This is a genomic window from Micromonospora sp. PRAS1, from assembly GCF_059553435.1.
Map to the genome: position 1 here is coordinate 1 of NZ_JCANNB010000015.1, position 113484 is coordinate 113484.

Below are 113484 nucleotides of genomic sequence, written 5' to 3' on the forward strand. Positions count from 1 at the left end.
CTTGTCCGCCGTCAGCACCACCACGTCCCTCCGTCGTCGAGCCCTCGGCGTCCTTGCGGCCGTCGCGGCCAGCGTCGTGATCTGGCTGGTCACCGCGATCGGCGGAGTCGACTACGCGGTCCGCAGCCCGGGGCAACCCGAGGTGGTCGTCAACCTCGTTCCGGTCGCCGTGGCCTCGCTCGGCGCGGCCCTGCTGGGGTGGGCGGCGCTGGCCCTGCTGGAACGGTTCGCCGGCGACCGGGCCACCACCATCTGGTTCACCCTCGTGCTGGTGGCCACCCTGCTGTCGTTCGCGCCCCTGATCCAGGTCGAGGCCACCGCCGGAGCGAAGCTCGCCCTGGGCGCCATGCATCTGGCGGTGCCGGCCGCGCTGATTCCGCTGCTGCCCAAGCGCGACCACTGACCACCGATCGCTCGACTTGACGACGCTCGACTTGACGACGTGCGGCGGGCGCGCTAAATAAGGAGGTGAAGTTGAGTCGATAGGGCTCAACTCCAGATACCTTCGGCCAGAGGAACCGAGGAGGCACGACATGCTGATGCGCACCGACCCGTTCCGGGAGATCGACCGGCTCGCCGAGCAGTTCTTCGGCACCACCAACCGCCCGGCCGTCATGCACATGGACGCCTACCGCGACGGCGACTACTTCTACGCCGCCTTCGACCTGCCCGGCGTCGACCCCGACAGCATCGACTGCACCGTGCAGCGCAACGTGCTCACCGTCCGCGCCGAGCGTCGCCGGCCCGCCGGTGACAGCATCGAACTCGTCGCCGCCGAACGACCGATGGGGGTGTTCAGTCGGCAGCTCTTCCTGGGCGACACCCTCGACACGGACAAGCTCGAAGCCGGCTACGAGAACGGCGTGCTGACGCTGCGCATCCCGGTGGCCGAGCGGGCCAAGCCCCGCCGGGTCACGGTCACCGCGAGCGGCAACGGCCGCAGGCAGATCAACGCCTGACACGCGACCCCCCTCCCCGCGATCTTGCACTTCCGGTCTCCACATAGCGGGACAAAAGCCGCGAACTGGCGACCTAGAGTGCAAGATCGCGGGGGCGGGGCGGGGCGGGGCGGGGATCTTGAAGGGTCGGCGCGCCTGGGTGGTAACGGGCAGCGGGGCTGAGAAGCTTCTTCACATGCGTCCGCGCGACCTTCCGGTGCTGTCACACCCACCGGCTGAACCCGCCCTGCCCGGTGAGCCACTCGCCGTCACCGAGGCCTGGCTGCGCAACCGCCGACTCAGCGAACACACCCGCGACGCGTACCGCCGCGACGTCGCCGGCTGGCTCGCCTGGTGCGCCGAGCGCCACCTCGACCCGCTGCGGGCCAACTTCCTGCACGTCAACGAGTACGGCCGGGCGCTGGAGAACGGCCGGTCGGCGCGTACCGGACGGCCACTGACCCCGGCCACCGTGGCCCGCAAGCTGTCCGCCCTCTCCAGTTGGTACGACTTCCTGGTCAAGCTCCGGGCCCTGGACGCCAACCCGGTCACCGGCGCCGACCGGCCGCACGTCGACCGCGACCACTCGGCCACCGTGGGACTGACCCCCGCCGAGGTCGACGCGCTGCTGGCCGCCGCCGAGGCCGACACCGGCCCGACCGCCGCCCGCAACCGCGCCGCCATCGCCCTGCTGGCCGACCTCGGGCTGCGCGTCGGTGAACTGGTCGCCCTGGACCTCGCCGACCTCGGCGCGGAGCGGGGGCACCGCAGCGTGCGCTTCGTCGGCAAGGGCGGCAAGCCCCGCCGCCGGGCACTGACCCCGTCGACCGCGTACGCGCTGGACGCCTACCTGGCCGAGCGGGCCGACCGCCAGGGCGTACCCGTCGCCCAGCTCACCGGGGCGCTGCTGGTCACCGCCAGCGGCGCCCGCCTGGACCGGCACTCGGTGTTCCGGCTGGTCCGCCGGCTCGCCCGCAGCGCCGGGATACCCGCGTGGGCCCGACTGTCGCCGCACTCGCTGCGGCACGCCTTCGCCACCACCGCCCGCGCCGAGGGCGTACCGCTGGAAGACGTGCAGGACGCGATGGGCCACGCCGATCCGCGCACCACCCGACGCTACGACCGGGACCGGCACAACCTCGACCGCGACCCCGCGTACGCCATCTGGGCGGCCCGCGCCCGCCGCCGAGGCTGACCCTTTCGCCCGCATCGCCGCGGCGAAGTCTCTACCGTCGGATGATGTGGACGTCGAGCAGCCGTGGAGCAGGCCGGCCCGGCGACGTCAACCGGTCCGGGCCGGACTCGTCCTCGCCGGTGCCGCGGTGGCCCTGTGCTGTGTCGGCGTCGCCGGGCTGGGCGCCTGGAACGTGCAGGTGGTCACGCAGGCCGCCGGCCCGGTCCGGGAAACCGCCGACGGATTCCTGCGGCAGATCACCGCAGGCGACACCGACGGCGCCTACCGGCGGCTCTGCTCCGACGCGCGCACCCGGTGGAGCGAACTCGGCTTCACCAGTTGGGTACGCACCCCACCTGTGGTACGCGACTACGAGATCCTGGACGTCTCCGTGGCCACCCGCTCCGGCCGACCCGTCGGCACCGTCACCGTACGGCTGACCCGCGAGAGCGGCACCACCGAGCAGCGTGAGCTGTCGGTGGTCCGCGACGACGCCGGCTGGCGGGTCTGCGGCGACCCCTACTGACCATCCGCCGAGCCGAGCTGGCCATCCGTCGAGCCGAGCTGCGGCGACCCGATCACACCGCGGCCGGCTCGGTGGACTCGACCAGCCGGCCGTCGCGCAGCACCAGCACCCGGTCGGCCAACTCCACAAGCGTCGGATCGTGGGTGGCCACCAACGCGGTCATCCCACGAGCGTGCACCAGCGCCCGCAGCAGGTCCATCACCGCCCGACCGGTCTCCGAGTCCAGCTGACCGGTGGGCTCGTCGGCGATGAGCAGCGCCGGGTCGTTGGCCAGGGCCCGCGCGATCGCCACCCGCTGCTGCTGGCCGCCGGACATCTCGTACGGCCGCTGCGCGGCCTGCCCACCCAGCCCGACCAGCTCCAGCAGCACCGACACCCGTTCCTCGCGCTGCGCGGCCGGCACCTTGGCCAACCGCATCGGCACCCCGACGTTCTCCGCCGCCGACAGGATCGGAATCAGCCCGAACGACTGGAACACGAACCCGATGGTGTCGCGGCGCAGCCGCCGCAGCTCGGCCTCGCCGGCAGCGGTCACCTCACGACCGGCCACCCACACCCGCCCCGCGCTCGGCCGGTCCAGCCCGCCGATCAGATTCAACAGGGTGGTCTTGCCGGCACCCGAACGTCCCCGCACCGCCACCAGCTCGCCCCGGCCAGCCGACAGCGACACGTCCCGCACCGCGTGGACCACCCGGTCGCCGCTGCCGTAGTCGCGGCACAGCCCCTCGACCCGGATCAGCTGCTCACTCACCTTGCGCCCTTTCGCTCACCGGAGCGGACCTGCACGTGATCCGGCTCCAGGGTCAACTTCACCCGGTCCCGCAGCGCCAGCGCGTCGACGAACCCGGCGGGCAACTGCATCCGTCCGGCCCGGTCCAGCACCGCGTACTCCTCGGTGACCAGTTCCTCGACGCCGTCGGCGCCGACCCGCGCGGTGCGGTGCACCTCCGAGGCGGTGCGCCCGTCGCGGATCGCGACGGTCCGCCGCACCTGGGAGGCGACCTGCGGATCGTGGGTGACCACCACGACTGTGACACCCAGCTCGGCGTTGATGGTGCGCAGCGCCGCGAACACCTCCGCCGCCGTCGCCTCGTCCAACTCACCTGTCGGCTCGTCGGCGAAGAGCACCTCCGGGTCGTTGGCCACCGCCACCGCCACCGCACACCGCTGCTGCTCACCGCCGCTCAGCTGCCCCGGCCGGCGATCCGCGCAGTATCCGACGCCAACCATCTCCAGCAGTTCGGTGGCCCGCCGCCGGCCCGCCCGGCCACCCCGGCGCGCCAGCTGCATCGGCAACTCCACGTTCTCCCGGGCGGTCAGGTACGGCAGCAGGTTGCGGCCGGTCTGCTGCCACACGAACCCGACCGTGTGCCGCCGGTACCGCAACCGCTTACGCGCCGACATGGTCAGCAGGTCGTAACCGGCCACCCGGGCGATCCCCGCGGTCGGGGTGTCCAACCCGGACAGGATGTTCAACACGGTCGACTTGCCGGATCCGGACGCCCCGACGATCGCCACCAGCTCGCCCCGGTCCACGACCAGGTCCAGGCCCTGCAACGCGACCACCTCCACCCCCTCGGTGGTGAAGATGCGTACCAGACCGTCGCAGACGATGTGCCCGCGCAGCCGGTCGGCCCCGCCGGCCCGGTCGGCGGCCCGCTGCGCCGCCCGCCGCTGCAACGTGGCCAGATCCGGTACGTCCGCACGTACCACGCTCGTGCCGGCAGTCATCAGTTCTCCTCTCCCAGCCGCAGCACCTCACCGAGGCGCTTGCGTCGGTTCACAAGCGTTTCCGCGACCAGCCCGGCGACCAGGCCGAGCACCACCAGCGCCGACACCCCGCCCACGACCAGCGCATCCAGCTGCTGGCGCAGCGGCACCCCAGGGGCGAAGGCGGACAACCCGAGCGCCGGGCCGAGCAGCCGGGGCAGCAGGGCACCCACCGCCGTGCCGGTCACCGCCGCGACCACCACAAACGGCACCAGCTCGTAGACCAACAGTCGCCGGCCGTGCGCGGCAGGCAGGCCCAGCGTGCGCAGCCGGGACAGCATCCGACCCCGACCGGCGGCGTCGGCGATCACCGCGAACCCGACGGCCAGCACCACCAGCGCCGTACCGCCGACGGCACCGGCGGTGAAGGCCAGCGTCAGCACCTCGTTGGCCCCGGTACGCTCCAACCCCTGCCGGTACGCCCGCCAGGTCTCCAGCGCCGCCGGCAACTGTGGGCGCGTCACCTCCACCCCGAGCACGTCCGACTGCCGGCGGCGCTGCGCGTCGTCAGCCACCGCCAGCAGACGATCCTGGTCGATGTCGGCACCGGCGATCAGGTACCGGTTGGGCACGATCGGCGTGAACTCGTTTTCCGGCAGCGCCTGCCACGGCAGCACCACGAACCGGTCGACGCCCAACCCGACGCCGGGGAAGGTGTCGACCACCCCGGCGACCCGGAACCCGTACAACCGGCCCTGGACGTCGGCCACCGCCTCGCCGCCGATCTCGGCCGCCACCTGCGCCGACACCACCGCCGGCACCGGCGCGCCGTCGCGGGCGGCGGCCCGCAACGCGGCGGGCACGTCCACGTCCACGCCGCTGCGGGCCACCACATCGGCGAACGCCGGGGCGTCCACCACCAGCACCCGCGCCTGCCCGAGCAGTTTGGCCTGCGTCCCGCTCTCCGACAGCAGCCGCCGGTTCGACTCCACCCACATCCGGGCCACCGCCCGCACCCCGGGTACCCCGGTCAGCGTGTCGGCGGCGTCGGGGGAGAAGGCGTACCCGGTCAGCACGGCGTCGGCCGGTACGGTAAGCGTCGTGGCCCGGTCCCGGGCGGCGGCGATGCTGGTCGTCACCACCCCACCGAACACGCCGGTGCTGACCGCGACGATCAGCACGGCCAGCGGACCCAACGCCACCGGCGCACCGCGTCCGGCGCGGGCCACGCCGAGGAAGAGCACCGCGCCGCGCGCCCGCGCCGCCCACCGGCCCGCCAGCCGCAGCGGCCACGGCAACAGCCGGATCGCCACCAGCGCCGCCGCGCCGGCCACCAGCACCGGCACCGAGGCCAAGTACACGTCGACACCGCCGGCCGCGTCGAGGCCCCGTCGACGCAGCAGCAGCACCCCCAGGCCGGCGAGTACCAGCACGCTGGCCTCCACCGTCAGGCGTCGGGCCGACGGACGCTGCCGGATCACGTCGGCCCGCCCGGTGGTCGTGGCGCCACGGCGATGGGCGAGCACGGCCAGCACCGGCACCACGGCAGTGGTCAGCACCGCCAGCAGCAGCACCGCCCAGGGCAGCCCGGCGCCGCGCCCCGGCACCCGGCTGCCGATCAGGGCACCGACCAGCACGGCCACCGGCTGTACCGGTGCCGCCTCGGCGAGGGTCCGGAAACCGATCGTGGCAAGTGCGGCGCCCCGGGCCCGCAGCAGGGCGAACTCCTCGCGGCGCCGGCTCACCGCCAGTCGGGCGGCCAGCAGGATCAGCCCGAGCAGGCTGGCGATCAGCCCGGTCTGCACGACGGCCAGCAGGGAACGCACCGCCCGCAGTTCGTCGCCGAAGCGGGTCAGCGTCGAGTCCAGCGACGTCTGCACCCTCGAGTCCGGCTCCCACTCGATCCGCCGGCTCTCCGCCACCGCCGCGGTGACCTCCGTCAACATCGAAGTGTCCAGCCGCTGTTCGTCGAGGCGGTAGCGCCAGGAGTAACCGGTCGGCACGCTGGTGGCGGTGGAGACCAGGTCGATGCCCGTCCAGTCGGTGACGGCCTCGGCCAGGTACGGGTCACCGTCCTCCATCGGCGCGATCGGGTCGAGGGCGAGCCGCAGGTCGTCCCAGACCGGGTCGTCGGCGTCGCGGACGGTGAACACCCCGACGACCTGCGCCTGCGCCACCAGCCCCCGGACACCGGTGAAGCGCAACCGGGTGCCCGGTCGCAGCGACAGCAACTCGGCCACCGCCGCCGACACCGCCAGCTCGGCCGGCCCGTCCGCCTGGGTACGCGGCCACCGGCCGGCGGTCAGCTCGGCCGCCTCCGGCACCCCGGTCTGCGCGCGCAGACCGATGTTCTTCACCGCGCCGCCGTTCATCGGCGGCTCGTCACCGGTGGCGGTCAGCTTCTCCTCGGGCAGCGCGGCGGCGTACCACCGGCGATCCACCAGGCCGGGCAGCGGACCCGGCAGTTGCCCGGCGTACCGGTCGAGGGAGCCCTGACCGGCGGCAGCCGCACCTGCGGCGTCGGGAAGGAACTCGACGAGGATGGACACGTCGCGGACCTGGTGCGGCAACCGGTCCACGTCGGCGCGCAGCCCCGCGTCGGCGTACCCGTCGGCCAGCCTCGGCGCACCGGTCACCAGCAGCGCCGCCACCAGCCCCAGCACCGCCAGCAGACCCACATGGGCCGCATACACCCTGATCCGCCGCACCGCGCTCACCGGTTCCGCCCTCCGTTCGCGACTGCGGGGCTCCGCTGCGCTGCACTCCTCGCGCTCACCGAGCAAACCTTTCGTTCGCGACTGCGGGGCTCCGCTGCGCTGCACTCCTCGCGCTCACCGGTCCTCCCCGATGCGGAGTTGGGTGGCGGTCAGGCGGCGCCGCATGGTCGCCGACACCGCGGCGCTGAAGGCGAGCGCGAGCAGCAGCAGACCGCCACCGGTGGCCAGCACCGGTGGCCAGTCGATGCTCAACAGTGGTGGCGGATCGGGGCGGTCGGCGGACGGGGTGAGGATCACCAGCGGCGCCATCGTCGCCGCGACACCGAGCCCGACGGCCAGCCCGACCAGCACGCCCACCCCGGCCAGGAACGCCTGCTCGGCCAGGAGCGACCGGGCCACCAGGCGGTGTCCCGCACCGAGGGTGTGCAGCACGGCCAGCTCGGTGGCCCGCCGGCGGGCGGTGGCGCTGACGTCCACGGCGACGCCGACCGCGGCCAGCAGCACGGCGGCGAGGGCGGCGGCGAACAAGGCGCCGCGGGCACCCACCCCGAACGGGTCGCGGGCCAGTTCGGCGGCGGCGTCCGCGCGGTCCAGCACGACCAGACCGCCGAGCGCGGCGGCGGCCGTGGCCGCCTGCTGCGCCTGACCGGGCGTGGTGGCCAGCCACCACTCCTGGGTCGACGGCAGCAGGCCGTGGTCGTGGAAGAGCCGGGTGCTCAGCGACCGCAGGTCGACAAGCAGGGCGGCGTCCTGGGCGTCGCCGGGCAGCGCCGCCACGGTGTCGACCACTGTCACGTCCACGTCCGCGCCGCCGAGGAACAGCCTGGTCCGGGCGCCCACGTCGACGCGCAGTGCCGCCAGCGCCCGCGCGGTGGCCACCACCGGCACCCGGCCGTCGGCGGCCGGTCGGGTGATGGTCAGCTGCCGCAGCGCTGGCCGGTCGTACGGTTCGCCGGGGCGGGTGTAACGGGTGGACAGGGCGGCGCCGGTGGCGGTCGACGAGGTGACCTCCCCGGCCCGGTCGGCCAGCCGCCACGGCCCGTCGGCAGCCAGGTCCAGCGGCGTACCGGCGACGCCCTCCGGGCCGGCCCGCAGGTCGGACACCTGCCAGTCGAGGGTCATTCCGGCTCCGCCGACGGTTTCGGCGGTGAACCCGGCCAGCCGCCACGGCCCACCGGTGGCCGGCAGGTCGACGGCGAAACGCAGCGGTTCGTCGTCGCGGCCGGTGCCCAGCGGCAGCGGCCGGTGCCCGTCGCTCGCCCCGACGAGGACCGCCTGGTGGCGTACCGACCCGGTGGCGCCGTCACCGCCGCTGCGGGTGAGCAGTTCTCCGGTCAGCCGTCGGGCGTCGGCCGGCAGAGCGACCGTCGGCGCCTCGACGCGCTGGTTGACGACGGTGTCGAACAGTTCGTCGGTGGAGCCGCCGGCCAGGTCGGAACGGAGGCGGACCACCTCGCGGGCGGTGGCGGCGTCGACCGCCAGCATGGTCGCCGGCTCGGCGGTCGGCCCCAGCCGTACGCCGTCGCGCCAGGCCGCCAGCACCACTTCCGCGCCGGGCAGGTCGGCGAGTTGGTCGGCCCGCTGCGCCGGGGCGGCGTTGTTGGTCTCGGTCAGCCGCAGGTCGGCGCCGACCTGGTGGGCGGCCTGGTCCTCCAGGGAGCGGCGTGAGGTGCCGGCCAGCGACCAGGCGAGGGTGCCGACCGCCACGGCCAGGGCGAGCAGCAGCACCGGCCCGGCGTGTGGACGCCGACCGGCCTGCCAGGTGCCGAGCATGACGGCCGTCCACGGCTTGCGGTCCACCCAGCGTTCGGCGAGCCGGATCAGCGGCGGCAACAACCGCAGCGCCAGCACCGCCCCGGCCAGCACGCCGAGCGTCGGCGCGGCGGCCAACAGCGGATCGACGCCCACCTGCCCGCCGCGCGATCGGGACAGCGGGGAGGAGTACTGGCTGAGCTGGTACCAGGCCAGTACGGCCAGGCCGACCAGGACGAGGTCCAGCCCGGCGCGCTGCACCGTGCCGCGCCGGCTCGGCCGGGACCGGCTGGCCACGTCGGCGACGTAGCTGTCGCCGCGCCGCAGGCTGGGACCGACCATCGCCAGCGCGCAGCCGGCCGCGGCGGCACCGGCCACCAGCCAGATCAGCGGGGCGGTGTCCGAGCGCAGCGACACCGCCGCCAGCCCGGGCAGCCGGTCGGCCAGGCCGAGCACCTGGCTGGCCAGCAGCGGCGCGAGGACGGCGGCGGGCAGCACCACCAGGGCGGCCTCCCGGGCGGTCAGGCCGGCCAGTTGCCAACGGGCGGCACCCCGGGCCCGCAGCAGCGCGCTCTCGCCCCGCCGCTGCTCGGTGAGCAGGACCGCCACCAGCAACAGCGCGTACCCGCCGAGCACCACCACCAGCAGCATCGGAGTGACCAGCGCGGAGCGGCCGACGAGGGTGGCCTGCTGCAACCGCCGTACCAGGGCGCCGATCTCGCTGGTGGCCACCGCGGAGTCACCGAGTCCGGCCGCCTTCGGGGCCTCGGTGGTGATCCTCGTCGCCGCGTCGGTCAACTGCTCCAGCGTGGCGGGGGTGCCCACCGTGGTCAGGTCCGGTTCGACCAGCCAGCCGGCGGAGGCGTTGGCCAGGAACCGGGCGGTGAAGTCGTCGCGGTGCACGGTCATCGGCCCGTACGTGGCCGCCTGCGGCATCGAGCCGGTCGCCGTCTCGGGGGCCAGTCGCCAGTACGCGGCGTCCGCGTCGACGGGGGTGAACACGCCCACCACGCTCACCTCGGTGACCCGACCGGTGAGCCCGTCGGTGATCGGGATGCGGTCGCCGACACCGACGCGCAGGGTCGTCGCGGCCGCGGCGGCGATCGCGGTCTGCACCGGACTCGCGCCAGCCTTCGGCCAGGTGCCGGCGGTCAGTCGGGCGTGTGCGGGCAGGTCGTCGAGGAACATCACCGAGGCGTACGTGGTGCCGGTGCGGTCGGCGACGGCGTCGCCGGTGTCGCCGCGCAGTTGCCGGCCGGCGGCGTACCCGGCGGCGCTGATCCGGGCGGGCATCCCGGCGAGGTCGGTCTCGACGCGCTCGCGCAGTGCGCCGTCACGCTCGCCCAGTGCCTCGGCGGTACGCCCGGCCGAGGCGCGCACCAGGATCGACCGTTCCTCGGCGCTGGCCGAGGTGAGCACGCTGCGGGTGCCGGAGTCGACCACGTCCCGGCTGTAGCCGGCCAGGCCGGTGAGGGCCACCGTCGCGACAAGTGTCGCCCCGGCCGCCGCGAGCAGCAGCCCCTTCGTGCCGCGGGCGCGCCGCAACGCGAGCCTCATCCGTCGTACCCCCGCTGGTGTCGCGGGCCGATGTGTGGCCCGCTGTCGGTGTCGTCATGCACCAGAAGGGGCGGGCTGCCGGAAAAGGTTCGCGGCAGTGATCATTTCGTTATCCACGGCGATGGTGGCTACGGCGCTCCGGCCGGGGCCGGCGTCGCTCTCGGGCCGGTGCTCCGGCCCGGCGCCTGCGTCGAGGCCGGCGTGTCAGGCGCGGGGGCCGAGGTCGCCGGTGCGGTGGTGGCGCCGGCAGAGCACCTGGTAGCGCAGGTCGGCGTCGTCGACGGTGTCGCCGATGACCACCTGTTCGCCTTCCCGCACCACCCGGCCGTCCGCCACCCGGGCGTTGAGCAGCCCTTCCCGGCCGCACCAACAGAGCACCTCGACCTGGATGCGGGCCACCGAGTCGGCCAGTTCGAACAGCCGCTGCGCGGCGGGGAACAGGCAGGACCGGAAGTCGGTGGCCAGGCCGAAGGCGTACACGTCCACGTCGTAGCTGTCGACCAGTTCGGCCATCTGCTCCACGTGCTCGACGGAGTAGAAGCTGGCCTCGTCGCAGATCAGGTAGTCCACCCGTACGCCGTCGGCCCAGGCGTCGCGGACCAGGGCCCGCAGGTCCAGCTCGTCGGTGATCTCGATGGCCTCGTGGGCCAGCCCGATGCGGGTGGTGACCTGCGGGCCGAGGGAACGGTCGATGCGGGTGGTGACCAGGCCCCGGCGGCCCTGCCGGGCGTGGTTGTAGTTCATCTGCAGCGCCATCGTGGACTTTCCGCAGTCCATCGGGCCCCAGTAGAACCGCAGGGCGGCGGCGTGCGCCGGCCGGCCGTCCACGCCCCGGGCGGCGACACAGCCGGCCGGGTTGTCGCCCGGACCGGCCAGCAAGGGTCGGGCCAGGCAGGTCGGGGTGGCGTCGTCGGCGGTAGTCACGGACGGGCAGCCTAGCCGATCGGCGTCGCCGAACTGATCATCGGCGGGGCGTCGGTGTGGGTCACAGCACCCGTGGCGGAGTGTTGCCGGCGGCGATGATGGCCCGACGCATCGGCACCGCCAGCAGCAGCAGGAAGCCGACCACGAAGAAGATCAGCAGGGAGACCAGGCCCACCCGGTAGGAGTTGGTGAGCTGGAAGACCAGACCGAACGCCAGTGGCCCGAGCCAGCTGGTGCCCTTGTCGCTGATCTCGTAGAAGCCGTAGTACTCGCCTTCCTTGCCGGCGGGGATGAGCTGGCTGAACAGCGACCGGCTCAACGCCTGGCTACCGCCCAGCACCAGACCGATGCCGGCACCGAGCACCATGAACGGCAGCGGCGCCTCGGCCGGCAACCGGAACGCGGCGACGATCACCACGGTCCAGAGCACCAGGCTCAGCAGCACCGTCTTCCAGGCGCCGATGCGGGCGGCCAACCCGCCGAGGGCCAGCGCGCCGCCGAAGGCCAGGAACTGCACCAGCAGGATCGTCACGATCAGGGTGCTCTGCTCCAGCCGCAGTTCCTCGGTGCCGTACTGGCTGGCCAGCGTGATGACGGTCTGGATGCCGTCGTTGTAGACCAGGAAGGCCAGCAGGAAGAACAACGTCAACGGGTACGCCTTGACCTCCCGCAGGGTGCGGCCGAGCTGCCGGAACCCGTCGGTGAACACGTTGCCGCCACCACCGGCGGCGGCCAGCGCGGCGGCGGTGGGGTGTTCCCGCAGCCACCGCAGCGGCACCAGAGTGAACGCCGCCCACCACAGGCCGGCCGAGACGATGGACCAGCGGGCCAGATCCAGGGTGCGTTCCGGCGTGCCGTTGTCGAACGACTGCACCGCGACCAGGTTCAACGCCAGCAGCAGGCCGCCACCGAGGTAGCCCAACGCCCAGCCGCGACTGGAGATGCCGTCGCGTTCGTCCGGGCCGCCCAACTGCGGCAGGAACGAGTTGTACACCACGATCGCCGCCCCGAAGGCGATGTTGGCGACCAGGAACAGCACGCCGCCGAGCAGATACCGGTCGCCGGTCACGAAGATCATCGCGATGGTGGCGAAGGCGCCGGTGAACGCGGTGCCGGCCAGCAGCCGCTTCTTGTGCAGCGACCGGTCGGCGATGGCCCCGATCACCGGCAGCACGAAGACCGTCAGCAGCACCGACAGCGAGATCAGATACGGGTAGTACGAGCCGGCGGCCACCTTGATGCCCAGCGGGTAGACGTACCCGGTGCAGTCCTCGCCGAGCTGACATCCGGCGGCGGTCTTGGCGATGCTGGTCAGGAACGGCCCGAGGAACACCGTGATGACTGTCGTCTGGAAGGCTGAGTTGGCCCAGTCGTAGAAGTACCAGCCGGTGCGCTCGCGACGGGTGCTGGCGGGGGGAGGGGTGTCGTCCTGCGCGGCAGGGGTCGCCGTCTCGGCCATGTGGGTTCCTTTGCCCGGGTGTTCAGGCGGCCCAGTGGCCGCGGCTGCGGTAGACGTCGCGCAGCACGCCGACGTGGTCGGTCATGATGCCATCCACCCCAAGATCAAGTAACTCGTGCATCTCGGCAGGATCGTCGATCGTCCAGACATGCACCTGCAACCCCAGCCGGTGCGCCGTACGCAGGAACCGCCGGTCGACCACCGGCACCCGGCCGTAGCGCACCGGCACCTGCGCGGCCACCACCGAGCGCGGCAGCCGCAACGGCCGGCCGGTCAGCGAGGCCCACCGCAGCCGGGCCACCCCACGTACCCCGAGACTCGTGGCCACCCGCTCGTGGGTCAGGGCCCGCAGCCGCTTGAGCCGGCCGTCGCTGAACGAGGCAAGCAGCACCCGATCGCCCGCACCGGCCCGGGCCAGCGTGGCCACGGTCGGCTCCACCCCCCGGTCGGACTTGACGTCGATGTTGAACCGCACCTGCGGCCACGCGTCGAGCACCTCGTCGAGGCGGGGCACCGCGGCGGCGCCGCCGACGCGTACCGCGGCCAGGTCGGCCCAGCGCAGCGCGGCGAGGCGACCACGCTGCCCGGTGAGCCGCTCCAGGGTGGCGTCGTGGAACACCACGGCCACTCCGTCGGCGGTGGCGTGCACGTCGGTCTCCACGTACCGGTAGCCGAGGTCGACCGCGCGGGCAAAGGCCGCCGCGGTGTTCTCGTCGCCCTCGGCGGCGCCCCCGCGATGGGCGAACGCGAGCGGAGCGGGGGCGTCCAGGTAGGCGTAGCCGGTCGACACACGGCGCAGTATGCCCGGCCCGGGTGACCTGCCGGCGACCGGGACGTGGCCCGGCACCCGACCCGGCCGCCCACCGCCGACCGTGCTATCCACATCCCATGAGTGACCAGCAGGAACGACCGGCGACCAGCGCCGCGACCGACATCCGGGAGCACCGGCTGATCTACGGGTGCATGGGGCTGGGCGGGCAGTGGGACCGGCAGCCCTACGGGGCCACGGAGATCGACGACGCGCACGCCGCGATCGAGGCCGCGTTGGAGATCGGCATCACCGCGTTCGACCACGCCGACATCTACCGCCACGGCAAGTCCGAGGCCGTCTTCGGCGAGGTCCTCGCCCGCACCCCGGGGTTGCGCTCGCGCATCCTGTTGCAGACCAAGTGCGGCATCCACCTGCCCGACGGCAGCACACCGGGCTACTACGACCTGCGCGGCACACACATCCTGCACAGCGTCGAGCAGAGCCTGACCCGGCTGCGTACCGACGTGATCGACGTACTGCTGCTGCACCGGCCGGATCCGTTGGCCGACCCGCAGGAGATCGCCGAGGCCCTCGCGTCGCTGCACCGGCAGGGCCTGGTGCGACACTTCGGGGTCTCGAACATGGCCGCCGCCCAGGTGGCCTACCTCCAGGCACACCTGGACCTGCCGCTGGTGGCCAACCAACTCCAGTTGAGCCTGGCCCACCGAGACTGGCTGGAGGCCGGTGTGCTGGTGAACACCGGGGAGTCCGCCGCGCTCGGCTTTCCGCTCGGCACGCTGGAGCACTGCCGGCGCAACCGGATCGGGGTGCAGGCCTGGGGCGCGCTGGCCGGCGGCCGCTTCACCGGTGCCCAGCAGAGCGCGACGGAACACGCCACGGCCGAGCGGATCGCCGCGCTCGCGCACGACGCGGGCACCACGCCGGAGACGATCCTGCTGTGGTGGCTGCAACGGCATCCGGCCCGGATCGTCCCGGTGATCGGCACCGCCCGCCCCGAGCGCATCCGGGCCTGCGCCGACGCGCTGCACCGCGCACCCGAGTTGACCCACGAACAGTGGTACGAGCTGTGGCTGGCCGCCCGGGCCGAACCGCTGCCCTGACCCACCCCTGCACCAGGTTGGCGGCAGTGGTCGACCCACACTGCCGTCAACCTGGTGGTCAACGGGACGGTTCGGGGGGTGGGGAGCGGCGCCGGTGGGAGCGGCTGGTGTCGACGGGTCGGCCGGGGTCGACGTGGCGAGGTCGGTCGGGTTCGTCCGGGCGTAGCGGGGCGAGGGCGCCGGTGAGGGCGTCGATGATCCGGTCGGTGCCCCGCCGGGCCGCGCCGGGACCGCCGCCGGCCAGGTCGGTAAGCGTCACCGGATCGCCGAAGTGCACCCGCACCCTCGGGCGGCGCACCAGCGCGCGGGCCACGCCGCCGACCAGCCCTCTGGGCGCTAGGTAGGGGAGTACCTCGTGACTGCCCCACTGGGCGACCGGGATGACCGGGGCGCCGCAGGCCAGGGCGAGCCGGGCGGTGCCGGTCTTGCCGCGTTCGGGCCACAGACCCGGATCCAGCCCGATGCGCCCCTCGGGATAGACCAGGATCGCCGAGCCGGCAGCGGCCGCCGCCGCCGCGTCGTCCAGGGCCCGGTGCACGCCGCTGGTGCCCCGGTCGACGCGGATGTGCCCGGCGGCGCGCATGGCCGCGCCGATCACCGGAACCCGGAACAGCCCGCCGGTGGCCATGATCCGGGGTGCGATCCGCCGCTCCCGGCACGCCGCGGCCAGCACGATCGGGTCGAACGGGCTGATGTGGTTGGCGGCCAGGATCAGCGGCCCGCCGCGCAGCGCTGCGGGGATGTCGCCGGTGACCTCCAGCCGGGCCAGCAGCGCGACCACCACGCGGGCGAGCACCTGCGCGGCGCGCCAGATCAGCGGCGGTTGCCAGGGGGAGTGGGCGAGGTCCATCAGCCGGTCATGGTCGCATGCCAGTGCCCGCCGAGGGTGCCCGGGTCGGGCCGTACGGCAGGAGTGAGCAGGGTCATTGGTCCCGGGCCGGTTCGGGCCTCCCGCCCCTGCCGAAACCTCTACGACGCCCGGTAGTATTTACTACGTCTTGTAGTATGAGCGACTGGGGGTCGCAGGTGGACGCGTTGGACGTCGCCCGCTGGCAGTTCGGTGTCACCACCGTCTACCACTTTCTCTTCGTGCCGCTGACCATCGGCCTCTCCGTCCTGGTCGCCATCCTGCAGACCCGCTGGCACCGCACCGGCGACGAGAAGTACCTCAAACTCACCAAGTTCTACGGCAAACTCTTCCTGATCAACTTCGCCATGGGCGTGGTCACCGGCATCGTGCAGGAATTCCAGTTCGGCATGAACTGGAGCGACTACTCCCGCTTCGTCGGCGACATCTTCGGCGCACCCCTGGCCATCGAAGCCCTCGTCGCCTTCTTCCTCGAATCCACATTCATCGGCCTGTGGATCTTCGGCTGGGACCGGCTACCCAAACGCATACACCTCGCCTGCATCTGGGCCGCCGCCATCGGCACCAACCTGTCGGCGTACTTCATCCTCGCCGCCAACTCGTTCATGCAGAACCCCGTCGGCTACCGCTACAACCCCGAAACCGGCCGCGCCGAACTGACCGACTTCGTCGCCGTACTCACCAACAAGGTCGCCCTGATCACCTTCCCGCACACCATCGCCGGTGCCTTCCTCGTCGCCGGATCCCTCCTCGTCGCCGTCGCCCTCTGGCACCTGATCCGCAACCGCGACAGCGCCGACACCCCCGCCTACCGCTTCGCCGCCCGCTTCGGCTCCTGGGTCACCCTCATCGCCGCCGTCGTCGTCGTCATCACCGGCGACATCCAAGGCAAAATCATGACGCAGGTGCAGCCAATGAAGATGGCCGCCGCCGAGGGCCTCTACCAGACCGAGAGCCCCGCCTCCTTCTCCGTACTCACCATCGGCAGCCTCGACGGCAGCCGCGAACTGTTCGCCCTCAAGATCCCCTACCTGCTGTCGTACCTCGGCACCGGCGACCCCAACGGCACCGTGCACGGCATCAACGACCTACAGGCCCTCTACAGCGCCCAGTACGGCCCCGGCAGCTACACCCCGATCATCCCGGTCACCTACTGGAGCTTCCGCTTCATGATCGGATTCGGCCTCGCCGCCGCCGCCATCGCCCTGCTCGTGCTCTGGACCCAACGCAAGGGCCGCACCGTCCCAAACAGCAAATGGCTGCTCCGCGCCGGCCTCGCCATGCCCATCCTGCCGCTGCTGGCCAACTCCTTCGGCTGGATCTTCACCGAGATGGGCCGCCAACCCTGGATCGTCTTCGGCGAGATGCTCACCCGCGACGGCGTCTCCCGCAGCGTCTCCCTGACCGAGGTCCTCACCAGCTTCACCGCCTTCACCCTCATCTACGCCACCCTCGCCGTCATCGAGGTCAAACTGCTCATCCGCTACGCCAAAGCCGGCGTACCCGACGTCACCCCCGACCCCGAACCCGACGACACCGACGACGCCGACCGCCCGCTCGCCTTCGCCTACTGACCCGGAGCCCCACCGTGGAACTGACCACCATCTGGTTTCTCCTCGTCGCCGTGCTCTTCACCGGCTACTTCATCCTCGAAGGCTTCGACTTCGGCGTCGGCATGCTGCTCCCGGTCCTCGGCCGCGACGACCGAGAACGCCGCGTCATGATCAACACCATCGGGCCGGTCTGGGACGGCAACGAGGTCTGGCTGATCACCGCCGGCGGCGCCATGTTCGCCGCCTTCCCCGAGTGGTACGCCACCCTCTTCTCCGGCTTCTACCTGCCCCTACTGCTCATCCTGCTCGCCCTCATCGCCCGCGGCGTCGCCTTCGAATACCGCCACAAGCGCCCCGAAGCCAGCTGGAAACGCCGCTGGGACAAGGCCATCTTCTTCGGCTCACTCATCCCCGCCATCGGATGGGGCGTCGCCTTCGCCAACATCCTGCGCGGCGTACCACTCGACGCCGACCACGAATACGTCGGCGGACTACTCAACCTGCTCAACCCGTACGCCCTGCTCGGCGGCGCGACCACCGCGGCGCTGTTCGCCACCCACGGCGCCGTCTTCATCGCCCTCAAGACCGTCGGCGACATCCGCCACCGCGCCGCCGCCCTCGCCACCCGCCTCGGCGTCGGCACCGCCCTGCTCGCCGTCACCTTCCTCACCTGGACCCTCACCATCCGCACCAGCACCGCCGCCGTCGTCCTCGCCGTCGGCGCCGCCGTAGCCCTACTCGGCGGCCTCGCCGCCGCCAAGGCACGCCGCGAAGGCTGGGCCTTCACCGGCACCGCCGTGGCCATCGGCCTGGCCGTGGCCACCCTGTTCGCCGCGCTCTTCCCCAACGTGCTGCCCTCCACGCTGGACCCCACCGGCACCCTCACCGCCACCAACGCCGCCTCCACCGACTACACCCTCAAAATCATGACCTGGGTGGCGGTCCTCTTCACCCCGATCGTCCTCGCCTACCAGGGCTGGACCTACTGGGTGTTCCGCAAACGCATCGGCGTGGCCCACATCCCACAACACTGACCCCCACCGGCCCGGGACCCCGTGTCCCGGGCCGATCCGGCAGCATGAACGCCATGCGCCTGCACACGCACACCTACCACACCACCGTCACCTGGACCGGCAACCTCGGCACCGGCACCAGCGGCTACCGCGACTACCGCCGCGACCACGACATCACCACCGACGGCCGCCCCACCATCCCCGGCAGCTCCGACCCCACCTTCCGCGGCACCCCCACCCGCTGGAACCCCGAACAACTCCTCCTCGCCGCCCTGTCCCAGTGCCACCTCCTGGCCTACCTGCACCTCTGCGCCGACAACGGCATCGTCGTCACCGACTACGTCGACGACGCCACCGGCACCATGACCACCGACGCCACCGGCAACGGCCACTTCACCGAGGTCACCCTCCGACCCCGCGTCACCGTCGCCGACCCCACCACCATCGACGCCGCCACCGCCCTGCACGACCAGGCCCACCACGTCTGCTTCATCGCCAACTCCGTCAACTTCCCCGTCCGCCACGAACCGGTCACCAGCACCGACTAAACAGCACCGAGCACCCGCGGCACCCCGCTATCGTCGGGCCCGTGCACCCCACCGTCCGCGAACTCACCACCGACGACCTGCCCGCCGCCTGGCAACTCGGCCAACTCACCTTCGGCTCCAACCCACAACCACCACCGCCACCACCCGCCGGCCGCACCCAGTACGGTGCCTTCGACCACACCGGAAACCTCATCGGCAAAGCCGTCGACCTGCACGACGAACAATGGTGGGCCGGACACGCCGTACCCGCCGCCGACGTCGCCGGCGTCGCCGTCACACCCGAAGCCCGCGGCACCGGCGTCGGCCGCGCCCTGCTCCGCACCCTGCTGCACGGCGCCCACGAACGCGGCGCCGCCATCAGCGCCCTCTTCGCCACCACCACCGCCCCCTACCGCGCCTGCGGCTGGGAAATCGCCGGCCAGCTACGCACCCTCGACCTGCCCACCACCGCGCTGCCCCGACACCACCGCACCGGACACCTCACCGCCCGCGCCGGCACCCCCGCCGACCTGCCCGCCACCGCCGAGCTCTATCAGCGCGTCACCCGCCACCGCTGTGGCCTGCTCACCCGGGCACACCCCCGCTTCGCCGCCACCGACAAACTGCCCTACGACGGGCTCACCATCGTCGAACACGACGGCACCCCGGTCGGCTACGCCGGCTGGAACCGCGGCCGAGGCTACGGCCCCGACGCCGTACTCACCGTCGAAGACATCATCGCCACCACCGCCGACGCCGCCCGCACCCTCATCGGCGTCCTCACCACCTGGCACAGCGTCACCCCCACCCTGCGGCTGACCCCCCTGCCCGGCGACGCCATCTGCACCCAACTGCCACTCGAACTCGCCCGCGAACACAAACGCGATACCTGGATGCACCGACCCGTCGACATCACCCGCGCCATCCAGGCCCGCGGCTGGCCCACCCACACCCGCGGCACCGTCGCCTTCACCCTCACCGACGACCTCGCCCCCTGGAACACCGGCACCTGGCAACTCACCGTCGCCGACGGCCAAGCCCAACTCCACCGCACCACCACCGACCCCGACCTGCACCTGACCGTACGCGGCTTCGCCCGCCTCTACACCGGCACCGCCACCGCCCGCACCCTCGCCGAAACCGGACACCTCCGACACACCACACCCGACCCGAGCGCCCTCGACCTGCTCGCCGCCGGCCCACCCGCCCAACTCATCGACTACTTCTAGAAACAACAGGGCCCGGAGGTGTACACCCCCGGGCCCCGACGCACCGACACACCGCTCAGCCGGCCCGACCCGACTCCGGATCCTCCGAACCCGCCTCACGCAACTCCGCCAACCGGGCCTCGATCTCCGCCAACTCGGCCCGCAACTTCTCCGCCTGCCGCTCAGCCTCCGACCGCTCCGCCGACAGGATCTGCTCCACCGCCTCGTGCACCCCCGGCACATCCACCAACGCCACCATCCGCAACGCCTCCGCCGGCTTGAGCACGTACGGCTTCGCCAACACCTTCCCACCCTGCTGCGCCGCCACCGTCCACTCACCCTCGGCGTACGCCAACGTCACCGTCAACCCCGCCGGCCCCTTCGGCTTCGCCGCCTTCACCGCCCGCCGCACCGCCGGCTTCGCCTCCACCGTCTCCACCTTCGACTCCTCCCGCTCCTTCGACTCCTCGCGCCGCGGCTGCGGCACCCGGTCCAACACGAACTCCGGCCCCGCCACCACCGGCTCAACCGGCGCCGGCTCCACCTTCACCTCCGCCGGCCGACGCCCCGCCCCCTTCGGCGCCACCGCCACATCGGCAGGGGAGAAGGGCAACTCGTCACGCCCGAACCGCACCACCACGAACTCGTCGGACACCGCCGGATCCGTCAACTCCACCACCTGACCCAACTGCCCGGCGATCTGACCCGCCGACGCCGTGAACACCACCTTCGGCTTACGGCCCGCGGCCAACGCCTCCCGGATGCCGCGCACCTCGTCATCGGACAAACCCTGGCCAGCGGCACCCATCACGCAACCTCTTCCCTCGTACACGTGTTCAGACGCCTGCCTTGATACCAGCCGCCAACGACAACCTGAAGATCAGCCCCCCTCACCCACACCGACCAGATCGGACACCGACCACCCGAAGCCATGGTCCCGATCACACCCCGCTTCCAACCCCACAACCACCGCCGGTAACCTCACGCGCACCAGCCGAGACAGGGGAGAGGACCACATGGCGCCCGTCACCGTCATCACCGGCGGCAGCCGCGGCATCGGCGCCGCCACCGCCCGCCGCCTCGCCCACGCCGGCCACCACCTCGCCCTCGGCTACCGCCACGACCACCACACCGCCGGCACCATCGCCGCCGAGCTACGCGCCACCGGCGTACAAGCCATCGCCGTACCCGCCGACACCCGCGACCCCAACCAGGTCACCGCCCTGTTCGACGCCGCCGCCGAACTCGGCCCGATCACCGGCCTGGTCAACAACGCCGGCATCACCAGCCCCATCGGCCCCTTCACCGACCTACGCCTCGACGACCTGCGCGACGTCATCGACGTCAACCTCATCGGCTACATCCTCTGCGCCCAACAGGCCGCCCGCCGGATGACCCACGGCGCCGCCATCGTCAACATCTCCTCCGTCGCCGCCACCCTCGGCGGCCCAGGGGAGTACATCCACTACGCCGCCGTCAAAGCCGGCACCGACGCCCTCACCATCGGCCTGGCCAAGGAACTCGCCCCCCACGGCATCCGCGTCAACGCCGTCGCACCCGGCATCATCCGCACCGACATCCACGCCCTCTCCGGCCAACCCGACCGACCCGACCGCGCCGCCAGCCGCATCCCACTCGGCCGCCCCGGCGAACCCGACGAAGCCGCCGCCGCCATCACCTGGCTACTCGGCCCCGACGCCTCCTACACCACCGGCGCCATCCTCCGGGTCAGCGGCGGCCTCTGACCCCCATGCCGCTGCTCGTCCCACCCGCCCTGCCACCCGGCACCCTCAACCGCCACCCCCAACCACACATCGACGCCCCCGGCCTGCAACTGCGCCCCTGGAAACCCACCGACCAAACCGCCGTCATCGCCGGCTACGCCGACCCCGCCATCCAACGCTGGCACTGCCGCACCATGACCGCCGACGAGGCCCACACCTGGCTCACCACCTGGCCCCGACGCTGGCAGGCCGAAACCGGCGCCGGCTGGGCCATCACCGACCCCACCGGCATCCTCGGCCAGATCAGCCTGCGCCGCCTCGACCTGCACGACGGCATCGCCGAAATCTCCTACTGGGTCCTGCCAACCGCCCGCAACCGTCGCGTCGCCACCCGCGCCCTCACCGCCCTCACCACCTGGGCGTTCCACACCGCCGGACTGCACCGCCTCGAACTCAACCACTCCACGGCCAACCACGCCTCCTGCCGCGTCGCCCACCACGCCGGCTACCTTGCCGAAGGCACCGCACGCGGCGAAGGCCACCACACCGACGGCTGGCACGACACCCACCGCCACGCACGCCTACACACCGACCCACCCACCTGACCCAACCGAGGCATGCCACCCCGCCGCCCGGGTAACCACGCCCGTGAACACCGCAAGCATCGCCGAACACGGCTTCCTCGCCGACGGCCGCAGCGCGGCCCTGGTGGACCGCGACGGCTACGTCAACTGGTGGTGCCCCCTACGCTTCGACGGGCCCTCCGTCTTCGCCCGACTGCTCGACGACGCCGCCGGCCACTGGTCAATCCAGCCCGAAGACCCCTACACCAGCCAGCGCTCCTACCTCGAAGACACCCTCGTGCTACGGACCGTCTTCACCACCGCCCACGGCAGCGTCGCCCTGACCGACGCCCTCGCCCTGCAACCCGGCGCCCGCGGCCACGACATCGGCCTGCACTCACCCCGAGTACTGGTCCGCGTCGTCGAAGGACTCACCGGAGAAGTCCCCATCCGCCTCGACTACCGACCCCGGTTCGAATACGGACAGGTCACCGCCTACCTCACCGAACACGACGACACCATCGACGCCAGCGCCGGCGCCTGCCGACTCAGCCTGCGCGGCGACATCCCACTGACCCCCGCCCAGGGCAACGCCACCGCCAGTTTCACCGTCCGAGCCACCGAAACCTACCGGTTCACCCTCGGACACGCCCCCACCCACGACGCCGACCCGCCCACCCTGCCCGACGCCGACCAGGCCGTCGCCGACACCGTCGCCGGCTGGCGCTCCTGGGCCGACCTGCACCGCCACCAGTACCGCGGCCTCTTCGCCGACCAGGTACGCCGCAGCGCCATCGTCCTACAGGGCATGACCTACCAACCCAGCGGCGCCATCGTCGCCGCAGCCACCACCTCGCTACCCGAGGAACCCGGCGGCAACCGCAACTACGACTACCGCTACGTCTGGGTACGCGACTTCAGCCTCACCCTCCAGGCCCTCTGGCGCGCCGCCTGCCCCGACGAGGCGACCCGGCAGTTCGCCTGGGTGGCCCACGCCACCGGACGCATCAGCGACCGCCCCGTACCCATCATGTACGGCGTACTGGGGGAGCGGGACCTCACCGAACACCACCTCGACCACCTACGCGGATACGCCGACAGCCGACCGGTCACCATCGGCAACGACGCCTGGCGGCAGCGCCAGAACGACGTACTCGGCGAGGTCCTCGACGCGGCCTGGCTGATGCGCCACTACCTCGACCCGATGGCTTCCGACGTCCGGCAACTGCTGCGCGACCTCGCCGACCAGGCAGCACTGACCTGGCACCGGCCGGACGCCGGCATGTGGGAGTCCCGCGACGCCGAACGCCACTACGTCTCCTCCAAGGTCCAGTGCTGGACCGCACTGGACCGGGCGGTGCGCTTCGGACCCCGAATCGGCGACCGGACCGACCTGGCCCGCTGGGCCGCCGCCCGCGACGAGATCCGCCAGGCCGTGCTCGACCAGGGCTGGAACGAACGCCTCGGCGCCTTCACCGGAGCCTTCGGCTCCGCCGACCTCGACGCCTCCGTCCTGCTCATGCCGCTGGTCGGCTTTCTGCCCGCCGACCACCCACAGATGCGCTCCACGATGCGCGTCGTTGAACGTGAACTCTCCCACGACGGGCTGCTGCGCCGCTGGGACGGCGACCCGGCCGGCTTCGTCATCTGTTCCTTCTGGCTGGTCACCTGCCTGGCGCTGGCCGGTGAGGTGGACCGGGCCGAACAGTTGTTCCGGCAACTGGCCACCCGGGTCAACGACCTCGGTCTCTTCGCCGAGCAGATCGACCCGGCGACCGGGGAGCAGCTCGGCAACTTCCCGCAGGCCTTCTCACACATCGGGCTGATCAACGCCGCCGGTCGACTCACCGAGGCCGTCGAGCGATGCACCGCCGCGGGCCGACCGCGACACCCCGTGCCGGCCGGTACGGGCCGTACGGAAGGAGCACCCAGTTGACCGGACGACTCGAAGGAAAGACCGCCCTGATCACCGGCTCCGACTCGGGGATCGGTCAGGCCACCGCGATCGAGTTCGGCCGCGAAGGCGCCGACGTGGTGGTGCACTACCTGCACGACCACGCCGGCGCCGAGCACACCGCGGCGATGGTGGAGCAGGCCGGCCGCCAGGCCGTCGTGGTGCAGGGTGACATCAGCGTCGAACACCAGGTCGAAGCGATGTTCGACGAGGCGCTGGCCGCCTTCGGCGCGTTGGACATCCTGATGAACAACGCCGGCGTGGACGCCTCCGGCATCCAGGTGGCCGACCTGGACACCGAGACCTTCGACCGGGCCATCCGGATCAACGTCTACGGCGCCTTCTTCTGCTCCCGGCGGTTCGTCCGGCACCGCCGGGAGCAGGGAGGCAACGGGAAGATCATCAACACCACCTCGATCCACCAGGAGGTCGCCCGCGCCGGCGGCGCCGACTACGACACCAGCAAGGGCGCCCTGCTGGAGTTCGCCAAGAGCCTCGCCCTGGAGGTCGCCCCGATGCACCTGAACGTCAACAACATCGGGCCGGGGATGGTGCTCACACCGTTCAACCAGCGCGCGATCGACGACCCGAAGTACCTCGAAGAGCAGGTACAGAGCATCCCGTTCAAGCGGGCCGCGCAGCCGTCGGAGATCGCCAAGGTGGCGGTCTTCCTCGCCAGCGACGACGCCGACTACGTGACGGGCTCGACGTACTTCATCGACGGCGGCCTGATGCAGAACCAGGGCCAGGGCGCCTAAGCCGGCCACCCTGGAGTACATTCGATAATTGACATTATGTAAAGCTGATGTGGTGCGGGGCTCCCCGCCTCAGCCGGCCGGAGTGAACTCGACCTCCGCCGTCGGCACGGCGCCGGCCTGCCGTCCGGGCGCGGACTGGAAGCGCCAGTAAAGGTTGGTGTGCGCGATCACCTGCTGCGGCGGCGGCGCGCCGTACGCGCTGAGATCCTCGGTGGTGTGCGCGTCGGCGACCAGCGTGGCGTCGTAGCCGCGTACCAGCGCGCCGTGCAGGGTCGAGCGGATGCACATGTCGGTCTGGGCACCGGTGACGATCAACCGGCCGACCCCGCGCGCGGCCAGCACCGCCTCCAGGTCGGTCTGCTCGAAGGAGTCGCCGTAGCGCTTGTGCACCAGCGGCTCGGTGTCGTGGCGGACCAGTTCGGGGACGTACTGCCAGTCCGGGCTGCCCTGCGGGAGGTCGCCGTCGGAGTGCTGCACCCAGATGACGGGCACCTGCTCGGCGCGCGCCTTGGCCACCAAGGTGTTGATGTTGGCGATCACGGCGTCGCGGTCGTGGGCGCCGGCGACCACTCCCTGCTGGACGTCGACGACGAGCAGCGCCGTGTGTGGCCGCTCGGGCAGGGTCGTCATGGGTGCCTCCATTCGCTCGACAGTGTCGCCACCCTAGAGCCAGCCACCGACAGGATCTTCTCCCCTGCATGGGAGGGCTCCCACCAGACCCGAAAATCATGCATAATATCCCTTATGCATGACAAATCGGATAAAGCGGTTGTCGCGCTGATCGAGGACTTCCTGACCTCGCGGGCCACCCGCAAGCCTTCCCCACACACCCAGGCGGCGTACCGGCGCGACCTCAACAGCGTGGCCGCGCTCGCCGCCGAACTGGCCACCCCTCCCCTCCCCCTCGACGATCTTCAGATCGGTGCGCTCTCCCCCCGGCTCCTGCGCACGGCCTTCGCCCGGTTCGCCGCCGTACGGGCCGCCGCCTCGGTGGGGCGGGCGTGGTCGACCTGGAACGGCTTCTTCTCCTTCCTGGTGGCCGAGCAGGTGGTGGCGGGCAACCCGATGCCGGCGGTGGGCCGGCCCCGGAACCCACTCCCCCAGCCCAAGCCGTTGCGCGGCGAGGACACCCCGGAGCGGCTGCTCGCCTCGGCCGCGCAGGGTGCGGGCCGGCAGCGTGATCCGTGGCCGGAGCGGGACGTGGCGGTGCTGGCTCTGGCGCTCTGTGCGGGCCTGCGGTTGTCGGAGTTGCTGGCGCTGCGGGTCGGTTCGTTGGGTGGCCGGCCCGGTGAGCGGCGGTTGGAGGTGTCGGGTAAGGGTGGGCGGCCCCGGGTGCTGCCGGTGGAGCCGGATCTGGACGCTGTGCTGGCCGACTATCTGGACAGTCGGGTGCGGCGGTTCGGTTCGCGTACGGTGCGGCCGGATTCGCCGTTGCTTGTGGATCGGCAGGGCGAGCCGTTGCGTCGGGGTGGGTTGCAGTATCTGGTGGAGTCCTGCTACCGGCGTGCCGGCATCGGCGACCGGGTGCCGCGCGGGGCGCGGTTGCACGCGTTGCGGCACACGTTCGCGACGCGGTTGGCCGAGGACGGGGCGGGGGCGGCGGAGATCATGCGGTTGTTGGGGCATGCGTCGTTGGCGTCGTCGCAGACGTACATCGAGGTGACGGCGGGTCAGCAGCGGGAGGCGGTGCGGGCTAATCGCACGAACCGGGCGTTGGTGCGGGTGGGTGCGGGGTCAGGCCGGTCGGGCGGAGAGGATCGCCGGTAGCAGGGCGGTGATCGCCGGGGTGGGTTCGAAGGCTGGGTCGGGGTTGGCGAGTTGGTGGTTGAGCAGGCCGTCGACGAGGGCGAGCAGCAGTCGTAGGGCGGTGGCCGGGTGGCGGGCGCCGAGGGCGGCGAGCAGGGGTGTGGCCCAGGTGGCGAGTTGGCGTTGGCCGTGGGCGATGTGCTGGCGCAGGGCGGGTTGGTGGGCGGCCTCGGCGAAGATGGCCAGTCGGGCGAGGGTGAGGGTGCGGTCGGTGGTGGCGAGGCGGTGGACGAGGGCGCCGAGGGTGGTGGCGAAGGTGTCGGGGTCGATTGGGTGGAGGTTGGCGGCCAGGTGGTTCCAGCCGGTGGTCTCGGCTTCGAGGATGCGGGTGAGTACGCCGGTGAGGAGGGCTTCGCGGGTGCGGTAGCGGTTGGAGGTGGAGCCGGTGGGCAGGGCGGCTGTCTCGTCGACGGCGCGGTGGGTGAGGTGGCGGGTGCCGCGGGTGCCGAGGACGGTGATGGCGGCGTCGAGGAGTTGGTGTTGGCGGGCGTCCACGGTGGCGACACTACAGCAGTAGTGCCGGGAACTACATCTGTAGTACGGTGGGGCGATGCGAGGATCAGCGGCGGTCATCGGGGGCGGCGTCGGAGGGTTGGCGGTGGCCATCGGGCTGCTGCGGGCCGGGTGGACGGTGACGGTGTTCGAGCGGGCCGCAGGGCTGCCCCGGGCCGGCACCGGCCTGGGGATCTGGCCGTCGGCGTTGCGGGCGCTGGACCGCCTGGGGGTGGGTCCGGCGGCGCGGGAACGGGGGCGCGCGCAGCCGGACGGGGCGATGCGGCGGCCGGACGGGTCGCTGATCGCCACCTTGGATGTGGAACGGATCCGGCGGCGGCACGGCGAGGGGGTGCTGCTGTTGTCGCGTCCGGCGCTGTTGGGGTTGTTGGCGGAGGCGTTGCCGGTGGGCACGGTGCGTTTCGACGCTGCGGTGGCTGATCCGGCGGCGCTGGTCGACGGGTACGACGTGGTGGTCGGTGCGGACGGCATCGGCAGTGCGACGCGGGCGGCGATGTTCGGTGATCGCTATCCGTTGCGGTATTCGGGGATGACGGCGTGGCGGGGCACGGTGCCGTTGGACGTGCCGGCGGGTGGTGAGACCTGGGGGCGGGGGCGCAAGTTCGGGGTGACGCCGCAGGGGCCGGGGGTGACGAACTGGTACGCGGCGGTGGCCGCGCCGGCGGGTTACCGGCCGCCGGAGGGTGATCTGGTGGCGTTGCGGCGGTGGTTCGGTGACTGGCACGATCCGCTGCCGGCGGTGCTGGAGCGGGTCGAGGCGGGCGGGGTGTTGCATCACGACGTGCATTTCCTGCCGGCGTTGCCGTCGTACGTGCGGGGTCGTCTGGTGCTGCTGGGTGACGCGGCGCATGCGATGACGCCGGATCTGGGGCAGGGCGCGTGTCAGGCGTTGATCGACGCGGTGGTGTTGGCGGAGTCGTTGGCGGAGTCGCCGGACGTGGTGTCGGCGTTGGCCCGCTACGACGGTGCGCGGCGTGGGCCGACGCGGCGGATGGCGGCGATGGCGGCACGGGCGGGTCGGTTGGCGCAGGTGCGGCGGTTCACCGGGGTGCGCGATGGCGCGCTGCGGTTGGCGTTGGCGTTTGGTCCCCCGGGTTGATCGGTGCGCCCGTCGAAGGGGCGCCTGTGCGTGGGCCGGGGCTAGGCGGGGCGGGGCGGGGCGAGGTCGACCAGGAGGGGGCGGTGGTCGGAGATGGTCGACAGGGGGGTCTGTACGGCGGCGACCGGGGGTAGGCGGTCGAAGTCCTGTCGGTCGGCGATGATGTGGTCGAGTTGGACGCGGGGTTGTCCGGCCGGGTAGGTGGGTCGGCGGCCGAGCAGGTGCCAGCCGGAGATCGTGCGGGTGGCCCAGGCGGGCAGGTTGAGGTCGCCGAGCAGGATGCGGGGGGCGGGTAGCAGTCGCAGGGCGCGGACGACCTGGCGTAGTTGGTGGGCGTTCCAGCCGGGGACGAAGGACAGGTGGGTGGCGGCGACGGTGACGGGTCCGCGTGGGGTGTCCAGGACGGCGGCGAGTACGACGCGGGGTTCGTCGCGGAGCAGGATCAGTCCGCCGCCGGGGCCGGGTACGTAGACCGGGGAGCGTACCGGGGCGGGGCGCAGGCGGGTGACGCGCCAGGCGGTGACGCGGTGGCGGGTGACGAGTCCGACGCCGTAGCAGGGTTCGCCGTGGCCGTCGTCGTCGTGGGTCAGGGGGCGGAACGTTTCGCCGGGGGTGCCGACGAGGGCGGCGGCGAAGCGGTGTTCGGTGGCGTGCAGGGCCTGGGCGGCGACGGCGGTGAGGTCGAGGTTGCCGCTGCGGGACTGGTCGCGGTCGACCTCCTGGAGGGCGAGGACGTCGGCGTCGAGGGCGGCCACGGCGGTGGCGAGCCGGTCGGGGTCGACCATGCCGTCGGTCAGGGACCGGCCGTGCAGCAGGTTGAACGTGGCCAGGCGCACGCTGTCACCTTAACGATGCCTGTGGGAGAGTTGCCCGATGCTGCGGGCGTTGTTCTGTTCGATGTTGTTGTTCGTGGCCGTGGCGGCGGTGGGTTTGTGGGTGCGGCGGCTGCGGGGCAGGTGAGGGTGGCTGGCGGTCGGTGAGGCTTGCCACAGCGTGCCGCGCCGGGCGGGCCGTGGTGGGAAGAATTGCCGCCCGTGGAGCTGGATCCGTTGACCGTGTCGACCCTGCTGGCCGCTGCTGCTGTTGCCGGGTGGGTGGATGCCGTGGTGGGTGGTGGCGGGTTGCTGTTGTTGCCTGCGTTGTTGGTGGCGGCGCCGGGGGTGCCGCCGGCCACGGCGTTGGGCACGAACAAGTTGGCGGCGATCGCGGGTACGGCGACGGCGGCGGTGACGTACGCCCGTCGTACGAAGATCGATTGGGCGGTGGCGGGGCCGGCGGCGGCGGTGGCGGTGTGTTGTGCGGGGTTGGGTGCGGCGTTGGCGGGGGCGGTGCCGCCGTCGGCGTACCGGCCGGTGGTGTTGGTGGTGTTGTTGTCGGTGGCGTTGTTCGTGGTGTTGCGGCCGAGGTTGGGGACGGTGGCGGTGCCGGAGCGGCGGACCCGGGTGCGGATGGTGGTGGCGGTGTTGGTGGCGGGGGTCGGTATCGCCACCTATGACGGGTTGATCGGTCCGGGGACGGGCACGTTTCTGGTGGTGGCGTTCACGGCGTTGGTGGGTGCGGATTTCGTGCACGGTTCGGCGATGGCGAAGGTGGTCAACGCGGGTACCAACGCGGGGGCGTTGGCGGTGTTCGCGGTGACCGGCAACGTGTGGTGGTTGTTGGGTGCGGCGATGGCGGTGTGCAACATCGTCGGTGCGATGGTGGGTGCGCGGATGGCGTTGCGGCGTGGGTCGGGGTTCGTGCGGGTGGTGTTGCTGGTGGTGGTGTTGGCGTTGGTGGGCAAGCTCGGTTACGACCAGTGGCTGGGTGGGTGAGGGTGCCGGTTGCCGGCGTGTGATCATCGACGGGTGTCGGTGCGCGCGGAGCATGACCGGGAGGTCCTGGCGGGGTTGCTGGGTCGGGATCCGCGGTTGCATGCCTACGAGTTGGGTGATCTCGACGAGTTCTTCTGGCCGTACACGTCGTGGTTTCGGCGTGGCGAGGCGGTGGCGTTGCTGTATCACGGTGCGCGGCCGCCGACGTTGCTGGCGTTGTCGGGTCCGGCGGGGGTCGGTGAGTTGGCCGCGCTGCTGGTTGAGTTGGTGCCGGTGTTGCCGGCGCGGTTGGATGCGCACCTCTCCCCTGGGCTGGAGCGGGTGTTGGGTGGGTCGTTCCGGGTGGTGTCGCGGGGTCCGCATCTGAAGATGGCGTTGACCGATGCGGGTCGGTTGGCGGCGGTGCGACCGGCGGGGGTGTTGTTGGGGCCGGCTGATCTGCCGGGGTTGCGTGAGCTGTACGCGGTGGCGTATCCGGGTAACTGGTTCGATGCGCGGATGTTGGAGACTGGCCGGTATGTGGGTGTGCGTGCCGGTGGGGCGGTGGTGGCGGTGGCCGGGGTGCACGTGTACTCGCCTGCCTACCGGGTGGCGGCGTTGGGCAACGTGACGACGCATCCGGCGTGGCGGCGGCGGGGGTTGGCGGCGGCGGTGGTGGCCCGGTTGTGTGCGGTGCTGCGCCCCGATGTCGATCATGTGACGTTGAATGTGCGGGCGGACAATGTCGCGGCGGTGCGGCTCTACGCGGGGTTGGGGTTCAGTCGGGTGGCCGGGTACGGGGAGTTCGAGCTGTCCGCCGCCCTCGGTTGAGCCGGCGGCAGGCTGTCTCGCCGCCCTTGGTTGAGTTGGCGGCAGAATGCGCAGATGACTCAGGCGACGTTGGGTACTGCCCGGATCGTGTTGGTGCCGCTGGCCGACGAGCATCTGGCGGGTGAGATCGAGCTGGACGCGGATCCGGCCGTGATGCGGCATCTGGGGCCGGTGCGGTCGGCGGCCGAGGTGCGTGTGCTGCACCGGCAGCGGTTGGCGGTGGCTGATCGGGTGCCGGGGTTGGGGTTGTGGGCCGGTCTGGTCGGTGGTGAGTTTGTCGGTTGGTGGTTGTTGGAGCCGCCGCAGCGTCCCGATCAGGGGCCGGTGGTGGGGCAGGCCGAGTTGGGTTACCGGTTGCTGCGCCGGTGGTGGCGGCGGGGGTTGGCAAGTGAGGGGGCCCGGGAGCTGATCCGGCACGGTTTTGCCGAGTTGGGGTTGCGGCGGGTGTTCGCCGAGACGATGGCGGTCAATGTCGCGTCGCGGGCGACGATGGCGGCGGTGGGGATGCGGTACGTGCGTACGTTCCACCAGTCGTGGCCGGATCCGTTGCCGGGTGCGGAGTTGGGTGAGGTGGAGTACGAGATCACCCGGGTGCGGTGGGCGGCGGGTGCGGTGCGCACCGGCCGGGGTGGTTCAGGCGCGTCGGGAGGAGTCGAAGCGGCCGGCGCGGATCTCGCGTAGGGCGCGGCGGCGGACGTCGCCGCGCAGGGTGTCGACGTAGAGGCGGCCGTGCAGGTGGTCGGTCTCGTGTTGCAGGGCGCGGGCGAGGAAGCCGCTGCCGGCGATGGTGAGGGGTTCGCCGTGCTGGTCGAAGCCGTGGGCGGTGGCGTGCAGGGCGCGGGGGGTCGGGAAGTACAGGCCGGGGATGGAGAGGCAGCCCTCGTCGTCGTCCTGGAGTTCGGTGGACACCTCCAGCGTGGGGTTGATCATGTGGCCGCGGTGGCCGTCGGCGTCGTAGACGAAGACCTGGGCGCTGACGCCGATCTGTGGTGCGGCGACGCCGGCGCGGCCGGGCGCGCCGAGCAGGGTGTCCATCAGGTCGGTGACCAGTGCGCGTAGTTCGGCGTCGAAGCTGGTGATCGGCTCGCAGCCGGTGCGTAGCACTGGGTCGCCGATGATTCGGATGTCGCGCATCGTCATGGCGGCAAGGTTATCGGTTGGTGGTGCCGGTTTGGGTCCTGCGGGTGGTCGCCTGGGGTGTCGTCCGGGGTCAGGTGAGGGCGGCGCGTACCGGTGCGGTTTTGGCCGCCGCTTCGGCGACCTCGGCGTCGGGGTCGCTGTCCCAGGTGATGCCGCCGCCGGCCCAGACGTGCACGGCGGTGGTGTCGACGGCGGCGGTGCGGATGGTGAGGCCGAGGTCGAGGTGGCCGGGGCCGATCCAGCCGAGGGCGCCCATGCTGGCGCCGCGGCCGACGGGTTCGAGGGCGGCGACGTGGTGCAGGGCGGCGAGTTTGGGTGCGCCGGTGACGGATCCGCCGGGGCAGACGGCGCGCAGCAGGTCGGCCAGGCCGAGGCCGTCGGCGACGTGGGCGCGGATGGTGGATTCGGCCTGCCACAGGTCGCACCAGCGGCGTACGGCGAACAGGTCGTCGACGCGGACGCTGCCGGTGGCGGCGACGCGGGCCAGGTCGTTGCGTTCCAGGTCGACGATCATGATGTGTTCGGCGCGTTCCTTGGCGGAGGTGAGCAGTTCGGTGCGGCCGGCGGGGGTGGCTGGGCGGGTGCCTTTGATGGGGCGGGTGGTGAGGGTGCCGTCGTGCAGTTCGATGAGGGTTTCCGGGCTGGCGCAGCCGATGGCCCAGCCGTCGCCGGTCAGCACGCCGCCGTAGCGGGCGCCGGGTAGGCGGCCGAGGCGGGCCAGGGCCGGCAGCGGGTCGCCGGTGTAGGCGGCGGTGGCGTGGCCGACGAGGTTGACCTGGTAGACGTCGCCGCGGCCGATGGCGTGGCGGACGGCGGTGACGGCGTCGGCGTGTTGGCGTGGGCTCCAGCTTTCGGTCCACGGTCCGCGCCACCAGTTGGCCGGCGGGTCGGCTCGGCGGGCTGGTGGTGGCGTGTCGTGGTGGCCGTAGACGACGACGGCGACCTCGGGTAGGTCGGCGGGGTTGGGTGCGCCGGTGGGGCCGCCGGTGAGTAGGGCGCCGGCGGCGGCGGAGAGGTAGAGGGCGGCGCCGCAGATGCCGGTCGGGTCGTGTCGGGTGGCGGGGCGGGCGAGGTCGTGCAGGGGTAGGCCGTGGGCGGCGAGGAACTCTTCGGTGCGTGCGGCGGGGTCGCCGCCGTCGGCGGGGCGCCACTGCCAGCGGGCGCGTTCGACGAGCCGGCCGCGGCAGGCGGCGGGAGTCGCGGGGGGATCGGCGACCATCTGTGGGAGCGCTTCCACGACGTACGGGCGGTTCCTGCTCATCCGTTCAGCGGATTTCCCACGCACCACGCGGACACCTGCTCGATGCGGCATGCTTTCGCTTGGTACTGTGCGTCACTGGTCATGTGAACCATGACACAGTGCCCCCACAGTCCGGAGAACCCGATGTGCCAGCACCAACCCACCTGCCCCTCCGCCGAAGCCACCGACCGGGAAGCGGCAAAGGTCATCGCCTGCTTCCCTGAGCAGGGCTGGAGCCTGCTCTGCAACGGGGTCATCGTCTTCGAGGACACCGGCGAGCTGCTGCCCGACGGCAGCAGCATCGCACCGCACCGCGGCCCCGCCCGACACGCCCTCGCCGCCTGAGACGATCACCAACCGTCACGACCCTTTTTTCGCGTCGCCCCAGGCTAGCCGCCGTACCGGCGGGGTCAGCAGCCAGGTCGGCGGGACGCCGGCACCTCAGCTCTCGTACGCCTGAGGTGCCGGGCAGGAGCACACCAGATTCCGGTCGCCGTAGCCGCCGTCGACCCGACGAACCGGCGGCCAGTACTTCCCCATCCGGTCCACCCCGGCCGGGTAGCCCCCCACCGACCGCGGATACGGATGCGGCCACTGGTCACCGGCCAGCATCGCCGCGGTGTGCGGCGCGTTGGCCAGGGGGTTGTCTCCCGCCGGCCACTCACCCGCGGCCACCTTGTCGATCTCCGCCCGGATGGCGATCATCGCGTCGCAGAACCGGTCCAACTCGGCCAGGTCCTCGCTCTCGGTCGGCTCCACCATCAACGTCCCCGCCACCGGGAACGACATCGTCGGCGCGTGGAAGCCGTAGTCGATCAGCCGCTTGGCCACGTCGTCGACGCTCACCCCGGTGGCCTTCGTCAACGGCCGCAGGTCCAGGATGCACTCGTGCGCCACCAGGCCCTTGTTGCCCGCGTACAGCACCGGGAAATGCGGCCGCAGCCGCGCCGCCACATAGTTGGCCGCCAGCACCGCCACCCCGGTGGCCCGGGTCAGCCCGTCGCCGCCCATCATCCGCAGGTACGCCCACGGGATCGGCAGGATGCCCGCCGACCCGTACCGGGCCGCCGAGATCGCCGGCCGCCCCGGCACCGGCGCCCCACCCGGATCGCCCGGCAGGAACGGCGCCAGGTGCGCCCGCACCGCCACCGGACCCACCCCCGGGCCACCACCACCGTGCGGGATGCAGAACGTCTTGTGCAGGTTCAGGTGGGACACGTCCGCCCCGAACCGGCCCGGCTTGGCGAACCCGACAAGCGCGTTGAGGTTCGCCCCGTCGACGTAGACCTGACCACCGGCGTCGTGCACCTTCGCGCACAGCGACGCCACACCCGTCTCGTACACCCCGTGCGTCGACGGGTACGTCACCATGATCGCGGCGAGCGCGTCCCGATGCTTGTCGATCTTCGTGTCGAGGTCGACCAGGTCGACGTTGCCGTCGGCGTCGCAGCCGACCACCACCACCCGCATTCCGGCCATCACCGCGCTGGCGGCGTTGGTGCCGTGCGCCGACGACGGGATCAGACACACGTCCCGATGCGCCTCGCCCCGACTGCGGTGATAGGCCCGGATCGCCAGCAACCCGGCCAACTCCCCCTGCGAACCGGCGTTGGGCTGCACACTTACCGCGTCGTAGCCGGTCACCTCCGCCAGCCAACCCTCCAACTGGCCGATCATCTCCCGGTAGCCGGCGGTCTGCTCCGCCGGCGCGAACGGATGCACGTCGGCGAACTGCGCCCAGCTCACCGGCTCCATCTCGGCGGTGGCGTTCAGCTTCATCGTGCACGACCCCAGCGGGATCATGCCCCGATCCAGGGCGTAGTCGAAATCGGCCAGCCGCCGCAGGTAGCGCAGCATCGCCGTCTCCGAATGATGGGTGCGGAACACCGGATGGGTGAGGAAATCACCGGTACGCGCCAACGCCGCCGGGATCGCGGCGGCCACCTCGCCGTCGAAGGGCGACACGTCGAACGCCGCCCACACCGCCACCAGATGCGCCTCCGTGGTGGTCTCGTCGCAGCTGATGCCCACCCGGTCGGCGTCGACCAGCCGCAGGTTGACGTTGCGGGCCGCCGCGGCGGCCACCACCTGCGCGGCCCGGCCCGGCACCGTCGCGCTCACCGTGTCGAAGAACGCCACGTCGGCCACCGACACCCCACCGGCGCGCAGCCCCGCCGCCAACCGGACCGCCATCTCGTGGGTACGCGTCGCGATCCGGCGCAACCCCGCCGGGCCGTGGTAGACCGCGTACATGCCGGCCATCACCGCCAGCAGCACCTGCGCGGTGCAGATGTTGCTGGTCGCCTTCTCCCGACGGATGTGCTGCTCCCGGGTCTGCAACGCCAACCGGTACGCCGGATCACCGGCCGCGTCCCGAGACACCCCGACCAGCCGGCCCGGCAGCATCCGCTCCAACCCCGCACGCACCGCCAGGTAGCCGGCGTGCGGCCCACCGAACCCCATCGGTACGCCGAACCGCTGGGTGGTGCCGGCGGCGATGTCGGCACCCACCTGCCCGGGCGGACGCAGCAGCGTCAACGCCAACAGGTCCGCCGCGACCGTGACCAGGGCACCGGCGGCGTGCGCGGCCTCGACCAGCGGGCCGTGATCACGCACCGCCCCACCCGCCCCCGGATACTGCAGGTGCAGGCCGAAGAACTCGGCCGGCAACTCCTCGACGTCCACGTCGAGCACCCGCACCTCGATTCCGAGCGGCTCCGCCCGACCGGTGATCACCGCAACGGTCTGCGGCAGGGTGTCCGCGTCGACCACGTACACCCGGCTCGGGCTCTTCGACGCCCGCCGCGCCAGGGTCATCGCCTCGGCCGCCGCGGTGGCCTCGTCGAGCATCGACGCGTTCGCCGTGGCCAGGCCGGTCAGGTCCGACACCATCGTCTGGAAGTTCAGCAACGCCTCCAGCCGCCCCTGGCTGATCTCCGGCTGGTACGGCGTGTACGCGGTGTACCAGGCCGGGTTCTCCAGCACGTTACGGCGGATCACCGCCGGGGTGTGCGTACCGTGGTAACCCAACCCGATCATCGACACGGCCACGGTGTTACGCCCCGCCAGGGCCCGCAACTCGGCCAACGCCTCCTGCTCGCTGGCCGGCGCCGGCAGATCCAGCCGGCCGTGCCAGCGGATCACCTCGGGAATGGCCGCGTCCATCAACTCGTCGATCGAGGCGTACCCGACGGTGTCCAGCATGCGGCGTTCCTCGTCGGGCCGAGGACCGATGTGCCGGTCGGCGAACTGCTCTGCGGTCATGGGCGGCGCTCCTGAGGGGGCGGGGTCGACAGGTCGGCCCTCCCCCTCTGTCACACCCGCGGGCGCTCCACAGTGCCTGTCCCGACGCGGTCCTTTTGCCTGAGAGGTTCCGGGGAGGATTTGCCCCTTCGGCGCCGCCCGGCTTGCGCCAGGCGGTCTCTCCCACGTGGGTGCTACCGGCGCGATCAACGCTACCAGCGTGCGTGTTTCCCGCGAGCGTCATCCCCCGGCTCAACGCACATCCACCGGGCACATCCGGTCCGCGAGGGTCGGCAGCAGCGCACCCAGCGGCGCGTCCACCATCACGGCCGCGTACGCGTCACCGCGGGTCGGGCCCTGGTTGACGATCGCCACCGCGATGCCCAGCCGGGCCGCCCGCACCACGAACCGCCGCCCCGACAGCACCGTCAACGACGAACCCAACACCAGCAGCAGCCGGGACGCGGCCACCATCGCGAAACACCGGGCGACCCGGTCGGCCGGAACCGTCTCACCGAAGAACACCACGTCCGGTTTGAGCATCCCCGTGCCACACACCGCGCAGTCCACCACCCGGAACCCGGCCACCACCTCCTCGTCGAGGTCGACGTCGCCGTCGGGGTTGACCGCCACCGCCCGCGCGTCGAAACCCGGATTGGCGCCGGCCAGCCGCCGATGCAGCTCCTCCCGCGAGGTGCCGGCGCCGCAGTCCAGACACCGCACCTCGTCGAGGCGACCGTGCAGCTCCACCACCTGCCGGGCACCGGCGACCGTGTGCAGGCCGTCGACGTTCTGGGTGATGATCCCGTCGACCAGGCCGGCGCGTTGCAGCCGCGTCACCGCCCGATGCCCGTCGTTGGGGGCCGCCCGCGCGATCGTGCGCCACCCCACGTGGCTGCGCGCCCAGTACCGCTGCCGGGCCCGCGCGTCGCACACAAAGCTCTGGTAGGTCATCGGCGTGTGCCGACGCGCCACCCCGTTCGGCCCCCGATAGTCCGGTATGCCCGACTCGGTGGACAGGCCGGCGCCGCTGAGCACCACCACCCCACCACCGGACACCAGCTCCGCCAGCCTCTGCACCCGCTCGCTCACCCGCCCATGCTGCCTCGCCGCCCGCCCCAGCGGCGACTCCGGCAGGCCGACCGGTGGTCACCCCCGCGTGAAAAGACCCGGCGCCGACCTCACCGCTGACCGTGCCGCGGCACCGGTGAACCGGCCCCCACCGCCGCCACACCCGGATCCTGCCCCAGCCGCTGCATCGTGCGCGCCAACTGCTCACCCCCCTCGTCCAGGTGCCGCGCCGCCGCCCGCATGTGCGAGATCATCATCTCGCCGTAGATGCGCAGCGCCTCCCGCGCGGCCACCCCGTCGTCGAACGTCGCACCGGCCGACGCGCGGTACTCCTGCACCGCCCGTTCCGCCTCCTGCCGCGCCTCCTCCGCCGCCGCCCGCACATAGCTCTCGTACTGCGTCCGGGCGTACTCGGCGACCCGCCGCGCATAGTCGTGCGCCTGCGCGATGATCTGCTCGGCCTCCCGCTGCGCCGCCGAGAGCAGATTCACCTCCTTGGCCGCCGGCAGCTTCGCCTCCCGCCCCGAACTCGGAATCACCCCGTGCCGGTGCAACTCCACGTGCGCGCCCAGCCGCTCGTTCTCCGCCCGCAGATTCGCCACCTGCGTCGCCAGCAGATCCAACTCCTCGGCCACCTGCATCCGGAACCGGTCCACGTCGGCATGGTCGTAGCCGCGCCGGCCAAACGACGTCGACCCGAACTCCCACCGCCGGACCCGGTCCGCGGTCATGCGCACCTGCACACCACCGGCCACCTCGGCACCGTCGTACCTGCCGAGCGGGGCAGCGCCCACCACAGCGGCCCGCCCTCCACGGCTACCAGCGTCACTCACGCCGCACCTCCGGATTCGTCAGGGACGGCCGGAGCCTGCACCGCCGTCCGCCACGCGGGGCCGTACCACTGCCGCCCCAGAGCCTCGTGGTGCAGCTGCCCGGCGTGGTAACCGGACCGGCTCAGGGCCGCCACCGTCCGCGACACCAGCTCGTCGGAACCACACACATACACGTGCCGGGACCGCCAGTCACCATCGGCCAACGCCCGATCCACCGGATACACGAACTCCCCCGGCCGGTTCAGGTCCAACCCCACCACGAGCGTCACCGCCAACCACGGATGCGACGCGGCCAACTTCTCCACCGCGTCATCGTCGTAGAACTCGCCCCGCGAACGGGCCCCCAGATACAGATCGACCCGACGCTGCGAACCCTCGGCCGCCACCTGCTCCACCAACGCCTTCAACGGCGCCCAACCGGTACCACCGGCCAGCAGCAGCAGATCCGCCGACCCCGCCGAGCGCAACGTCAACCCGTCCCCCACCGGCGCCGCCAGATGCAACTGGTCACCCGGGGCGCACCCGTACACCAGCCGCGACGACACCACACCACCCGGCGCCGCCCGCACATGCAGCTCCAAGGTGCCGTCCGGACGCGGCACGTTAGCCGGCGTGTAGTACCGCCACGACCGCACCGCCGGATGCGACACACCGATCGACTGACCCGGCGTGAACGGCAGCAGATACTGCGGACGCAACGTCAACACCGCCACGTCGAAGCCCCGCCGCTCGTGACCCACCACCTCCGCCACCCACCACGGAGGCTGCACCGCCTCGGCGGCCTGCGCCGCCTCGGTCATCACCTTCGCCACCAACCCGTACGCCGAAGCCCAGTCCTGCGCCAACTCGTCGGTCCACTGCTCGGCGAGGAAGTGCCGCAGCGTCGCCAGCAACGCCTCACCCACCGCCGGGTAATGCTCCGCCCGCACCGCGAACTTACGGTGGTCGACACCCAACTGCTGCAGATAGCCGACCAGCCGGTCCACCTGATCCACCTCGGACACGACGTGCCCGAGCGCGGCCACCAACCGATCGCGCTGACCGGCCATGTTGGTCGGAAACATCTGTCGGATCTCGGGATACGCCAGAAACAGCGTCGAGTAGAAGTAGAGCGGCACCTGATCGCCGTGCGCGGCGACCAGGGACCAACTCCGCTTCAGCCGGGACACGTCCACGCTCAGGCGCCCGCCCGCTGCCCGCCGGACACCACCTGGTCCTGCACCTGCGCCAGCACCGCCTGCACGTCACCGATGATGTCGTCGGCCACGCCCAACTGCGTCAACACCGCCGTCAGATGCCCACCCACCTTGACGTAGTGCGCCACCGGAATGTTCAGCGGCTGATGCGCGGTGGCCAGGTCCCGGCCGGTGTACTCGTTCGGCCCACCCAGCACCACGGTCAACATCAACGCCAGGTGTCGACGCTGCCCCACCATGTCCACAGCGGTGAAGTAGCCGGCCAACTCCGGATCGGCCAACACCCGGTCGTAGAACAGATCGACAGCGGCCCTGACCGAGCCGGCCCCGCCGATCCGAGTGAAATGCGAGCCGGAGGTGCTCTCTTCGGTAACCGTCACAGGTCGTTTCCTTCCATGGGACACAGGGGTGCCGCGGCATCGGCGCGCGGGAACGACGATCCGACGGCGCGTCAGCGGCCACCACACGCCGAGTCAGACCGTGACGGACGATAGCGCGCCACGGCGCACCCGTCATGACCCACCGATCAGCTCCCGGGCAGCAATCAGCCACGAAGAGTGACCAAACGGCCGGCAATCATCTACCGGTAGAGATCGGAAACACACGCCGCGTGATCGACGCCGCCGGCCGTCGGCCCCCGAAGCGGGCCGGCCGACACCCGCAGAACCCCGCACTGGCCAGTGCCGACAGCACAGCCACCCGAACCACTCCCGAGCACCCGCCCCGCCGGCACCGGCCGCAGCGAATCAGGACGCAGCGTGAAGAAAAAAGAACCCCGAAAACTCTCATCAACCGGGCGGTAACGACTCAACGCGGCCCCACCCCGGCAAACCGTGGCCGGCGAAACGGCCTCAGCCCGCGCGCCGCCGCGCCCGCCGCGCCGCCAACTCGTCACCCACCGGCGACTCCTGCGGCTCCGACTCCACCGCCACCCCCGCCGGCTCCGCCGGAAGATGCGACAACGAACCCTGGATCTCCTTGAACGCACCACCGATCGCGATGCCGAACACCCCCTGGCCGCCCTGCAACAGGTCGACCACCTCCTCCGGAGAACGACACTCGTAGACCGTCGTCCCATCGGAGATCAACGTGATGCCCGCCAGATCCTCCACCCCACGCGACCGCAACGCCTCGATCGCCTTACGGATGTTCTGCAACGACACCCCAGCGTCCAACAACCGCTTCACGACCTTCAACACCACCAGGTCCCGAAACGAGTACAACCGCTGCGTGCCCGAACCCGAGGCGTCCCGCACACTCGGCACCACCAACGTCGTACGCGCCCAGTAGTCCAGCTGCCGATAGCTGATCCCCACCGCATGGCACGCCGTCACACCCCGGTATCCCACCGCACCGTCACCGTCAGTCGCCGAACCAGGCATCCCACCCGACTCGTCCAGCCCGGTAACCCGATCGGAATCTCGCGGCTCGTGCATCCGGACAACCTCCCCGTCAGTGCGGTGACACGTCGCTTCCGGGACGCGCACCCCTCGACACGGCCACCCTATAGCGGCGGCCCAGGGTTACCACGGAGAAACCATCGCGACACGCCGCGCATCGACAACGACGATCATCACCATCACCGAGAGTGACAACCCGGCGGGGAAAGAGAAGGCCCGACCACCACGACGGACCAGCGACTCAACCGGCGAAATCCTCCGGACGAACCTGCTCCAGGAACTCCCGGAACTTCTCCACCTCGTCCTCCTGCTCATCGGGAATCACGATCCCCGCCTCACTGAGGACCTGCTCGGCACAACGAATCGGCGCACCGACCCGCAACGCCAACGCGATCGAATCACTGGGCCGAGCCGACACCCGCACCCCGTCACCGATCAACAGATCAGCGAAGAACACGTTCTCCTTCAGCTCGGTGATCTCCACCGCCCGCAACGGCGCCTTCAACGCCGCCAACACATCCCGCAGAAGATCGTGGGTCAACGGCCGGGCCGGCTTGACACCCTGCTGCTCGTAAGCGATCGCCGTCGCCTCGACCGCGCCGATCCAGATCGGCAGATAGCGGTCCCCCTCGACCTCCCTGAGCAGGACGATCGGCTGGTTACTGGGCAGCTCAACCCGAACCCCGACCACGCTCAGCTCGCGCACCGCCGCCTCCGTGTCGTTGTCACCTGCGCCGCACCGCGCCCTTCCCTGCACGGTACACGGACCGCGACACGGCCGTACCATGCGCTTCCCGCACCCGACGCCCGCGCCAAGACAAGGGTTACCCCGCCAAGCCTACGCCACTCGCCGGCACGCCCACCGACGCCCGACACCACCCTCACCGACCCAACGTCGAGCGCAACCCCACCCGCACCAACGCCGCGTGCAACTGCTGCGACAGCGCCACCAACTCCCGCGCCGCCTCCGCCGCCCGCGCCCGCGCCGCCGGATCACTCTGCCGCGCCAACGGCGCCACCAACTGCGCGAACAAACCGACCTCCCGGTCCGCCGCCGTCCGATAGCCACGCAGATGCCGCGGCTGGAACCCGTACGCCGCCAAACCCGCCACCGCCCGCGCGATGATCAACGCATCGCCGTCATACCACCCCGGCGGATCCGACACCACCAGCCCGAGCCGCTCCAACTCCCCCAACGTCGAAGAGTCCAACCCACTACGCGCCAGCAACTCCGTCCGATCCAGGCGCACCTGAGCCGACTCGACCGGCGCCGCAGCAGCACGCCCCGGCACCTCACCATCCGGCCCCACCGCCACCAACGCCGGCCGGGACCGCTCCGGTGCCTCACCCGAGGCGTCCCACTGCGCCAACTGCTCCCGGATCACCCGCAACGGCAGATACTGATCCCGCTGCGCCGTCAGCACGAACCGCAGCCGCGCCACATCGTCCCAGCCGTACTTCCGATAGCCCGCCGCCGTACGCTGCGGCTCCACCAGGCCCTCGGCCTCAAGGAACCGCAACTTCGAAATCGTCACGTCGGGAAAATCCGCCCGCAACTGAGCCAGCACCTCGCCGATGCTCATCAACGGCTGGGCACGACCCGCCCCGGACGGCGTGGAGGCCGCAGGCTCGTTCACCCCCGGCCGGCCTCACCCTCCGGGCGCGGACCGGCAATGAACACCACCCGGAACTTGCCGATCTGCACCTCGTCCCCGTTGCTCAGCGTCGCCGCCTCGACCCGCTCCCGGTTCACGTACGTGCCGTTCAAACTGCCCACGTCCCGCACCGTGAACGTGCCACCATCCCGGTGGAACTCGGCGTGCCGACGCGACACCGTCACATCATCGAGGAAAATGTCACTGTCCGGATGCCGCCCACTGGTCGTCACATCATGATCCAGCAGGAACCGGGCACCCGCGTTCGGACCCCGACGCACCACCAGCAGCGCCATCCCCGGCGGCAGCGAACCGGACATCCGGCTCGGCACCACATCGGTGTCCGGCCCCTCCAGCGCTTCGTCGAGCGAACCGAGATTGAGCGTCGACGTGACGTCGAGCGGGGGGAACTCGTCGCCTGGGCGAGTCATGGGACCACCTCACGGATCTGTTTCGGTCGGCGTCGAGAGACGGCGGGTCTGGCCGCCGGGCGCTCATCCACCCGGCGGCTGGCTCTGCCACACCTCGAAAGGCTGTCCGCGACGCTCAACAATGGGTTCTCGGTCGACTGGGCGAGCCTAGCCAGCGCCGAAAAACAGGGCAACCGGACGCGCGGCACAGAAACCACCGCCGGCACAAGGAAAACGCTCAGCTCTCGGTCAACTCGCGGTACGCCGCAGCGGAGAGCAACCCGCCGAGCGACGCCGGATCCGCCGGAGTGATCTCCAGCAACCACCCCGACCCGTACGGATCCGTGTTGACCACCTCCGGAGTGTCCGTCAACACCTCGTTGCGCGCCGACACCGTCCCGCCCACCGGCGCGTAGATCTCCGACACGCTCTTGGTCGACTCGATCTCACCCAACGACTCACCGGCCGCCACCTCCGCACCCGGCTCCGGCAACTGCACATACACGATGTCGCCAAGAGCGTCCTGCGCGAAATGGGTGATACCGACCCGCACAGCCCCACCGTCGGCGGCAGCCACCCACTCGTGTTCAGCGGTGTAACGCAGATCCTCAGGAATCACCAGAAAGCGTCCTCATCCATCCGTACCGACACCGGACCCCCGATGCCGGCCCCACCGGCCTAACCAACCGGGCGGGCGTGCTCCAGCGTGCTCGGCGCGTGCAGCGCCGAAACCTCGGCAACCTCACGATCCTCAACGATCACGTTACCGCCGTCCCTCGCCACCGACGCGACCACCCCACCAGGAATGTTCAACCCCGTACGCATCGTCGCCGGATCCCCGATCACCGTGATCGTGAACGGCCCCGTCAACCGACGCCCGTCCACGATCAACGACCCGCCCTCCCCGTCCAGGAAGTACGTCGACGCCACGATCCGCACCGACGCCCGATCACCACCCGAAATCTGCATCGCCTCCGCACCGGCACCCCGCAACTCCTGCACCGCATCCAGCACCCGAACCGCCGCGATCGGCTTCGACCCCGCCTCGAACCGCACCGCCAGACCCGTACCCCGCGCCGGCAACGTACCCGCCAGAATCCCCAACTCGTCCGCCCGCCGGCTCGCCTCCTCCAACGCCGCCTGACGCCCCTGCTCACCCGAACGCAACTGCCGCTGACTCTCCTCCAACGCCGCGATGTCCTGCCGCAGCCGGATCTCCCGCGCATCCAGGTCGTAGAGGATGCGGACCAGGTCCTCCTGCCGCGACGTCGACAACGTCGGATCCGTCGACGTGGTCTTCAACTGCACCGCCAGCGTGAAACCCAGCAGCACCAGCAACACGCCGATCATCACCGCCGCCGAACTGAACCTCCGCCACGATCCCGCAGGCGACACACCCGCCGCAGCCGACGCCACCGCCTCCGGCTCGCCGGAGGCGGGGCCACCCACCCCCGGAGCATCCGCCGCACGCCCGACCGGATCGTCAGGCTCAGGCTCGACCTCGGACGGCGCCACGTCACCACCCGCCGGCCGCTCCGCCGGCGACAACGGGCTCAGCTCGTCCGGATCCGGCGCCTCCGGCCGCGGATCCGGCTCACCCGCCGGACCACCCGGCCGCGCCGGACCCGCCGGCTGCGGCCACCCCGTACCCGTCTCGGTGTGCTCGTCACTCACGCCACAAACCTACGCCCGGAACAGGTGCCGACGGATCGCCGCCACGTTGCCGAAAATCCGCACACCCAACACGACCACCACACCGGTGGACAGCTGCCCACCCACCCCCAACTGGTCACCCAGATAGACGATCAGCGCCGCCACCAGCACGTTCGAGATGAACGACACCACGAACTGCTTGTCGTCGAAGATCCGGTCCAACTTCGCCCGAACCCCACCGAACACCGCGTCCAACGCGGCCACCACCGCGATCGGCAGGTACGGCTGCAACGCCGCCGGCACCGTCGGATCCAACCACAGACCGAGCAGCACACCGGCCAGCAACGCCAGCACCGCGATCATCGACCACCTCCGGAGGGACTGGGAGACGAACCCGAGCCGGACGACTCGTCCGCACCCGACGGCGACGGGCTCACCGCAGGCTCCGCGTAGCGTAGCTGCGGCTCCGGAGCCGCCGGCAGGGTGAGGTCCTCGGCCTCACGCACCCCGAACGACAACCCCGTGTCCTGCGCCACCGCGCGCATCGTCAACGCGCTGCTGCTGCCCTCGTACCGCGCACGCATCGAACCCGGACCGATCGCCGACACCTCGTACGGCCCGGTCACCGGCCGGAAATCCACTAGAATCGCCTGACCCGCGTTCCGGATCGTCGAGGTCGCCGTCAACCGCTGTCCGTTGATCGCGATCGCCTCCGCGCCGGCACTCCACAGATCGTTCGCCACCGCCTGCAGATCGCTGTAGAGCACCTGCGGCGGGCCCACGTTCGCGCCACCGAGCGGCTGCTGACCAGCCGGCGCGTCCGCCAACCGCACCACCACACCGTCGCCGCGCACCCGGCCCAGGCCGGCACCGGCCTCCAGGTTGCGCAACCGCGCCGCGTGCGAACCGCCCAGCGCCGCCTCCCGCTGCCGGTTGACCTCCTCGCGCAGCGTGTCGGCCCGCGCGGACAACTCGTCGGTCTCACCCTGCCGCTGTTGAATCTGCGCCACCAGACCCGACCGGGCCTGCGCACGCCCCGGCTCCTCGGCCATCGTCTGCCGGTACGCCACCGCGAACAGGAAACCGAGCAGCACGACAACCGTCAGGCTGACCGGACCCACCGACCACCCCGGCCGCGCCGACCGGCCGGCCTCCGCCCGCCGCTGCGCCGCGTCCGCGTAGCCCGGATCCAGCGGGTTACGGAACAACTCGGTGAGGAAATCCGGGGCGTACGCCCGACCGCCGCGCCGGCCCTCGCCCTGCTCGTCACTCATGGCCCGCACCCCGCCGGGTCTTCTCGCCGCACCAGCACGCCGTGCCCGCTCATGCCGTCACCCCTCCACCGCGTACCGCCCGCACCAGCTGGCGGGCCTGGATCACGTAGAGCGCCCCGGCCACCCAGTAGAGCACCAGACCCCACCACGCCAGGCCCCAGCCGATGGCGCCCGCGACCGTGGCGGTGGCCGGCACCGCGGCGGCCAGCAACAGCACCGGAAACGCCGCAAGCAGCAGGAACGTGGCGGTCTTGCCGACATAGTGCACCGGCGGCGGCCCGTAGCCGTGCCGCCGCAGCACCGCCAGCGAACCGAGCAGCAGCACCTCCCGGGCCAGCAGGGCCACGGTGAACTGCCAGGGCACCACCTCACGGGCGGTGAACGCGATCAGGGTCGCCAGAATGTAGAGCCGGTCGGCGAGCGGATCGAGCAGCTCACCGAGACGGCTGACCTGCCGCAGCCGGCGGGCGATCCAGCCGTCCACCCAGTCGCTGGTGCCGCCGACGGCCAGCACCACGATCGCGGCCACGTCGGCGCGGGCAACGAGGAACAGGTAGAGAAAGAGCGGCACGCCCAGCAGGCGCAGGAAACTGATCACATTGGGCAGGGTCAGCACCCGGTCGTCGGACGACTCCGTCACGGCCGCGGTGCGCTGTGGTTGCTCCGCCCGAGCGGGCCGACGCGACACCGAACCTCCTCCGCGGCACGCTCGACCACCACGGCCCTCGTTCCGCCGCGCTGCGTCGTACGCGCTGTCGGGCCGGCTGATGCCGGCGCCCCCTGCGATCCCGATCCGGGACCTCCCCTGGCCCTGCCGTGCCCGGTCGATGATCACGGGTCGGCCGGATGCGCTGCCACTATATCGGGCTCCCCCGACGCTTCGGCTGCCCAGCGGTTGTGCGCCGGTGCGTGGTGATGTGTCGGGGTGACGGGCGTCACCCCGCGTACGGCATCCTAGGATGATGGGTTGTCCCGGGTGATCAGGCGCTACGGGTCGAGGCATCCGGGGTCTCCGCGGCCGTCGCCGCCTGGGCGAACGCCAGCAGGGACCGCAGCAGATCCTGCTGGCCCCGGGCGGGCATCCGGTCCAGCACGGCACGCACCGCTTCGTGCCGGCGCGAGCGCACCTCCCCCAGCAGCGCCTGCGCCGCCGTGGTGGCCTCCAGGCGCACCTCGCGGCGGTCCCGCGGGTCGGCCACCCGACGCAGCAGGCCGATCGCCTCCAACCGGTCGCAGAGCCGACTCGCCGAGGAGGGCACGACATCCAGCAACTCGGCCAGACCGTTGACATTGGTCTCCGGTCGGCTGCTGAGCAGCGCCAACACCCGCAACTGGGTCGGCGACACGGCGAGCCGATGCCGGGAGACGGCCGAATCGAGCACACCCACCAGCGTCTCGGCGGCCGCGTCGATCGCCGCGACGAGATCCGGTCGTTCCACCCGATGTCCCCTGCGATTGTCCCGCTGGTCCTGCCCGACCGCCACGGCGCTCTCCGTCAACCGTCCCCCCGACCGACGGAACCACGCCAGTCCAGGCAGACCACGACCGCGTCGTCGCGCAGATCGGCGTCCGCGTGGAAAGCCTGCAACTCTCGCATCACCGTACCAACCGCCTCGGTCGGCGGCTGCAACCGAGTGGCCCGCATCGAGCGGGCCATCGCCCGCTCGCCGTAGCTCTCCCGGCCGCTGGGGTCGGCCCCCCACACCCCGTCGGAGACCACGAACAGCCGATCACCGGGATCCAGATCGAACTCCTGAAGGTCGTAGCGCGTCTCGGCGAACATGCCAAGCGGCAGTTGCTGCTCCAACGCGACCCGGGAGACCGTGCCGCCCCGTACCCGCATCACGTGCGGCGAGCCCGCGTCCACCGCCCGCACCCGCCCGGTGGCGCAGTCCAGTTCGAGCAGCACGGTGGCCACGTGCCGATGCCCGCGATGCTGGTAATACACGGTGTCGGAGGCCAGTTCCGCCTGCTCCACCAACGAACCGCCGGAGCGGCGGGCGTTACGCATCGCGTTCACCGTCACCGCCGTCAGCAGCGCCGCGGCCAGCCCGATTCCGTCACCGTTGAGCACGGTGACGGTGAGCCGGCCGTCATCCAACGACCAGTCGAAATGGTCACCGCCCACCGTGTACGCCGGTTCCAGCTGCCCGGCCAGGTGGAACGCGCCGTGGCTGACGCTGCGCCCCGGCAGCAACTCCCACTGCAACTCGGCGGCCATGCTCAGCCGCTCCTGCCGCCGCGCCCGCCGGTAACGGTCGGTCTCCCGGTCGGCCGCACGCAGTGCCATGGCCACCTCGCCGGCGATGTCCATCGCCCGGCGCACCACCTCGTCCCCCGGCGGCTCGGGTAACTCGACTACCAGCACACCCAGCCGCTCGCCCCACACCGACACCGGCAGGTAGAGCCGGCACCGACCGTCCTCGCCGGACTCCCGTACCGGCTGCTGGCTGCTGAAACAGCGGTGAACCACCCGCTGATCGGCCTGGCCGCCGGCAGTCGGCTGCCGCGAGTCGAGCACCGGCCACAGACCACTGATCCGGTAGTCGGCGATGAACACGGCCGTGCCCGACGCGCCCAGCACGGACCGGATGGCCAGGTCGGCGGCCTCGACCACCCGGTCGGGCGGAGCCTCGCGCAGGGCGCGGGAGACCCCCGTTGGCGCATCCGCCATGACCATCCTCCGAAAATTACTTGCTCTGGGGCAAGCATCATACGGAGGCGGCTCCACCCATGGTCACCCGGCCGACCGCACCGCCACCGCACCGTGGAACGCGTCCGGCACCTCCTCCGGCGGTCCGTCCGGTCGCCACCGGGTCACCGGCACCACACCGTCCCCGGTGGGCGTCCACCGGCCCAGCAACGCGGGAAAGGCCGCCGGGGCCCGCATCCGGAAGGCCGGACCCATCATGGCCAGCGCCTCGGGGTGACCGGCGAGTTCCTCGGTATCGAAGTCGATGGCCAGCTGACTGCCCGGTGCCGCCACGGTGTACAGCTCGTCGAGGGTACGGGCCAGGGTGTCGTCCTCGAGGAACGCGGCCAGGCCGAGAAACACCAGGCCGACCGGCCGCCGGCCCCAGCCCGGCACGAACCGGTGCAGCAGCGCCGGATCCACCGTGCCGAGATCCGTGGCGTCACCGAAGCCATAGCCGGCCCGGTCGCTGCCGGCCAGGATCCGCTGCCCGGCCCGGACGATCTCCGGATCCATGTCGGTGTAGAGCACAGTCGCGTCGGGCACGACCTCGTGCACGTTGCCCATGGTGGGCACCCCGGCACCGAAGACCAGGAAACCATCCACACCGCTGGCAGCCATCCCGCGCACGGCCCGGCCGAGGAACGCCCGCAGGGCCCGGAAAACCGGAGCACACGGCCCGTACGCCCGTTCGAAGGACTGTGCGGCCGCCACGTCGACGGGATAGTGGTGCGCCCCGCCGAGCCAGAAATCGATCATCCGCGCGGTGCTCGGCTGGTCGGGCTCCACCATCGACGCGCTCCCTCCCCAGGCGGCCGACGCCAGCCTACCGACACCACGCCCCGGTATCGCCCCGCAGGCCGGCTGCCGCACCACAATCGCTGCCCGGTGGCGGTGTCCGGCGGCGGGGTTGGCACCGGCCCAGGCGGGTAGACGGGCCGCGTACGCCACCGGCGACGACGTGCGCCACCGGCGCGGACCAGAGGAGACGGCGATGCCAGGACCACGACCGGGCAGCAAGGCATACGACAAACAGCGGGCCCGGATCCGCAACGCGATCGACGACTCCGGTCGGCACACCCCGGACCAACGGGCCGACGAGACCGCCAACCGGATCCTCCAGGAGGACCGGGGCCAACGCGGCGTGGTGCGGGGCGAACGCGCCTACGGCCCCAAGGGCAACCGCGAACCGGGTGACCCGAAATGAGGACGCCGCTCGCCGATGGGCTGATCGCCGGCGCGGTGGGCAGCACCACCCTCAACGTCGTCACCTTCCTGGACATGGCGTTGCGGGCCCGGCCGGCCAGCCAGACACCGGAGAAGAGTGCCGCGAAGGTCGCCGACACGGTCCACCTGGACCTGGGCCCGAGCGACCAGGCGGCCAACCGCCGCTCCGGACTCGGCCCCCTGATGGGCTACGGGTTGGGCCTCGCGGCAGCGGTCGGCTTCGCGGCGCTGGCCCGGGGCCGGCGGCAACCGCTGCTGCGGGCCGCCGCGCTGCTCGGTGGCGGGCTGATGACCCTCTCCGACGGGTCGCTGACCCTGCTCGGCGTCACCGACCCGCGCACCTGGCGGCGGGCGGACTGGATCGCCGACCTCGTCCCGCACCTCGCGTACGGGCTCACGGCCGCAGTCACCTGGAACCGGCTGCGGCCGTGAGCCCCGGACCGGCGTCAGCCGCGCCGGTCGCTGTCGTCGTCGGCCACCGGCTGCCCGGTCGGACCGTACGGCGACACCTGGCCGCGCGGCACCGGCCGGCCGGTGTCACCCGAGGACGAGCCCCGGTTTCGCGGATGCCCCGCCGGGCCGGGCCCCTTGTTCTCCTGGCTGGTGCCACCCTGGGCGTTGCGCCGGAACTCCTCCTGCTGCGGGTTCGTCACGGTCGTCTCCCTTCGCGGATGGGGGTCGCGGCGAGGTGGCCGCGTCCACCCCGCGGCTTACCCGCCGCCGGGGACGGCATTCCGCGCCCGCAGCGGGCCTAGCCGGTCGCCGGACGGGTACACCTCGACGATGGCCGACCAACGGAAGCTGGCACGGGACCTGCTGACCCGCCGCACGTACGCCGAGGAGGCGGGCATCTCGCTGGCCGACCGGCCGGCGCCGCTGTACCAGCTGCTGGTGCTCGTCACCCTGCTGAGCACCCGGATCCGGGCCCAGGTGGGGGTGGCCGCGGCCCGGGAACTCTTCGCCGCCGGCTGCCGCACCCCGCAGGCGATGGAGACGGCGAGCTGGCAGGACCGGGTCGACGCGCTCGGCCGGGGCCACTACCGCCGCTACGACGAGCGGACCGCCACGATGCTCGGCACCGCAGCCCGGCTCTGCCTGGACCGCTGGCACGGAGACCTGCGGCGACTGCACCAGGAGGCGGGCGACGATCCAGCGACGCTGCGGCGGCTGCTCACCGAGTTCCCCGGCATCGGACCCACCGGCGCCGACATCTTCCTGCGCGAGGTGCAGACCGTCTGGCCACGACTGCGCCCGTACGCCGACCGGCGGGCGGTCGCCGGCGCCAAACGGCTCGGCCTGCCCGCCGCTCCCGACCGGCTGGCCCGGCTGGTCGACGAGGTGGACTTCGGCCGGCTCGCCTCGGCACTGGTACGGGTGGCGCTCGGCGAGGAGTCGGCGGGCCAGATCACCCGCAGCGTCGCCGCCCGCTGACCGCCGGTCCGGTCAGTTCGTCGGGTTGCCGCCGGGCTTGGTCAGGTGCCACACCAGCAGGGCGGCGAGCAGCGCCAACACCACCAGACCGCCGGAGATCCCCCGGCCCTCCTCGGCCGACCGGCCGGCGGTGCCGAAGTAGATCACGGCGAGCCCGGCCAACGCCGCGAGCAGCTTGCGGATGCCTCGGTCCTTCACAGCCCGGACGCTACGACCCACCCCGGCCCGCCGTCCGAGAAAACCGCAGGTCTCCGTCGACCGGGCGAATGGTCAGTCGGACTCCAGGTCGTCCAGGGAGATCTTGTGACTCATCAGCCAACGGGCCAGCGCCGACATGCCGAACAGCCACAGCGGCGCCGACTCGGTGGTGCCGTTGGTCGCGAAGACGGCGAAGCGCAGATCCGGCGCGCGGTACGCCTCGATCCGCCACCGGTGCTGCTTGTCCCGCCAGACCGCCGAAGGGTCCATGGCGTCACCGTAGGTCGCCCGGCCGCCCGACGGCCGGCGGATCGGTTCAATCCGACAGCTCCCCCGGGCCCACCACCATCCGGGCGTCGTCGGTCAGCCGGCGGGTCCGGCCCTGCCGGTCCAGCAGCTCCAGCAGCGGCACCGCCACCCGGCGGGTGGTGTCCAGGGCCTGTCGGGCGGCGCTGAGCGTGAACGGCTGCGGCAGACCGGCCAGCACCCGCACCGCCCGCTGCGGCGCCCCCGGCAGCAGCAGCACATTGCCTGGCAGTCGCAGCAGCGCGCCGGCGCGTACCGCGGCGCCGATCTCCCGGGCACCGAGCCCGAGCGCGGCGAGTCGGTCGGCGTCGGGCGCCCGGAACGGATGGGTGGCCCAGTCGTCGCCGACCAGGGCCAACGCCCGGGCCACCGGCTCGGGCAGCGGGTCCGTCCCGGCGAGCGCCACCCGGCCGGCGGCCAACCGCAGCGGTGCGCGCACCAGCGCCGCCACAAGCGCCCGGTCGGGCAGGCCGAGGCGCTGACGCAGCACCTCCACCGGCACCCCCGGTTCCAGCGGCTGGGCCCGCGCGTACTCGGCCACCGCGTCGGCGAGCCGGCGGCCCAACTGCCGCCAGTGCTCCGGATCGGCCAGCCAGTCCCCGGCCACCGGCGCGACGGTCACCGGCACCCCGGCACGAGTCAGGTCACCGGCGCGCACCAGACCCCGGCGGCGCAACTCACCAGCCAGGTCCGGACGCCCGTCGAGAGTCGCCAGCACCGCCGCGCGGGCCGCTGCGGCGCCGCGCCGCCGCAGCGGCGGCGGCAGCACGTCCAGCACGGTGACGCCACCGGCCACGTGGTGGCGGCCCGGATCGCGCAGCAACGCCCGGTCGCCGACCAGCAGCGGCAGCGGACGGTGCAGCCGCAGCCGGACGGTGTCCACCCCGAGCGGACGGACCCGCACCGGCACCGCGGCCGCGCCGATGTGCAGAACCAGCGTCGCGGGCAGCTCGGCCGCCGGATCACCGGTCAGCCGCACGTCGACCAGGTCGGTCGGGCGGAACCGGCCCGGGCTGAGCAGCGCGTCGCCCCGGGCGATCCGGTCACGGGCCACGCCACGCAGGTTGACCGCCACCCGGGCGACCGGTCCGGCGCCCCGGCACGGCTCACCGAGGCGGTGCAGCCCCCGTACCCGGACCGGCTCGCCGCTGCCGGCCAGTTCCAGTTCCGCACCGACACGCAGCTGACCGGCGCCCAGGGTGCCGGTGACCACCGTGCCGCTGCCCCGCACCGTGAAGCTGCGGTCGATCCAGAGCCGCACCGGGGCGTCCGCTGCCGGGGTGGGCAGCCGGGCGGCCAGCCGGTCCAGCGCGGCACGAAGTTCGGGCAGACCGGCGCCGGTGACCGCGCTGACCGCCACCGCCTCCACCCTGGCAAGCGAGGTCGCCGCCAACTCGGCACGGGCCCGCGCCAACGCCGGTCGCGGGTCGGCCAGGTCCGCGCGGGTCACCACCAGCAGCCCGTACGCCACCCCGAGCGCGTCGAGTGCGGCCAGGTGTTCGGCGGACTGCGGCATCCAGCCCTCGTCGGCGGCGACCACGACCGCCGCGGCGGGCACCGGACCGACACCGGCGAGCATGTTCGGCACGAACCGCTCATGGCCGGGCACGTCGACGAAGGCGACGGTGCCGCCGGAGGGCAGCACCGTCCAGGCGAACCCGAGGTCAATGGTCATGCCCCGCCGGCGCTCCTCGGCCCACCGGTCGGGCTCCATCCCGGTCAGCGCCCGCACCAGCGTGGACTTGCCGTGGTCGACGTGCCCGGCGGTGGCCACCACCAGCATGCTCAGTCGTCCCCCGGGACGGCCAGCACCGCGGCGCGCAGCCGTTCGTCGGCGCACGGCGGCAGGCACCGCAGGTCCAGCAGCAGCCGGCCACGCGCCACCCGACCGAGCACCGGCGGGTCACCGGCGCGCAGCGCGGCGGCGTACCGCTCCGGCAGGCTCAACGCCCACGAGTCCAGCTCCACCCCGGGGGCGCCACCGCCACCGACCACCGCCACCGAGGGCACCACCTCCACCTTGCGGCCGTCGGCGGCGAGCGCGTCACACAACCGTTCGGTACGGGCCCGCAACGCCGCCGGGTCGGCGTGCAGCGCGGACCGGGTGGGCGTGGCCGGGTCACCGAGGGTGGCCGCGAGGGCTGCCAAAGTCAGCTTGTCCACCCGCAACGCCCGGGCCAACGGATGCCGACGCAACCGCTCGACCAGCCCGGCGGCACCGAGCAGCAGCCCGGCCTGCGGGCCGCCGAGCAGCTTGTCGCCGCTGGCGGTGACCAGGCTCGCCCCGGCACGAAGGGTGCTCGCCGCGTCCGGCTCCTCGGGCAGCAACGGTTCGGGGGCGAGCAGCCCGGAGCCGATGTCGACGACCAGCGGCACGCCGAGGCCGGCCAGCCGTCGCACCGGCACCGCCGAGGTGAACCCGGTGATCCGGAAGTTGGACGGGTGCACCTTGAGCACGAACCCGGTACGCGGGCCGATCGCGGCGGCGTAGTCGGCAAGCGTGCTCCGGTTGGTGGTGCCGACCTCGCGCAGCCGGGCACCGGTGCTGGCAAGCAGGTCGGGCAGGCGGAAACCGTCGCCGATCTCCACCAGTTCCCCCCGGCTGACCACGATCTCCGCGTCGGCGGCCAGCGCGGTGGCCGCCAGCACCAACGCCGCCGCGCCGTTGTTCACCACGTGCACCGCCCCGGCAGCCGGCACGGCGGCGGCGAGGGCGGCCAAGGCGTCGCGGCCACGGCGGGCCCGCCGCCCGGTGCCCAGGTCCAGTTCGACATCGGTGTGGCCGGACGCGGCGACCACGGCCGCCACCGCGGCGTCGGAGAGCGCGGCCCGACCCAGGTTGGTGTGCAGCAGCACGCCGGTGGCGTTTAGCACGGCGCGCGGGGCGGCCGACGGCAACGTGGCCAGCGCGGCGTCGCGTACCTCGTCGGGGTCGATCTCACCACGGCGGGCCCGGTCCTGGGCCTGCCGCACGGCCGCCCTGACCCGGTCCCGGCCCAGCGTCGCGGCGGCCGCGGCCAGCCGCGGCTCGGCCAGCAGCGCGTCGGTACGCGGCACCCGGCGCCGTGGGTCGTCGCCCATCGGGTCATCTCCTCGCAGCACTGGCGGAGACGGACGGGAATCGAACCCGCCTGGCCCGGGTCCCGGACCACACCGGTTTTGAAGACCGGGAGGGGCACCAGCCACCTGAACGCCTCCACCCTGCATTGGATCACAGCCCGCAGGCGCGGCGGAGCCCACCACCGGCCCCCGCCCGGCAACCGGCCCATCCGGCCGGAGGCCGCTACCGGTCCCCGCCCGGCGCCGCGGCGTCGGGCCGCCGCGACAGCCGTTCCCGCTGCGGCAGCACCGTGTACCGGGGATCGCGGGCCGAGGCGACCCCGGCGTGGAAGACACCGAACCGGGTGGCCACCGACGCGGCCAGCAACGCGACGCCGGAGACCGCCGAGACGGCCCGGCTGCGGGCGCCGAGCAGCGCGCCGGCCACCCCGGCCGCGGTCAACAACCGGCCAGCCCGCAACAACCGGCCGGCCCGGCCGGTACGGTACGGCTCGGCGAGCAGCCCACCGCGCTCCACCCGGTGGGCACCGAACAGCTCCAGACCGGCGCCAGCCACCGCCAGCCGCCGGACCGGAGCGGCCTGCTGCGGCGGCACGGCGATCAGGGCGGCACCGGCACCACTGGCCAGGGCGCTGCCCGCGAAGACCAGCGGCAGGTCCGGGTACGCATCGTGCCAGGAGGGCACCGCCGTGTCGGCCAGCAGCACCGCCGTGTACGTGCCCAGGGCCGGTGCCAGCGCCGCAGCCGCCAACCCGGCGGCGGCGCCGGCCGGAGGCAGCAGCCGGCGGGCCACCCCCAGCGGCCCGCGCTGCGGCAGCAGCGGCGCCGCCTCGGCGACCGCGGCGAGCCCGGCGACCGGGCCGTACGCGGTGAGGATCCAGGTGCCCACCGACATCGGCGAGGTCGGCTTCGCCACCCGCAGCATGTGGTGGAACCGCTCCGGCCGGCCCAGGTCCTTGACCAGCAGGGCGGCGCTGGCGCTCACCCCGGCCAGCGCGGTGAGCCGCCCGGCCCGGCGCACCGCGGGCCGCCCGGTGAACTGCCCACCCGCGGCCAGCAGCGACGAGCCGGCGGCGAGACCACCGGTGAATAGGTAGGCGGCGATCTCCCAGGTCCAGACCGGTGGCTTGAGAATCGGCCGGCCATAGTACGAGGTGAACTCGGCCGGCGGCACGGCCAGTTCCTCACCGGAGCGCCCCCGACGTCGCCGGCGCGCCGGCGGCGGGTCGACGTTTGCAGGTTCCTGTTCACCTGGCCGGGCCGGAACGGTGCTGCGGTCGGGGTCGAGGCGCTCCAGGAAACGGCGGAAACGGTCACCGACGGCCGGTCGACGCGGCTCGCCCGCTGCCGGCGACTGGCGCGCGATCATCGCCGGCCACCGAGGAACGCCGCGACCGCCCCGGCGGCCATGGCGAGCGCCGCCACCCCGGCCCGGCGCCACATCGCCGGCAGGTCACGGGTGGGCACCTGCGGATCCGGGGGCAGCCCGTACACCTCCGGCTCGTCCAGCAGGAGGAAGAACGCACCGTCACCACCGACACCGTCGGTCGGGTCGTGGCCGTAGAGCCGCGCCTCGGGCACGCCCCGCTCGTGCAGCGTCGCGACCCGCGCGGCGGCCCGCTCCCGCAACTCGTCCAACGGACCGTACTGAATCGACTCGGTCGGGCAGGCCTGCGCGCAGGCCGGCGTCATCCCGACACCGATCCGGTCGTAACAGAGCGTGCACTTCCAGACCCGGCCGTCGTCGACCCTCCGGTCGATGACGCCGTACGGGCAGGCCGACACGCAGTAGCCGCAGCCGTTGCAGATGTCCTCCTGTACCACCACCGTGCCGAACTCGGTGCGGAACAACGCCCCGGTCGGGCAGACGTCCAGGCAACCGGCGCGGGTGCAGTGCTTGCACACGTCGGACATCATCAGCCAGCGGAAGTCGCTGCGTCCGTCCGCGCTGCCGGTACGCCCCGGCGGCGCCGCCCCCGGCATCCCGAGAAACTGGGTCGAGCCCGCCGCCTTGCTGGTCTGCGCCCCGATGTGCCCAGCGGGACCGGGACCGGCGGGCTCAGCGGGACCGGCGGGCTCAGCGGATTGTCCGGCGGGGCGCGGCTGCTCGACGAAGGCCACATGCCGCCACGAGTTCGCGGTAAGCGCGCCGGTGTTGTCGTACGACATGCCGAGCAGGTCCAGCCCGGAGGTCGGTACCCCGTTCCACTCCTTGCAGGCCACCTCGCACGCCTTGCAGCCGATGCAGACGCTTGTGTCGGTGAAGAAACCCATCCTCGGCGGCGCGTCGACCCAGCCGGCCGCCGTGGCCGGGTCGAAGGCCACCGGCGGGTCCGGCCGGCGCACCGGTTCGGCCATCAGCGCTTCCCCTCTCCGTCGCCGCCGGTCGGCTCGGTCGGCACACCGGGAGTGACCGCCGGCGGCGTGACCCCCGGCACGATGCCGGCCCGGGTGCGGTAGTCGGCCACCAGGTCACGCAGCGCCGGCCCGGTCGGCCGGCGCCCCGGACGCAGGTCACAGGTGCCGATCTTGCTCTCCTGGATCAGTACGTTCGGGTCCAGCGTGATGCCGAACAGGTCGTTGGCCGAGTCGCCGGTGACCAGACCCTCGAACCCGAAGTGGTACGGCAGCCAGAGCTGATGGATCACCCTACCGTCCACCCGCAGCGGAGTGACCCGCTCGGTGACCAGCACCTTCGCCTCGATCACCGCGCGGGAGCTGACCAGGTGCGCCCAGCCGAGATGGTGCAGCCCGGCCAGCGCCGCCAACTCCGGTGAAACCTCGACGAACATCTCCGGCTGCAACTCCGCCAGCGGGGCCACCGTACGGCTCATCCCACCCGCGGTGTGGTGCTCGGTGAGCCGGCTGACCGTGAACACGTACGGAAAAACCTCACTGTGCTCCTGCGGCGGGCTCGGGTTCGTGGCGTTGACCGGGTGGGCGTACATCTTGCGGGTCGGGTTGGCCTGCTGACCGTAGAGCGGGTTGCGCACCGGCGACTCGACCGGCTCGTAGTGGGTGGGCAGCGGCCCGTCCAGCACCCCGCTGGGCGCGTACAGCCAGCCCTTGCCGTCGGCCTGCATGACGAACGGGTCGTCACCGGCCAACCCGGCCGGACCGGTGGCACCCGGCGGCGGCCGGTACGACGGCGGCTTGGTCAGCTCGAAGTCCGGCACGTCGTGGCCGGTCCACCGGCCGGCGTCGGCGTCCCACCAGACGTAGCGTTTGCGTTCGCTCCACGGCCGGCCCTGCGGGTCGGCGGAGGCCCGGTTGTACAGCGTGCGCCGGTTCGCCGGCCACGCCCAACCCCACTCGGCGGCCACCCAGTCCTGCTCGTGCCCCGGGCGCCGGCGGGCCGCCTGGTTTACCCCATCGGCGTACACCCCGCTGTAGATCCAGCACCCCACGGCGGTGCTGCCGTCGTCGCGGGCCTCGGCGAACCCGGCCAGCGGGCGGCCGGTGCTCGTGTCGTACCCGTTGATCTCACGCAGCACCGCCTCGGCGTCCGGCTCGTCGTGCGGGCCGTGCGTGGGATAGTCCCAGGCCAGGTCCAACAGCGCCCGGTCGCGCGGCAGCGGCGAGTCGGCCAGCTTCTCCCGCAGCTTGCGCCCCAGGTGGTAGAAGAACCACAGCTCGGAGCGGGCGTCACCGGGCGGGTCGACCGCCTTCTCCCGCCACTGCAACAACCGCTGGGTCTGGGTGAACGTGCCCTCCTTCTCCACATGGGCGGCGGCGGGCAGGAAGAACACCTCGGTGCGGCACTCCTGCGGCACGATCTCGCCGGTGGCGACCTCGGGACCATGCTGCCAGAAGGTCGCGCTCTCGATCATGAAGAGGTCGCGGACCACCAGCCAGTCCAGGTTGGCCATGCCGAGCCGCTGCGCCCGGCCGTGCGCCGAGCCGACCGCCGGATTCTGCCCGAGCAGGAAGTACCCCTTGATCTTCCCGTCGATCATGTCGAGGACCTGCCGGTAGGTGCCGTGGTCACCGGTGAGCCGGGGCAGGTAGCCGTAGCAGAAGTCGTTCTCCGGTGTCGCCGCATCCCCCCAGTACGCCTTGAGCAGGCTGGCCGCGAAGGCGCGGGCGTTGCCCCAGAACCCCTTCTGACCCGGATGGCGGATGCTCTCCACCCACGCCTCGAAGGTGGGATGCGCGGCGTGCTGCGGCATCGGAAGATAGCCCGGCAGCAGGTTGAACAGGGTCGGGATGTCGGTGGAGCCCTGGATGCTGGCATGCCCACGCAGCGCCAGCACCCCGCCACCCGGACGACCCACGTTGCCCAGCAGCAGCTGGATGATCGCCCCGGTGCGGATGTACTGCACCCCGACGGTGTGCTGGGTCCAGCCCACCGAGTAGATCAGGCAGCCGGTGCGCTCGCGCCCCGAGTTCTCCGTCCAGGCCCGGGCCAACTCCAGAAACTTCTCCCGGGGCACCCCGCAGACCCGCTCCACCATCTCCGGGGTGTAGCGGGCGAAGTGCCGCTTGAGGATCTGGTAGACGCAGCGCGGATGTTGCAGCGTCTCGTCCCGCTCGACGGCGCCGGCCACCGGCGCACCGTGCGACTCATGCCGCAGCCCGGCCGCGGTCTCCCGCTCGGCAGCCGTGTGACCGCTGCCCGAATCCTCCTCGTGCCCGGCGTACTGCCAACTGGACTGCACGTAGCTGCCGGTTTCCGGGTCGAAGCCGGAGAAGATCCCGTCGGCGTCCTCCGCGTCGACGAAATCGTCGCTGACGATCGTCGCCGCGTTGGTGTACGCCAGCACGTACTCCCGGAAGTCCAACTCGTTGCCGAGGATGTAGTTGACCACCCCGCCGAGCAGCGCGATGTCGGTACCGGCCCGGATCGGCAGGTACGCGTCGGCGAGCGCGCTGGTACGGGTGAACCGCGGATCGACGTGGAACACCTTCGCCCCGCGCCGCTTCGCCTCCATCACCCACTGGAAGCCCACCGGATGGGCCTCGGCCATGTTGGAGCCCTGGATGACTATGACGTCAGCGTTCGCCACGTCCTGTTGGAAAACCGTCGCGCCACCGCGACCGAAGCTGGCCCCCAGACCGGGGACGGTGGCGGAGTGTCAAATACGCGCCTGGTTCTCGATCTGGAGCGCGCCGGCCGCGGTGAACAACTTCTTGATGAGGTAGTTCTCCTCGTTGTCCAGCGTCGCACCGCCGAGGCTGGCGATGCCGAGCGTCCGGTTCAACGGGCGGCCCTGGTCGTCGACGTCCTCCCAGGTCTGCGCGCGGGCGGCGAGCACCCGGTCGGCGATCATGTCGAGCGCCGTCTCCAGGTCCAGGTCCTCCCACTCGGTGCCGTACGGCCGGCGGTAGCGCACCGTCGTCTGCCGCAGCGGGCTGGTGACCAGGCTCCTGCTGGCCGAGCCCTTCGGGCAGAGCCGGCCCCGGGAGATCGGGCTGTCCGGGTCGCCTTCGATCTGGGTGACCTGGCCGTCGGTGACGAACACCCGCTGGCCGCAGCCGACCGCGCAGTACGGGCAGACGGAGCGGGCCACCCGGTCGGCGCCCTCGGTGCGGGCGCTCAGCGTGGCGGACCGAGCGGACTGCGCCGCCGCACCCCGGCCCAGCGGGTCGGTGCCGGTGAGCTGCCGGTAGACCGGCCAGCCCAGGAGCACGTCCCGCAGACCCACGACCACACCTCCCACCGACGCTTCCCGTCTGACCTTAGGACAGCGGGCCCGAGCGGGCGAGTCCGGTTCGCAGATCGGTGGCCCCGGACGACACCGCCCCCGGCCCGAATCGGGCCGGGGGCGGTGCGTGGGTGTCGGTGTGCAGGTCGCCTCTCGGCGAGTGGCGCGACGCGGCTCCAGCCGAACGGTATTCCGCGAAGGCGATATAGGTGAGGCCCGGGGACACTGGATCACACCGACGCTCGGTACAACCGACCCACCCTCATCCTTGTTCCCACCCCACGACAATCCACTCCCTGGGTTGCAGAGAAAGACGCGGAGCCGGCACCCGGGTGGGTGCCGGCTCCGCGTTGTGCATGGTTGTCAGCTGTTCCAGTGCTGGGTGACCAGGTCGGCGGCCTGCTGCTCCCACTGGGCGTACAGGAACGGGTGCGCCGACACCTGCACGGTCTGGGCGGCCTCGGTCAGCGGCATGTCCTGCCAGCCGTTGACCTGCTTCAGACCCTTCAGGAACGCCGTGGTCGAGTACTCCGGGTCGGTGATCTGCTCCACCGTGCCCCAACCCGAGGAGGGGCGCTGCTGGAACAGGCCCTGCGAGTCGTGGTCGTTGCGGTCACCCAGGTGACCCAGGTTCTCCAGCTTCGACTCCTGCAACGCCGTCGCGATCGACACCACCGCGGCACGCTCGTCCATACCGGCCTTCTTCGTCGCCGCGATGATCGCCTTCGTGTTGGCCACCTGCTCATCGGTCAACTCGATCCGCGACTGGTCGCCCTGCACGCCGTGCGGGATCAGCTTGCCGGTGTCGGGCTTGTCGGCCTGCACGGCCGCCGCGATCGGGTTACCGGCGGTGGTCGGGGTGTCGGTGGTGGCGTGGTTCAGCGGACCGGCGGCCAGACCACCGGCAACGGCCAGACCAGCGATACCCAGCACGCTCTTACGCAGCATCGTGTTCATGACGAAAGCTCCATTCGGGGGTCGGCGCACACGAACCCGACAAGCAACGGCGGGTCTAGTGACCACGCGCAGGGAAGGTCGGACCGCACACGCAAGCACCGTCCGGCGCTCAACGAAAAGCCAGGGGGAAGATCCAGCGCGCGGGGCCGAGGGGCCACCTTGCGGCGCCGGAGCCAGATACAACGACCGACCGGCCACCGGAATTCCCGGGACCCTCGCACGGGCGGGAGGCGCCGCGCGATACTCGGTCGTACGCGGGTTACAACGCCCGCACGCGGCCCCGGATTCCGCCGTCGAGCGGTCGACCGGGCCTCGCTAACCGGACAGCAGGGGCCTTCCGGCGAGGATCCGCTCATCCGACGCGCCGTCGCCGAATCGGACATCGGTCGCCCGAACGGGCACGGGGTACGGCCCGTACTGATCGGCGCGGCGCAGGTCGTGACCCCGCAAGTGGTCCGACTGGCGTTACCCTGACAGCATGCAGGCCGTGTCCAGCACCGCGACCGCCGTGGCGTACCTTGCCCGGCCCGGTCGTCCCACCCTGGTGGCGGGGTCGCTGGCGGAGCTGCGCGGGCCCACCCGCGGGCTGGTCGAGTTGCCGGTGCGGCTGATGTGGTGCACCGACCGCACGTTCGACCTGAGCGATCCCGACCAACTGCTCTGGATGTACGAGAACGTGCTGCGGGAGAGCACCAACCTCGACGACCTACGCCAACTGATCAACGGCCCGGCGCTGCGCCGGGTGTGGCGGATGCTGAACCTGCCCCGTGGCGTACGGCTGGCGTGGGAGACCCGGCATCGAGGTCTACGGTCGGCGTGAGCCGAACACATCCGCACGATTTCTACCGCGAGGTGGCCCGGGTGGCGCTGACCGTCGCCGGGGCGTACCGCTTCGTGCTCGGCGGCGGGGTGGCGTGGGCGGCGCACGGCCTGGTCACCCGCCCCACCGAGGACGTCGACCTCTTCGCCGACGTGGAGGGCGCCGCCGCGGCGGCGGCCGCGGAGGTGCGGGTCGCGCTGGAGGCCGCCGGGTTCGAGGTGACGGACGCGGATCCGGACAGCGAACTCGCCGACCTGTTCGAGGGCTTCGACCGGGACATGCGGGACTTCGTCGTCGGCCGGGACGGCCGGCAGATCCGGCTCAGCCTGGCCCGGCTCGACCGGCACCGCAGCCCGGTGGTGATGGACCTCGGACCGGTGATGGACGTACGGGATCTGATCGCGAACAAAACCGCGGCACTGGTGAATCGCCGCGAGGTCCGCGACTACATCGACGTCGCCTCCGCCCTGGAGCACCGGCCGGTGGCCGAGCTGCTGGAACTCGCCCGGCAGCTCGACCCCGCCCTGGCCGAGGAGGATGTTCGGGCCGCCGGCCGGTACCTGGACCGGATCCCGGACCGCCGCTTCGCCCGATACGGCCTCGGCCCCGCCGACATCACCCGCATCCGCAGCCACCTGGCGGACTGGCCGCGTTGACCGGTTGGCGGACTGGCCGCGTTGACCGGGCACCTCACTTGGTGAAGCGGCCGCCGGTGACGCCGAGGACCTCGCCGGTGATGAAGCTCGACTCCTGCGAGGCGAAGAAGACGTACGCGGGCGCCAGCTCGGCGGGCTGACCCGGCCGACCCACCGGAGTGTCGGTGCCGAACCGCTTCACCTTCTCCTCTGGCATGGTCGCCGGGATCAACGGCGTCCAGATCGGTCCCGGCGCCACCGCGTTCACCCGGATGCCCCGGTCGACCAGATCCGTGGCGAGCGCCTTGGTGAAGTTCGCGATCCCCGCCTTGGTGGTGGCGTAGTCGAGCAGCTGCGGCGACGGGTCGAACGCCTGGATCGACGTCGTGTTGATGATCGCCGAGCCCTCCTCCAGATGCGGCAACGCGGCCTTGCAGAGCCAGAACATCGCGTACAGGTTGGTCTTGAGCACCCGGTCGAACTGCTCGGTGCTGATCCCGGCGATCCCCTTGTCCTGCGCCATCTGGTAGGCCGCGTTGTTCACCAGGATGTCGATGCCGCCGAGGTCGGAGAGGGCGCGGTCGATCAACGTCTGACAGTTGCGCTCCTCGGTGATGTCGCCGCGTACCGCGATCCCCTTCCGGCCGGCGGACTCGATCAGCCGGACGGTCTCCCGGGCGTCGGCGTCCTCCTCCTCGCCCAGATAAGAGATCAACACGTCGGCGCCCTCGCGGGCGAAGGCGATCGCCACGGCCCGGCCGATGCCGGAGTCACCGCCGGTGATCAACGCCTTCTTCCCCTCGAGCTTGCCGCTGCCCTGGTACGTCTCCTCGCCGTGGTCCGGCTTCGGCCGCATCTTGCCCGTCTGCCCTGGCGGCGTTTGCTGCTGGTTCGGCTGCCCCGACTGCTGGCCGTACTGTTCGGTCGGGTCCTGCTGGGTGTGCTGGTCCTGGCTCACGGGCGTCTCCTCGCGGGTTAGGTCGGATCCGGTCCCGGATGGCCCTACCCGGGCCCACCGGCCCGAAACAGCCATTTGTCCGCCTCTACTACGGCGATGTCGCTCAGGGTTGTCCGGTCGACCGGCTCACCTTGCGTACGGCGTCCTAGGATCCTGGATCGCAGGGTGGGGCCGACTGCGTGTGTGTTAACAAGGGGCCCTTTTACTACCGGAGGCGTTAATAGGGGGCCCTTCCTTGCGGCTGCACGCCGATCACCACGAGTTCCCAGACGGTCACCGATGCAGGGTGGGCCAGTCCGGAGGCGGGACGGGAGCGGCGCGACCGCCGACCGGGCGGGCATCTTCCCCCTGGCACGGGGTAACCGGCCGATCGCAGCCCGCCGGCCGAAGGCGGACGGAGCGTGAGGAGAACACCATGCAGCAGGTGCAGCTGTCGGACGTCGAGGTTCGGGTGTACGACGCGGTGGCGGCCCTGGAGGCACGCGGCCAGGTTCCCTACCCGGACCTGATCGCTCAGGAGTGCGGCCTGACCGAGGAACAGCTGCAGACCCCGCTGCACCTGCTGACCGAGAAGAACCTGCTGCACCGGGAGGACTCGCCGATGGCCGGGCTCGACTTCGGCCCGCGGTTCTGCGCGCAGCAGCTTGCCTGAGCGGCGCCACCGGGTAGGTTCGGCGATAACGGGACAAACCCGGTGACGCCGATCAACGGGAGACACGATGGGTGCGGCTCGTGCGGGGCAGGCGACAAAACCCGAGTCGTACGACGATCGGCGCCGCTGGCAGGCGCTCGGCGTCGGCCTGGTCGCCACCTTCATGACCCTGCTCGACGTCAGCATCGTCAACGTGGCCATCCCGTCGCTGGAGCGGGCGCTGGACGCCGGCCCCAGCGACCTCCAGTGGGTGCTGTCGGGGTACGCGCTGACCTTCGGGCTGACCCTGGTGCCGGCGGGACGCTTCGGTGACGTGCACGGCCGGCGCAACGCGTTCGTGTTCGGCGTCGCCCTGTTCGCGGTGACCAGCGCCCTGGCCGGGTTGGCCCCCTCCCCCGGCTGGTTGATCGCCGCCCGGCTGCTTCAGGGCGTCGCCGCAGGGCTGGTGAACCCGCAGGTGATCGGAATGATCCAGCAGCTCTTCCAGGGGCCGGAACGGGCCCGGCCGTTCGGGCTGCTCGGCGCCACCATCGGCATCTCCACCGCGGTCGGTCCACTGCTCGGCGGCCTGCTGATCGCCGCCGGCGGGTCGGCGCACGGCTGGCGGTGGGTCTTCTTCGTCAACGTGCCGGTCGGGATCGTCGCGGTGCTGCTCGGCTGGCGGCTGATGCCGCACCGGCCGGTCGGCCAGGCCGCCCGACGCCGGTCGGACCCGGTCGGCGTACTGCTGCTCGGTCTCGGCGTGACCCTCCTGCTGCTGCCGATGGTGCAGCGGGAACAGTGGTCCGGCCCGACCAAGTGGTTGCTCCTCCCCGCCGGCCTGGTCGCGCTGGTCGGCTTCGTGCTCTGGGAGCACCGGTACGCGCGCAACGGGCCGCCGCTCTTCGACGTTCAGCTGTTCCGGCGCCGGTCGTACGCCCTGGGTTCGCTTATCGCGCTGAGCTACTTCGGCGGCTTCACCGCGATCTTCTTCATCTTCACGTTGTACCTGCAGACCGGGCTCGGCTACAGCGCACTGGTGGCCGGTCTGGCGATCACGCCGTTCGCGCTCGGCTCGGCCGTCGCGTCGGCGGTCGGTGGACGGATCGTCAACCGCTTCGGCCGACCGCTGGTCGCCGTCGGGCTGCTGGCCGTGGTGGCCGGGCTCGGTCTGGTGGCGCTCGCCATCGAGGTGGCCCCGCACGCCCCGGTGCCCTGGGTGACCGCGGCTCCCCTGCTGGTCGCCGGGATCGGCAGCGGCCTGGTGATCGCGCCGAACCAGACCCTGACCCTGTCACAGGTGCCGGTGCCGCAGGCGGGTAGCGGCGCGGGCATGCTCCAGACCGGTCAACGCATCGGCTCGGCGGCCGGCATCGCCGTTGTCGGCGCGGTCTTCTTCTCGGTCGTGTCCGAGACCGGCGACACCTGGTCGGCGGCCTTCGAGCGCTCGCTGCTGGTATCCGCCGGGATCATCGTGCTGGCCCTGCTCGTAGCCCTACTCGACATAGCGAAGGAAGGGCCCCTTGCTAACGCCTCCGGTAGAGGAAGGGCCCCTTCTTAACGCCTCGATGGTCGAGTACGTCGCCCGGCAGCCAGGAAGATCGGCACGGAGAGCAGCTGTGCGCCGGCCGCGAACAGCACGAGCGCGACCCGAGAGTGCTCGTAGAGCAGCCCCGTCACCACCGCGCCGACCAGCCAACCCACGCCGTACCCGGCGTAGTAGAGGCCGAACGCGAAATCCCGTCGCCCTCGCGGCAGGACACCAGCCACGAGGGCGGTGAGCAGACTGTCCTGGGTCGCCTGCCCGATGCCCCAGAGCGCCATCCCGAACAGCCCGAGATGGGCGGGCAGGAGGAACACGAACGGCGAGAACGCGGCGGTGGCGACCACTGCCATGAGGACCACGGGCAGGCCGATGCGATCGTAGAGCCTGCCGAAGCCGAGACTGGCCAGCGCGCCGATGGCCGTGGCCAGCGCAAGGAAGAGCGGCACACTGTCGCGGGTCACCCCGCCGCGCGACAGGTGGAACGAGATCAGCTCGAAGTTCATCAGGCCGGCCGCGAAGCACGCACCTGCCACCAGGTAGAGCCAGTACGAGCGGGTGAATCCGGCGGTGGTCGCCGTCCCGGGCCGCTGTTCGAACGACGCGGGCGCGGGAAACCGGAGCCGCGCGATCGTCAACGTGGTCAACGCCAGCACCGCCGGGATGACGAGCAGCGCGTACGTCGTCCGGAACTCCGTCGTGACGAGGAGCGCTCCGGCGACGACCAGCGGGCCGAGAGTACGTCCCGTGTGGTCCAGCGCCGTGTTCACCCCGTAGACCCACCCCTTGCCGTACCGGCTGCTGGTGTAGGACAACATGGCCTGGACGAGCGGCTTGCGGACGCCGCGCCCGATGCCCTGCACCACGATCAGCGCGGCGGCGACCTGCCAGTGCCCGGCGAGCGCCAGAGCCGGCACAGCCAGCAGGTTTACGCCATAGCCAAGGAACACCAGTGGCCAACGTCGGCGTATCCGGTCGGCGAAGTAGCCGGACACCCCGCGGGTCAGGTAGTTGAGGAACTCACTCAGTCCACCGGCGATGCTGATCATGGCGGCGCCTGCACCAAGCGACGCGAGGAACAACCCGTTCATGCTCGCGCCACCCGAGTAGGCGGTGTCGCCGAAGAGATCGACCAGTCCGAGGAGAAGGACGAATCGGAACGCCGTCGACCCGGTCGGGGCACGACCCGCGCTCGTCACCACGCCTCACCTCACGCCCCTGACCCGAACCACACCCGGACCAGCAAACCGCGCCTGAACGGCCGAAAGCAGCGAAAATCACGGAAAGAGGGGGTGACGTTCGGATCCGGGTGAAGACCGACGCTGGGACCCGAGGCAGTAGACCGAGGCTGGGGCCGCGTCCGGCTGCTGCCGGAGACGCCGCACCGGCCGGCCCGGGTCGGGCCGGCCGGTGCGCTCCCTTACCAGAGCTGGGAGACGAGTTCCGCCGACTGCTCCTCCCACTGGGCGTAGTGGAACGGGTAGGCCGAGACCTGCACCGTCTGCGCCGCGCTGGTCAGTGGCATGTTCCGCCAGCCGTTGACCCGCTTGAGGGCCTCGAAGAAGGCGGTCGAGGAGTACTCGGGGTCGGTGATCTGCTCCACGCTGCCCCAACCGGTGGAGGGCCGCTGCTGGAACAGGCCCTGCGAGTCGTGGTCGTTGTACGTGCCCAGGTGGCCCAGGTTGTACAGCTTCGATTCCTGCATGGCGGTGGCGATGCCGATCACCGCGCCCCGCTCGCCCACGCCGGTCTTCTTGGCCACCTCGACGATGGTCTTGGCGTTGTCGCGCTGGGCCCGGTCGAGCGGGATCCGCGACTGCGCGCCCTGCACGCCGTGCGGGATCAGTTCGGCACGGCTGGGCTTGCCGGCGTCCGGCTTGTCGGTACGGCCGCTGGCCGACTCGGCCGTGCCGTCGCGGCCGGTCGCCTTGTCGATCGCCGCGACCGCGCCCTCGTGCGGTCCGCTGGTGATCGGTGCGGCGATGGCGCCCGGGCCGAGGGCCAGCCCGGCGAGGGCGGTCACGCCCACGACGCTCAGCGCGGTCTTCCGGTTCGGGTTCGTCGCGATGGCCGGGAGCCATCGAGTGAAGTCCAGCTTCACGATGGTTGCCCCTTCGATCGTTACGAGCCGCTCGGGTGAGCCGCTCTCGGGAGATCGCACCGGGGTTTGGATGCCGGCGCTTTGGGAAAGGACAACCGGCCCGCCTTGTCGGGCATTCCGGAAATGCCGCGGTGCCGGGAGGCTGCGATCCTGCTCACCCGCCCGGCCGGACAGCCGGTGCCGTCAGCCGATAAACCGGACCTACGGCACAGTGGGGTACGGTGTGCCGAACCGGACCAGGACGTGCCAGAGCTGCTTGAGGTGCTGGAGCGTGTCCGCGACCGGTCCCCGATCGGCCCACCGGCCCGGCTCGGTCACCACCGACGCGGCGGCGCGGCCGATCAACGCGGCGTGCAGCGGCTCCCCGGGCCGGGCGAACTCGGCGTGCACCCGGGCCGCCAGCGATGGGATCGCCGGCCCCCGGAACTCGGCGTCGACCTGGTTCACCGGCAGGACGAAGCCGGCGTGCCAACGCAGCGGAACCCCGTACCGCCGGGCCACAGCGGCGAGGATCGCGCCGGTGTCGGTGTCCCGGAACGAGGGATCGACCACCAACTCGGCCACGTCCCGGGCCAACCGCAGCTCGCCGTGGATCTGCGCCTCGACGTAGTCGTCGAGGGCACGGCCGGCGGCCCGGGGCGCGGCGGCGACCTCCTCCCGGACGCGCAGCAGCTCGCCGGTGAGGTCGACCAGGTCACCGGGTCGGCCGAGGCTGACCCCGGTCTCCACGGTCGCCACGAGCAACGCGGCCAGCACCGGCTCGATCACGTCGACGGTGCCGACGTCGCGGGGGCCGAGGTGACTGTCGCCGAAGCAGAACGTGGTGCGGGCCAGCACCTCGGGCCGTAGCCGCAGGTGACAGGAGCCGAAGCGGGGGCAGGCGCCGTCCGGATGGTCGAGCAGGTTCAGGCCGCCGTACTTGGGCCGGTCCGCCGGGCGTACGCCCGCACGCTGGTACGCGCCGCCGAACATGCGCTGCTCCCAGCGGTCCCGGTCGCCACCCGGGTACGCGCTCAGGCCGCCGTTGGAGATCCCGGTCTCGAACTGGCTGCGGTAGACGCCCTCTTCCGCGAGTGCCTCGGCGACCGTCCGCCCGTCGGCGATCAGCCGGTCCGGGTGGAAGTTGAGGGTGATCCGGCCGGCCCGGCCGATCGCCGCGACGAGTCGCGCCGGATCGTGTCGTACGCCGGTGCCGGCCAGGGTGCGGCCGATGGTGGCCAGGGCGGTGGGCCGGTCACACAGCGCCACCGCCCGGACGTACCGCAACGCGTCGCGCTGGGCGGCGGTCAGTGCCCCCGGGCCAGCCACTGCGGCAGCTGCGGTGCCTCGGCGCCGATGGTGGTGCTGTCGCCGTGGCCGGTGTGCACGACGGTCTGCGGTGGCAGGGTGAGCAGCCGGTCGCGGATCGAGGCGATGATGGTGTCGAAGTCGCTGTACGACCGACCGGTGGCGCCCGGACCGCCGGCGAAGAGCGTGTCACCGGTGAAGACGACGTCCAGCGCGGGCGCGTGCAGACAGCACGCGCCGGGGCTGTGCCCGGGGGTGTGCAGCACGGTCAGCGTGCTGCCGCCCACCTCGATCGTCTCGCCGTCGCGCAGTTGCCCGCCCGGCGGCTCGTCGGGGTGCACCAGGTCCCACAAGACCCGGTCGTCGGGGTGCAGCAGCACCGGCGCGCCGGTGACGCGGGAGAGCTCCGGGGCGACCCGGACGTGGTCGTCGTGGGCATGGGTGGCGACGATCGCTTTGACCCGACGACCGGCCACCACCTTCAGGATGGCGGCCACGTCGTGCGGGGCGTCGATGACGACGCACTCGGCGTCGTCGCCGACCACCCAGACGTTGTTGTCGACATCGAAGGTCTGCCCGTCGAGGGAGAAGGTGCCGGAGGTGACTGTGTGGTCGATCCGGGCCGCCATCAGAAGACCACCACCGAGCGGAGCACGTCGCCTCGGTGCATCCGGGCGAACGCCTCCTCGACCCCGTCCAGGCCGATCTCCTCGGTGACGAAGGCGTCCAGGTCGAGGCGGCCCTGGAGGTAGAGCTCGGTGAGCATCGGGAAGTCGCGGCTGGGCAGGCAGTCGCCGTACCAGCTGGACTTCAACGCGCCGCCGCGACCGAAGACGTCAAGCAGCGGCAGCTCGACGCGCATCTCCGGGGTGGGTACGCCGACCAGCACCACCGTGCCGGCCAGGTCCCGGGCGTAGAACGCCTGCTTCCAGGTCTCCGGCCGGCCGACCGCGTCGATCACCACGTCGGCGCCGAACCCGCCCGTGGCCGCCTGGATCTCGGCCACCGGGTCGGCCTCGGAGGCGTTGACCGTGTGCGTGGCGCCGAACTTGCGGGCCCAGTCGAGCTTGCGGGAGTCGGTGTCCACCGCGATGATCGTCGTCGCGCCAGCAAGCGCCGCGCCGGCTACCGCCGCGTCACCGACGCCGCCGCAACCGATCACCGCCACGGAGTCGCCACGGGTCACCCCGCCGGTGTTCATCGCCGCGCCGAGGCCCGCCATCACCCCGCAGCCGAGCAGGCCGACGGCGGCCGGCCGGGCCGCCGGGTCCACCTTGGTGCACTGACCGGCGTGCACCAGGGTCTTCTCGGCGAACGCGCCGATGCCCAGCGCCGGGGAGAGTTCGGTGCCGTCGGTGAGGGTCATCTTCTGGGCGGCGTTGTGGGTGGCGAAGCAGTACCAGGGGCGACCGCGCCGGCAGGCCCGGCACACCCCGCAGACGGCCCGCCAGTTGAGCACCACGAAGTCACCGGGCGCGACCGCGTCCACTCCCTCGCCGACCTGCTCGACGATGCCGGCCGCCTCGTGGCCGAGCAGGAACGGGTAGTCGTCGCTGATGCCGCCCTCGCGGTAGTGCAGGTCGGTGTGGCAGACCCCGCAGGACTGCACCCGTACCACCGCCTCACCGGGCCCGGGATCCGGCACCACGATGTCGGTGACCTCGACGGGTGCACCCTTGCCGCGGGAGACGACTCCCCTGACCTGCTGGCTCACGCTTTCCTCCTACTCCGCGTCGGCGCGAAGCGCCGGCGCCGCTGCGCCACGGCGTCGCCGGAGGGGCGGCGACGCATCCGCTCACTCCCGTTGGGCAACCTACCGCCACCAGGTCGGATCGGCACAGCTTCGGCCCGGACGGTCGGCGCGACGTGCCCGTCCCGGTGCCGGCGGGCGGCGTTGCGCCAGCGCAGCACCTGGACCGCGCCGACGGCCCAGAGCACGTACTGCACGGCGAAGGCCCACCGGAACGCGTCCAGGTCGGGGGCGGGCTGCCCGGCCGGGGTGGCCAGGTCGAGCACCACGCCGACGGTGAGCACCAGGATGATGGAGGCGGCGAAGCCGCCGACGTTCACGATCCCGGCGGCACTGCCCAGGCGGCTGACCGGGTTGAAGGTCCGCGCGTAGTCCAGACCGATCATCGAGCCGGGGCCGTTGAGGGCCAGCACGAGCACCAGCGTGACCAGCAGCCAGCCGGGTGCGCGTCCCGGCCAGGCGAGCAGCACGGCCCAGATGGCCGCGGTGGCGGCGGTGATGCCGAAGACCAGCACCGAACGACGGTGCGGGTAGCGGGCGCAGAGGTACGCGATCACCGGGCCGGTCACCAGCATGGCGAGGGTCAGCACGGTGAGCAGCGAGGCCGCCGCGGTCGGGGTGAGTCCCTGCCCCTGCACCAGGAACGGGAAGCCCCAGAGCAGTGCGAAGACCGTGCCGGAGAACTGGATGACGAAGTGTGTCCAGAGCCCGAGCCGGGTGCCCGGATGGGTCCAGGCGTCCGCGAGCCGACGCCCGATCGACGCGGGGGTGGCCACCACCGGTCCGTGCGGGGTGTCCCGGACGGCGGCGAAGACCATCAGCAGCGTCGCCGCTCCCACTGCGGCCGAGGTCAGGAAGGCGGTGGTCCAGCCGGTGTGCGTCAGCAGCGCCACAAGCGGTACGGCGGCGAGCACCGCGCCCAGTTGGCCGAGCGTGCCGGTCAGCTGGGCCAGCAGCGGGTTGCGCCGGCCCGGGAACCAGAACGCGACGAGACGCAGCACGCTGATGAAGCTCATCGCGTCGCCGAGGCCGACCAGGACCCGGGCCGCCACGGCGAGGCGCACGTCGGTGACCAGGGCGAAGGCGAGTTGCCCGGCGACCATCAGCGCTCCGCCGGTGAGCAGCAGCCGGCGCGAGCCGTACCGGTCGAGCAGCATCCCGACCGGCACCTGCATCACCGCGTACACGGCGAGTTGGGCGACGGTGAGGGTGGCCAGGGTGGCCGCGCTGATGTCGAAGCGGTGGGTGGCCTCCACCCCGGTCACGCCGAGCGAGGTGCGGTGGAACACCGCCGCGATGTACGCGGTGAGCGCCACCGCCCAGACCAGCGCGGCCCGGCCGACGGGCACCCGCGCAGGTTCGCTCACCGCGGGCCCAGGAACACGCGCTCGGCGCTGTCGATGTGGGCGGCCACGGCGGCGAGCCAGGCCTCGGGATCGTCCCCGTCGAGGGCGGCCAGCTGCGCGGCGTGTTCGGTCAGCGCCGCCTCGGCCCAGCGGGGCGAGAGTCGGAAGCTGGCCTCGCCCATCCGGACCTGCCGGTCGCGTAGCCGCTGGTACAACTCGGCGAGGATCTCGTTGCCGGCCGCGTCGACCACGGCGGCGTGGAAGGCCCGGTCGGCGGCCATCAGGGCGGTCAGGTCACCGGCGGCGTGCGCGGCGTGCATCTCGGCCAGCCGGTCGGCCAGTTGGGCGCGGATCTCGGCGCGCCGGGACCAGATCCGTCCGGCGGCGTGCACCTCGACCAGCCGCCGGGCCTCGACCACGTCGGCGATCTCGCGGGCCGAGACCGGCAGGATCAGCGCGCCGCGCTTCGGATAGAGCCGGACCAGCCCTTCGGTCTCCAGCCGCAGCAGGGCTTCGCGGACCGGGGTACGCGACACTCCGGTCGCCTCGGCAATCTCCCCCTCGCTGACCAGCGTGCCGCCGGGATGGACCTGTTCCAGGATGGCGCGCTTGAGGTGTCGGTAGGCACGTTCGGCCGCCGACGGCATGGTGGACCGACCGGCCACCGAGGGATGCGTCATGTATCTATGATGGCCCCTCGCGTCGGCGGCGGATCCAGCAGGGGTTGTTTGGTCGGTCTTCGTGGCGCACCGGCCGCCGCTCGAAGACCCGCCGTCAGCTGGTTGAACCGGTGCGGACGAGATCGGCGGCGGCGGGCAGCCGGGCGAGTTCCGCAGCGGTCTGGGTGGGGTTGGCGAGCCGGATGGCCAGCGCCTCGTCGACAAGCGGCGTGGCGTGGTCGCGCAGCGCGTCCAGGTAGCACCGCAGCAGCTCGGCGGCGGAGGCGGCCAACGGCTGGTCCGGGTCGACGGCGACCTGGGCGAGGATCAGGGCGGACATCGCCACGTCCAGCCCCGGCGGGCCGTGCCGGACGTTGCGCCAGTCGATGAGCACCGGGCCGCGCGGGTCGAGGATGACGTTGTCCGGATGCACGTCCAGGTGCAGGATCCGTTCGCCGGACGCCGCGCCGGGGCGCGGCGGCACCGCGTGCAGCCGGCGGTGCAGTCCGGCCAGGACACTGCCCGCCGGACCGACCTCGATCTCCCCCGCGACCAGCGCCTGAAGCATCGTCGGGCCGGGCACCCGCCGCAGCACCAGGTCCGCGCCGCCGGCCTGGTGCACCTGCGGCACCGGATAGCCGGCCGCGTGCAGGTACGTCATGAATCCAGCCTCGACGGCGACGTGGGTGCCGTCGCGGTAGCGGCGGAGCACCCGGTCGCCGTCCAGCGCGTACACATCGGCGTCCCGCCCGGTGGCGAACGGCATCGGAGCTGTCACGGCCACGACGGTAGTCGGGCCGCGCCGCCGCGCGCGGACCGCTCAGCCCGCGGCGACGAGCGCGATCCCCTCCTCGATGGTCGAGACGGGGTTGGCCGCGTAGCCGAGGACCAGGCCGGGCGGGTACGACCGCCGACAGTGCCAGGACAGCGGCTGCACCTTCACCCCGCGGGCCAGGGCCGCCGTCGCCAGTTGCGTGTCGGTCACGTCGTCGGCCAGGGTGACCGTCAGGTGCAGCCCGGCCGCCGCGCCGTGCACGGTGGCGCCGGGCAGGTGGCGGGCCAGGGCCGCGATCATCGCATCCCGGCGGCGTACGTGCCGACGGCGCAGCAGCCGCAGGTGCCGCTCCAGCGCCCCGGAGGTGATCAGTTCGGCGAGCACCAGTTGGGGCAGGACGGCGTTGCCGAGGTCGGCCGCGCGCTTGGCGGCCACCACGGCGTCCCGGTACCGGCCGGGTACCAGCAGCCAGCCGATCCGCAGGGCCGGCGCGAGCAGCTTCGACACGCTGCCGACATAGCAGACGCGTTCCGGCAGGGTGGCCCGTAACGCCGGTACCGGTGGCCGGTCGTAGCGGTGCTCGGCGTCGTAGTCGTCCTCGATGACCAGTCCACCGGCGCGGGCCCAGTCGGCGAGTTGGCGACGGCGTGCACCGTCGAGCACCACACCGGTCGGGAACTGGTGGGCGGGGGTGAGCGTCACGGCGGACACGCCGCTCGCGGACAACTCGTCGATTCGCAGTCCGGCGCCGTCCACCGGGATCGGCACGGTGGTCAGCAGCGAGTTGTCGAGATGTTGGCGTACACCGAGCGAGCCCGGATCCTCCACGCCGACCCTGGTGACGCCGTCGCGCCGCAGGACCTGCGCGAGCAGGCCGAGCGCCTGGGTCACCCCGGTCGTGACGATCACCTCGGCCGGGTCGACCCGGATTCCCCGGTTGCGGGCCAGCCAGCCGGCGACGGCCCGGCGCAGCAGGGGCGTACCGCACGGATCGCCGTAGCCCAGGTCCGCCGCGGCCATCCGCCCCAGCACGCTCCGCTCGGCGCGCAGCCAGGCCGCGCGGGGGAAGGCCGCCAGGTCGGGTACGCCGGGCGTCAAGTCGATCCGCGCCGGCGCAGTGCGCAGCCGGTCGAAGATGTCCAGGTCGGGCACCGACGGGAGGGGCCCGACAGGCTCCGGCGTACGCGTCGCGGCGCTCGCGGCGCCGGCCGACTCGCCACCGGCCGCCTCCGCTGCCGGGGTGCGGCGCTCCGCTGCGGTCTTCGACGCCCGGGGCGGGAGCAGGGTGGCGACCACCACGGTCCCACCGCGCCCTCGGCCGGCCACCTGCCCCTCCTCCATCAACCGTTGGTACGCCTCCACCACCACACCGCGCGACACTCCGAGGTCGGCGGCGAGCACCCGGGTGGCGGGCAGTCGGGAGCCGACCGGCACCACCCGATCGGCGATCGCCTGACGGAGCCGATCGGCGAGCCAGGCGGCCCGCCCACCGCGCGGTGCCTCGCCGATGTCCAGGTTCAGGAAGTCGGAGCCGGCGTTAAGAGGGGGCCCCGCTACTACCCGAGGCGTTAACAGGGGGCCCTTCCTTGCAGCTATGGACCTGTTTGGGCGGGGTGATTTGGCACTGCGCATAGGACCATTGTGGCGGCAGGGTGAGTGGGTGACCATCGCCTTCCTGTTCACCACGCTCGTCGTGGTCGCCACTCCGGGTGCCGGAGTCCTGTTCACGCTCTCCGCCGGGCTGACCGGCGGTCGCCGCGCCGCCCTGGTCGCCGCGCTGGGCGGCACGCTGGCGACCCTGCCGCACCTGCTGGCGGCCATGACCGGCATCGCCGCGCTGCTGCACTCCAGCGCGCTCCTCTTCGACCTGGTCAAGTATCTGGGCGCGGGCTATCTGCTCTGGCTGGCGGTGTCGACCCTGCGCCAACGCGGCGCCTTCACCGTGGACGGCGCGGGGCCCGCCCGCTCGACGCGCCAGATCATCGGCTCGGTGCTGCTGATGAATCTGCTCAACCCCAAGTTGACGATCTTCTTCGTGGCGTTCCTGCCGCAGTTCGTCGATCCGGACGCCCCGGGCGCGCTGAGCCGGATGCTGGCCCTGGGGGCGGTGTTCACGGCGACCACGCTTGTGGTCTTCGTCGGCTACGGCCTCGGTGCCGCCGCCGTACGCCGACGGGTGCTCGACCGCCCCCGGGTCGCCGACTGGCTGCGGCGAGGCTTCGCCGGTTCGTTCCTGCTGCTCGGCCTGCTGCTGACCCGCGCCCAGGCATAACGTGTACCGCCGACCCCCGCGAGTCGGTCAGGCGGTCTCGCCGGGGGCCAGGTAGCGGTAACCGGGGACGGTCTCGGCGAACCAGCCGTTGACGCTGGCCAGGCCGCGCTCGTTGAGCTGGGCGTCGTGGATCGGGACGACCTGTGCCGCGCCGGCCGCCACCGCGAAGTCGATCGCCTCGGTCAGTTTCAGCCAGGACGCCTGCGCCGGCACCAGCAGGGTACGCACCGCTCGGCCGGGCGGATGCAGCGAGTCGCCGGGGTGATAGAGCTCGTCGGCGACCAGGTAGCCGAGGTTGGCGCAGTCGGGTTGGCCGCCGTGGATGGTGGCGTGCCGGCCGCCGACCGCGGCCACGTCGAGCCCCGCGGCGGTGAAGCGTTCGCCCGCACGGACCCGGGTCACCGGCAGCGGCGCCAGGTCCGGCAGCACGGCACCCTCCGGCACGAAGACCGGTACGCCCAGCCCGGCCAGCCGCAACACGTCGATGTGGTCGATGTGCTCGTGGCTGACCAGCACCGCGTCCGCGCCGGCCAGGGCCCGCGGCTCGCTCCAGGTGCCCGGATCGATGACGAGCACGCCGCCGTCGTGTTCGAGCCGGACGCAGGCGTGCGTGTACTTCGTGATCCGCATCCGTCGACCGTACGGCTAACCCGGCCGGCGGGCCGCCCGGCGGCGCCGTGCCGGTGGCGGCGCCACCGCCTCCTCGGCCACCTGACAGAGATCGGTGAGCGGGTCGGTCTGCTGCGCCGCGCACGCCACCCGACGTAACAGGTCGCGCAGCGCGGTGGCCTGCTCCGGGTCGAGCGGCTGGAGCAGGTGTGACTCGACCGTACGCAGCGTCTCCCGGCGGCGGCGGGCCGCCTCGCGGCCGGCGTCGGTGAGGGTGACCAGCCGGCTGCGACGGTCGGCCGGATCGGGCCGGCGGACCACCAGCCCGTCCTGCTCCAGATCGTCGATCAGGTAGGTCAGGACGGTGCGGTCGATGCCCAGTTCCTCGGCGATCGCGCCCTGGTTACGCGGCGGCTCCCGGTCGGCCGCGGTGAGCACCTGGTAGCCGCGCGGCCCGCCGGGCAGGTCGCCGACGGCGTGGTCGGCGGCGCGGGCATACGCGCGGAAGAGCACACCGAGCATCCACCCGAGGTCCTCGTTGATCGGGTCGGGATGGAGGCCGTTGCCTCGGACGCCACTCATGCCCTCAGGTTAGCGCAAGTCACAGATTTTATTGGGCAATGATGTTCTGTACGACATAACATTTGTGGGGGCGGTGATCGGCACCGCGCCGCCGGAGGAAGGTTGACGATGAGCGACTACGGGCACGCCCTGACCTTCGGGTCGTTCCTGACACCCGGCAACGCCGACCCGGCACGGCCGGTCGGCCTCGCCATGCTCTCCGAGCAGGTCGGGCTCGACCTGGTCACCTTCCAGGACCATCCGTACCAGCCCAGTTTCCTGGACACCTGGACGCTGCTGAGCTTCGTGGCCGCCCGCACCGAACGGGTCCGGCTGGCCGCGAACGTGACAAACCTGCCACTGCGTCCACCCGCCGTGCTGGCGCGCAGCGTGGCCAGCCTCGACCTGCTCAGCGGGGGCCGGACGGAGCTGGGCCTGGGCGCCGGGGCGTTCTGGGACGCCATCGAGGCGATGGGCGGGCGGCGCCTCTCCCCCGGGCAGGGCGTGCAGGCCCTGGAGGAGGCGATCGAGATCATCCGCCAGATCTGGGACGCCGACGCCCGCGGTGGCGTCCGGGTCGACGGGGAGTTCCACCGCGCCCTCGGCGCCAAGCGCGGCCCCGCCGGCGCCCACGACCTGAGCATCTGGCTCGGCGCGTACAAGCCGCGGATGCTCGCGCTGACCGGTCGGCGAGCCGACGGCTGGCTGCCCTCGCTGGCCTACCTGGGCCCCGGTGACCTGGCGAAGGGCAACGCGATAATCGACGAGGCCGCGACCGGGGCGGGTCGTTCGCCGGCCGACGTGCGCCGGCTGCTCAACATCAACGGGCGGTTCGCACCGGTCGGGCGCGGCCCGCTGGACGGGCCGGCCGAGCAGTGGGCCGAGGAACTCGCCGACCTGGCCCTCACCGAGGGGATCAGCACCTTCATCCTGGCCAGCGACGACCCCGACGACCTGCGACGGTTCGCCGCAGAGGTGGCCCCGGCCACCCGGGAACTGGTCGCCACCGAACGATCCCCCGCCCCGGCCGGCACCGGCCCGGGCGGCACCTCGACGGCCGGCTCCCGGCCCGACCGCGCCACGGCCACGGCACCGGACGGCACCACGAGCACCCCGTCGAGCGGTACGACAAGCACGTCGCCGGGCGGGGCCGGTCGGGCGGCGGGGCGGCGGGCCGGTGTCGGGGCGACGCCGTTCGCGGTGGTGCCGACGCCCGACGACGGCGCACGCCGCAGCGAGGTGCGGGTCTGGGACGAATCGACCCGGCCCAGCGGACCGGCACCCGACCCTGAGCGCACCTACACCGCGCACGAGCAGGCGGGCGCGCAGCACCTGATCGACGTGCACGACGGACTACGCGCCGAACTGGCCCAGATCCACGACCTGATCGAGCAGGTGGCCGCTGGGTTGATCGACGTGGGCACCGCCAGGTCGCACATCAACACGATGACCATGCGGCAGAACAAGTGGACCCTCGGCACCTACTGCGAGTCGTACTGCCGGGTGGTGACCACCCACCACACCATCGAGGACCGGTCGCTCTTCCCGCACCTGCGCCGGGCCGACTCCCGGCTGGCCCCGGTCATCGACCGGCTCGAGGCCGAGCACCACGCCATCCACGACGTACTGGAGGGGGTCGACCGGGCACTTGTCGCGTTCGTCGCCACACCGGACGGGATGGCCGAGTTGCGGGCCGCGGTCGACCTGCTCAGCGACACCCTGCTGTCCCACCTGTCGTACGAGGAACGCGAACTGGTCGAGCCGATCGCCCGACTGGGCGCGCACTGAGCCCGGCGGGACGGCATCATCGGGGGTGTGACGCAGGTCCGGGGACACCGGTGGGTGCCGCACACCGCCGACGTACGGATCGAGGCGTGGGCACCGGACCGGTCGGGCTGCCTGGTCGAGGCGGTGCGCGCACTTGTCGAGTCGTTCACCGACCCGGCCGGGGCCCGGCCCCGGGCCGAGCGGGAGTTCCACGCGCCGGCCGGCACCGACGAGGACCTGCTGGTGAGCCTCCTCGACGAGGTGATCTTCCGGTTGGAGACGACGGACGAGCTGCCGCTGCGCACCGAGATCTCCGACGACGGTGCCGGCGGTCTGCTGGTGCGCTGGCACACCACGGGCACCGATGAGGTGGAGCTGACCGGCGCGGTGCCGAAGGCGGTCGCGCTGCACGAGCTGCGCTTCGGCCGCGACGAACGGGGCTGGTCCTGCGCGGTGACCCTGGACGTCTGAGCTGCTGCCCGGCCGGCACGCAGGCGGCCCCGGTCAGCCCTTGACCACGCCGAGCGGCACCAGCCGGGCCACCCGCCGGCACAGCCCGGCGCCCTCGGCGGCCTCGACCACGGCCGAGATGTCCTTGTACGCCGCCGGCATCTCCTCGGCCAGGCCGCGCCGCGACGCACCGCGTACCGCGATGTGCTGCGCCTCCAGTTGGGCGCGCGGGTCGCCGCCGCGCTCGGCCGCGACGGCCTGCTTGCGGCTCTGCACCCGGCCCGCGCCGTGACAGGTGGAGGCCCACGCGGGCGCGCCGGCCACCCCGGTGAGCACGTACGAGCCGGTGCCCATCGAGCCCGGGATGAGCACCGGCTGGCCGACGGGACGCAGCTCGTCGGGGAGGTCCGGGTGCCCGGGCGGCAACGCGCGGGTGGCGCCCTTGCGGTGTACGCACAGCCGCCGCACTCCGCCGTCGACCGCGTGCTCTTCGAGCTTGGCGAGGTTGTGGGAGATGTCGTAGACCAGGTCGAGCCGGTGGCCGGTCTTCCGCGCGAAGACCTCGCCCGCCGCGTGGGCGAGCAGCTGCCGGTTGGCCCGCGCGTAGTTCGCCGCGGCGGCCATCGCCCCCAGGTAGGCCCGCCCGGCTGCGGAGGCGACCGGGGCGCAGGCGAGCTGCCGATCCGGGACGTGGATGCCGTGGCGGCCCATCGCCTGCTCCATCGCCCGGACGTGGTCGGTGCAGATCTGGTGGCCGAGCCCCCGCGACCCGCAGTGGATCATGACGCAGACCTGGCCGGTGCGCAGCCCGAACGCCGCCGCCACCGGCTCGTCGTACACCTGCTCGACCGCCTGGACCTCGAGGAAGTGGTTGCCGGAGCCGAGGCTGCCGACCTGGCGCGCCCCACGTTCGATCGCCCGGTCGCTGACCTGGGCCGGATCGGCGTCGTGCACCGCGCCGAAGTCCTCGCACCGGTCCAGGTCCCGCGGCACGCCGAAGCCGCGCTGCACGGCGTACCGGGAACCGCCGCGCAGCACCGCGTCGAGTTCGTCGCGGCCGGTCAGGTGCCACACCGCGCCCCGACCCATGCCGCGCGGGGTGGCCGCGCCGAGCGCGTCCATCACCGCGTCCAGCCGGGGACGCAACTCGTCCCGGTCCAGGTCGGCGGCGAGCAGGCGCACCCCGCAGGAGATGTCGAAGCCGACGCCGCCGGGTGAGACCACCCCGCCGGCCTCGACGTCCGTGGCGGCCACCCCGCCGATCGGGAAGCCGTAACCCCAGTGCACGTCCGGCATGGCGTACGAGGCGTCGACGATGCCGGGCAGGGTGGCGACGTTTGCGACCTGCTCCAGCGACCGGTCCGCCACCGGATCGGGCAGCAGCGACCGGGACGCGAAGACCACCCCCGGCACCCGCATCGGGTCGCGCCGGTCGATCCGGAACCGGTACGGCGACTCCTCGACCAACTCCATCCCCGGCGGCTACCCACCGCCGCTGCGGCTACACCCGCAGTCGCCGAACGGCGTGCCGGCGGCAGCCGCCGTACGTCGAAAGGCGACCCCGCCGCGCGCCGCCGGACGGCAGCCGGTCGGCACCGGCGCTCCTAGCGTCGGGAGTGCACCGCAAAAGATCGCACCCGCAGGAGGACGCAGTGCTGCGCCACAAATTCACCTGGACCGCGCTTGTCGCGCTGACCTGGGCGGCGATGATGTCGTTCGGCGGCGTGGCCGCCGAGACCGTCATGCTCTACCCGAACATCTTCCACGACCCACCGGCCTCGCTGGAGAAGGCCCGCGACTTCCTGGCCGTCAGCGGCCCGAGCGACTACTTCCCGCCGCTGGGCGCCTCGGTGGTGCTGCTCGGCGTCGCCGCCACGGCGCTCACCTGGCGGCACCGCCGGCTGCGCTTGTGGATCGCCGCCGCGACCGGGGTCTTCATCGCCTGCGAGTTCCTCTTCTCGGTGGCCTTCTTCTGGCCCCGCAACGAGATCATGTTCGTCGACCCGGCCGGTACGCACTCCCCCGAGTACCTGCGGCAGGTGGCGCGGGAGTTCGTGGCCGGGCACTGGGTGCGGCTCGTCGGCGGGGCGGTCACCGCCGCGCTGGCCTTCACCGCCCTGCTGCGCTGGGCGGGTCGAGCAGCAGACGGACCCTTGGCCGCCCGGGACACCGTCACAGCTGGTAGAAGCGGCGGTAGCGACGGATGAGCCGCCACTGCACCAGCAGCGCGGCCACGGTCAGCAGCATCATCACCAGGGTCGCCGCCGCCGCGTAGCCGTAGCGCAGGTACTCGAAGCCGGTCTGGTAGACGAACAGCGACAGGTAGGTGGTGGCGTACGGGGGCGGGCCACCATCGGTCACCACGAACGCCGGCACGAAGGTGAAGTGCAGGCTGGCGATGGCGTCGCGGACCGCCAGCAGGGCCAGCACCGGCGCCATCAACGGCAGGGTGATCCGGCGGAACACGTCCCAGCCGGTGGCGTCCTCGATGGCGGCCATCTCGTACACGTCGCGCGGCAGCGCCCGCCGGGCGGCGAGCAGCACCACGAAGGTCTCCCCCATGGTGAACAGGCTCATCAGGATGATGCCGGCGCGGGCGCTCGTGGGATCGGTGAGCCACTGCGGCGGGGTGCGGCCGAACACCGTCAGGCCGTGCTCGCCGCCGATGCGCAGCAACTGGTTGATCGGCCCGTACAGCGGGTTGAACAGCCAGAGCCAGAGCAGGCCGTAGGCGATCTCCGGCACGGCGGTGGGCAGCAACGCCGCGCTGCGGGCGGTGCCGACGCCGGGTGCCCGGCGATGCAGCAGCAGCGCCAGGCCGAGCGCCAACAGCACCCGCAGCGGTACGGCCACCGCCGCGAAGACCAGCGAGTTGACCAACGCGACCCGGAAGATCGGATCGTCCACGAGCAGCGTGAAGTTGTCCAGCCCCACCCAGGTCGGCGGGCGCAGCAGGTCGTACTCGGTGAAGGCCAGTACCAGGGTGACAAGCGCCGGCAGCAGCACCAGCCCGACCAGACCGACCAGGTACGGCGCCAGCATCAGCGCCAACTGCCGCCGGGACCGGGTGTCCGAGGCGCTCATGGCAGGTACCGGCGGCCGGAGTCGGCGTGGAACAGGTGGGCGTCGGCCCAGCGCACGCCGACGCGTACCGCCGAGTTCCGGTCCGGGCGGCGGGCGGCCGGCACCCGGGCGACCACCGGATGCCCGGCGGCGAGGGTGAGGTACGCGTAGGCGTCCTCGCCGATCACCTCGACCCGGTCGACGGTGGCCGGGGTGCCCTCCGGCGCGCCCAGGGTGACCGCCTCCGGCCGGAACCCGACCTCCAGTGGCTCCGCCGGCAGCGGGGGCGCGTCGCCGGTGCACGGCAACGGACCGCCGGCGGGCAGCAGGTTCATCGCCGGCGAGCCGACGAACCGGGCCACGAAGGTGCTGGCCGGGGTGCGCCAGATCTCCTCAGGTGTGCCCACCTGTTCGACCCGGCCGGCGCGCAGCACCGCGATCCGGTCGGCGAGCACCAGCGCCTCGGTCTGATCGTGGGTGACGTGCACCATGGTGGCGCCGATCCGGTCGTGCAGGGCCCGCAGCTCGGCCCGCATCTCCACCCGCAACGCCAGGTCCAGGTTGGACAGCGGCTCGTCCAGCAGGAAGACGTCCGGCTCGCGCACCAGCGCCCGGGCCAGCGCCACCCGTTGGCGTTCACCACCGGAGAGCTGCCCGGGTCGGCGCTCCAGCAGCCCGGCGCAGCCCACCAGTTCGGCGGCGGCGCGGGCCCGCTCGCGGGCCGCGCGGCGCGGCACGTCGCGTACCTCCAGCCCGAAGGCGACGTTCTCGGCCACGCTCAGGTGCGGGAAGAGCGCGTACGACTGGAAGACCATCGAGACGTTGCGCAGGCCGGGCCGCAGGTCGGTGACGTCGCGCCCGGCGATGCGTACCCGGCCGGCGGTGACCGGTTCCAGCCCGGCCACCACCCGCAGCACCGTCGACTTGCCGGCGCCGGAGGGGCCGAGCACCACCAGCAGCTCACCCGGGGCCACGGTGAGATCCACCTCGTGCAGCACTGTGGTGTTCCGGTACGCGGCACTGACGCCGTCCAGGACCAGGCCGGTCACCCGTTCTCCCCACGGGCGAACATCGGCCGGCTCTTGACGTCCAGCTCGCGGATCACGTCGTCGAGCCGGTCGCCGCGGTGCATGGCGTTCTCCAGGATGCCGTAGCTGAGGTCCTCGATCTCCGGCCAGGTGCTGACCGTGGGCAGCGCCCGCACGGTGGGGATGGCGTCGAGGAAGACCTGCGAGTTGCGCGGCGGCTGGTTCGGGTCCAGGAACGCCGGTGACCGGGACACCTCGACGTGCGACGGCACGGTCCGGCCGGTCGCCGCGATGATCCGCTGGCCGTCTGCGGACATCGCGTACTCCATGAACCGCCAGGCGGCGTCCTTGTTCTTCGATCCGGTGGTCAGGCAGTACGCGTCGGAGTGCAGCACCCCGACCGGCTGCCGGTAGACCGGCATCGGCGCGACGTCCCAGTCGAAGCCGGTGATGGTGCGGAAGTTTGTGGTGGCCCGGCGGGAGGTCATCAGCATGGCCAGCCGGCCGTTGAGGAAGCGGGACTCGTCGTCCTCCGCCTCGACCTCGGCGTCGCTGGGCACCACCCCGTACGCCAGCCGCAGGTCGACCAGGTTCTTCAACGCCTCCCGGGCCGCCGGGCTGTCAAGCGCGAGCCGGGTCGGCCGATCCGGATCGTCCACGATCTCGCCGCCGTTGGACCAGACCAGCGGAGCCAGCCGGATGATCGACGGCTCCACGCCGAGGCCGTGCACGGCGGGCAGCCGGGCGGCGCCCTCGGCCTCGGTGCCCTTGATCACCAGGCCCCGCTCGTCGCGGGTCATCGCGGTGGCGGTGCCGACCAGGTCGTTCCAGGTCCAGCCAGCCTTCGGCGCCGGCACGCCGTACTTGTCGAACAGCGTGCGGTTGTAGTAGACGGCCAGGCTGGAGACGTTCTGCGGCAGGCAGAGCTGCGCCCCGTCCCACTTGAAGGCATCCATCGCCACCGGGTAGTAGTCGGCCGGGTCGAGTGTGGAGGCGGCGATCCGCTCGTCCAGCGGCTCGACCACGCCCTTGGCGGCGAACTGGCCGTAGAAGCGGTAGTTCATCAGGAAGACGTCCGGCGGTGCTCCCCCGGCGACCGAGGTGGCCAGCCGGGCCAGCAGGTCCTTGCGGTCACTGGCCTCGATCAACTGGACCCGCTCGCCCGGCCGGGCCTCCTGGTACGCGTCGATGAGCGTCCGGTACGCGGCCAACTCCTCCGGCGCGCCGAAGACCAGCAGCTTGACCGGACCCGAGCCGGACGACCCGGAGCCGGAACCACAGCCGGCGACGGCGAGCGCGGCGCAGAGCACCAGGGCGAGCAGTGACTTGGATTTCACGACGGTCAATCCTCGAATCGGTCGTCGGGGCGCAGGAAACGCCGCTGGGCCAGGGCGAAGACCACAAGCGCGGGCACGGTGGCGAGCACCGCGCCGGCCAGGAAGACGGGAAAGTTGGTGGGGTCGAGCAGGGAGAGCGACCGCAACGCCAGCGGCAGGGGGAACAGGTCCCGGTCGTAGACGTAGACCAGCGGATCGAGGAAGTTCGACCAGGTGAGCACGAAGGTGAGCGCGGTGAGCCCGGCGGTGACCGGCCGGACCAGCGGCAACGCCATCCGCCACCAGGTACGCAGCGGCGACAGGTCGGCCACCAGGCAGGCGTCGTACAGGTCGGCCGGCAGGGCCCGGAAGGCCAGGTAGTAGACCAGCACGTAGAGCGGTGAGGTGCCCAGCAGGGCCGGGGCGACAAGCGGTACCAGGGTGTCGGTCAACCCGAGGAACCGGAAGATCGCGAAGCGGGGTACCAGCAGCGCGGTCGCCGGCACCATGAGCGCGACCAGGGAGGCCGCCACCACCACTGCGGTGGTACGCGGGGCGAGTCGGGCCAGCGCGAAACCGGCCAGGGCGGCGACCAGCACGCTCAGCGGCACCGCAAGCACCGCCACCAGCACCGAGTTGAGCGAGGCGCGCAGCAGCCCGCCCAGGTCGACGGCGCGCTGGTAGCCGGTGGTGGAGAGCGGGTCGGGCACCAGTTGCGGCGTCGGTGACGGCGGCAGCCCCGGCTCGGTGAGTGAGCCGGCGACCAGCAGCAACAGCGGCGGTACGAAGACCAGGATGACGAAGGCCGCGCCGAGGGTACGCCACAGCCGGGCGGCCCGCTCGGGCAGCGGCGAGGGGCCGCGTCCGCGGCCCCTCGCCAGGATTCTGCCGATGATCCGTGTTCCTTACTTCAGGCTGAGCTGTTGCCTACTTCAGGCTGTTCCTCACTTCAGGCTGAGTTTCCACGCGCCGAGACCATGTGAGGCCGCGTAGAGCACCCGCTCGCCCGGCACGATTGTCAACCCGGCGACCTCGACGTTCGGCATCCCGCCGGCCGCCTTCGTCCAGGACGTCCTGCCCTTCGGCAGCAGCAGCACGCCGAAGTCGGTGGCGGCGTAGAGGTCGCCGGTGACGTCGTCGCGAGCCAGGTCGGTGATGGGCTGGTCGCCGAAGTCGTACGACCGGTCGGCCCAGGTCGCCCCGGTGCCGGTGGCCGTCACCTCGAAGGCGTGCCCCGGCGTGGTCGGAGTGTTGGAGCCGTAGCCGCTGTAGGAGAGCCACGCCCGAGCCGGGTCGGCCGGGTCGATGTGGATTCCGGTGACGTACCGGTTCGGCGTGGCCGCGGTGTCGACCCGGGTCCAGGTCACCGCGGCGGCCGGCTCGGCGTCGGCATTGCGGGTGACGAAGACCCGGCCGGTGCTGGTGGCCGCCCACGCGGTGGAGGTGTCGGAGGCGACCCGGGCCACCGCGGAGACCGCGCCGCCGGCCCGGTCACCCCACCCGGCGGCGGTCAGACCGGTGGTGCCCAGCGGCTCCCAGTCACCGCACTGCGCCTCGTAGGTGCCGGTCCAGGAGTTGCAGATCCGGTCGGCCTCGGCGAGCGTACGGTTGCCCAGGCCGAAGGTCTTGGTGCGGTAGACCGACAGCCCGGTGCCGGCGAACATGGTGCCGCTGACCTTCGGGTCGCTGATCACCGGGGAGTAGAAGAGGTTGTTCGGCTGGAAGGCGATCGGGTCGGCGGTGTAGATCCAGCTGCCGATGTCGCCGTTTGCGAAGCTGACCTCCGGGGTGACGTCGTAGTACGTGTGGAACCGGAACTCGGGGCGGCCCACGTCCCAACCGGAGGCGCCGCCGTCACCGATCATCGTGTTGACCCAGGTCTGCCGCTGGCCCTTGTTCTCCCAGGTGCCGTTGTCCTGGGTGCCGCCCTGGAGCAGGTTCACGTCGTGCGGGCTGACCGACAGGCTGGTGAACTGGAGGGTGTTCATGCCGTGGTTGACGCCCTCCAGCTTGCTGGGGATCTTGGAGAGCATCTGCCGGCAGCGGTCCTTCTGGGCCGTCGTGGTCAGGTTGCGGTCCGGGTTGTCGCACCACGCCGACCGGTCGACGAAGGTGCCGCTGGAACGCATCACGCCGCCGTCGTTGGCCTCGAAGAACTGGTACGGGTTGCGCGGATTGGTGACGATCGCGTGCTGGTCGGGGTGCAGGCCGTTGGGGTGCAGCTCGTCGGTGCCGTCGAAGGTCATGTCGGTGCCGCTGACCCCGGCGTCGGTGGAGAGCACCACCGCCCGCTTGTTTGCGATGTTCTCGCCGTAGGAGTAGCTGCCACCGGTGTAGACGATGTCCGGGTGTCCCGGCGGGGTGTGCACGAACACGTCGTACCAGCACTGCGCGGTGCACTGGTTGTACGTGGCGAAGCCCGGGTCGGCCGGGTTCGAGCTGGTCAGGTCGGTGAACGTCGGGCTGCCGGCGGCCACGTCGTCGCTGCGGAACAGCCGCGAGTACGGCGTGCCGGTGTTGCCCTCGTAGACGTACATCCGGGTCTGGCCGCCGGGCAGCGCGGTCACGTCGATCGCCGCGCGGGTGGTCGGCAGCGCCGCGTTGAGCGACGGCTTGATCTGGGCCCAGGTCCGGCCGGCGTCCGGCGAACGCCACACCCCCCGGGCGTACGAGGAGGCGTAGACGATGTCTGCGTTCTTCGGGTCCAGCTTCACGTACCGCACGCCGCGCGGCGAGCAGCCGGTGGTGTTGTTGTACTCGGCCAGGGTGCCGGTGCACTCGCTGGCGTCGGCCGTGCCGTTGTGCAGGAACGTCCAGCTCTTGCCGCCGTTCGTGGACTTGTACAGGCCCCACTTGGCGGCGTCCGGCACCGGGCGGGTCACGCCGCCGCAGCAGGAACCGGACATGCCGCGCAGCGCCGTGGTGGTGGCCACGTAGAGCGTCTTGGGGTCACCGGGCTTGATGGTGATCTCGCCGATGCCCTTGCCGGCGAGCACGTCCTTGCCGAGCGGGCCGGTCCAGGTCAGGCCGCCGTTGGTCGACCTGTAGAGCCCGACGCCGGCCACGCAGCCGGAGGCGCAGGTGTTGGCCTCACCGGTGCCGACATAGATGGTCAGGCCGGTCCGGTCGTTGCGGTCGATGGTCACCGCGCCGGCCGCGTTGATGCCCAGCGGACCGCCGAGGTAGAACCACTTCGGCTCGGCGGCGAGAATGTTCAGGGTGCCCCAGACGCCGCCACCGGCCGGCGTCACGTACGCCCGGCAGAGCAGCTTGTTGCAGTCCGGGCTGATGTCGATCGAGGTGACCCGACCGCCCGCCACATACTCGTTCGGCACATAGTTGAAGGCGTTGCGGTACTCGGTGAACGGGTAGAGCGCCTGGCTCGGACCGACGTTGGTCCACTTCCGGCTGCCCTTGAACCGCTTCTCGGCGGCGGAGAAGGCCGCCTTCGACCGGTCCACCTGGGCGATGGTGATCGCGTCGGCCGGGTAGGCGCGCTCCAGAAACTCCTGCCCGGCCGCGCCGCCGGGCCCATCGGGCGCCATGCCCATGTCACCGGGTACGGCCTGCCGCAGCCGCTCCAGGTGGGCACCGAGCGCGTTGGGCATCTCGCCGTCGCCGGCGGCGACGGGAGCCGGCACCTCGGCGCCGGCGAAGTGGATTCCGACGAAACCGGTCGATGCCATCAGGGCACCGACCGCCAGGCCAACGAGCAGATGGCGACGTCTACGCTTCACCAGGGTCCCTCCGGCATGAGGCGTCACCGCAGCGCGGCACCCCGGATTGGCGACCGTCACTGGCAGCGTCCACCGTGGAATATGTCAGAGACACCGCACCCGAGCAATAGACCGTTACAACTCCGTCACCCACCCCCACCCCGCCCACCTCCGCGCCCTCTCCCCGCCCCCTCCCCGCCGCGCCGATCATGCACTTTCCGTCGCCGTTCTGGCAGGTTTCGCGGCTTTCCTACCGTCGACAACTGCATGATCGGCGCGGCGAAGCGAGGGGGGCGAGGGGCGGCGCGGCGAAGCGAGGGGGGCGAGGGGCGGCGAGGGGCGGGGCGGGGTGAGTGGGTGAGTGGGTAGGGTGGGTGGGTGTTGCGGGGGGATTGTGGGCGGTGCTTCGGGCTGTGTTGCGTTGCGCCGGCCTTCGCCGCCTCGGCGGACTTCGCATACGAGAAGCCGGCCGGGCAGGCGTGCCGCAACCTCGGCGCCGACTTCCGCTGCGGCATCCACGCCGAGCTGCGCGATCGCGGCTTCCCGGGCTGCACCGTCTTCGACTGCTTCGGGGCAGGTCAACGGGTCGCCCAGCAGACCTTCGGCGGCCGGGACTGGCGCAGTGCGCCGCACACCGCCCGGCAGATGTTCGACGTGTTCGCGGTGATGCGACCGCTGCACGAGCTGCTCTGGTATCTCACCGAGGCCGTCGCGCTGGACCCACCGGCGGCACTGCGCGCGCAGCTGGTCACCGCGCTCACCGAGACCGATCGGCTGGCCTCCGGCGGCCCGCAGGAGCTGCTCACCCTGGATGTCGACGCGCACCGGCGTACGGTAAATACCCTGCTGTCGCGTACCGGCGAACTGGCCCGCGCCCGGGGCGGCGCCGCCGGTGCCGATCATCGCGGCGCGCACCTGGTCGGTCGCGACCTGCGCCGCAGCGACCTGCGCGGGGCCAACCTGCGCGGCGCCCTGCTGATCGGGGCCGACCTGCGCGGCGTGGACCTGTCCCGGGCCGACCTCACCGGTGCCGACCTGCGCGGCGCGGACCTGCGCGGGGCCGACCTGACCGCCGCCCTGTTCCTGCACCAGTCGCAGGTCGACGCCGCTCGCGGCGACCGCGACACCCGCCTGCCGAAGACGCTGACCCGGCCGACGCACTGGACGGCGGCGACCACCCGTCGGACCTCCCGAGCGCGCCGCCGCTGAACCGGTTGATCCACACCGTTGCGGCGAAGTTGCTGCTTCAAACCGCTGCTGACCCCGCAACCTCCCCGAAGTTGCGAGTTGACCAACGCCCCGGCGCAAGAGACCGCAACTCGAGGCACGCTCATGGCTGACCTGACCGGCGCTGTCTGACGCAAGAGCACCCGTAGCAGCTCCAATGGCGGCGACTCCGGACGCCCGTACTCGTGCAGGATGCTCGCGTCAGCGGCGGGGCGCGGTGGCGGCGCGGGCTTCCGTCATGCCCCGGTTGGCCAGCGCATCGGCGCGTTCGTTTTCGGGGTGGCCGTTGTGACCCTTCACCCAGAGCCAGGTGATGCGGTGCCGGGCGCAGGCCGCCTCCAGCCGCTGCCACAGGTCGGCGTTCTTCACCGGCTGCTTCGCGGCGGTCAACCAGCCGTTGCGCTTCCAGGAGGCCAGCCAGCTGGTGATGCCGTTGCGCACGTACGTGCTGTCGGTGTGCAGCTCGACGGTGACCGGCCGGGTGAGACTCTCCAGGGCCTCAATGGCGGCGGTCAGCTCCATCCGGTTGTTCGTGGTCGGGCTCGCCTCGCCACCGCACAGCTCCCGCTCGTGCGAGCCGTAGCGCAGCACCGCGCCCCAGCCACCCGGTCCCGGGTTTCCGCTGCACGCACCGTCGGTCCAGATCTGCACCACCCGGCCGGGCGCCTCGTCCACCATGCGGCAAACCTACCGAAGCCGCCCGCGCCAGCGTGGCACGGGCACCCGTGGCGGGCCGCCGGCCGCTAGGGTCTGCCCGGTGAGCGAACTCGTCACCGATACGCGGCTGCTGATCCGCCCTGCCGAGCCGGGCGACGTCGAGGTGCTGCACCGGTTCGTCGTCGAGCTGAGCGAGGCCGAGGACTTCCCCGGCGAGGTGACCTCCCGCCCGGCCGATCTGGCGTCGGCGCTGTTCGGGCCGCGACCCGCCGCCGAGGCCGCGGTCGCCACGATCGAGGACGAGCCGGTCGGTTTCGCGCTGTACTACTCGACCTACAGCACTGTGCTCGGTCGCCCCGGCATCCATCTGGACGACCTGTACGTCCGGTCGGAGCACCGGGGCGCCGGTGTCGGCCGCGCCCTGCTCGCCCACCTGGCGGCGTTGGCGGTACGCCGTGGCTGTGGCCGCCTCGAGTGGTGGGTGCTGCGCACCAACGACCCGGCCCTGCGCTTCTACCGGCGGATGCACGCCCGCACCCTCGACGAACTTGACGTGCTGCGGTTGGAGGGCGAACACCTGCACGCCCTGGCAGCCGAGACGTCGGCCGGGGTAGCGAGCCGAGCGGGCGTCGGCCGCTGACCGGTCACCGAGCCGAGCGGGCGTCGGCCGGTGAATCGTCGCCGACCACCGGCGGCGGGACCGTCCAGGCCGGCCGGCGGGCCGGGGCGAGCCGGTCGTGCACTCGGCCGGCGGCGTCGGCCACGGTGGCGGTGAGCATCGGAAGCAACCGGGTGGAGCGCATCACGGCCAGGTCCTCGGCCACGGTGGTGGCACCGTCGAGGAAACGCAGCACCCGCGCCGCCGGATTGCGGTCGAAGAGCCGACCGAAGAACTCCGGCCCACCGACCAGGTTGCGGTCCAGGGCCCGCAGCGCGACCGCGTCCATCCAGCGGTGCCGCCGAGGGTACGCGGGCGCCGGCACCGGTGGTCGTCCGGCGGCGAGCGCCCGGGCGACCTGGTCGGCCTGCCGGCACATGGCGGAGAAGGTGAAGCCGGTCGACGGGCGGGTTGCCCCGCCGGCGGTGCCGAGGCGGACCACCCGGGGCGAGGGACGGGCAACGAACGGGCCATCGGTCATCGGGATGACGCCGTTCTCGACCTCCCGGACCGTGCAGCGCGCCGGGTCCAGGCCGAGCAGCTCCCGGTAACCGGCCAGCGCCGAGTCGTACGCCGCCCCGGTGAGCAGGTGCGGCGAGAACTCGGTGTACTCGACGAGCGCGTACCGGCTGTCGACGGGCAGCACGTAGCCGAACGACACGCCCCGGGCCGGCTGCGGGGTGCGGAAGTCCATCAGGATGGCCCGTCCCGGGTCGAACATCGGCCGGTCGGCCGCCAGCCACCAGCCCCGGAAGTGCTGCAACCAGTTGGTCCGCCCGGGGCGGCGCGGCGGTCGGGGCCGGGAGTCCAGCACCCAGCCGGCCCGCAGCACCGGCCGGTCGGCACCGGTACGCACCAGCACCCGCTCGCCGTCGTCGTCGAGCACCTCGACACCGGCGACGATCCGGGTCACGTCGAGGGTGCGCTCCGCCTCGGCGGCCCGGTCGTAGACCGGGCCGGAACGCAGCATCGCGTACCGCAGGGGGGCGAGGTCGAGGGTGCGGTGCGCGTCCGGCGTGATCACCTCGACCTGCGACCAGCTCGCGCTGAGCAGGTCGTCCAGGTCGTTGCCCGGCTGGTCCCAGAACGCCCAGGTCCGGTCGTGTCCCCGCCGGTGCACCGGGTCGACGACGGCGATCCGCAGATCGCGCACACCGTGCCGGGCCAGCGCCGCCAGCACGAGCGAGGCGGCTCCACCCCCACCAACCAGGGCAAGGTCCACGTCAACCGGCAGCAAACTCACCCACCTACTGTAAGGAAGGGCCCCTTCTTAACGCCTGGTGTAGAGGAAGGGCCCCTTGTTAACACCGCTCCGGTCGCTACCGGTTGCGGCGGTATCTGCCGGGGGCGGTCCCGTACTGGCGTTTGAATGCGTTGGCAAAGGCGAACTCGGAGGCGTAGCCGACTCTTCTCGCGATGACGCTCAGCGGCGTATCGGATTTGTGGAGAAGTCGGGCGGCGGTGGTCATCCGCCACCACGTCAAGTAGGTCAGTGGCGGCTGGCCGAGCAGCGTGGTGAAACGGCGGGCGAACGCTGCTCGGGACAGCCCCGCTTCGGCGGCGAGTGTCGCGACGGTCCACGGCCGCGCCGGATCGCGGTGAATGGCCTGGAGGGCGGGCGCAGTGGCCGGATCGTTGAGCGCCGCCGCCCAGCCCGTGGTCACGGTCCCGGGTGTCGGGTTCTGGTCGAGCCAGGTACGCAGGATGTGCAGCAGCAGGGTATCGAGCAGCGCCGGAATGATCGCGTCGGTACCCGGGCGGGGTCGTTCCAGTTCGCTGGCGAGCAGGTCCACGGTGGCGCGTAATGCGGGATGTCGCCCGAGGTGCGCGGGGAGATGGAGGAACTCGGGCAGGCCGTCGAGCAGCGGATGGGCGTGGGTCGGATCTAGTTGGTACGCACCGCACAGGGTGACCGTGGCGGGGGCGTCGGTGTCGGCGGCAGTGCCGACGATGTCGGTGGCGTAGCGCTGGAGCTGCGGGTCGTTCGGGTCGCAGGCGGGCGCGGTAGCTGGGGTCGATGGACTGTCGGCAAGCGTGTGCCCACGGCCGTGCGGCCGGAACACGATGTCCCCGGCAGCAAGCAGCATCGGGCCGGTGTCCGGGGCGATGAGCCAGCACGGCCCGTGCAGGACTATCTGGAAGCCGGCAGAGCCGGGTACGGGTGCGAACTGCTGCGCCCACGGCGCGTGCCACGCGATCCGCGCGGAGCGCGGCTGACCGGCCCGCATGACGGTGATCACGTCGCTGAGTACGTCCATCGCCAGAGTATCGCCGTGGAGACGGACGAGCATGAACCGAGGACTTCCGAGCATGGCTCGTCTTCGGGTGCCCGCCATAGGTTCGAGCGGTGCGAGCCATACGAATCCACAAGTACGGTGATGCCTCGGTCATCCGTGAGGAAGACGTGCCGCGCCCGGTGCCGGGCCGTGGTGACGTACTGATCAAGGTCGCCGCGACCTCGTTCAATCCGTCCGACGTCGGGCTGCGCCGCGGGCTGCTGCGCTCGGTCTTCCCGCTGGATCTGCCGTACACCCTCGGCGGGGAGGTCGCCGGCACGATCGTCGAACTCGGCGACCGGGTGGACACCGTCGCCGTGGGCGACCGGGTCATCGGACGGCTCGACACGGGCGGCGCTGCGGCTGAGTACGTCACCGCTGCGGCTGACACCGTTGTTGTCGCACCCACCGCCGTTCCCCTTCCGCACGCCGCCGCCCTCCCCATCGCCGGTGTCACCGCCTGGCAGGCGGTGTTCGAGCACGCGGGCATCACGCCTGGGCAGCGGGTGCTGGTCAACGGGGCGGGCGGTGGCGTCGGCGGGTTCGCGGTCCAGCTTGCCAAGCACGCTGGGGCGCACGTCATCGCCACGGCCAGCCCGCGCAGTAGCGAGGCGGTCCGCCAACTCGGCGCCGACCAGATCGTCGATTACACGGCCATACCCCTCGCTGCCGCGCTCGACGGCCCGGTCGATGTGATCCTCAATTTCGTCGTGGTCGGTGCGCAGCACGCCGCGACACTGATGTCGCTGGTGCGGCCAGGCGGCGGCGTCGTGTCCGGCACCGTTGCGCTGAAGGCGACCGCCGGGTCGCCGGTGACGGCAGTACGCTTCGTGGCCCGCAACGACACCAGCCACCTCGCCGCCCTCGTCAAACTCGTCGATGCCGAAGCCGTGCGGGTCGACATCGCCGCGTCGCGTCCACTCACCGACCTGGCCTCGGTGCACCGCGACGCCGAGTCCGGCCGCATCCGGGGCAAGACCATCCTTGTTCCGTAGCAGCCGCCCGACCGGTGTGCAGCAACGGTGGATGGAAGTGACGCTGGCCGGCACCCGAGAGGGTGCCGGCCAGCGGTCGTCATATGTGGGGTCAGCTGTTCCAGTGTTCGGTGACCAGGTCAGCGGCCTGCTGCTCCCACTGGGCGTACAGGAACGGGTGCGCCGACACCTGCACCGTCTGGGCGGCCTCGGTCAGCGGCATGTCCTGCCAACCGTCAACCTGCTTCAGACCCTTCAGGAACGCCGTGGTCGAGTACTCCGGATCGGTGATCTGCTCCACCGTGCCCCACCCACTGGACGGACGCTGCTGGAACAGGCCCTGCGAGTCGTGGTCGTTGCGGTCACCCAGGTGACCCAGGTTCTCCAGCTTCGACTCCTGCAACGCCGTCGCGATCGACACCACCGCGGCACGCTCGTCCATACCGGCCTTCTTCGTCGCCGCGATGATCGCCTTCACATTTGCGGTCTGCTCGCCGTCCAACTCGATCCGCGACTGGCCACCCTGCACACCATGCGGGATCAGCTTGCCGGTGTCGGGCTTGTCGGCCTGCACGGCGGCCGCGATCGGGTTACCGGCGGTGGTCGGGGTGTCGGTGGTGGCGTGGTTCAGCGGACCGGCAGCCAGACCACCGGCAACAGCCAGACCAGCAATACCCAGCACACTCTTACGCAGCATCGTGTTCATGACAAAGCTCCATTCGGGGGTTGGCGCACACACCGACGACACGGGGGTATCGGGCGCACGCAAGCACCGTCCGGCGCTCAAAGATCAAGGGGGAAAGTGACCGGATCCGTGCGGCGCGACCTCCGCCAACTCGGCGGAACCGCAAGCCCTCACGACGTCCGGACCATGTTCAACGACCGACCGGGCCGGATCATTCCGCGTCCCGGGATCCGGCTGGGGCACCTCGACTCCTTCAGCCCTGCTCCGGCGGTCGTCAGGTGTAACGCCTGGCAGGCGGCACCGATTCCGGCCGGCGAGTGCCGGCGGTCACGCCCGCGCGCGGGGTGCCGCAGTGGCCTTCCGGCAGCCGGCCGCCGAACCGTCCGAAGCAGGCACGCTATGTCAAACCTCCCATAACGGACATCAAGTCTAGTGCCGGCCACGACCAGACACCGAACCTAGGCCGGCCGGGAGACGCAGACCGCGGAAGCGGGCCGTGGCCAGGAATCTGCGCGCTGTCCCGGCTGGCGGGTGGACACCGGACGGTAACGGGGATTCGGCAATCCAGTGGTCGCAGGCGGCGGCGGTGGCTGGGGCCGGTCCCGCGAGCACGGCCTTCGAGCAGGGAGGGACGCGCATGAAGGCAACAAGCCTTGTCGTACGCGTGGCGAGTGGTGCTGCCGTCAGCCTGCTGCTGTCGGGTGCCGCGTTGAGCGACAGCACCGCGCGGGGCGACAGGACCGTGCTGGCCGACAGCACCGCACGGGCCGACAGCACCGCACGGGCCGACAGGACCGCGCTGAGCGACAGCACCGCGCGGGGCGACAGGACCGTGCTGGCCGACAGGACCGTGCTGGGCGGCGGTACCGTTTCGCCGTCAACCGTGCCGGTCGGGCAGACCGTCACGCTCACCGCGACGAACTGCGATCCGGCGTCCGGTACGGCGATGTTCCGGATCAACGGGCCCGGCCGGGACCAGGCGGCCGATCAGGTTCGGACGGTACGGTCCAGCACCGCACGACCTGGCGGCGCATCGAGCGCCGAACTGCGTACCACCGATTTTGCGCCGGGTGGGTACACGGTGACGGCGGTCTGCGGCGACGGGGCTCCGGCCGGTACCGCGACCCTCACGATCACTGCGACCGGCGGCGACCGGGTCGACGGCCGGGCCAGCGACGGCGTGATGACCGTGGCCGGTGCTGCGGTCCTGCTCGCCAACGCGCTCGGCGGCCTCGTCATCCTGGCCCGGCGACGCCGTCACGCGATCACCGCCGCGCGGCTCTGACCCGGTGCGGACGACGACGCCGGTGACCGAGTGCAGGATGCCCGGGTGTCGGGTCGTGGGTGTTTGACCGACCCAGCGCCGGGAAGACCGTGCGCCACGTAGATCCCGAGGAGCGACGATGGCGCACGCAGGACGGGCCCGCAAGCACACCGGGGCGCGCAAGGCCCCACCGCCGGCCAAGGTGGCGGCGAAGAAGGTGGCCACGGCGACGCGACGGGCCACCGGGGCCACGGCCGCGAAAACGCCGGGCGGCAGGCCGACGCCGACGTCTCCGCGCACCGCCCGCAAGAAGGCCGTCTCCGCGACGGCCGCGCCGACCCGCCGGCCCACCGCGAAGGCCACCGCCGCGAAGAAGGCCCCGGCCGGCCGGAAGGCGACGACCGGCACAGCCACCGCCACGAAGGCGACCAAGGCCACCGCCGCGAAGGCGACCGGGGCTACCGCCACGAGGGTCCCTGCGAAGCAGAGCACGGCGAAGAAGGCGCCGGCCAAGCGGGCCACCACCGCCGCGAAGGCACCGGCGCGGAAGCGTACGGCCGCGAAGGCACCTGCCCGGAAGGCCACTGCCGCGACGAGACCCGCGAAGCAGAGCACGGCCCGGAAAGCACCGGCGAAGAAGGGTACGGCGAAGAAGGCACCGACGAGGAAGACCTCGGCCACGCAGGCGGCGGCCTCCCGCTCCCGCGCGGCCAGTACGACGCCGCCGCGCAAGGCGACCACGATGGAGTCGTTCGGCAGCCGGCGCAGCGCTCGCACCGGTGCCCGCTGATCGGCGGCTACTCCCGGGACAGGCGGGTGAGGAAGCCGCGTACCCGTTCCCGGGCCTGATCGCGGATCTCCGGCCCGTGGGTGAAGGCGACCAGGTCGTACTCCAACTCGCCGAGCACGTGGGCGGTGCGCTGGGTCATCCGGAAGTCGGTGCAGAACAACTTCACCGGCCATCGGATGCCGGCCACGTTGAACAGCGCGTCGCCGGTGATCAGCAGCCGGGTCGGTTCGTGCAGCAAGGAGACGTGACCCGGTGAGTGGCCCGGGGTGTGCACCACGCGCAGCCCGCCGCCGACGTCGAGCAGTTCCCCGTCGGCGAGCGGCTGCGCCACCTCGAACGCGGGAAAGCGTCCAGAGGAGAGCCGGGCGAAGAGTCGGGCGCCGGTGATGGCCGGATCCCGCGGCGGCGACTCGCCGGCTTCGGCGTAGGGCACGTCGGCGGCGTGCAGCGCCAGGGGCGCGCCGGTGCGGCGGACCACCTCGGCGGCGCCGCCGGCATGGTCGGGATGGGCGTGGGTGAGCACGATCCGGGTGACGTCGGCGGGCTGCTTGCCGATCGCGGCCAGCCCACGGACGATCCGGGCGGGCGCGCGCTTCAAGCCGCAGTCGACCAGGGTGACGGCACCGTCGTCGCCGACCAGCGCGTACGAGTTGATCATTGCTTGGCCGGCGGTGGGGATGCGCCAGACGCCTGGTGCGAGGGCAATTGCCGGTGACCGCGCCATCGACGCAACGTACCATCCAACGCCTCCGATGTCCGACCCGATCGGGTGCCCCGGTGCGCCCGGACGATCGCGCAGCGGCGAGGATGACCGGGTGGCCCGACGAGACGGACGAAACAGCCAGCCGACGGAGCAGACCCCGTGCCCGTGCGGGCCGGGTCTGCCGTACGCGGACTGTTGTCGGCGCCTGCACCGTGGCGAGGCCGACGCGCCGACGGCGGAGGCGCTGATGCGGTCCAGATATGCGGCCTTCGCCGTCGGCGACCCGGAGTACCTGCTACGGAGCTGGCATCCCAGCACCCGGCCCGCCCGGCTGCGCCTCGATCCGGCCCAGTCCTGGACCGGTCTGGAGATCGTCGGCACCGAGGCGGGCGGACTCTTCGATGCCACCGGCACCGTCGAGTTCCGGGCCCACTACCGGGAGGGCGGCCGACCCGGCACGATGACCGAGCGCAGCCGCTTCGTCCGCGAGGACGGACGCTGGGTCTACCTGGGCGTCCACCCGGCGGCGGGCCAGCAGCAGCGCCGCGACCAGTAGGTAGGGCACCGCGCCGACCGCGAACGCCACCGGGTTGCCGGCCACGCCGGCCACCAGGCCATACCCGGCGTACACCGCGATGACGGTCAGGTCGGTGGCCAGCCCGGCCAGCGAGGTGACTGTGGCCCGGGCGCTGCCGCCGATCCGTTCCTGCAACCGGGCGTCGGCCAGCACCGACGCCAGTTGGAAGCCGCAGAACGCCGCCGCCAGCAGCAGGAACCCGCTCCACTGCCGCAGCAACGCCCCGCCGGCCAGGGCAAGCGCCGAACCGGCAAGCAGCAGCGCGTACCCGCCGGTGCCGAGTCGCTGGCCGAGCGGGGCGAGCAGGCCGCCGGCGACCTGCCCCAGCGTGACAAGCAGGAGCAGCAGCGGAATCGTCGACAATCCGACGCCGGTGTCCCGGGCCAGCAGCGGGGTGTACTCCTCCAGCGCGCCCCACACAGCGCCCACCGCCGCCACCAGCAGCACCGCCGCGCGTACCGGACGGTGGCGGTGCGCCTCGGCGAACCCCATGCGCAGCCCCTGCCACCAGCCGGGTTCGTCGTCGGCGGCTCCGGCCGCGTCGAGCCCGGAGGCGTCGGCCCCGGACGAGTCGGGCCCGGTGGACGATCCGGCAGCCGGGGCGCTGGCGCTCGTACGGTGTTCGGGGAAGCGGGTCGCCACGGTCGCGGCGAGCAGGCAGGCCGCGACGCTGGCCCACCCGACGGCCAGGTAACCGCCCACCTCCAGCATCGGCCCGGCCAGCAGGATCGCGACGAGTACGCCGACGGTGCCGGCCGTGCGGGCCCGCCCGATGGTGCGGGCGTACCGGTCGGCGGCGCCGAGATGGTCGAGTTCGTCGAAGACCAGGGCCTCCAGTGCGCCGGAGGCGAGCGCACCACCCGCTCCCCAGAGAACGAAGCCGGCGGCGAACGCCGGATAGGACGGCGCGAGGGTCCAGAGGGCGAAGCCGGCGGCGGCGCAGAGCGGTGCGAGGCAGAGCATCCGACGCCGGGAGGTCGCGTCCGCCCAGGCACCGGAGGGCGCCTCCAGCGCGAGGCCGGTCAGCGACCAGATCACGAAGAGCGCGGAGATCTGCCCGACCGACAGACCGGTGTCGGCGAAGAGCAGCGCGTAGACCGGATAGAGCAGGACCAGGTCGGTCAGGAACGCGTACGCGTAGAGGGTGGCCGCCAGCTTGCGGGCACCCTTCGGGGTGGGGATCATCGAGGCCTTTCGGGTGGGACGGATGACGGACGCCGGTGCTACGGCGACCGCTGGCGGCCCACGGCCTCGACGGAAAAATTAACGTGGCCAGTTCATGGCGTGATGCTAACCGGCGGCGCCCTGCTGTGCCAGGACGCCGCCGGAAGCCGTGTGAGACGGAAGCGGGACTGGTCAGCGCCGCTCGTCGGGCCTTGGCAGGATCATGGTCGACTCGCTGTCGTCGGCGCTGCGCTGCGCCGGCACGTCCGGGCCGGACGAGGTGACCTGGGTGGCGTCCGAGTCGGCCGGGCGCGGCAGCGGCGTGGTCGGGTCGTCCTGCTGTGCCGGAGGCGCGGAGTGCTGGCGGGGCAGCGGGGCGGTCGTTTCGCTGTCCGTACCGGTGGGCGTGACGATCTGGGTGGCCTCCGGGTCGTAGGCCGACGGACCGGCGGAGGCCGGCGAGTCAGCGTCACGGGGCGCGGCGCCGGAGGGCGCGGCGTCGCGGCGGGCGGCGGAGTAGGCGCGGGCGTGCTCGGCGATGCTCCGCGACTCCAGCTCGGCGCGGGACAGCCAGGATTCCCAACGCTTCTGCATCGGCCGGATCAGCCCGCCGCCGACGCCGACCACGAGGATGCCGCCGATGGTGGCCAGCACGGCGATCAGCACCGGGGTGGTCACGGCGGTGGCGACGCCGATCTGGTTGAGCGCGGCGATGATGCCGAGGCCGAGGATGAACGCCGAGGCGATGGTGGCCAGCAGCCGCCCGTACGACAGGCCGCCGAGCGCGCCGGAGATGATGTCCTTGACGGCACCGGCGATGGCGGCGGCCACCACCACGATGACGATCGCGACGAAGGCCCGTGGCAGCCAGGCGATCACACCGGCGATCAGATCGGAGATCGGGTTCGGTCCCCAGATGCCGAACGCCAGGTAGAGGGTGAGCAGCAGGACCCCGTAGTAGGCGAGGCGGGCGACGATGTCGCTGGCGTCGTAGCGGGACCGGGCCAGGGCCCGACGGATCCCGCCGCGCTCGACCGCGCGGTCGAAGCCGACGCGCTCCAGCAGCCGGTCGACGAGCTTGAGCACCGCCTTGGCGGCCAGCCAGCCGGCCACCAGGATCGCCACGAAGGCGACGGCCTTGGGTAGGAAGAGCAGGATCGACCGGAGGGTGTCCCCCACCGCGTCACCGAAGTTGTCTCGCATCGGATGGTCCTCCACAGGGGGTGGGTGGTTGGTCCGGCCGACCTACCCCGGCGCTGCGCGGGAGAAACGTCCGTGCCTGCTCACCCAAGGTGGTCGCGGCGCTCAGCGACCGGCTCGCGTACCGGGCGCTGTCGGTGGGTCGGGGTGGACCAGGACCGGCGAATTGGACCTGGCCGCAGCACCGGGTCCGGCTCCTACGATGGCGGGCCGGCACCGTCGTGAGAAGGGGCAGCCCATGCTGGAACGTTTCGCGGACTTGTCCACGCCGCTGGTGGCGGACGCCTGCGTACGCCTGTCGGTGTCGCCCCGGGTGGCGCCGGTCGGCGTGCGGCCGGTCGTCGCCGGCCACCGGCTGGCCGGTCGGGTGCTGCCGGTACGGCACCACGGCAGCGTGGACGTGTTCCTGGAGGCGTACGGTGCGGCGGCCCCCGGCGACGTCCTGGTCATCGACAACGCGGGCCGGACCGACGAGGCGTGCGTGGGCGACCTGGCGGTGCTGGAGGCCGCCGCGGCCGGGCTCGCCGGGGTGCTGGTGTGGGGGCTGCACCGGGACACCAGCGAACTCGCCGCGATCGGCGTGCCGGTGTTCAGCTACGGCGCCTGCCCGCTCGGGCCGCTGCGGCTCGACGAACGGGTGCCGCAGACGTTGACCAGTGCGCGGTTCGGCCCGCACCTGGTGGACGGGGGCGACGTGGTCTTCGCCGACGACGACGGGGTGCTGTTCGTCGCCGCCGACCGGGTCCCGCAGGTGCTCGACATGGCCGAGCGGATCGGCCGTACCGAGCGGGAGCAGGCCCGCCGGATCCGGGCCGGCGAGACGCTGCGCGAGCAGACCGGCTTCGCCGACTACCTGGCCGCCCGCGCGGCGGACGAGTCGCTTACCTTCCGGCGTCACCTGCGTCGGGTCGGCGGGGCGATCGAGGAGTGACGGAATCCCGGCACCGCCCGCGCCCGTCCCGCGGTGACCGGCGTCGAGCTGCGCCGCAGCACGTTTGACCAGGGCCGGTGGCGGAAAGTGTGGCGGGATGAGATGGGCCCGTCACGCCGTACCCGCCGCCGTCGCCGCACTCGCCGCGCTCGCCGCCCGTGACCTGCTGCAACGGGAGCATGCGCTGCTGCGCAACTTCCCGGTGCTCGGCCGGGCCCGCTACCTGCTGGAGTCAGTCGGCCCGGAGCTGCGGCAGTACATCGTGGCGGGCAACGACGAGGAACGCCCGTTCACCCGCGACCAGCGCCGCTGGGTGTACGCCTCGGCCAAGCAACAGAACAACTACTTCGGCTTCGGCACCGACAACGACATCGAGCACACGCCCGGCTATCCGATCATCAAGCACCGGACCTTCGGCCGCACGGTGCCGCCGTCCGCGCCGACGATCGGGCACGAGGTGCGGCTGCCGTGCGCGAAGGTGCTCGGTGGTCCGCGCGGACGTGCCCGCGCGTTCCGTCCCGAGTCGGTGGTGTCGATCTCGGGGATGAGCTTCGGCTCGCTCTCCGGTCCGGCGGTCGAGGCGTTGAACCAGGGCGCCAAGCCCAGCCTCGGCGGCCTGCTACCGGCGGCGAAGGTGTCGGCGGAGATCGCCGCCACCCGGGGCATCCCGGTCGGGCGGGACTGCGTGAGCCCGTCCCGGCACGCCGAGTTCTCCGACTGCGACAGCCTGCTCGACTGGGTCGAGCTGCTCGCCGCCGAGACCGGGCTGCCGGTCGGCATCAAGTCCGCCGTCGGTGACCTCGACTTCTGGACCGAACTCGCCGACCTGATGCGCGACACCGGCCGGGGCGTCGACTTCGTCACCATCGACGGCGGCGAGGGCGGCACCGGCGCCGCGCCATTGATCTTCAGCGACTCGGTGTCGCTGCCGTTCCAGCAGGGCTTCGCCCGGGTCTACTCGGTCTTCGCCGAGCGTGACCTGCACGAGCAGGTGGTCTTCGTCGGCTCCGGCAAGCTCGGCCTGCCCGACAACGCGGTGGTCGCCTTCGCGCTCGGCTGCGACATGCTCGCCGTCGGTCGGGAGGCCATGCTGGCGATCGGCTGCATCCAGGCCCAGAAGTGCCACGCCGACACCTGTCCCACCGGCGTGGCCACCCAGAACGCCTGGCTGACCCGGGGCCTGGACCCGGCCTCGAAGGCGGTCCGCGCCGCCCACTACATCAAGACCCTGCGGCGGGACCTGATGAAGGTCGCCGAGGCGTGCGGGGTGGAGCACCCGGGTCTGATCGACGCGGACTCCGTCGAGATTCTCGGCGGCCGCACCACCTCCACCCCGCTGCGCGAGGTGTTCGGCTACCGACCCGACTGGGGACTGCCGTCGGCGGCCGACCGCAAGGCCATCGTGGACCTGATGTCGCTGGAGGCGCCCCAGGGCGGCAGCGCTCCCCCGTCCCCGACCGCCCAACGCTGAGGTGTAAGGAAGGGCCCCTTGTTAACACCTGGTGTATAGGAAGGGCCCCTTCCTAACGCCAGAGCGGCGAGCAGCCACGGCAAGGCAGCGCGAGGACGGCACGTGCGGGAGGGAACAGGTCAGTGGCCTCGGTAGAGGGCGGCGATGTCGTCGGCGAAGTGCTCCTGCACCACCTCACGCTTGATCTTGAGGGTGGGGGTCAGCTCGCCGTCGGCCTCGGTGAGGTCCCGCGGCAGGATCCGGAACGTCTTCACCTGCTCGGCGTGCGAGACGCTCCGGTTGGCCTCGTCGATCACATCCTGGATCGCGCCACGCAACTGCGGATTGTCGCGCAGCTGCGCCACCGACGCACCGGGATGCCCGTGCGCGTCCCGCCATCGTTGCCAGGCCTGCGGGTCGATGGTGACCAGCGCGGCCACGTACGGCCGCCCGTCGGCCACCAGCATGGACTGACTGACCAGCGGATGCGCCCGGATGCGTTCCTCGATCGGCGCGGGCGCGAGGTTCTTGCCCGCCGCCGTGACCATGATCTCCTTGGTCCGGCCGGTGATCCGTAGGAAGCCGTCGTCGTCGAGTCGGCCGAGGTCGCCGGTACGCAGCCAGCCGTCCTCGGTCAACGCCTCCCGGGTGGCCTCCGGGTTGTTCCAGTAGCCGGCGAACACCACCTGGCTGCGGACGAGGATCTCCCCGCTGTCGGTGATGCGGATCCGCACCCCCGGCAAGGGGCGACCGACCGTGCCGATCCGCATCGCAGTCGGTAGGTTCACCGCCAACGCCGGAGAGGTCTCGGTCAACCCGTAGCCCTCCAGCACGGTGAGGCCGGCACCCCGGAAGAAGTGGCCCAGCCGCTCCCCCAGCGGCGCCCCGCCCACGATGGCCATCCGGCACCGCCCGCCGAGGGCGGCGCGCAGCCTGCTGTACCCGACGAACTCGAACAGCAGGTGCGCCAGGCGCAGCGGCAGACCCGGCCCGCCCGGCCGGTCCAGCGCCCGGCTGTACCGCACAGCCATCTGTTCGCCGACGGTGAACAGCCAGCCGCGGTGCCCGTCCTCGGCCGCCCGCCGGGCCTGGTCGTGCATCTTCTCGAACATCCGGGGCACGGCGAGGATGAAGGTGGGCCGGAACCGGCGCAACTGATCGAGCACTCCGGACATGTCGGCGCTGTGCACAAGCGTGGCTCGCTTGTACACCATGCCGACCTGGATCAGCCGGGCGAAGGCGTGTGCCAGCGGCAGGAACAGTACGGTCGTCGCGCCCGGGTGCAGCAGCTGCGACAGCACGGTGGTGGCGTTGCGGACGTCGACGGAGATGTTGCGATGGGTCAGCACGCAGCCCTTCGGCGGGCCGGTGGTACCACTGGTGTAGACGATTGTCGCCATGTCGGCACCGGTGATCCGGCCCCGGCGGGCGTCGACCTCGGCCGCGTCGACGTCGCCGCCCTGAGCGGCCAGTTCGACGAGATCACCGGCGTCGATCCGCCAGGTCTGCCGCACCGCGGGCAGGTCCCGGCGCAGCCCGTGCAGCGTGGCGGCGTGCTCGGCGGTCTCCACCACGCAGGCGACCGCGCCCGAGTCGTCGAGGATCCAGCGGATCTGGTCGGCGCTGGAGGTGTCGTAGATCGGCACGGTCACCGCGCCGATCGACCAGAGCGCGTAGTCGACGAGGGTCCACTCGTAGCGGGTGCGGCAGAGCAGGCCGACCCGGTCGCCGTGGGCCACCCCGGCGGCGAGGAAGCCACGGGCCAGGGCCAGTACGTCGTCGCGGAACTGCCGGCAGGTCACCGGCAGCGGGCCGCCGCCCGCCGAGCGGCGGACCGGCCACGACCGGGGATCCGGGTCGGGGCGGACGAACTGCACGCCGTCGGCGTCCGCCACGGCGTTGCGCCACACCTGCTCGGCCAGGTTGGCGTCACCACCGACGTTCGGCTCAACCGCTGTCTCCCGCACGCCCGCCCACCCGCCGTCGTCTCCCTCTCGCGCTGCGCTTGATGGTGACCCGCGCAGGCCGGGGCGAGCCGGGAAACACCGAAACCCGCCCGCGGTGACGTCGTGCGTGCTACCGCGAGCGGGACCCGCCGCGCCGATCCGGGGCTTGTGGCTCCGGATCGGCGCGGTACGGGAGGCTACGGCCGGAACTCGGTGGTCGACACCTGGCGTACGGCGAGGCCGAGGTCGCCGACCGCCGAGGCGACCAGCGCCGTCGAGGACGACTGGAGGTCGAGGACGATGCCCTGCTCGTCCGGCCAGAGCCGCTCCAGGGTCGCGTTCTGCGAGTCGAGCAGGCTGGCCGGCATGTAGTGACCGGCACGCAGCGACATCCGCTGCCGGATCACCTCGGTCGGCCCGTCCAGGTGCACGAACTCCACGTTCGGCGGGCCCTGCCGCAGCACGTCCCGATAGGAACGCTTGAGCGCCGAGCAGGCCAGCACCGTCGAGACGCCCTCCCGGTGCCGGGACGCCATCCAGTCGGCCAGTGCCCGCAGCCACGGCCAGCGAGCCTCGTCGTCAAGGGGTACGCCGGCCCGCATCCGGGCCACGTTCGCCGCGGAGTGGAACTCGTCGGCCTCGGCGAAGGTGAGCCCGGTCGCGGCGGCGATGCCGTGGGCGACTGTGGTCTTGCCCGCGCCGGACACCCCCATCACCACGATGTGCCGGGTCGACGGCTCACCAGTCATGGACCGTGCCGTCCTTGAGCCGGTTGAACGGCAGGTACGCCGGCTGGTACGGGAACCGGGCGGCGGCCTCCTCGTCGAGTTCCACACCCAGGCCGGGCTGCTCGCCCGGGTGCAGGTAACCGTCGGTGAAGGTGAACGACTGGCGGAACACCTCGTTGGTGAGCGCCCCGTGCCGCATGTACTCCTGGATGCCGAAGTTGTGGATGGCCAGGTCCAGGTGCAGCGCGGCGGCCATGCCGACCGGCGAGATGTCGGTCGGGCCGTGGATACCCGACTTGATCTGGTACTGGGCGGCGAAGTCGAGCAGCTTGCGCATCGCGGTGATGCCCCCGGTGTGCGTGACGGCGGAGCGCACGTAGTCGATCAGCTGTTCCCGGATCAGGGTCTGGTAGTCCCACACCGTGTTGAAGACCTCGCCGATCGCCAGCGGGGTGGTGGTGTGCTGGCGGACCAGCCGCAGCGCCTCCTGGTTCTCCGCCGGGGTGCAGTCCTCCAGCCAGAACAGGTCGTACGGTTCGAGGGCCTTGCCGAGCTTGGCGGCCTGGATCGGGGTCATCCGGTGGTGACCGTCGTGCAGCAGCGGCAGTTCCGGACCGAATTCGTTGCGTACCGCCTCGAAGACGCCGGGCAGGTGACGCAGGTAGGCGCGGGTGTCCCAGTCCTCCTCGGCGGGCAGCGGGATGCGCTGGGCCGGCTCGTAGTCGTACCGCTTGCCGTCGGCGCTGGCCTGGGCGGCCACCCCGTACACGGCGTTGATGCCGGGCACGGAGGTCTGCACCCGGATCGACCGGAAGCCCTGGTCGAGGTGCGCGCGGATCGAGTCGAACAGCTCAGGCAGGTCCCGGCCCGACGCGTGCCCGTACGCCATGATGCCGTTGCGGGACGCGCCGCCGAGCAGCTGGTAGAGCGGCATGCCGGCGGCCTTGGCCTTGATGTCCCAGAGCGCGACGTCCACCGCGGCGATGGCGGCCATGGTGACCGGCCCACGCCGCCAGTACGCCGAGCGGTAGAGGAACTGCCAGGCGTCCTCGATCCGGTGCGCGTCCCGCCCGATCAGCAGCGGCACGACGTGGTCACGCAGGTACGAGGCGACGGAGAGTTCCCGCCCGTTGAGGGTGCCGTCGCCCAGCCCGGTGATGCCGTCCGCTGTGGTGATCTTCAATGTGACGAAGTTGCGGTCCGGGCTGGAGACGATGACGTCGGCGGCGACGATCTTCACGAGGGGTGCCTTTCTCGCAGGTGATGCTCAGCGGAGGGTGGTGCCGGCGGCGCTGCCGGTGATGAGGGAGAGTTCGTCGCGGCGGGGCAGGCCCTCCCAGTCGCCGGTACCGGCGACCGCGAAGGCACCGAGCGCCGCCGCGCGCCGGAGCCGGTCGGCCAGGGACAACCCGTCGAGGTAGCCGGAGAGATAGCCGGCGGTGAAGGCGTCGCCGGCACCGACGGTGTCCACGGCGGTGACGGGTACCGCCGGCACCTGCTCCACGCCCTCGGGGGTGTACCCGCGGGCGCCGTCGGCGCCGAGCTTGACAAGCACCGTCCGGACGCCCCGGTGCAGCAGTCCGCCGACCGCGGCGGCCTCCTCGGCGCCGGGCTCGGCGACCAGGTCCAGTTCGTCGGCGGAGGCGATGATCACCGACGCGTACCCGGCCAGCGGGGCCAGTGTCGCCCGGGCGGCCTCGCGGGACCAGAGCCCGGCCCGGTAGTTGACGTCGAGACTGACGGCGATGCCGTCGGCCGCCGCCTCGCGTACCGCCCAGGTCACCGCCGCGCGGGCGCTGTCGGAGAGCGCCGGGGTGATCCCGGTCAGGTGCAGCAGGCGGGCGCCGGTCGCGAGCGGCCCGCTCAGGTCGTCGACGCTCAGGGCGGAGCCCGCCGATCCGGCCCGGTGGTAGCGCACCCGGTTCAGGTCGGCGGTACGCCGCTCCAGGAACATCAGGCCGGCCGGCCGGTCCGGATCACGGCACACCCAGGCGGTGTCGACGCCCTCGGCACGCAGTTGCCGCAGCACGAACTCGCCCAGCTCGTCGTCGCTGATCCGGCCGGCCCAGGCGGCCCGGTGGCCGAGGCGGGCCAGGCCGATCGCCACGTTCGACTCCGCGCCGGCCAGGTGCATGGTCAGCGGCCCGCCCACGGCCAGCGGGCCGGACGAGCGCAGCGACACCAGCGCCTCGCCGACGGTGAGCACGTCGACGCCGCCCGGTCCGCCGGGGCTCGACACCGCAGCGGGCTCGCTCGCCACGCGACCGGAACCCGGCGACCCGGCACGCCCGCTCATGACGCCGTCGCGGCACGGACCGCCGCGCGGTAGGAGCGGGCCCGCTCGCGCAGGGCGTCGAGGTCACCGCCGGAGGCGGCGTCGCCTACCAGCGGGCCGCCGACGCCGACCGCGATCGCGCCGGCCGCCAGGTAACCGGGCAGTTCGGCCAGGCCGACACCGCCGACCGCCACGAACGGCAGGTCCGGGAAGGGGTCGCGGACCGCCTTCAGGTACGCCGCCCCGCCCACCGAGGCCGGGAAGAGCTTGACCACGCTCGCCCCCAGCCGCACCGCGTGGTACGCCTCGGTGGGGGTGAACGCACCGGCGGCGACGGGCAGGCCCCGGCGGGCCGCCTCCGGGATCGAGTCGACCACGGCCGGGGTGACCACGAACTGCGCGCCGGCCGCCGCCACGTCGGCGACGGCGGCCGGGGTGAGCACCGTGCCGGCGCCGACGAGCGTGCCGGCCGGTGCGTCCGCCCGGATCGCCGCGATGGCGTCCAGCGCCCCCGGGGTGGTCAGCGCCACCTCGACGATCGAGACGCCCTCGGCGAGCAGGGCGGTGCCGGCGGCGATCGCGGCGGCGGTGTCGGTGCCCCGGATGACCGCCAGCAGCCGGGTGGTGGTGAGTTCGGTGATGAGCACGTCGGTCATGGTCACCACTCCGCGTACGAGCCGTCGGGATGCCGGAAGGTGGGACTGCGCCAGGCGTGTCCCCGTTTGTCGGCCGCGCGTACCGCCTGCTCGTCGATCTCGATGCCCAGGCCGGGCGCGGTGAGGCGCTGCACGTACCCGTCGTCGAAGGCCAGCGGCTGCTGGTCGACGCAGTAGTCCAGCACCTCGGCGCCGAGGTTGTAGTGGATGCCGATGCTCTGCTCCTGAATCAGGTAGTTCGGCGTGGCGAAGCCGACCTGGAGGCAGGCGGCCAGGGCGATCGGGCCGAGCGGGCAGTGCGGGGCGAGCTGCACGTCGTACACCTCGGCCAGTGCGGCGATCTTGCGTACCTCGGTGATGCCACCGGCGTGCGCGAGGTCCGGCTGGGCCACCGCGATGCCGGCCTGGAGCACCGGCAGGAACTCCTGCCGGTTGTAGAGCCGCTCCCCGGTGGAGACCGGGATGGTGGTGGAGCGGACGAACTCCCCGATCAGGTGGGAGTTCTCCGGCACCACCGGCTCCTCCAGAAACAGCGGCCGGTACGGCTCCAGCAGCGGCGCCACCCGGCGGGCGTTGGCGAGCGTGAACCGGCCGTGGAAGTCCACGGCCACGTCCCGGTGCTCGCCGAGCACCTCCCGGGCGGCGGCGACCCGCTGCACCACCTCGTCGAGTTCGGCGACCGAGGCGAGCGGGCTCATCCGCCCGGAGGCGTTCATCTTCACGGCGGTCAGCCCGGCCTCGACCCGGGCGGCGATCTGGTCGCGTACCTCGCTGGGCTCGTCGCCGCCGACCCAGCCGTAGACCCGGATCCGGTCCCGGACCGGCCCGCCGAGCAACTGGTGCACGGGGGCACCGAACCGCTTGCCGGCGATGTCCCAGAGCGCCTGGTCGAGACCGGCGACGGCGCTGGCCAGGATCGGGCCGCCCCGGTAGAAGGAGCCCTTGGTGAGCACCTGCCAGTGGTCCTCGATACGCAGCGCGTCCCGCCCGACGAGCAGCTCGCTGAGCTGCTCGACGGCGGTGCGTACGGTCTCGGACCGGCCCTCGCAGGTCGCCTCGCCCCAGCCGACGATGCCGTCGGTGGTCTCCACCCGGACGAAGAGCCAGCGGGGCGCGACGAGGAAGGTCTCGACGCGGGAGATGGTGGTCATTGCTCGATCAGCCCTTCGTCGCGCCCGCGGTGAGTCCCGAGACGATGTACTTCTGCACGAACAGGGCGATGACCATGATCGGCAGGGTGACCACTGTGGTCGCCGCCATCAGGCCGCCCCAGTCGATGCTGGCGTAACCGACGAAGTCGAAGATCGCCACGGGCAGGGTCTTCGTGTCCGCGCCGGAGAGCACCAGGGCGAACATGAAGTTGTTCCAGGAGAAGATGAAGGAGAGGATGCCGGCGGTGGCGATGCCCGGGATGGAGAGCGGCAGCGTGATCCGCCGGAAGGCGCCGATGTTTGTCAGACCGTCGACGAGCGCCGCCTCCTCCAGCTCGTCCGGCAGGCCGTCGAAGAAGCCCATCATGATGTAGACGATCAGCGGCAGCGAGACGAACATGTGGCTCAGGATCAGCACGCTGAACCCGCCGACCATGCGCAGGTTCGAGAAGACGTAGTACCAGGGCACCAGCAGCGAGACACCGGGGATGACCCGGGCCATCAGCACCACAAGCGCCGACTTGCGCATGTTGAACCGGCTCATCGAGTACGCGGCCGGCACGCCGAGCAGCAGCGACAACACGGTCGCCGCGAAGGCCACCCAGAGGCTGTTGACGATGAACTGCACGTAGTTGGCCTGCTGGATGACGGTGCCGTAGTTGTCGAGCGTGGGCGTGAAGACCAGCGCCTTGCTGGAGTCGTAGATGTCCACGTTGGTCTTGAACGACGCGGCGACCATCCAGAGCAGCGGCGCCACCAGCGCGAGCACCACGACCACAAGCGCCACCGCGCGGAACACCCGGAACCCGGTGCGGGGCTTCATCGCTTGCCCTCCTTACGCCGGGCGGTGAGCGCCCACATCGAGGCGATGATGATCAGGAAGAACAGGATCAGCACCGTCGAGGAGAGGCCGTACTCGTTGTAGTCGAAGCTCAGGCCGTAGGCGTACACGTTGAGGGTCTCCACCTCGTGGAAGGAACCGCCACCGCGGCCCTTGGTGGCGTAGAGGATGTCGAAGGTCTTCAGCGCGTCGATGCCGCGCAGCAGGATCGCGACGATCACGGTGGGCATCAGCAGCGGCAGCGTGACGTGCCGGAAGCGCTGCCAGGCGCTCGCGCCGTCGATCATCGCCGCTTCCTGCGGCTCGTCGGAGAGCGAGGTCAGGCCGGCGAGCAGGATCAGCACCACCATCGGCGTCCACTGCCAGATGTCGATGAAGATCGTGGTGGGCAGCGCGGTGTGCTGCCCGGCCAGCCACGGCTGCGGGCCGATGCCGACCCAACCGAGCGCCTGGTTGGCCAGACCGATGTTGGGATCGAAGATGAGCCGCCACATCATGCCGACGGCCACCGGGGTGGCGACCAGCGGCAGCAGGATGGCGACCCGGACCCACTTCTCGCCCCGGAACGGCCGCCACAGCAGCAGCGCGATCGCCATGCCGAGCACTACCTCGAAGAAGAGCGCGACGCCGGTGAACGCGGCGGTCCGCCCCACGGCGGGCCAGAACCGGTCGGTGTCGCTGAGCACGTCCAGGTAGTTGCGGAAGCCGATGAACTCCGACTCGGCGCGCACGGAGCCCGAGGAGTCGGTGAGGCTGAGGTACAGGGTCCAGGCGAGCGGAAAGATGATCAGCGCGGCGACGAAGGCCATGGCCGGGGCCGCGAAGAGCCACTTGCGATGGTCGTTGGCCCAACGCGCCCAACCGGGCGTGTCGGGCATGACACCGGCACCGCGAGGCGTCCGGCTGGGGGCGGTTACAGCTGACATCAGATCTCCGTGGTGGGGAGGCCGGACGGGGGTGGCGGAGCCGTGCGGCCCACCACCCCCGCGCCCGGACTTAGCGGGCCTCGTCGTCCAGGAACTTCTGGAACCCCTCGTTGGCGGCGTCGGCGGAGGCCGCGGCGTCCCTGCCGGTGATGGCGTCGACGATCGGCTGTCCGACGATCTCCCGGGCCTGCGCCACCCGCTCGACAAGCGGCCGGTCGTGGCCCACGCCGTTGGCGAGGCTCACCGTGATCGCGTCGGCCATGTCCTTCGGGTAGGTGGCGATGCCCTCCGGGTTCTCCCAGACGGAGGTGCGGGCACCTGGCACGCCGGCCTTCTGCTGCTCCAGCGTCTGCTCCTTGCCGGCCGCCCACTCGATGAACTTCCAGGCGTTGGTCTGGTTCTCCGAGGCCTCGTTGATGGCCAGCCCCCAGGAGGGGATGTTGTACGGCTTCGAGCCGGCCGGGCCGGCCGGGAACGGCGCGAACCCGACGGTCTCGGAGACCTTCGACTTGCCCGGGTCGGTGGCGTTCTTGTAGAGCGAGTTCGCCTCGGTGTAGAAGGCGGCCTGCCCCTGGGTGAAGATCGCCATCGCCTCGGACCAGCTCATGTCGGTGCTGATGTTGGCCGGGCCGTGCTCGCGCAGCAGCCCGCCGTAGTACGCGTACGCCTGCTTGGCGGCCTCGGTGTTGACCGCGGCCTTGCCCTCGCCGTCGACGAAGTCGCCGCCGAAGCTGTACAGGAAGCTGGAGAACTGGGTGACGGCCGCGGCCTTACCGGTCCGGGAGACGAAGCCGGCGACGCCGGAGTTGTCGGCCTGGATCTTCGCGGCCTGGGTCTTCAGCTCGTCGAGGGTGGCCGGCGGGGCGCTGAAGCCGGACTTCTCCAGCAGGTCCTTGCGGTAGTAGAGCACCTGCTGCTCGGTGATGATCGGGATGCCGACCACCTTGTCGTCGTAGGTGGTGGCGCTCACCGGCGCCTCCTGGAAGTCGCCGAAGTCGAAGTCGGCGTTCTCCTTCGCCTTGTCGGTCAGGTCGGCGAGGTACTTGTTCTTGGCGAACAGCCGGCCCTCCTGGAGCGGCCGGTACATCATCACGTCGATGTCGCTGGAGCCGGCGTTGAGCTTGACGTTGTACTGGTCCGAGAGCTGGTCCTCGCCGAGCTGGGTCACCTCGACCTTGAGGCCGGTCTGCTGCTCGAACTCGGGCAGGGCCGCCCGGATGTTCTCGGTCCAGACGTGGTTGACAAGCGTCACCCGCACGGTGTCCGAGGCACCGCTGTCCTCACCGCCGCCGCAGGCGGAGAGGGTCATGGCGGCGACCACCGCCAGAGATGTCCCAACTATTGATCGACGTCCCACGTCCGTCTCTCCTTCTGTCCTGGCCAGCGCCTCGGGGGGACGGGGCGTGACCTCGGCCTGTTACATCCGCTTAACGTCCGGATGCTAGGCCGAAAAAGCAGACTTATACAAGGGGTAGACCCAACTGATATGATCCACCTGTGGATCTGACCTCCCCAGGGGTGGCCGCACCCGCCCAGACCGCCCCTGCCGAGGCCGGGTTACACGGACGTGTCCTCGACCACCTCGGCACCGCCATCTGCGGTGGTGAGGTGGCGGCGGGCTCCGTGCTCAACATCGACGAACTGGTCG

At 72.0% G+C, this 113484-nt stretch carries 111 protein-coding genes, 1 tRNA gene, 2 pseudogenes and 1 riboswitch (1 of these 115 only partly in view); of the genes and pseudogenes, 39 read left to right on the plus strand and 75 right to left on the minus strand.

The features are described from left to right. The 4 genes from AC507J_RS16160 to AC507J_RS16175 form a co-directional block, all read left to right on the plus strand. On the plus strand, nucleotides 1-403 hold a 403-nt coding region (locus AC507J_RS16160), incomplete at its 5' end, for a DUF6069 family protein (RefSeq protein WP_496289968.1). Between the two features lie 130 nt (nucleotides 404-533). Next, nucleotides 534-959 carry an Hsp20/alpha crystallin family protein gene (locus AC507J_RS16165; protein WP_496289969.1) on the plus strand — a complete coding sequence of 142 codons (426 nt, stop codon included), beginning with the start codon at nucleotides 534-536 and terminating at the stop codon, nucleotides 957-959. 175 nt (nucleotides 960-1134) lie between these two features. After that, complete coding sequence (locus AC507J_RS16170) at nucleotides 1135-2133, plus strand: tyrosine-type recombinase/integrase (RefSeq protein ID WP_496289970.1); 999 nt, start codon at nucleotides 1135-1137, stop codon at nucleotides 2131-2133. A 46-nt stretch (nucleotides 2134-2179) separates the two neighbouring features. After that, on the plus strand, nucleotides 2180-2638 hold the full coding sequence (locus tag AC507J_RS16175; protein ID WP_496289971.1) for an Rv0361 family membrane protein: 459 nt from the start codon (nucleotides 2180-2182) through the stop codon (nucleotides 2636-2638). Between the two features lie 52 nt (nucleotides 2639-2690). On the opposite strand, the gene AC507J_RS16180 is transcribed toward AC507J_RS16175, so the two are convergent. From AC507J_RS16180 to AC507J_RS16210, 7 genes are all read right to left on the minus strand, one after another. Next, nucleotides 2691-3389 carry an ABC transporter ATP-binding protein gene (locus tag AC507J_RS16180; RefSeq protein ID WP_496289972.1) on the minus strand — a complete coding sequence of 233 codons (699 nt, stop codon included), beginning with the start codon at nucleotides 3387-3389 and terminating at the stop codon, nucleotides 2691-2693. Then, nucleotides 3386-4369, minus strand: coding sequence for an ABC transporter ATP-binding protein (locus AC507J_RS16185; protein ID WP_496289973.1), 984 nt, complete (start codon nucleotides 4367-4369; stop codon nucleotides 3386-3388). Before AC507J_RS16185 ends, AC507J_RS16180 begins: the two co-directional genes overlap by 4 nt. Next, entirely contained in the window at nucleotides 4369-7065 is a 2697-nt protein-coding gene (locus AC507J_RS16190; protein WP_496289974.1) for an FtsX-like permease family protein, read from the minus strand. Before AC507J_RS16190 ends, AC507J_RS16185 begins: the two co-directional genes overlap by 1 nt. Nucleotides 7066-7179: 114 nt before the next feature. After that, nucleotides 7180-10374: an FtsX-like permease family protein gene (locus tag AC507J_RS16195; RefSeq protein WP_496289975.1), complete on the minus strand. Its 3195-nt coding sequence runs from the start codon at nucleotides 10372-10374 to the stop codon at nucleotides 7180-7182. A 204-nt stretch (nucleotides 10375-10578) separates the two neighbouring features. Then, nucleotides 10579-11265, minus strand: a complete 687-nt coding sequence (locus tag AC507J_RS16200; RefSeq protein ID WP_496290110.1) for a thymidine kinase — start codon at nucleotides 11263-11265, stop codon at nucleotides 10579-10581. Nucleotides 11266-11359: 94 nt separating this feature from the next. Next, a complete protein-coding gene (locus AC507J_RS16205) occupies nucleotides 11360-12757 on the minus strand; it encodes an MFS transporter (RefSeq protein WP_496289976.1) in 1398 nt (465 codons plus the stop codon). Nucleotides 12758-12779: 22 nt separating this feature from the next. Then, on the minus strand, nucleotides 12780-13547 hold the full coding sequence (locus tag AC507J_RS16210) for a glycerophosphodiester phosphodiesterase family protein (RefSeq protein ID WP_496289977.1): 768 nt from the start codon (nucleotides 13545-13547) through the stop codon (nucleotides 12780-12782). 98 nt (nucleotides 13548-13645) lie between these two features. Here AC507J_RS16210 and AC507J_RS16215 point away from each other — a divergent pair, with 98 nt between their 5' ends. Next, nucleotides 13646-14629 (plus strand): aldo/keto reductase, encoded by a 984-nt coding sequence (locus AC507J_RS16215; RefSeq protein WP_496289978.1) that lies wholly within the window; start codon nucleotides 13646-13648, stop codon nucleotides 14627-14629. A 58-nt stretch (nucleotides 14630-14687) separates the two neighbouring features. Here the strand turns inward: AC507J_RS16215 and AC507J_RS16220 are convergent, their stop codons facing one another. After that, nucleotides 14688-15479: a lysophospholipid acyltransferase family protein gene (locus tag AC507J_RS16220; RefSeq protein ID WP_496289979.1), complete on the minus strand. Its 792-nt coding sequence runs from the start codon at nucleotides 15477-15479 to the stop codon at nucleotides 14688-14690. 176 nt (nucleotides 15480-15655) lie between these two features. Between AC507J_RS16220 and AC507J_RS16225 the strand changes: the two genes are divergently transcribed. Genes AC507J_RS16225 through AC507J_RS16240 form a run of 4 tightly spaced genes read left to right on the plus strand, consistent with a single transcriptional unit; the run spans nucleotide 15656 to nucleotide 19819 of the window. Continuing rightward, nucleotides 15656-17071 carry a cytochrome ubiquinol oxidase subunit I gene (locus AC507J_RS16225; protein ID WP_496290111.1) on the plus strand — a complete coding sequence of 472 codons (1416 nt, stop codon included), beginning with the start codon at nucleotides 15656-15658 and terminating at the stop codon, nucleotides 17069-17071. Between the two features lie 14 nt (nucleotides 17072-17085). Next, nucleotides 17086-18084: a cytochrome d ubiquinol oxidase subunit II gene (gene cydB / locus AC507J_RS16230; protein WP_496289980.1), complete on the plus strand. Its 999-nt coding sequence runs from the start codon at nucleotides 17086-17088 to the stop codon at nucleotides 18082-18084. A 53-nt stretch (nucleotides 18085-18137) separates the two neighbouring features. Continuing rightward, nucleotides 18138-18611 (plus strand): OsmC family protein, encoded by a 474-nt coding sequence (locus AC507J_RS16235; protein ID WP_496289981.1) that lies wholly within the window; start codon nucleotides 18138-18140, stop codon nucleotides 18609-18611. Nucleotides 18612-18652: 41 nt separating this feature from the next. Next, nucleotides 18653-19819: a GNAT family N-acetyltransferase gene (locus tag AC507J_RS16240; protein ID WP_496289982.1), complete on the plus strand. Its 1167-nt coding sequence runs from the start codon at nucleotides 18653-18655 to the stop codon at nucleotides 19817-19819. A 55-nt stretch (nucleotides 19820-19874) separates the two neighbouring features. On the opposite strand, the gene AC507J_RS16245 is transcribed toward AC507J_RS16240, so the two are convergent. Continuing rightward, on the minus strand, nucleotides 19875-20606 hold the full coding sequence (locus tag AC507J_RS16245) for a hypothetical protein (RefSeq protein ID WP_496289983.1): 732 nt from the start codon (nucleotides 20604-20606) through the stop codon (nucleotides 19875-19877). A gap of 208 nt (nucleotides 20607-20814) precedes the next feature. Between AC507J_RS16245 and AC507J_RS16250 the strand changes: the two genes are divergently transcribed. The 4 genes from AC507J_RS16250 to AC507J_RS16265 are packed head-to-tail and all read left to right on the plus strand — an operon-like array spanning nucleotide 20815 to nucleotide 24797. Further along, nucleotides 20815-21543, plus strand: a complete 729-nt coding sequence (locus tag AC507J_RS16250) for an SDR family NAD(P)-dependent oxidoreductase (RefSeq protein WP_496289984.1) — start codon at nucleotides 20815-20817, stop codon at nucleotides 21541-21543. A gap of 5 nt (nucleotides 21544-21548) precedes the next feature. Then, on the plus strand, nucleotides 21549-22127 hold the full coding sequence (locus AC507J_RS16255) for a GNAT family N-acetyltransferase (RefSeq protein ID WP_496289985.1): 579 nt from the start codon (nucleotides 21549-21551) through the stop codon (nucleotides 22125-22127). A 43-nt stretch (nucleotides 22128-22170) separates the two neighbouring features. Beyond that, nucleotides 22171-24021 carry a glycoside hydrolase family 15 protein gene (locus AC507J_RS16260; protein WP_496289986.1) on the plus strand — a complete coding sequence of 617 codons (1851 nt, stop codon included), beginning with the start codon at nucleotides 22171-22173 and terminating at the stop codon, nucleotides 24019-24021. Continuing rightward, complete coding sequence (locus AC507J_RS16265) at nucleotides 24018-24797, plus strand: glucose 1-dehydrogenase (protein WP_496289987.1); 780 nt, start codon at nucleotides 24018-24020, stop codon at nucleotides 24795-24797. The genes AC507J_RS16260 and AC507J_RS16265 overlap by 4 nt, the downstream gene beginning before the upstream one ends. A 69-nt stretch (nucleotides 24798-24866) precedes the next feature. Here the strand turns inward: AC507J_RS16265 and AC507J_RS16270 are convergent, their stop codons facing one another. Next, a complete protein-coding gene (locus tag AC507J_RS16270) occupies nucleotides 24867-25427 on the minus strand; it encodes a cysteine hydrolase family protein (protein ID WP_496289988.1) in 561 nt (186 codons plus the stop codon). A 114-nt stretch (nucleotides 25428-25541) separates the two neighbouring features. Here AC507J_RS16270 and AC507J_RS16275 point away from each other — a divergent pair, with 114 nt between their 5' ends. Next, a complete protein-coding gene (locus AC507J_RS16275) occupies nucleotides 25542-26564 on the plus strand; it encodes a tyrosine-type recombinase/integrase (protein WP_496289989.1) in 1023 nt (340 codons plus the stop codon). Here AC507J_RS16275 and AC507J_RS16280 read toward each other — a convergent pair. Next, nucleotides 26532-27098, minus strand: coding sequence for a TetR/AcrR family transcriptional regulator (locus AC507J_RS16280; RefSeq protein WP_496289990.1), 567 nt, complete (start codon nucleotides 27096-27098; stop codon nucleotides 26532-26534). The two genes, AC507J_RS16275 and AC507J_RS16280, sit on opposite strands and share 33 nt — an antisense overlap. A gap of 55 nt (nucleotides 27099-27153) precedes the next feature. Between AC507J_RS16280 and AC507J_RS16285 the strand changes: the two genes are divergently transcribed. Continuing rightward, complete coding sequence (locus tag AC507J_RS16285) at nucleotides 27154-28215, plus strand: FAD-dependent monooxygenase (RefSeq protein ID WP_496289991.1); 1062 nt, start codon at nucleotides 27154-27156, stop codon at nucleotides 28213-28215. 41 nt (nucleotides 28216-28256) lie between these two features. On the opposite strand, the gene AC507J_RS16290 is transcribed toward AC507J_RS16285, so the two are convergent. Further along, the gene (locus AC507J_RS16290) at nucleotides 28257-29051 is read right to left on the minus strand and encodes an endonuclease/exonuclease/phosphatase family protein (RefSeq protein WP_496289992.1); all 795 of its coding nucleotides are present in this window, start codon (nucleotides 29049-29051) and stop codon (nucleotides 28257-28259) included. A 198-nt stretch (nucleotides 29052-29249) separates the two neighbouring features. Here AC507J_RS16290 and AC507J_RS16295 point away from each other — a divergent pair, with 198 nt between their 5' ends. Genes AC507J_RS16295 through AC507J_RS16305 form a run of 3 tightly spaced genes read left to right on the plus strand, consistent with a single transcriptional unit; the run spans nucleotide 29250 to nucleotide 31520 of the window. Next, complete coding sequence (locus AC507J_RS16295) at nucleotides 29250-30029, plus strand: TSUP family transporter (RefSeq protein ID WP_496289993.1); 780 nt, start codon at nucleotides 29250-29252, stop codon at nucleotides 30027-30029. 33 nt (nucleotides 30030-30062) lie between these two features. Next, on the plus strand, nucleotides 30063-30839 hold the full coding sequence (locus AC507J_RS16300) for a GNAT family N-acetyltransferase (RefSeq protein ID WP_496289994.1): 777 nt from the start codon (nucleotides 30063-30065) through the stop codon (nucleotides 30837-30839). A 54-nt stretch (nucleotides 30840-30893) separates the two neighbouring features. Further along, on the plus strand, nucleotides 30894-31520 hold the full coding sequence (locus AC507J_RS16305) for a GNAT family N-acetyltransferase (RefSeq protein ID WP_496289995.1): 627 nt from the start codon (nucleotides 30894-30896) through the stop codon (nucleotides 31518-31520). Here the strand turns inward: AC507J_RS16305 and def are convergent. Together def and AC507J_RS16315 are read right to left on the minus strand one after the other, a co-directional pair. Next, on the minus strand, nucleotides 31473-31979 hold the full coding sequence (gene def / locus AC507J_RS16310) for a peptide deformylase (protein WP_496289996.1): 507 nt from the start codon (nucleotides 31977-31979) through the stop codon (nucleotides 31473-31475). The two genes, AC507J_RS16305 and def, sit on opposite strands and share 48 nt — an antisense overlap. A gap of 70 nt (nucleotides 31980-32049) precedes the next feature. Continuing rightward, the gene (locus tag AC507J_RS16315; RefSeq protein WP_496289997.1) at nucleotides 32050-33267 is read right to left on the minus strand and encodes a chorismate-binding protein; all 1218 of its coding nucleotides are present in this window, start codon (nucleotides 33265-33267) and stop codon (nucleotides 32050-32052) included. A gap of 96 nt (nucleotides 33268-33363) precedes the next feature. Between AC507J_RS16315 and AC507J_RS16320 the strand changes: the two genes are divergently transcribed. Further along, nucleotides 33364-33564, plus strand: a complete 201-nt coding sequence (locus AC507J_RS16320; protein ID WP_341715704.1) for a DUF5999 family protein — start codon at nucleotides 33364-33366, stop codon at nucleotides 33562-33564. A 96-nt stretch (nucleotides 33565-33660) separates the two neighbouring features. Here the strand turns inward: AC507J_RS16320 and gcvP are convergent, their stop codons facing one another. The 17 genes from gcvP to AC507J_RS16405 form a co-directional block, all read right to left on the minus strand. Continuing rightward, on the minus strand, nucleotides 33661-36483 hold the full coding sequence (gene gcvP, locus AC507J_RS16325; protein ID WP_496289998.1) for an aminomethyl-transferring glycine dehydrogenase: 2823 nt from the start codon (nucleotides 36481-36483) through the stop codon (nucleotides 33661-33663). 77 nt (nucleotides 36484-36560) lie between these two features. Further along, nucleotides 36561-36658: riboswitch (glycine riboswitch) on the minus strand. A gap of 56 nt (nucleotides 36659-36714) precedes the next feature. Next, complete coding sequence (locus AC507J_RS16330; protein WP_496289999.1) at nucleotides 36715-37554, minus strand: NAD-dependent protein deacetylase; 840 nt, start codon at nucleotides 37552-37554, stop codon at nucleotides 36715-36717. A gap of 89 nt (nucleotides 37555-37643) precedes the next feature. Continuing rightward, nucleotides 37644-38366, minus strand: a complete 723-nt coding sequence (locus AC507J_RS16335; protein WP_496290000.1) for a DivIVA domain-containing protein — start codon at nucleotides 38364-38366, stop codon at nucleotides 37644-37646. After that, nucleotides 38363-39541: a globin domain-containing protein gene (locus tag AC507J_RS16340; protein ID WP_496290001.1), complete on the minus strand. Its 1179-nt coding sequence runs from the start codon at nucleotides 39539-39541 to the stop codon at nucleotides 38363-38365. Before AC507J_RS16340 ends, AC507J_RS16335 begins: the two co-directional genes overlap by 4 nt. A gap of 2 nt (nucleotides 39542-39543) precedes the next feature. Next, nucleotides 39544-39942, minus strand: a complete 399-nt coding sequence (locus AC507J_RS16345) for a group I truncated hemoglobin (RefSeq protein ID WP_496290002.1) — start codon at nucleotides 39940-39942, stop codon at nucleotides 39544-39546. A gap of 471 nt (nucleotides 39943-40413) precedes the next feature. Continuing rightward, entirely contained in the window at nucleotides 40414-40998 is a 585-nt protein-coding gene (locus AC507J_RS16350; RefSeq protein ID WP_496290003.1) for a MerR family transcriptional regulator, read from the minus strand. A gap of 205 nt (nucleotides 40999-41203) precedes the next feature. Further along, a complete protein-coding gene (locus tag AC507J_RS16355; protein ID WP_013733914.1) occupies nucleotides 41204-41668 on the minus strand; it encodes a bifunctional nuclease family protein in 465 nt (154 codons plus the stop codon). A gap of 175 nt (nucleotides 41669-41843) precedes the next feature. Further along, the gene (gene ftsR, locus AC507J_RS16360; protein ID WP_496290112.1) at nucleotides 41844-42545 is read right to left on the minus strand and encodes a transcriptional regulator FtsR; all 702 of its coding nucleotides are present in this window, start codon (nucleotides 42543-42545) and stop codon (nucleotides 41844-41846) included. Between the two features lie 50 nt (nucleotides 42546-42595). Then, nucleotides 42596-43048, minus strand: coding sequence for an oxoglutarate dehydrogenase inhibitor Odhl (gene odhI, locus AC507J_RS16365; protein ID WP_189040545.1), 453 nt, complete (start codon nucleotides 43046-43048; stop codon nucleotides 42596-42598). Between the two features lie 217 nt (nucleotides 43049-43265). Beyond that, complete coding sequence (gcvH, locus tag AC507J_RS16370; RefSeq protein ID WP_496290004.1) at nucleotides 43266-43646, minus strand: glycine cleavage system protein GcvH; 381 nt, start codon at nucleotides 43644-43646, stop codon at nucleotides 43266-43268. Nucleotides 43647-43705: 59 nt separating this feature from the next. Then, nucleotides 43706-44701, minus strand: a complete 996-nt coding sequence (locus AC507J_RS16375; RefSeq protein ID WP_496290005.1) for a DUF881 domain-containing protein — start codon at nucleotides 44699-44701, stop codon at nucleotides 43706-43708. A gap of 9 nt (nucleotides 44702-44710) precedes the next feature. Beyond that, entirely contained in the window at nucleotides 44711-45043 is a 333-nt protein-coding gene (locus AC507J_RS16380) for a small basic family protein (protein WP_093402419.1), read from the minus strand. Beyond that, the gene (locus AC507J_RS16385) at nucleotides 45040-45954 is read right to left on the minus strand and encodes a DUF881 domain-containing protein (protein ID WP_496290006.1); all 915 of its coding nucleotides are present in this window, start codon (nucleotides 45952-45954) and stop codon (nucleotides 45040-45042) included. Before AC507J_RS16385 ends, AC507J_RS16380 begins: the two co-directional genes overlap by 4 nt. Before the next feature lie 49 nt (nucleotides 45955-46003). After that, nucleotides 46004-46642: a cardiolipin synthase ClsA gene (gene clsA / locus AC507J_RS16390; protein WP_496290007.1), complete on the minus strand. Its 639-nt coding sequence runs from the start codon at nucleotides 46640-46642 to the stop codon at nucleotides 46004-46006. Nucleotides 46643-46934: 292 nt separating this feature from the next. Next, entirely contained in the window at nucleotides 46935-47438 is a 504-nt protein-coding gene (locus AC507J_RS16395; RefSeq protein WP_496290008.1) for a MarR family winged helix-turn-helix transcriptional regulator, read from the minus strand. Between the two features lie 11 nt (nucleotides 47439-47449). Continuing rightward, nucleotides 47450-48628 carry a PP2C family protein-serine/threonine phosphatase gene (locus tag AC507J_RS16400; protein WP_496290009.1) on the minus strand — a complete coding sequence of 393 codons (1179 nt, stop codon included), beginning with the start codon at nucleotides 48626-48628 and terminating at the stop codon, nucleotides 47450-47452. A gap of 63 nt (nucleotides 48629-48691) precedes the next feature. Then, nucleotides 48692-49438: an SAM-dependent methyltransferase gene (locus tag AC507J_RS16405; protein WP_496290010.1), complete on the minus strand. Its 747-nt coding sequence runs from the start codon at nucleotides 49436-49438 to the stop codon at nucleotides 48692-48694. A 202-nt stretch (nucleotides 49439-49640) separates the two neighbouring features. Between AC507J_RS16405 and AC507J_RS16410 the strand changes: the two genes are divergently transcribed. Both AC507J_RS16410 and AC507J_RS16415 read left to right on the plus strand, forming a co-directional pair. Beyond that, nucleotides 49641-49853, plus strand: coding sequence for a phosphatidylethanolamine-binding protein (locus AC507J_RS16410; RefSeq protein WP_341715718.1), 213 nt, complete (start codon nucleotides 49641-49643; stop codon nucleotides 49851-49853). Continuing rightward, complete coding sequence (locus tag AC507J_RS16415; RefSeq protein WP_496290011.1) at nucleotides 49850-50305, plus strand: hypothetical protein; 456 nt, start codon at nucleotides 49850-49852, stop codon at nucleotides 50303-50305. Before AC507J_RS16410 ends, AC507J_RS16415 begins: the two co-directional genes overlap by 4 nt. Before the next feature lie 14 nt (nucleotides 50306-50319). Here the strand turns inward: AC507J_RS16415 and AC507J_RS16420 are convergent, their stop codons facing one another. Beyond that, on the minus strand, nucleotides 50320-50526 hold the full coding sequence (locus tag AC507J_RS16420) for a hypothetical protein (RefSeq protein ID WP_496290012.1): 207 nt from the start codon (nucleotides 50524-50526) through the stop codon (nucleotides 50320-50322). A 130-nt stretch (nucleotides 50527-50656) separates the two neighbouring features. On the opposite strand from AC507J_RS16420, the gene AC507J_RS16425 reads away from it, so the two are divergent. After that, entirely contained in the window at nucleotides 50657-51304 is a 648-nt protein-coding gene (locus tag AC507J_RS16425) for a hypothetical protein (protein ID WP_496290013.1), read from the plus strand. A gap of 12 nt (nucleotides 51305-51316) precedes the next feature. Here the strand turns inward: AC507J_RS16425 and AC507J_RS16430 are convergent, their stop codons facing one another. The 9 genes and pseudogenes from AC507J_RS16430 to AC507J_RS16470 form a co-directional block, all read right to left on the minus strand. After that, nucleotides 51317-51502, minus strand: a complete 186-nt coding sequence (locus AC507J_RS16430; RefSeq protein ID WP_496290119.1) for a hypothetical protein — start codon at nucleotides 51500-51502, stop codon at nucleotides 51317-51319. A gap of 72 nt (nucleotides 51503-51574) precedes the next feature. Next, on the minus strand, nucleotides 51575-51772 hold the full coding sequence (locus AC507J_RS16435; RefSeq protein WP_341715722.1) for a hypothetical protein: 198 nt from the start codon (nucleotides 51770-51772) through the stop codon (nucleotides 51575-51577). A gap of 46 nt (nucleotides 51773-51818) precedes the next feature. Further along, nucleotides 51819-53591 (minus strand): selenocysteine-specific translation elongation factor, encoded by a 1773-nt coding sequence (selB, locus tag AC507J_RS16440; RefSeq protein WP_496290014.1) that lies wholly within the window; start codon nucleotides 53589-53591, stop codon nucleotides 51819-51821. Between the two features lie 2 nt (nucleotides 53592-53593). After that, nucleotides 53594-54889 carry an L-seryl-tRNA(Sec) selenium transferase gene (gene selA, locus AC507J_RS16445; RefSeq protein WP_496290015.1) on the minus strand — a complete coding sequence of 432 codons (1296 nt, stop codon included), beginning with the start codon at nucleotides 54887-54889 and terminating at the stop codon, nucleotides 53594-53596. A 21-nt stretch (nucleotides 54890-54910) separates the two neighbouring features. Beyond that, nucleotides 54911-55006: transfer RNA gene (locus tag AC507J_RS16450), tRNA-Sec, on the minus strand. Between the two features lie 85 nt (nucleotides 55007-55091). Beyond that, complete coding sequence (nrfD, locus tag AC507J_RS16455; protein WP_496290016.1) at nucleotides 55092-56237, minus strand: NrfD/PsrC family molybdoenzyme membrane anchor subunit; 1146 nt, start codon at nucleotides 56235-56237, stop codon at nucleotides 55092-55094. Next, entirely contained in the window at nucleotides 56234-57226 is a 993-nt protein-coding gene (locus tag AC507J_RS16460) for a 4Fe-4S dicluster domain-containing protein (protein WP_496290017.1), read from the minus strand. Before AC507J_RS16460 ends, nrfD begins: the two co-directional genes overlap by 4 nt. Nucleotides 57227-57243: 17 nt before the next feature. Next, a pseudogene (gene fdh / locus AC507J_RS16465) lies at nucleotides 57244-60513 on the minus strand (formate dehydrogenase); the annotation flags it as partial. A 363-nt stretch (nucleotides 60514-60876) separates the two neighbouring features. Then, nucleotides 60877-61470 (minus strand): hypothetical protein, encoded by a 594-nt coding sequence (locus tag AC507J_RS16470; protein ID WP_496290018.1) that lies wholly within the window; start codon nucleotides 61468-61470, stop codon nucleotides 60877-60879. Nucleotides 61471-61948: 478 nt separating this feature from the next. On the opposite strand from AC507J_RS16470, the gene AC507J_RS16475 reads away from it, so the two are divergent. Both AC507J_RS16475 and AC507J_RS16480 read left to right on the plus strand, forming a co-directional pair. Next, complete coding sequence (locus AC507J_RS16475; protein ID WP_496290019.1) at nucleotides 61949-62290, plus strand: hypothetical protein; 342 nt, start codon at nucleotides 61949-61951, stop codon at nucleotides 62288-62290. Beyond that, nucleotides 62287-62946, plus strand: a complete 660-nt coding sequence (locus AC507J_RS16480) for a nucleotidyl transferase AbiEii/AbiGii toxin family protein (RefSeq protein WP_496290020.1) — start codon at nucleotides 62287-62289, stop codon at nucleotides 62944-62946. Before AC507J_RS16475 ends, AC507J_RS16480 begins: the two co-directional genes overlap by 4 nt. Before the next feature lie 34 nt (nucleotides 62947-62980). On the opposite strand, the gene AC507J_RS16485 is transcribed toward AC507J_RS16480, so the two are convergent. Next, nucleotides 62981-63883 carry an SDR family oxidoreductase gene (locus AC507J_RS16485; protein WP_496290021.1) on the minus strand — a complete coding sequence of 301 codons (903 nt, stop codon included), beginning with the start codon at nucleotides 63881-63883 and terminating at the stop codon, nucleotides 62981-62983. A gap of 415 nt (nucleotides 63884-64298) precedes the next feature. Between AC507J_RS16485 and AC507J_RS16490 the strand changes: the two genes are divergently transcribed. Both AC507J_RS16490 and AC507J_RS16495 read left to right on the plus strand, forming a co-directional pair. Further along, complete coding sequence (locus AC507J_RS16490; protein ID WP_496290022.1) at nucleotides 64299-64535, plus strand: hypothetical protein; 237 nt, start codon at nucleotides 64299-64301, stop codon at nucleotides 64533-64535. 67 nt (nucleotides 64536-64602) lie between these two features. Then, nucleotides 64603-66075, plus strand: coding sequence for an MFS transporter (locus AC507J_RS16495; RefSeq protein WP_496290023.1), 1473 nt, complete (start codon nucleotides 64603-64605; stop codon nucleotides 66073-66075). Here AC507J_RS16495 and AC507J_RS16500 read toward each other — a convergent pair. The 9 genes from AC507J_RS16500 to pdxR all read right to left on the minus strand — a co-directional run bounded on the left by AC507J_RS16500 (nucleotide 66072) and on the right by pdxR (nucleotide 75571). Then, the gene (locus AC507J_RS16500; RefSeq protein WP_496290024.1) at nucleotides 66072-67256 is read right to left on the minus strand and encodes an MFS transporter; all 1185 of its coding nucleotides are present in this window, start codon (nucleotides 67254-67256) and stop codon (nucleotides 66072-66074) included. The genes AC507J_RS16495 and AC507J_RS16500 overlap by 4 nt on opposite strands. A 221-nt stretch (nucleotides 67257-67477) precedes the next feature. Then, on the minus strand, nucleotides 67478-68158 hold the full coding sequence (locus AC507J_RS16505) for a hypothetical protein (RefSeq protein ID WP_496290025.1): 681 nt from the start codon (nucleotides 68156-68158) through the stop codon (nucleotides 67478-67480). 201 nt (nucleotides 68159-68359) lie between these two features. Then, on the minus strand, nucleotides 68360-69466 hold the full coding sequence (locus AC507J_RS16510; RefSeq protein WP_496290026.1) for a DUF3626 domain-containing protein: 1107 nt from the start codon (nucleotides 69464-69466) through the stop codon (nucleotides 68360-68362). Beyond that, nucleotides 69445-70074: an MBL fold metallo-hydrolase gene (locus AC507J_RS16515; protein ID WP_496290027.1), complete on the minus strand. Its 630-nt coding sequence runs from the start codon at nucleotides 70072-70074 to the stop codon at nucleotides 69445-69447. Before AC507J_RS16515 ends, AC507J_RS16510 begins: the two co-directional genes overlap by 22 nt. Next, complete coding sequence (locus AC507J_RS16520; RefSeq protein WP_496290028.1) at nucleotides 70074-71159, minus strand: S-(hydroxymethyl)mycothiol dehydrogenase; 1086 nt, start codon at nucleotides 71157-71159, stop codon at nucleotides 70074-70076. The genes AC507J_RS16515 and AC507J_RS16520 overlap by 1 nt, the downstream gene beginning before the upstream one ends. Further along, nucleotides 71156-72544: an MFS transporter gene (locus AC507J_RS16525; protein WP_496290029.1), complete on the minus strand. Its 1389-nt coding sequence runs from the start codon at nucleotides 72542-72544 to the stop codon at nucleotides 71156-71158. The genes AC507J_RS16520 and AC507J_RS16525 overlap by 4 nt, the downstream gene beginning before the upstream one ends. A gap of 14 nt (nucleotides 72545-72558) precedes the next feature. Further along, entirely contained in the window at nucleotides 72559-73221 is a 663-nt protein-coding gene (locus AC507J_RS16530; protein WP_496290030.1) for a GntR family transcriptional regulator, read from the minus strand. Between the two features lie 94 nt (nucleotides 73222-73315). Continuing rightward, a complete protein-coding gene (locus tag AC507J_RS16535) occupies nucleotides 73316-73978 on the minus strand; it encodes a phosphotransferase (RefSeq protein ID WP_496290031.1) in 663 nt (220 codons plus the stop codon). A gap of 42 nt (nucleotides 73979-74020) precedes the next feature. Next, the gene (gene pdxR, locus AC507J_RS16540) at nucleotides 74021-75571 is read right to left on the minus strand and encodes a MocR-like pyridoxine biosynthesis transcription factor PdxR (protein ID WP_496290113.1); all 1551 of its coding nucleotides are present in this window, start codon (nucleotides 75569-75571) and stop codon (nucleotides 74021-74023) included. 64 nt (nucleotides 75572-75635) lie between these two features. Between pdxR and AC507J_RS16545 the strand changes: the two genes are divergently transcribed. Next, the gene (locus tag AC507J_RS16545; RefSeq protein ID WP_496290032.1) at nucleotides 75636-76247 is read left to right on the plus strand and encodes a LysE family translocator; all 612 of its coding nucleotides are present in this window, start codon (nucleotides 75636-75638) and stop codon (nucleotides 76245-76247) included. 27 nt (nucleotides 76248-76274) lie between these two features. Here the strand turns inward: AC507J_RS16545 and AC507J_RS16550 are convergent, their stop codons facing one another. Then, nucleotides 76275-76877 carry an MBL fold metallo-hydrolase gene (locus AC507J_RS16550; protein ID WP_496290033.1) on the minus strand — a complete coding sequence of 201 codons (603 nt, stop codon included), beginning with the start codon at nucleotides 76875-76877 and terminating at the stop codon, nucleotides 76275-76277. A 15-nt stretch (nucleotides 76878-76892) separates the two neighbouring features. Continuing rightward, nucleotides 76893-77438, minus strand: a complete 546-nt coding sequence (locus AC507J_RS16555; RefSeq protein ID WP_496290034.1) for a MarR family winged helix-turn-helix transcriptional regulator — start codon at nucleotides 77436-77438, stop codon at nucleotides 76893-76895. 108 nt (nucleotides 77439-77546) lie between these two features. Between AC507J_RS16555 and AC507J_RS16560 the strand changes: the two genes are divergently transcribed. Both AC507J_RS16560 and AC507J_RS16565 read left to right on the plus strand, forming a co-directional pair. Continuing rightward, nucleotides 77547-79205: an LLM class flavin-dependent oxidoreductase gene (locus tag AC507J_RS16560; protein WP_496290035.1), complete on the plus strand. Its 1659-nt coding sequence runs from the start codon at nucleotides 77547-77549 to the stop codon at nucleotides 79203-79205. A gap of 15 nt (nucleotides 79206-79220) precedes the next feature. Further along, nucleotides 79221-79655, plus strand: coding sequence for an archease (locus tag AC507J_RS16565; RefSeq protein WP_496290114.1), 435 nt, complete (start codon nucleotides 79221-79223; stop codon nucleotides 79653-79655). A 33-nt stretch (nucleotides 79656-79688) separates the two neighbouring features. On the opposite strand, the gene AC507J_RS16570 is transcribed toward AC507J_RS16565, so the two are convergent. After that, nucleotides 79689-81107, minus strand: a complete 1419-nt coding sequence (locus tag AC507J_RS16570) for an RtcB family protein (protein ID WP_496290036.1) — start codon at nucleotides 81105-81107, stop codon at nucleotides 79689-79691. Nucleotides 81108-81286: 179 nt separating this feature from the next. On the opposite strand from AC507J_RS16570, the gene AC507J_RS16575 reads away from it, so the two are divergent. After that, on the plus strand, nucleotides 81287-81841 hold the full coding sequence (locus tag AC507J_RS16575; protein ID WP_496290037.1) for a DUF1772 domain-containing protein: 555 nt from the start codon (nucleotides 81287-81289) through the stop codon (nucleotides 81839-81841). Here the strand turns inward: AC507J_RS16575 and AC507J_RS16580 are convergent. From AC507J_RS16580 to AC507J_RS16600, 5 genes are all read right to left on the minus strand, one after another. After that, a complete protein-coding gene (locus AC507J_RS16580; protein WP_496290115.1) occupies nucleotides 81807-82676 on the minus strand; it encodes a carbohydrate ABC transporter permease in 870 nt (289 codons plus the stop codon). The genes AC507J_RS16575 and AC507J_RS16580 overlap by 35 nt on opposite strands. Nucleotides 82677-82714: 38 nt before the next feature. Continuing rightward, on the minus strand, nucleotides 82715-83746 hold the full coding sequence (locus AC507J_RS16585) for an ABC transporter ATP-binding protein (RefSeq protein WP_496290038.1): 1032 nt from the start codon (nucleotides 83744-83746) through the stop codon (nucleotides 82715-82717). Further along, nucleotides 83743-85071, minus strand: coding sequence for an ABC transporter substrate-binding protein (locus AC507J_RS16590; RefSeq protein WP_496290039.1), 1329 nt, complete (start codon nucleotides 85069-85071; stop codon nucleotides 83743-83745). Before AC507J_RS16590 ends, AC507J_RS16585 begins: the two co-directional genes overlap by 4 nt. Next, a complete protein-coding gene (locus AC507J_RS16595; RefSeq protein WP_496290116.1) occupies nucleotides 85068-85922 on the minus strand; it encodes a carbohydrate ABC transporter permease in 855 nt (284 codons plus the stop codon). The genes AC507J_RS16590 and AC507J_RS16595 overlap by 4 nt, the downstream gene beginning before the upstream one ends. 63 nt (nucleotides 85923-85985) lie before the next feature. After that, the gene (locus tag AC507J_RS16600) at nucleotides 85986-88778 is read right to left on the minus strand and encodes an exo-alpha-sialidase (protein WP_496290040.1); all 2793 of its coding nucleotides are present in this window, start codon (nucleotides 88776-88778) and stop codon (nucleotides 85986-85988) included. A 357-nt stretch (nucleotides 88779-89135) separates the two neighbouring features. Here AC507J_RS16600 and AC507J_RS16605 point away from each other — a divergent pair, with 357 nt between their 5' ends. After that, nucleotides 89136-89966 carry a pentapeptide repeat-containing protein gene (locus tag AC507J_RS16605; RefSeq protein WP_496290041.1) on the plus strand — a complete coding sequence of 277 codons (831 nt, stop codon included), beginning with the start codon at nucleotides 89136-89138 and terminating at the stop codon, nucleotides 89964-89966. 219 nt (nucleotides 89967-90185) lie between these two features. Here the strand turns inward: AC507J_RS16605 and rnhA are convergent, their stop codons facing one another. After that, nucleotides 90186-90662, minus strand: coding sequence for a ribonuclease HI (gene rnhA / locus AC507J_RS16610; RefSeq protein WP_496290042.1), 477 nt, complete (start codon nucleotides 90660-90662; stop codon nucleotides 90186-90188). 79 nt (nucleotides 90663-90741) lie between these two features. Here rnhA and AC507J_RS16615 point away from each other — a divergent pair, with 79 nt between their 5' ends. Beyond that, entirely contained in the window at nucleotides 90742-91281 is a 540-nt protein-coding gene (locus AC507J_RS16615; protein WP_496290043.1) for a GNAT family N-acetyltransferase, read from the plus strand. A gap of 4 nt (nucleotides 91282-91285) precedes the next feature. On the opposite strand, the gene AC507J_RS16620 is transcribed toward AC507J_RS16615, so the two are convergent. Together AC507J_RS16620 and AC507J_RS16625 are read right to left on the minus strand one after the other, a co-directional pair. Beyond that, the gene (locus tag AC507J_RS16620) at nucleotides 91286-92536 is read right to left on the minus strand and encodes a lycopene cyclase family protein (RefSeq protein WP_496290117.1); all 1251 of its coding nucleotides are present in this window, start codon (nucleotides 92534-92536) and stop codon (nucleotides 91286-91288) included. Between the two features lie 82 nt (nucleotides 92537-92618). Next, nucleotides 92619-93557 carry an AraC family transcriptional regulator gene (locus AC507J_RS16625; protein WP_496290044.1) on the minus strand — a complete coding sequence of 313 codons (939 nt, stop codon included), beginning with the start codon at nucleotides 93555-93557 and terminating at the stop codon, nucleotides 92619-92621. Between the two features lie 89 nt (nucleotides 93558-93646). Here AC507J_RS16625 and AC507J_RS16630 point away from each other — a divergent pair, with 89 nt between their 5' ends. Continuing rightward, nucleotides 93647-94570 (plus strand): NADP-dependent oxidoreductase, encoded by a 924-nt coding sequence (locus AC507J_RS16630; protein WP_496290045.1) that lies wholly within the window; start codon nucleotides 93647-93649, stop codon nucleotides 94568-94570. A 91-nt stretch (nucleotides 94571-94661) separates the two neighbouring features. Here AC507J_RS16630 and AC507J_RS16635 read toward each other — a convergent pair whose 3' ends face one another. Beyond that, nucleotides 94662-95255: a hypothetical protein gene (locus AC507J_RS16635; protein WP_496290046.1), complete on the minus strand. Its 594-nt coding sequence runs from the start codon at nucleotides 95253-95255 to the stop codon at nucleotides 94662-94664. Nucleotides 95256-95871: 616 nt separating this feature from the next. On the opposite strand from AC507J_RS16635, the gene AC507J_RS16640 reads away from it, so the two are divergent. Both AC507J_RS16640 and AC507J_RS16645 read left to right on the plus strand, forming a co-directional pair. Then, nucleotides 95872-96519: a hypothetical protein gene (locus AC507J_RS16640; RefSeq protein WP_496290047.1), complete on the plus strand. Its 648-nt coding sequence runs from the start codon at nucleotides 95872-95874 to the stop codon at nucleotides 96517-96519. Nucleotides 96520-96637: 118 nt separating this feature from the next. Then, nucleotides 96638-97288 (plus strand): hypothetical protein, encoded by a 651-nt coding sequence (locus AC507J_RS16645; RefSeq protein WP_496290048.1) that lies wholly within the window; start codon nucleotides 96638-96640, stop codon nucleotides 97286-97288. 7 nt (nucleotides 97289-97295) lie between these two features. On the opposite strand, the gene AC507J_RS16650 is transcribed toward AC507J_RS16645, so the two are convergent. Beyond that, the gene (locus AC507J_RS16650; protein ID WP_496290049.1) at nucleotides 97296-98012 is read right to left on the minus strand and encodes an MBL fold metallo-hydrolase; all 717 of its coding nucleotides are present in this window, start codon (nucleotides 98010-98012) and stop codon (nucleotides 97296-97298) included. Nucleotides 98013-98238: 226 nt separating this feature from the next. Here AC507J_RS16650 and AC507J_RS16655 point away from each other — a divergent pair, with 226 nt between their 5' ends. Beyond that, nucleotides 98239-98547, plus strand: coding sequence for a YchJ family protein (locus tag AC507J_RS16655; protein ID WP_496290050.1), 309 nt, complete (start codon nucleotides 98239-98241; stop codon nucleotides 98545-98547). Here the strand turns inward: AC507J_RS16655 and AC507J_RS16660 are convergent. Beyond that, nucleotides 98503-99753 (minus strand): annotated as a pseudogene (locus AC507J_RS16660) (MFS transporter); the annotation flags it as partial. The gene AC507J_RS16655 and the pseudogene AC507J_RS16660 overlap by 45 nt on opposite strands. A 171-nt stretch (nucleotides 99754-99924) precedes the next feature. Then, nucleotides 99925-100935, minus strand: coding sequence for a mechanosensitive ion channel family protein (locus tag AC507J_RS16665; protein ID WP_496290051.1), 1011 nt, complete (start codon nucleotides 100933-100935; stop codon nucleotides 99925-99927). A 235-nt stretch (nucleotides 100936-101170) separates the two neighbouring features. Here AC507J_RS16665 and AC507J_RS16670 point away from each other — a divergent pair, with 235 nt between their 5' ends. Together AC507J_RS16670 and AC507J_RS16675 are read left to right on the plus strand one after the other, a co-directional pair. Continuing rightward, nucleotides 101171-101863, plus strand: coding sequence for an RraA family protein (locus AC507J_RS16670; RefSeq protein WP_496290052.1), 693 nt, complete (start codon nucleotides 101171-101173; stop codon nucleotides 101861-101863). Nucleotides 101864-101960: 97 nt separating this feature from the next. Next, entirely contained in the window at nucleotides 101961-103334 is a 1374-nt protein-coding gene (locus tag AC507J_RS16675) for a glutamate synthase-related protein (protein WP_496290053.1), read from the plus strand. 119 nt (nucleotides 103335-103453) lie between these two features. Here AC507J_RS16675 and AC507J_RS16680 read toward each other — a convergent pair whose 3' ends face one another. The 9 genes from AC507J_RS16680 to AC507J_RS16720 all read right to left on the minus strand — a co-directional run bounded on the left by AC507J_RS16680 (nucleotide 103454) and on the right by AC507J_RS16720 (nucleotide 113145). Continuing rightward, on the minus strand, nucleotides 103454-105280 hold the full coding sequence (locus AC507J_RS16680) for an AMP-dependent synthetase/ligase (protein ID WP_496290054.1): 1827 nt from the start codon (nucleotides 105278-105280) through the stop codon (nucleotides 103454-103456). 176 nt (nucleotides 105281-105456) lie between these two features. Continuing rightward, the gene (locus AC507J_RS16685) at nucleotides 105457-106008 is read right to left on the minus strand and encodes a gluconokinase (protein ID WP_496290055.1); all 552 of its coding nucleotides are present in this window, start codon (nucleotides 106006-106008) and stop codon (nucleotides 105457-105459) included. Next, entirely contained in the window at nucleotides 105998-107227 is a 1230-nt protein-coding gene (gene manD, locus AC507J_RS16690; RefSeq protein ID WP_496290056.1) for a D-mannonate dehydratase ManD, read from the minus strand. The genes AC507J_RS16685 and manD overlap by 11 nt, the downstream gene beginning before the upstream one ends. Before the next feature lie 27 nt (nucleotides 107228-107254). Then, the gene (locus AC507J_RS16695; protein ID WP_496290057.1) at nucleotides 107255-108247 is read right to left on the minus strand and encodes a sugar kinase; all 993 of its coding nucleotides are present in this window, start codon (nucleotides 108245-108247) and stop codon (nucleotides 107255-107257) included. Nucleotides 108248-108279: 32 nt separating this feature from the next. Next, a complete protein-coding gene (locus AC507J_RS16700) occupies nucleotides 108280-108918 on the minus strand; it encodes a bifunctional 4-hydroxy-2-oxoglutarate aldolase/2-dehydro-3-deoxy-phosphogluconate aldolase (RefSeq protein WP_496290058.1) in 639 nt (212 codons plus the stop codon). A gap of 2 nt (nucleotides 108919-108920) precedes the next feature. Then, a complete protein-coding gene (gene dgoD / locus AC507J_RS16705) occupies nucleotides 108921-110069 on the minus strand; it encodes a galactonate dehydratase (protein ID WP_496290059.1) in 1149 nt (382 codons plus the stop codon). A 7-nt stretch (nucleotides 110070-110076) separates the two neighbouring features. Next, nucleotides 110077-110892, minus strand: a complete 816-nt coding sequence (locus tag AC507J_RS16710) for a carbohydrate ABC transporter permease (protein WP_496290060.1) — start codon at nucleotides 110890-110892, stop codon at nucleotides 110077-110079. Continuing rightward, the gene (locus AC507J_RS16715; protein WP_496290061.1) at nucleotides 110889-111836 is read right to left on the minus strand and encodes a carbohydrate ABC transporter permease; all 948 of its coding nucleotides are present in this window, start codon (nucleotides 111834-111836) and stop codon (nucleotides 110889-110891) included. Before AC507J_RS16715 ends, AC507J_RS16710 begins: the two co-directional genes overlap by 4 nt. Before the next feature lie 70 nt (nucleotides 111837-111906). After that, complete coding sequence (locus AC507J_RS16720; protein WP_496290062.1) at nucleotides 111907-113145, minus strand: ABC transporter substrate-binding protein; 1239 nt, start codon at nucleotides 113143-113145, stop codon at nucleotides 111907-111909. A 188-nt stretch (nucleotides 113146-113333) separates the two neighbouring features. Here AC507J_RS16720 and AC507J_RS16725 point away from each other — a divergent pair, with 188 nt between their 5' ends. Next, nucleotides 113334-113484, plus strand: the 5' end (the start) of a protein-coding gene (locus AC507J_RS16725) for a FadR/GntR family transcriptional regulator (protein WP_496290063.1). Its footprint extends 620 nt past the window's final position; only the first 151 of its 771 coding nucleotides appear in the window; it begins with the start codon at nucleotides 113334-113336; the stop codon falls past the right edge of the window.

What these genes read in the sequence shown, in the direction of transcription:
- AC507J_RS16165 (WP_496289969.1), top strand. Translation starts at nt 534, where the DNA reads ATGCTGATGCGCACCGACCCGTTCCGGGAGATCGACCGGCTCGCCGAG.
- AC507J_RS16170 (WP_496289970.1), top strand. Translation starts at nt 1,135, where the DNA reads ATGCGTCCGCGCGACCTTCCGGTGCTGTCACACCCACCGGCTGAACCC.
- AC507J_RS16185 (WP_496289973.1), bottom strand. Translation starts at nt 4,369, where the DNA reads ATGACTGCCGGCACGAGCGTGGTACGTGCGGACGTACCGGATCTGGCC.
- AC507J_RS16195 (WP_496289975.1), bottom strand. Translation starts at nt 10,374, where the DNA reads ATGAGGCTCGCGTTGCGGCGCGCCCGCGGCACGAAGGGGCTGCTGCTC.
- AC507J_RS16205 (WP_496289976.1), bottom strand. Translation starts at nt 12,757, where the DNA reads ATGGCCGAGACGGCGACCCCTGCCGCGCAGGACGACACCCCTCCCCCC.
- AC507J_RS16215 (WP_496289978.1), top strand. Translation starts at nt 13,646, where the DNA reads ATGAGTGACCAGCAGGAACGACCGGCGACCAGCGCCGCGACCGACATC.
- AC507J_RS16220 (WP_496289979.1), bottom strand. Translation starts at nt 15,479, where the DNA reads ATGGACCTCGCCCACTCCCCCTGGCAACCGCCGCTGATCTGGCGCGCC.
- AC507J_RS16235 (WP_496289981.1), top strand. Translation starts at nt 18,138, where the DNA reads ATGCGCCTGCACACGCACACCTACCACACCACCGTCACCTGGACCGGC.
- AC507J_RS16245 (WP_496289983.1), bottom strand. Translation starts at nt 20,606, where the DNA reads ATGGGTGCCGCTGGCCAGGGTTTGTCCGATGACGAGGTGCGCGGCATC.
- AC507J_RS16250 (WP_496289984.1), top strand. Translation starts at nt 20,815, where the DNA reads ATGGCGCCCGTCACCGTCATCACCGGCGGCAGCCGCGGCATCGGCGCC.
- AC507J_RS16255 (WP_496289985.1), top strand. Translation starts at nt 21,549, where the DNA reads ATGCCGCTGCTCGTCCCACCCGCCCTGCCACCCGGCACCCTCAACCGC.
- AC507J_RS16270 (WP_496289988.1), bottom strand. Translation starts at nt 25,427, where the DNA reads ATGACGACCCTGCCCGAGCGGCCACACACGGCGCTGCTCGTCGTCGAC.
- AC507J_RS16275 (WP_496289989.1), top strand. Translation starts at nt 25,542, where the DNA reads ATGCATGACAAATCGGATAAAGCGGTTGTCGCGCTGATCGAGGACTTC.
- AC507J_RS16285 (WP_496289991.1), top strand. Translation starts at nt 27,154, where the DNA reads ATGCGAGGATCAGCGGCGGTCATCGGGGGCGGCGTCGGAGGGTTGGCG.
- AC507J_RS16305 (WP_496289995.1), top strand. Translation starts at nt 30,894, where the DNA reads ATGACTCAGGCGACGTTGGGTACTGCCCGGATCGTGTTGGTGCCGCTG.
- def (WP_496289996.1), bottom strand. Translation starts at nt 31,979, where the DNA reads ATGACGATGCGCGACATCCGAATCATCGGCGACCCAGTGCTACGCACC.
- AC507J_RS16320 (WP_341715704.1), top strand. Translation starts at nt 33,364, where the DNA reads ATGTGCCAGCACCAACCCACCTGCCCCTCCGCCGAAGCCACCGACCGG.
- gcvP (WP_496289998.1), bottom strand. Translation starts at nt 36,483, where the DNA reads ATGACCGCAGAGCAGTTCGCCGACCGGCACATCGGTCCTCGGCCCGAC.
- AC507J_RS16350 (WP_496290003.1), bottom strand. Translation starts at nt 40,998, where the DNA reads ATGCACGAGCCGCGAGATTCCGATCGGGTTACCGGGCTGGACGAGTCG.
- ftsR (WP_496290112.1), bottom strand. Translation starts at nt 42,545, where the DNA reads ATGAGCATCGGCGAGGTGCTGGCTCAGTTGCGGGCGGATTTTCCCGAC.
- odhI (WP_189040545.1), bottom strand. Translation starts at nt 43,048, where the DNA reads ATGACTCGCCCAGGCGACGAGTTCCCCCCGCTCGACGTCACGTCGACG.
- AC507J_RS16380 (WP_093402419.1), bottom strand. Translation starts at nt 45,043, where the DNA reads ATGATCGCGGTGCTGGCGTTGCTGGCCGGTGTGCTGCTCGGTCTGTGG.
- AC507J_RS16385 (WP_496290006.1), bottom strand. Translation starts at nt 45,954, where the DNA reads ATGAGTGACGAGCAGGGCGAGGGCCGGCGCGGCGGTCGGGCGTACGCC.
- AC507J_RS16400 (WP_496290009.1), bottom strand. Translation starts at nt 48,628, where the DNA reads ATGGCGGATGCGCCAACGGGGGTCTCCCGCGCCCTGCGCGAGGCTCCG.
- AC507J_RS16405 (WP_496290010.1), bottom strand. Translation starts at nt 49,438, where the DNA reads ATGGTGGAGCCCGACCAGCCGAGCACCGCGCGGATGATCGATTTCTGG.
- AC507J_RS16410 (WP_341715718.1), top strand. Translation starts at nt 49,641, where the DNA reads ATGCCAGGACCACGACCGGGCAGCAAGGCATACGACAAACAGCGGGCC.
- AC507J_RS16415 (WP_496290011.1), top strand. Translation starts at nt 49,850, where the DNA reads ATGAGGACGCCGCTCGCCGATGGGCTGATCGCCGGCGCGGTGGGCAGC.
- AC507J_RS16425 (WP_496290013.1), top strand. Translation starts at nt 50,657, where the DNA reads ATGGCCGACCAACGGAAGCTGGCACGGGACCTGCTGACCCGCCGCACG.
- AC507J_RS16435 (WP_341715722.1), bottom strand. Translation starts at nt 51,772, where the DNA reads ATGGACCCTTCGGCGGTCTGGCGGGACAAGCAGCACCGGTGGCGGATC.
- selB (WP_496290014.1), bottom strand. Translation starts at nt 53,591, where the DNA reads ATGCTGGTGGTGGCCACCGCCGGGCACGTCGACCACGGCAAGTCCACG.
- selA (WP_496290015.1), bottom strand. Translation starts at nt 54,889, where the DNA reads ATGGGCGACGACCCACGGCGCCGGGTGCCGCGTACCGACGCGCTGCTG.
- nrfD (WP_496290016.1), bottom strand. Translation starts at nt 56,237, where the DNA reads ATGATCGCGCGCCAGTCGCCGGCAGCGGGCGAGCCGCGTCGACCGGCC.
- AC507J_RS16460 (WP_496290017.1), bottom strand. Translation starts at nt 57,226, where the DNA reads ATGGCCGAACCGGTGCGCCGGCCGGACCCGCCGGTGGCCTTCGACCCG.
- AC507J_RS16470 (WP_496290018.1), bottom strand. Translation starts at nt 61,470, where the DNA reads ATGAACACGATGCTGCGTAAGAGCGTGCTGGGTATCGCTGGTCTGGCC.
- AC507J_RS16475 (WP_496290019.1), top strand. Translation starts at nt 61,949, where the DNA reads ATGCAGGCCGTGTCCAGCACCGCGACCGCCGTGGCGTACCTTGCCCGG.
- AC507J_RS16490 (WP_496290022.1), top strand. Translation starts at nt 64,299, where the DNA reads ATGCAGCAGGTGCAGCTGTCGGACGTCGAGGTTCGGGTGTACGACGCG.
- AC507J_RS16495 (WP_496290023.1), top strand. Translation starts at nt 64,603, where the DNA reads ATGGGTGCGGCTCGTGCGGGGCAGGCGACAAAACCCGAGTCGTACGAC.
- AC507J_RS16515 (WP_496290027.1), bottom strand. Translation starts at nt 70,074, where the DNA reads ATGGCGGCCCGGATCGACCACACAGTCACCTCCGGCACCTTCTCCCTC.
- AC507J_RS16530 (WP_496290030.1), bottom strand. Translation starts at nt 73,221, where the DNA reads ATGACGCATCCCTCGGTGGCCGGTCGGTCCACCATGCCGTCGGCGGCC.
- AC507J_RS16550 (WP_496290033.1), bottom strand. Translation starts at nt 76,877, where the DNA reads ATGCGGATCACGAAGTACACGCACGCCTGCGTCCGGCTCGAACACGAC.
- AC507J_RS16555 (WP_496290034.1), bottom strand. Translation starts at nt 77,438, where the DNA reads ATGAGTGGCGTCCGAGGCAACGGCCTCCATCCCGACCCGATCAACGAG.
- AC507J_RS16560 (WP_496290035.1), top strand. Translation starts at nt 77,547, where the DNA reads ATGAGCGACTACGGGCACGCCCTGACCTTCGGGTCGTTCCTGACACCC.
- AC507J_RS16570 (WP_496290036.1), bottom strand. Translation starts at nt 81,107, where the DNA reads ATGGAGTTGGTCGAGGAGTCGCCGTACCGGTTCCGGATCGACCGGCGC.
- AC507J_RS16580 (WP_496290115.1), bottom strand. Translation starts at nt 82,676, where the DNA reads ATGCTGGCGCCGTACCTGGTCGGTCTGGTCGGGCTGGTGCTGCTGCCG.
- rnhA (WP_496290042.1), bottom strand. Translation starts at nt 90,662, where the DNA reads ATGGTGGACGAGGCGCCCGGCCGGGTGGTGCAGATCTGGACCGACGGT.
- AC507J_RS16625 (WP_496290044.1), bottom strand. Translation starts at nt 93,557, where the DNA reads ATGGACGTACTCAGCGACGTGATCACCGTCATGCGGGCCGGTCAGCCG.
- AC507J_RS16635 (WP_496290046.1), bottom strand. Translation starts at nt 95,255, where the DNA reads ATGAACACGATGCTGCGTAAGAGTGTGCTGGGTATTGCTGGTCTGGCT.
- AC507J_RS16640 (WP_496290047.1), top strand. Translation starts at nt 95,872, where the DNA reads ATGAAGGCAACAAGCCTTGTCGTACGCGTGGCGAGTGGTGCTGCCGTC.
- AC507J_RS16645 (WP_496290048.1), top strand. Translation starts at nt 96,638, where the DNA reads ATGGCGCACGCAGGACGGGCCCGCAAGCACACCGGGGCGCGCAAGGCC.
- AC507J_RS16650 (WP_496290049.1), bottom strand. Translation starts at nt 98,012, where the DNA reads ATGGCGCGGTCACCGGCAATTGCCCTCGCACCAGGCGTCTGGCGCATC.
- AC507J_RS16655 (WP_496290050.1), top strand. Translation starts at nt 98,239, where the DNA reads ATGCGGTCCAGATATGCGGCCTTCGCCGTCGGCGACCCGGAGTACCTG.
- AC507J_RS16665 (WP_496290051.1), bottom strand. Translation starts at nt 100,935, where the DNA reads ATGCGAGACAACTTCGGTGACGCGGTGGGGGACACCCTCCGGTCGATC.
- AC507J_RS16670 (WP_496290052.1), top strand. Translation starts at nt 101,171, where the DNA reads ATGCTGGAACGTTTCGCGGACTTGTCCACGCCGCTGGTGGCGGACGCC.
- AC507J_RS16675 (WP_496290053.1), top strand. Translation starts at nt 101,961, where the DNA reads ATGAGATGGGCCCGTCACGCCGTACCCGCCGCCGTCGCCGCACTCGCC.
- AC507J_RS16685 (WP_496290055.1), bottom strand. Translation starts at nt 106,008, where the DNA reads ATGACTGGTGAGCCGTCGACCCGGCACATCGTGGTGATGGGGGTGTCC.
- AC507J_RS16700 (WP_496290058.1), bottom strand. Translation starts at nt 108,918, where the DNA reads ATGACCGACGTGCTCATCACCGAACTCACCACCACCCGGCTGCTGGCG.
- dgoD (WP_496290059.1), bottom strand. Translation starts at nt 110,069, where the DNA reads ATGACCACCATCTCCCGCGTCGAGACCTTCCTCGTCGCGCCCCGCTGG.
- AC507J_RS16710 (WP_496290060.1), bottom strand. Translation starts at nt 110,892, where the DNA reads ATGAAGCCCCGCACCGGGTTCCGGGTGTTCCGCGCGGTGGCGCTTGTG.
- AC507J_RS16715 (WP_496290061.1), bottom strand. Translation starts at nt 111,836, where the DNA reads ATGTCAGCTGTAACCGCCCCCAGCCGGACGCCTCGCGGTGCCGGTGTC.
- AC507J_RS16720 (WP_496290062.1), bottom strand. Translation starts at nt 113,145, where the DNA reads ATGACCCTCTCCGCCTGCGGCGGCGGTGAGGACAGCGGTGCCTCGGAC.